This window comes from Pseudomonas sp. SYWMCR5, assembly GCF_057197165.1.
On sequence record NZ_JBXUNH010000006.1, the window covers coordinates 283214 to 374172 of the forward strand.

The following is a 90959-nucleotide window of genomic DNA, read 5'->3' on the forward strand; positions in this document are numbered from 1 at the left end:
GCTGGCGTTGACCCGGCTGCCGAGGGTGCCGAATTTCTCCGGCTCGCGCTCGAAGAGGATGGTGCCAGCCGAACCGCCAGGGCCCCAGATCACGCTTTGCGGGCCTTTGATCACGGTCAGGCGGTCGTAGGTTTCCGGCGAGATGTACGAGGTCGGGGCGTCCATGCGGTTGGGGCAGGCGCCGAGCATCACGCCGCCGTTGGTGAGGATGTTCAGGCGCGAACCGAACATGCCGCGCAGCACTGGGTCGCCGTTGGTGCCGCCGGAGCGGATGGCGGAAAAGCCGGGGATGGTCTTGAGGTAGTCGGCGCCGTCGCTGGCCGGCACCGGCTGGCGGGGATCCTTGGGGTTGGTGACCACGGTCAGCGGCGAGCTGGGCGCGATGGCGGTGATCACCGTCGGGCTCAGTTCCGGGGTGTCATGGCCTTCGTGGCCAGGCTCGACGGCGAGTGCCAGCGGGCTCAGCAGCGAGCCGCAGAGCATGGCGAGGGTCCCATGGCGGGACAGGGCAGAAACAGGGGTGCAGCCGGACATAATGATTCCAGTCGATCAGTCATGAGTAAGCGCGAAGCCTCCTGGCTTCAGGCGTTAAACGGGGTGGTCAGACGTTGATCGACGCAGGTGGGGCGCGGCTGCGGGCACCGGGAAACACCGCTTGCAGGGCATGGCCCTGGCGGGTCGGGTAGGTGGTGAGGGTGGACGGGATGGCGCTGGCGAGACTGAGTGGGCTGAGGGTCTGGGGCAGGGCGGGGCAGTTGAACAGCAGGCTGCAATAGCCGCATTTCTCCCAGTCCGCGTGTAGCTGGCCATCGTTGCCGTGGCCGTGGTGGTCTTGCCCGGCATGCGAATGCCCCGAGGCCATGGGCATGTCCATGGCCATGCTCATGTTCATGCCGGCGTGGTGATCCATCGGCATCGACTGGGAAACCAGTGGGCCGATGAAGATCATCCACATGGCGAACAGGCTCAGCCAGCCGCCACCGACGCGCCTGCGATCAGGGCGGGTGCTGCGGGCTGTGCTGTTGCGCGGCAAGCTCATGACGAGCGCCTGTCAGCGGTCAGTGCGCGTGTTCGTGTCCTGCCTGATCGGCGGGCGGCTGCTTCTGCACGGCGACCTCGACGGTGATGTCACCGGCTTTCTCGAAGTGCAGGGTGAGCGGGAAGCGCTTGCCGTCAGTGAGCAGGCTGCGGTCCTTGGGCTGCATCAGCATCACGTGGTAGGCGCTGGGGGCGAAGGTCAGGTCCTTGCCTGCGGGCACAACCACACTCTGCACCTGCTGCATCTTCATGGCACCGGCAGCGGTCTTGATGTGTTCGTGCAACTGGGCGTCATCGCTGACGGGGCTGTCGACGCTCAACAGGCGGTCGTCGACCTTACCGTTGTTGTGAACGATGAAATAGGCCGCGACATTGGGCGCGTTGGGTGGCAGCTCCAGCGACCAGGGATGGGCGATATGCAGATCGCCGACACTGTATTCGTGGGCGCTGGCGAAGGCGCTGGGCAGCAGCAGGGTGGCCAGGATGAGGGCTTGCTTGAGCATGGTGGGTCTCCGGTCTGTACGGGTTCAGGAAGAGCGTCTTGAACTCAGGCCAGTGGAGAGGCTCGCGGATTGAGCGCCGGCCAGAGCTGGCGCGGCGTGGACTGGTGCGTGGCGAGTGGCGGCGCCTGGCCGAAGCGCAGTTGCGGCGGGTTGTGCAGTTGCGCTGCGTGGCTGGCCAGGGCGAGCACAGGCGAGGCACCCGAGCAGCACCAGCAGTGCTGCATGTTGGAGTGGTCGTCCTGTTGGCCCAGGTCGATCTTGGCCAGGGCCTGGACATCGAGCTTGGCCTTGCCCGCGCCAGTCGAGCAGAAGGCACCCCACAGCAGCTGCTCGGCCGGGCCCTTGGGCACGGCGGAAGACAGCGGCATGGCCAGCAGGTTGAACAGCACTGCAAGGCAGGCTATCCAGGCGATGTGCCGACGTGGGGTCATGGAGAGATCCGGTCAGGAATCAGGTGGCTATTGTACGGCGGAGTATAGGTAAAAATGCGGGGGTGCGGTGAAGTGCCGCAGCTGTCGGCCCCCCGACTTGCCCGCGAAGCAGTCACCGCCGGTATCAGGCCTTGCCGCGCCCCAGCAGGCCGCGCACTGTCTCCTGCAGGTCCGCTGGCAACACTACGACTTTCGAATTGTCGCTCCCGGCGAGGTTTTCCATCGCGCCGATGTAGCGCTCACCCAGCAGGTACATGGCCGGGGTGGTCTCATTGCCCACCGCTTCACGCACCAGCGAAATCGCCCGGGCCGAGGCTTCGGCCAGGTTGATCTGTGCCTCGGCATCAAGCTTGGCTGACTGCAGGCGCGCCTCGGCTTCGAGAATCGCCGCCTGCTTGGCGCCTTCGGCACGGGTTACGTCGGCTTTACGCTCACGCTCGGCCGCAGCCTGGCGCTCCATGGCCACCTGCATGTTCTCCGACGGTTTGATGTCCTGGATCTCCACCGAACGCACGGTCACGCCCCAGTCTTCGGTCTGTTCGGACATCGCCTCGCGCAGGCGCGCCTTGATCTGCTCGCGGCTCGACAACGCTTCGTCGAGGTCCATGGCGCCGACGATGGCGCGCAGCGAAGTCATGGTCAGGCTGGTGACCGCGAAGGAGAAGTCCTGCACGCCGTACGAGGCCTTCTGCGGGTCGACCACCTTGGCAAAGCACAGGGCGTTGGCGACGATCACCGCGTTGTCGCGGGTGATGATTTCCTGCTGCTGCACGTCGAGGATGATGTCCTTGGTCGGCAGGCGGTAGGCGATCACGTCCATGTAGGGGATGACGATGTTCAAGCCGGGTTTGAGCGTGGTGTGGTAACGGCCCAGGCGTTCGACGATCCATTCCTCGCCCTGGGGCACGATGCGCACCCCCTTGAACAGGGTGATCAGGACGAACAGGGCGATGGCGGCGACGACGATGAGGCTGGTCATTGCAAGCTTCCTTTCAAGACAGGTTCAGGGGCGGGTAACCCGCGCGGTGTTGCCTTCGATGGCTGCCAGGCGAACGCGCTCGCCGGCGGGGATGTCGCTGTCGGCGACGCAGGTCCATTCTTCGTTGCCGAGGATGGGCTTCTGGAAGCGCACCCGGCCTTTCTGGAACTGCGACACGCTGGCGGTCAGCAGGCCGACTTCACCGATCACGCTGTCTGCAGTCCAGCGTACGTCCGGCTTCTTGCGCCGGAACAGCTTGAACCACAGCAGGGTGGTGAGGGAGGAGAATGCCACCCACAGCAGCACCTGCATGTCCAGTTGCAGTGCAGGGGCGGCCAGGGCAATCAGCGACACCAGGATGGCGCCGATGCCGAACCAGAGGATGAAGAAGGTTGGCAGGACCAGTTCGAGCAGGACCAGGGCGATGCCGAAGACGAGCCAGATCCACCATTGCATTTCCATATGGGCAGGGCCTTGCGGTGAGGGAGGCTGAAGTCTAAGGCAGGGGGGACTGGAAGACTATTCCGAGCTGGATGATGAATGTGTCGGAAATGGCTGGGGCTGCTGCGCAGCTCCCGCGCGAGCCGAGCCTGCTGCTCACATCGACAAGGCTTCGCGCAACTGCGCCACCGATCCGAACAGCCGATCCACCTCCGGCAGCTCAGGCCGCTTCAACACCAGCACCGGCACCCCGCGCTCGCGCGCCACTTCAAGCTTCGGCTCGGTCGCGGCGCTGCCACTGTTCTTGCTCACCAGCACATCGATCTGGCGCCGTTCGAACAGCGCCCGCTCATCCTCGAGGTGGAACGGGCCACGGGCACCGATCACCTCGCAGCGATCATTGCCCGGGCAGGCTTCCAGGGCGCGCAAGGTCCAGAACTGGTGGGGCGGAATGTCTTCGAGATGTTGCAGCGGCTCGCGCCCCAGGGTGAACAGCGGGCGCTTGAAAGGCGTCAGTGCGTCGATCAACGCATCCCAGCCCTCGACCTCGCGCCAGTCGTCACCCGGCTGCGGTTGCCAGGCGGGGCGACGCAAGGCCCAGCAGGGAATGCCCGCCGCCTTCGCCGCCTGCGCGGCATTGGCGCTGATCTGTGCGGCATAGGGGTGGGTGGCGTCGATCAGCAGCGCGATCCGCTCGCGTTGCAGGTAGTCGGCCAGGCCGTCGGCCCCGCCGTAACCGCCCACCCGCACCTGACAGGCCAGATCCTGCGGGATGCGGCCGATACCGGCGAGGCTGTAGACATGCTCAGGCCCCAGCAACCGGGCGATGGCCAGCGCCTCGGTGACGCCGCCCAGCAGCAGGATACGGCCGGTCATTGCACACCTGCCTTGCCGACGACACCGCCCTGACGGTCGATGGCGAATACCTCGACCTGCACCTGTGCAGGCACCACGCTGCGGGCGAATGCCAGGGCGTGGGCGCAGACGCTATCGCCCAGGGCGATACCGGCGGCATGGGCGAGCGCCAGTGCCTGTTGGCTGGTGTTGGCACCGATGATCGCCTCCTGCAGAGCGGGGTCCGCGCCGATATCCGCGGCCCAGCCTGCCAGTTGCGGCAGGTCGATGCTCGAATGACGGCTGTGCAGGTCCATGTGGCCGGCGGCCAGCTTGCTGATCTTGCCGAAACCGCCACACAGGGTCAGGCGCGGTACCGGCACTTTGCGCAGGTGCTTGAGCACCGCGCCGACGAAGTCGCCCATCTCGATCAGGGCGATCTCCGGCAGCCCGTAGACCCGGCGCATGGTGTCTTCGCTGGCGTTGCCAGTGCAGGCGGCGATGTGGGTGTAGCCGTTGGTATGGGCAACGTCGATGCCCTGGTGGATCGAGGCGATGTAGGCCGAGCAGGAAAATGGCCGGACGATACCGCTGGTGCCGAGGATCGACAGCCCGCCGAGAATGCCCAGCCGCGGGTTCATGGTCTTGAGCGCAAGCTCCGCGCCACCCTGCACATTTACCGTGACCTCGAATCCGCCCGCGTAGGCGCAGTCGCCTGCCAGTCGCTGCAGGTGCTCGCTGATCATCCGCCGCGGCACGGGGTTGATCGCCGGTTCCCCGACTGCCAGTACCAGGCCGGGGCGCGTCACCGTGCCCACGCCTTGCCCGGCGACGAAGCGCACGCCCGGCTCGTCGGTCAGGCGTACCTGGCTGTAGAGCAGCGCACCGTGGGTCACGTCGGGATCGTCGCCTGCGTCTTTCAAGGTGCCGGCCTCGGCGCGCTCGCCGTCTCGGCGGCAGAATTCAAGGCGCATCTGCACCTGCTTGCCCTTGGGCAGGGTGATCTGCACGGCGTCGTTGGACTGGCCGGTGAGCAGCAACTGCGCTGCCGCCAGGCTGGTGGCGGTGGCACAACTGCCGGTGGTCAGGCCACTGCGAAGTGGCGCGGGCTGTTCGCGGGTTTCTTCACGCATCGAAGGGCTTCACCACCTCGAGCAGCGTGATCGGCAGGGCTTGGCGCCAGGTGTCGAAACTGCCTAGGGCCTGGGCCTGGGCCACATGGATGCGGGTCAGTTCGCCGCCGTGTCGCTCACGGAAATGCGCCAGGGCCAGTTCGCTCTGCAAGGTCACGGCATTGGCCACCAGCCGCCCTCCAGGGCGCAGGCGCTCCCAGCACAAGGGCAGTACGCCTTCGCCGGTGACGCCGCCGCCGATGAAAATGGCGTCGGGGCGTTCGAGACCGGCCAGGGCTTGCGGTGCCTTGCCGCGAATCAACTGCAGGCCAGGAACGCCGAGCTGGTCGCGGTTGAATTCGATGAATGCCTGGCGACCTTCGTCGGCCTCGATGGCCAGTGCGCGGCAGCTGGGGTGGGCGCGCATCCATTCGATACCGATCGAGCCGCATCCGGCGCCGACATCCCACAGCAGTTCGCCGGGTTGAGGCGCCAGGCGTGCCAGGGTGATGGCGCGCACGTCGCGTTTGGTCAACTGGCCGTCGTGGCGAAAGGCGCTGTCGGGCAGGCCGCTGATCGGCGACAGGCGCGGGCTGTCCGGCGCGGCCAGGCATTCGATGGCGACCAGGTTCAGTGCTGCGGCCTGGGCGTGGGGCCAGTCTTCTGCGCTGCCATTCAGGTGCTTCTCATCGGGGCCGCCCAAGTGTTCGAACACCTGCATCCGGCTTGGGCCGAAGCCGCGTTCACGCAACAATTGCGCAATGGCTGCAGGACTGTCGCCGTCATTGCTCAGCACCAGCAGGCGCACACCGCTGTAGAGCTGGGCATTGAGCGCCGCCAGCGGCCGCGCGACCACTGACACCACCTGCACCTCCTGCAACGGCCAGCCCAGGCGCGCGGCGGCCAGGGCGCAGGAGGAGGGCATCGACAGCACCTGCATCTGTTCGGCCGGGACCTGGCGCGCAAGGCTTGCGCCAACGCCGTAGAACATCGGGTCGCCGCTGGCCAGCACGCACACGGGCTCGCCGGACAGAGCCAGCACAGGGGCGAGGGAGAACGGGCTGGACCACGTCAGGCGCTCGCCGACCACGCAGCGCGGCAGCAAGGCGAGCTGGCGCGGGCTGCCGAAGATACGTGCAGCAGACAGCAGCGCGCGCCGGGCCTGCTTGCCCAGGCCGCTGAAGCCGTCTTCGCCGATGCCTACTACTGTCAGCCAGGGGGTCATCTGATCATTTCCGTCGTGTTGGGAGTCGTGTCGCCTTTTTCGCGGGCAAGTCGCAGCGGCGAAAAGGACGACACGGTCCTGAAGCATTGCTCGACCATCGGCTTTTCATGCCGTCGGACAAAGCAGGCATAATACCGCGCCTTCTACACTGAAGCGCGTCTTCACGATTGCCGGATACCCCCTTGAAGCCACCCCACACACCCGCCGTTTCGCCCCGCCCCTCGGCATGCCCGGGGTTGTGGCGCATCGTCGCGGCGCGAGATGGCGGCATTTGCCGGATCAAACTGCCCGGCGGCCTGCTGCTGGCCGAGCAGGCCGAGGCGGTGGCCGACGCTGCCGAGCGCTTCGCCGGTGGAGTGATCGAGGCGACCAACCGCGCCAATTTGCAGATCCGCGGTATCGGCGACGACCACCTGGCGCTGGTCGGGCACCTGCTCGATGCCGGCCTGGGTCCGCGCGAGGCGGCCGGTGACGATGTCCGCAACCTGATGCTCAGCCCGCTGGCCGGTGTCGATCCGGCGATGTTGATCGACATTCGGCCGCTGGCCGGGCAGATCCTGCACCTGCTGGAAACCACCCCGCGCCTGCATGAGTTGTCGGCCAAGTTCGCCGTGCAGCTCGACGCTGGCGAGTCCCTGGCGATGCTCGCGCACCCCCATGACCTGTGGTTGTCGGCGCTGCTGCTCGACCGGCAGGTGTGGCTGGCCTTCGGGCTGGCGGGCTGCCCGGGCGATGGCGCAACCCTTGGCGCCGTACCGCTGGACCAGGGAGTGGCATTGGTGCGGGCAGTGCTGGAGCGCTTCCTCGACCTTGCCACGCCCGAGCAGACACGGATGCGCCAGTTGCTGCAGACCTGCCCGGTGCAGGATTTCGTCGAAGGGCTGGGGCTGCCGATTCGTCGTGACAGCGCTGTGCGCCAATGGCGGCGAGCGCCCGCCAAGCCGCGCTGGCTCGGTGTGTTGGCCCAGCGTGAGGGCAGTGCGTTGGGCGTGGCACCGCCGCTGGGGCGCTTGACGCCCGCCATGCTGCGCGGCCTGGCCAGGCTTGCGCGCGAGGCCGGTGATGGCAGCCTGCGCCTCACGCCCTGGCAGAGCCTGGTGCTGCCGAACTTCGACCCATCGCTGCTCGGGCAGGCCCAGGCCGAAACGAAGGCGCTGGGCATGATCAACGACGTCTTGCAGCCACTTGCACGCATCAGCGCTTGCACCGGTTCCAGCGGTTGCGCCAAGGGCCAGTCCGACACCAAGGCCGATGCGCAGTTGATCGCTGGGCTGCTGCACCATGGCGCCCCGGCCAGTGTGCACCTGACGGCTTGCCCGCGTTCCTGTGCCGTGGCCCATGTCGCCCCGGCCACCCTGCTGGCCCGTGCCCCGGGCCGTTATGACCTTTATCTTCGCGATGCGCGCCTGCCGGGTTTCGGCCGACTGCGCGCATCCGACCTTACCCCAGAAGAAGCAGGCGCCATGCTCGACCTGCCGACGGAGCACCTTGATGATTGACTACATCCGCGATGGTCAGGAGATCTATCGCAATTCCTTCCGCATCATTCGCGAGGAGGCTCGCCTGGAGCGGATTCCGGCCGATCTGGAAAAGCTCGCCGTGCGAGTGATCCACGCCTGCGGCATGGTCGAGGCGATCGACGGCCTGCAGTTTTCCGAAGGCGCCGGAACGGCGGGGCGCCAGGCCCTGGCAAAGGGCGCACCGATCCTCTGCGACGCGCACATGGTTGCCGAAGGCATCACCCGCGCGCGCCTGCCGGCCGACAACCCGGTCATCTGCACCCTGCGTGACCCCAGCGTGCCGGGCTTGGCCAAGGACGCCGGCAACACCCGCTCGGCGGTGGCCCTGGAGCTGTGGCGCCCGCATCTGGAGGGCAGCGTGGTGGTGATCGGCAATGCCCCGACCGCGCTGTTCTACTTGCTGGAAATGCTCGACGCGGGTGCGCCCAAGCCTGCGTTGATCCTCGGCTTCCCGGTAGGCTTCGTCGGCGCTGCCGAGTCCAAGGCGATGTTGGCCGCCGACAGCCGTGGTGTGCCGTTCGTCATCATGCAGGGGCGCCTGGGCGGTAGCGCCATGGCCGCCGCGGCTGTCAATGCCCTCGCCACGGAGGTGGAGTGATGCAGCCTCGTGGACGTCTGCTCGGCCTGGGGGTCGGCCCCGGCGATCCGGAACTGATCACGGTCAAGGCCCTGCGCCTGCTGCGCGAAGCGCCGGTGGTGGCGTATTTCGTGGCCAAGGGCAAGCGCGGCAATGCCTTCGGTATCATCGAGGCGCATCTGCAGGCGCAGCAGACCCTGCTGCCACTGGTGTATCCGGTCACCACCGAGGTGCTGCCGGCACCACTGTCGTACGAGCAGGTGATCAGCGACTTCTACGACGAAGCCAGCGTGCAGGTGGCCGAACACCTGGATGCCGGTCGTGATGTGGCGGTGATCTGCGAAGGCGATCCGTTCTTCTACGGCTCCTACATGTACCTGCACGATCGCCTGGCCCAGCGCTACGAGGCCGAGGTGATCCCGGGCGTGTGCTCGATGCTCGGCGGGGCTTCCGTGCTCGGTGCGCCGCTGGTCTACCGCAACCAGACGCTGACCGTGCTCTCCGGTGTACTGCCCCACGAAGAGCTCAAGCGCCGCCTGGCCGACGCCGACGCCGCCGTGATCATGAAGCTTGGGCGCAACTTCCCCAAGGTACGCGAGGTGCTCGCCGAGCTGGGCCTGGACCAGCGCGCGCTGTACGTGGAGCGTGCAACCATGGCCAACCAGAAGATCGTCGCGCTGGACGCGGTCGATCCGCAGTCTTCGCCGTATTTCTCGCTGATCGTCGTACCGGGTGAAAAATGGCAGGGATGAACAGCGACAAGGCACCGGCCATCGTCATTCTCGGCCCTGGCAGCCTGGCCACCGCCCAGCGTATCCAGCAGCGTTATCCACAGGCGCGGATTCACGGCCTGAGCGGCCGGGTCGAGGGCGTCGAGCACGGCTACGAATCCTTCGGCGACACGCTGCGTGGGCTGTACCGCGAAGGTGTGCCGATCATCGCCCTGTGCGCGGCCGGGATCGTCATTCGTACTTTGGCGCCCCTGCTCGACGAGAAGGGCGCCGAGCCGCCGGTGCTGGCGGTGGCGGAGGACGGCAGCGCCGTGGTGCCGCTGCTGGGCGGCCTGAGCGGGGTCAATGTCATGGCCCGGGAGATTGGCGAAGTGCTGGGTGTGGCGGCGGCCATCACCACCAGCGGCGAGCTGCGTTTCGGCACCTGCCTGCTCAATCCGCCGGCAGGCTACGCCTTGGCAGACCTGGAGCAGGGCAAGCGCTTCGTCTCTGACCTGCTGGCCGGCGAGCGCGTGCGCATCGAAGGTACGGCGCCCTGGCTGGCCCAGGCGCAGTTGCCCGAAGACGCCGCGGCCCGACGCAGTATTCATGTCGGCTGCCAGGCGCGCCCGGCCAGCCGCGACGAGTTGCTGATCCATGCGCGCTCGGTGCTGGTGGCTGTGCAGGCCGGGCAGGCCGATCTGCCTGCCCGTGTGCGTGACGCTTTGGCTGCGGCGAACATCGCCGACGCATCGCTGGCGTGCTTGCTGGCTGGTGACGATGCGCTGGCCGAGCCCGCCGTGCACGACGCCGCCCGAAGCCTGGGTGTGCCCCTGCGATTCGCGGCGCAGGGCGGCAGCCTGGTCGAGATGGCTGGACAGGCGCTTGCGGGCGCGCAACTGATCGAACAGGGTGAGGTGGTCATCGCTGTAGCGCCGGCGCCGATCGACCCGTTGCAGGTCGGACGTGCGCGCGGTCGCCTGGCTGTGATCGGCCTGGGCCCGGGGGCCGCGGAGTTCATGGTGCCGGCAGTCAAGGCCGAACTGGCCCGTGCCAACGATGTACTGGGCTACGAAACCTATGTGCGCATGGCCGGCCCGTTCCGCGCCGATCAGGTGCTGCACTGCACCGACAACCGCGAGGAGATGCAGCGTGCGCGTCACGCCTTCGAGCTTGCGGCGCAGGGGCGCTCGGTGGTGGTGGTCTCTTCGGGCGATCCTGGCGTGTTCGCCATGGCGGCTGCGGTGCTCGAGGCGCTGCATGAATCGAGCGATCCGGCCTGGCATCGCGTCGACCTGCAGATCCTGCCCGGCGTTTCCGCCTCCCTGGCCACCGCGGCCCAGGCCGGTGCACCGTTGGGGCACGATTTCTGCGTGATGTCGCTGTCGGACAACCTCAAGCCCTGGTCGATCATCGAGAAGCGCCTGGACCTGGCGGCGCAGGCCGACCTGGTGCTGGCGTTCTACAACCCGATCTCCCGCGCCCGGCCTTGGCAACTGGGGCAGGCCCTGGAGATCGTGCGCCGTCATCGGGATGGGCAGACCCCTGTCGTCCTGGGGCGCGACATCGGCAGGCCGGGGCAGAGCCTGAACGTCGTCTCGCTCTGCGAGTTGCTACCTGAGATGGTCGATATGCGCACCATGGTGCTGGTCGGCTCCAGTACGACCACCGTGTTCAAGCATGCCGATGGCGCGCAGTGGGTCTACACCCCGCGCTGGTATCCCCCGCACCGCTGACCTTATTGGAACTCCTTCAGTCCGCCAGGCCGAGCTGGCGCTGGCTAACGTGGTCGCCCCTGGTGTTCAGGGGCAACCCAAAGGAGTTTCAGATGAGCGATGATAAACAAGTCACCACCACCGACGCTGGCCTGCTGGTCGAGGGCAACTTGCTGGCCTGTGGTGCAGGCATGACGGCACAGAGCCGCCGCGACGTGAAGAACGCGTTCCACTTCGCCACCCTTGCCGCGGACAAGGCGCTGGATATCGAGGAAAACGGCAAGGCCTGGTACGACAAGTTCCTCGATGCGATGCGTGACCTGGGCTTCACCACCCCCCACCGCAGCTTCGAACTGGAAACCTCCTCGCAGTTGAGCGTCACGCTGGGCGCGGTGGGCGTGCGTATCATCGGTGCAGCCGGCACTGCACTGCTGGGCGGCACGAAGCTGGGCGCACTGGCCAAGCGGGCGTTCGACAAGCTGACCGACGTCGAAAAAGACACCCGCATCATCCATCACAAGAAAAAGAGCAAGGCCAGGGGCGTGGTCGGGATGGCGGCTTGCCTGGAAACCGAGCAAGGCGATGTGGTCATGGTGATGAGCTGTGTGCGTTCGACGGAGCCGAACCTGGATGAAGATGTACTGGGGGTGCAGTTCCAGCTCGAGAAGTCGGAGTACTACGCCGGCCAAGCGGTGCTGACGCTGAACAACTTCGTCTACGAGAAAGTGCGGGCCACGGTGGAGGAGAAGCTCGGCGTGCGCAGTGTCGAGAACATTCTGCAGTACGACATCTGATCAAGGGCGCGGGCTTGCGAGCACCGCGCTTTTTAGTTTCTACAGACCGGAAAACCTGCCATGACCTATGCAGATCACACGCTGATCCTGATTGGCCAGACCGTGTTGCTCGTGCCGCCAGGCATCGAGGTGCAGCAGCGCGAGGATGCCCTGGATTCACTGCACTACTGTCAGTTGCTGGCCAACAAGCACGCTGGCTCCTGCTTCGACGATCCCGACGCTTGGGCGCTTGCCTATCGCCAGGGTTTCGAGTCACTGAACTGGATCAGGTTCGTCAGCGCGCATGATTGGATCGCCCTTGGACCAGGGGCTGCCCGCAACGAGGAGACGCCGCTCTTGAACTGGTTGAAGCAGCGCAAGATCGATGTCGATGGGGTACTGGCCACGTTGTCGAAGGCACTGACGGGCGTGCCTGAGGGCCTGGACCATCTGCTGCGTTTCGCCGTGCGCAACGAGGCCGATACGGGCGAGCTGCACATCGAGTTCGGGCTGCTCGGTGCCGGGCCGATTCTCGACCTGTGCAGCGTGTCGCTGCGCTGCGAGCACCCGATCACCCGGGAGACGCTGGCCGCCGCTGCACAGCGTACGCAGCTGCAGGGCGAGCTGGCGGTACGGGCGCTGTCGCTGAACCTGAGCAAGCAGCACTTTGCTTCGCAGCGCTCGGACCTGCACAACTTGATACTCGACAAGGAACGCGAGAAGCCTCGTCGACTGACGCTGGGAGTGATGACACATGAATGAAGCCAATGCTGCTGTGATCGGGGCGGGCGTCGTCTCGTTCCTGCCGGGCTTGTCGCTGGCGCAGAAAGACAAGGTGAAACTGGCCCTGGCGTTGGCCGAGCGGGCCACACAGACGGCCTTCGACGAAGGGTTGGTGCAGGATTGGTTCGCCTACTACCGCAACCAGTTGAAGTTCATGGGCTGGGATGCGGTGTCTGCCGAGCAGGTCCACTGGCCGGATGCGGGGCGCGCCGAACAGGTCGACAAAGTCCTTGCGCTGATCACCAAGACCGCGGGGGAGCGATTCGCCAGCAATGTGGAAATGTCGTTGCAGCGCCTGCGCAACAGCCCAGAGACGCTCGCCAGCTTGGAGAAGAACGCACGCGAGCGAGGGCACTTCCAGTTACTCCCTTGCGCTCCGGCCGGGCAGAACCGGGTCGATATGGTGCTGTATCACGAGGTCGATACTCAGGATGCCTGGCGCGCGGGCTTCATCACCCGCAAGCGCAGCATGAAGAACGTGCGCGCCGAGCTTGTACGGTTCAACATCCTGGCTTTCGAGAACAGCTACCTGTCCAAGGTGCACCAGCGGGTCGTGGAGGTATCCCTGAAGCGGATACACGAATACGACATTTGAGGGGGGCTGGGTGATCAGGGCGTGTGGAGGGGGCCGGTGGCCGCTTCGCGCTGGTTCGCCCAGAACTGGATCAGTTCGCGCAACTGCGACAGTTCCACCGGCTTGGCCATGTGCCCGTCCATGCCGGCCAGGCGTGCACGTTCCTTGTGCTCGCTGAGGATATGCGCGGTCAGTGCCACCACCGGGGTGCGCTGGCGCTGATTGGCCGCTTCCCAGTCACGCAGGCGCTGGGTCGCGGAGAAACCATCGAGAATCGGCATTTCGCAGTCCATGAGCACCAGGTCGTAGCGCTGCGCTTTCATGGCCTCGAAGGCCTCTTCGCCGTTGCTGGCCGTGTCGGGCTCGAGGTTGAGCTTGCCGAGCATGCCGCGGATCACCTTGGTCGAGATGCTGTTGTCTTCGGCGACCAGGATACGGAAGTCGGCGGGCAGGTCCAGCGGCGCCGGCGCGCCACCGAGGGCAGCAATGATCGCCGGCTCGCGGCCACGCTGGCTCAGTTCCTCGGCCAGGGTGGTCTTGAGCGTGTAGCCGGCCACCGGCTTGGCCAGGATGCGTTTGACCCCGGCATTGCGGGCGATGATCTTGCTGGGCGCGTTGCTGATGCCGGTCAGCATGATCACCAGGATGTCGTGGTTCAGGCTCGGGTCTTCCTTGATCTTGGCAGCCAGTTGCATGCCGGTCATTCCGGGCATGTTCTGATCGAGCAGCACGGCATCGAAGTAGTCGCGCAGGTGCGCCTTGGTGCGCAGCAGCGCCAGGGCTTCCTTGCCGGAGGGCACCGCACTGACGTTCATGCCCCAGGCGCTGCACTGTTGTACCAGCACCTTGCGGCAGGTGTCGTTATCGTCCACCACCAGCACCCGGGCATCGCGCAGCGGGCCGTCGAGATCGGCGGGCGGTTGTTCCAGGCGAAGCGGATCGAGCGGCAGTGTCAGCCACAGCGTATTGCCCAGGCTGGTGCTGGTCTTTATACCGAATTCGCCGTGCATCAGGCCGATCAACTGCTTGGCGATCACCAGGCCCAGATGGCCGCCGAGCTTGTTGCTGGAGAGGAAGTGGTGGCTGTGCAGCTCGGCCTGCAGCAAAGCCTCGCGCTCGGCGCTGGCCATCGGCTCGCCGCTGTCCTGCACGGCGATACGCAGGCGCGGGGCGTCACCGCGCTGGTCGAGGGCCACCACCAGCAGGATTTCGCCCTGGTCGGTGTTCTTCAGGGCATTGTCCAGCAGGCTCGACAGCGCCTGGCGCAACCGCGTCGGATCGCCGCTGATCACGCGTGGCACCTGTGGCTGGGTGAAGCTGATCAGCTCGATGTTCTGCTGTTCGGCCTTGGCCCGGAAGATGTTCAGACAGTCTTCGATCAGTGCGTTGAGGTCGAACTGCACATCATCCAACTCGATCTGCCGCGACTCGAGCTTGGAGATGTCGAGGATTTCGTTGATCAGTGTGAGCAGCTCGTTGCCGGCACTGTGGATGGTTTGCACGTAGTCGCGTTGCTTGACCGACAACGGCGTGCCCAGCAGCAGCTCGGTCATGCCCAGCACGCCGTTCATCGGCGTGCGGATCTCGTGGCTGATCTTGGCCAGGAACTCGGCCTTGGCGTTGATCTCGGCGTCGCTGGCGGCGAGGGCACGGCTGGCACGCACGCGCTCCTCGTTGATCTTGCGCAGGCGCTCGCTGACCGCAAGGTTCAGCAACAGGCCGCTGACCACGGTCAGTCCCATCAGGATGACCAGCAGCCAGGGGGTGGGGGTGCGTGTCAGACCGAGCAGCGCAGGCAGCAGGACCAGGCCGCCGAGGTTGAACACCAGCATGGCCAGGGTGAACAGGCGTGCGGGGTTGTAGCCCTTGTACCAGTAGTACGTACTGGCCAGGAGCATGCTCAGGCTGCCGAGGGCCAGCAGGGTGTAGGTGGTCAGGTTCAGCGGCAGGCTGTCGATGAACAGCAGGAGCAGGCCGCTGAGGGCGGCGATCAGCATTTCTGCCTGCAGGATGCGGGTGAGCCGCAACGAGGCGCAGGGCGAGAAGAAGCGCTGGGTGAAATACAGCCCGCAGAGCCCCGCCAGGACCAGCGTGAGGTAGGCGGCAGGCGTTTGCGCGCTGTGCCACAGGTGCCACCACGGGCCGCAGAGGTTGAGCAGGATCAAGGCGCTGAGCAGCATCAGCGCGTGGTACAGCGCCAGTACCAGGGTGGTGCTGGAGCGCGTGTAGAAGAAGCGGATCAGGTTGTGCAGGATCAGCATCACCAGGCCGCCGAACAGCAGGCCGAACAGCAGCGGCTGGCGTTGGTCGATGGCCGCGCTGGCCGCCGATTCCAGAGAGATTGCCGGGCGTAACTGGTGTTCGGAGACCAGACGCACGTAAATATCCAGCGGTTGCGTGGCGTTGGGCAGTGGCAGAACGTGATCGCTGCCGCGCAGGGTAGGGCTGGCATTGCCCAGTTGTCGGCCATGGTGCAACTGGCGCAGTAGCGTGCCGCCGTCGAGGGCGTAGAGGTCCAGGCGCGACAGGTCGGGGGCGAAGATGCGCAGCAGGCGTTCCTGGTCGGCGGGCTCGAGGCGGTAGTGCAGCCACAGGGCCTGGTCGGGCAGGGCGGCATCCAGCGCGTCCAGTTGCAATGGGCTGAACTGGTTGCGGTAGCGGTCGGAGCGTACGTCGGAGAGCTGCAGGCTTGCCTGTTCATCGAGCAGCACAGACCACCCGCCGCCTTGTTCGGCTGCAGCCGGAAGCAGGCAGAGCAGGGTCAGCAAGCTGACGATCAGGGCAGTGGCAATCCGAAGCCGACGCACGACGAGATCCTTTCTTGGCTGATAAGCCGGATAACAACTATGCGCGGCGTGCCGCGCCAAAGGCAAGGCCCCGATGGGGCCCTGTCGACGAGCCGCAGGCCGCGCGCCATGGCGCTGCGACCTGCGGGCCGCAGTTTACTGCTGGTGCTCACCGCGCTCGCGGGCGATGGCCCGGTAGCCGATGTCGGTGCGGTAGAAGCTACCGTTCCAGCTGACTTCCTTGGCCAGGCGGTAGGCCTGCTGCTGTGCATCGGCAACGGTGCTGCCCATGGCGGTGGCACACAGGACACGCCCGCCGTTGGTGGTCACCTGGCCATCCTTGAGCGCAGTACCGGCGTGGAACACCTTGCCTTCGATCTTGGCCGCAGCGTCCAGGCCGTTGATCAGGTCGCCCTTGGCGTAGTCGCCCGGGTAACCGCCAGCGGCCAGCACCACGCCCAGGCTCGGGCGCGGGTCCCACTGCGCTTCGACCTTGTCCAGGGCCTTGGCGAATGCGGCCTCGACCAACAGCACCAGGCTCGACTCCAGGCGCAGCATGACCGGTTGTGTCTCGGGGTCGCCGAAGCGGCAGTTGAACTCGATGACCTTCGGATTGCCTGCCTTGTCGATCATCAGGCCCGCATAGAGGAAGCCGGTGTAGACGTTGCCTTCCTCGGCCATGCCGCGCACGGTCGGCCAGATCACCTGGTCCATCACGCGCTGGTGCACCTCGGCGGTGACCACCGGGGCTGGCGAGTAGGCGCCCATGCCACCGGTGTTCGGGCCGGTATCTTTATCGCCGACACGTTTGTGGTCCTGGCTGGTGGCCATCGGCAGCACGTTGTGGCCATCGACCATGACGATGAAGCTGGCTTCCTCGCCGTCGAGGAACTCTTCGATCACCACGCGCGAACCGGCCTCACCGAAGGCGTTGCCGGCGAGCATGTCGCGCACGGCGTCTTCGGCTTCCTGCAGGGTCATGGCAACGATCACGCCCTTGCCTGCGGCCAGGCCGTCGGCCTTGATCACGATCGGTGCGCCTTTCTCGCGCAGGTAGGCCAGCGCCGGCTCGATCTCGGTGAAGTTCTGGTAGTCGGCGGTCGGGATCTTGTGGCGAGCCAGGAAATCCTTGGTGAAGGCCTTGGAACCTTCGAGCTGGGCCGCGCCCTTGGTCGGACCGAAGCAGTCCAGGCCACGGCTGCGGAACAGGTCGACCACACCGATGACCAGCGGCGCTTCAGGGCCGACGATGGTCAGGTCGACGTTCTTCTCGGCGAAATCGGCCAGTTGCTCCAGGGCGCAGACGTCGATGGCGACGTTCTCGCATTTGGCTTCGATGGCAGTACCGGCGTTGCCCGGGGCCACGAAGACTTTTTCGACGCGGGGGTCCTGGGCGACTTTCCAGGCCAGGGCGTGTTCGCGACCGCCGCTGCCGATGATCAAAACTTTCATGTCAAAACCTCGATTCAGGTGATCCCGAGACTGATGCCGAGCCCTGTGGTAGCGGGCTTGCCCGCAAATACGATGGTGCAATCACCGCCGCATTCGCGGGCAAGCCCGCTCCTACAGGGACGCTGCCAGTCTCGAGATCCGCGTGGATTAGTGGCGGAAGTGGCGCATACCGGTGAACACCATCGCGATACCGGCTTCGTCAGCGGCGGCGATGACTTCTGCATCACGCATCGAGCCACCTGGCTGGATCACGGCGCTGATGCCCACTTTAGCCGCATTGTCGATGCCATCACGGAACGGGAAGAACGCGTCCGAAGCCATGACCGCACCCTGCACCTGCAGGCCAGCATGCTCAGCCTTGATTGCAGCGATGCGAGCGGAGTTGACGCGGCTCATCTGGCCGGCGCCGACACCGATGGTCTGGCGGTTCTTGGCGTAGACGATGGCGTTGGACTTGACGAACTTGGCGACTTTCCAGGCGAACACCAGGTCGTGGATCTCTTGCTCGGTCGGCGCGCGTTTGGTGACGACTTTCAGGTCTTCGGCGGCGATCATGCCGATATCGCGGCTTTGTACCAGCAGGCCACCGTTGACGCGCTTGAAGTCCCAACCGGCAGCGCGCTCGGCAGGCCATTCGCCACACTCGAGCAGGCGTACGTTCTGCTTGGCGGCGACCACGTCACGGGCGGCCTGGGAGATCTTCGGTGCGATGATCACTTCGACGAATTGGCGGTCGACGATGGCCTTGGCGGTTTCGCCGTCGAGTTCGCGGTTGAAGGCGATGATGCCGCCGAACGCCGACTCGGTGTCGGTGGCGTAGGCCAGGTCATAGGCCTTGCGAATGCCACCTTCGTTTTCCGGAACCACGGCCACGCCGCATGGGTTGGCGTGCTTGACGATGACGCAGGCCGGCTTGACGAAGCTCTTCACGCACTCCAGTGCGGCGTCGGTGTCGGCCACGTTGTTGAACGACAGCTCCTTGCCCTGCAGCTGTACGGCGGTGGAAATGCTGGCTTCGCCTTTTTTCTGCTCGACATAGAATGCCGCGCTCTGGTGCGGGTTCTCGCCGTAGCGCATTTCCTGGGCCTTGACGAACTGGCTGTTGAAGGTGCGCGGGAACTCGCTGCGGCCTTCGGTCGACAGGGTGTCCTTGGACTGGTCGATGCTGCCCATGTAGTTGGCGATCATGCCGTCGTAGGCGGCGGTGTGCTCGAAGGCCTTGAGCATCAGGTCGAAGCGCTGGGCGTAGGTCAGGCCGCCGGCCTTGAGGCCTTCGACGATGCCGGCGTAGTCGCTGGCGTTGACCACGATGGCGACGTCCTTGTGGTTCTTCGCCGCGGAGCGAACCATGGTCGGGCCGCCGATATCGATGTTCTCGATGGCGGTCGGCAGGTCGCAACCTGGCTTGCTGATGGTGGCTTCGAACGGATACAGGTTGACCGCGACCAGGTCGATCGGCTTGATGCCGTGCTCGTTCATGATGGCGTCGTCGGTGCCGCGACGGCCGAGGATGCCGCCGTGGATCTTCGGATGCAGGGTCTTGACCCGGCCGTCCATCATTTCGGCGAAGCCGGTGTAGTCGGCCACTTCCACCGCGTTCACGCCGTTGTCCTTGAGCAGCTTGTAGGTGCCGCCGGTGGACAGGATCTCGACACCGAGCTGTTGCAGCTCACGGGCGAACTCGAGGATACCGGTCTTGTCGGAGACGCTGATCAGGGCGCGGCGGATCGGCAGGCGGGTAGTCTGGTCGGTCATTTCGGATTCCATAACGCGGTGGAGTCAGCAAAAAAGGCGCCTCTTTCAACGGAGCCGCCTTTTCTGATTGGGATTCTGGCTTACAACAGGTCGTACTGTTTGAGCTTCTTGCGCAGGGTGCCGCGGTTGAGCCCGAGCATCTCGCTGGCCTTGGTCTGGTTGCCCTTGACGTGGTTCATCACGCTCTCGAGCAGCGGTGCCTCGACTTCCGAGAGCACCAGGTTGTACACGTCCGTGACGGTGGCGCCTTCCAGGTGGGCGAAGTAGTTGTGCAGTGCCTTCTCGACGCTGTCGCGCAGGGTCTGGCCCTCTTCGCTCGGCGTATTCAGGTGCTGCTTGAGGTTGGCGTTGTCGCTCACGGGCGTTGTTCCACTCACTAATGTCTCGGTCATCATCGTCATGCGGCCACCCCTTGTCCGTCCTCTGTCTCAAGGCTCTGTCGACGTTCGGCAAAAAATGCCCGAACGTTGGCGCACTGCGCTTGGGTCTCTTCCAAGGCATTGAACCGGGCGCGAAACTCCCTGCCGCCCGTGCGTGTTGCCAGGTACCAGCCCACGTGCTTGCGGGCGATACGTACGCCCATGACATCCCCATAGAAGGCATGCAGCGCGGCAAGGTGCTCCAGCAGAATGCGTTCAACTTCGTCCAGCCCGGGAGCCGGAAGATGTTCGCCTGTCCGCAGGTAATGCTCGATCTCGCGGAAGATCCACGGCCGCCCTTGGGCGGCACGGCCGATCAGCAGGCCGTCGGCCCCGGTGGCATCCAGCACCGCCCGGGCCTTTTCTGGCGACGTGATGTCGCCGTTGGCGAAAACCGGGATCGACACCGCCTGCTTGATCGCGGCGATGGTGTCGTACTCGGCTTCACCGGTGTACAGGTCGGCGCGTGTGCGGCCATGCACCGCCAGCGCCTGGATTCCGGCCTGTTCGGCGATCTTCGCCACGTTCAGGCCATTCTTGTTCGAGCGGTCCCATCCGGTGCGAATCTTCAGGGTGACCGGCACATCGACCGCACCGACCACCGCATCGAGGATTTCAGCGACCAGCGCTTCATCTCTCAATAAAGCAGAGCCTGCCGCTTTGTTGCAGACTTTTTTCGCCGGGCAACCCATGTTGATATCAATGATCTGGGCACCGGACTCGACGTTGGCCCGCGCTGCCGCGGCCAGCATCTGTGCATCGCCACCGGCGATCTGTACCGAGCGCGGCTCGGGATCGCCTTCGTGGATGCGGCGCAGGCGCGATTTGCGGCTGTTCCACAGGTTCATGTCGCTGGTGACCATTTCCGACACCACCATGCCCGCCCCCAGGCGTTTGCAGAGCGTGCGAAAAGGCTGGTCCGTGACCCCGGCCATGGGCGCGAGGATCAGGTTGTTCTGCAGTGTGTATGGGCCGATGCGTACCGCCGACATAGGTGTTCCCTGTTGTGGGGCCGGATCATTGGAGTTCGAAAAAGGGATGGCATGATACCCGCTCTCGGTGACCGGATAAAGATGGAGCTGGATAAAATCTGAGCAGTTGTGGGCTTATGACTTTTGCGCTGGTTGGCGCTCCCGCCGACCCGCCGGTCACTCCGGGGATCGGAAGCTCAGGCTGTAGTTCACCGCCTTCGGGCCTGGATCGAGGATGTCCAGGGCGATGTGGATCGGCGTCTGGCTGGGCATCTCGCCGCGCCCGGCCAGCTCGCCCGACAGGTACTCGCTGGGCTTGAACCGACGACTGGCGATCAACTGGCCATTGAGGTCGGCGAAACGCAGCTCCAGCAGGGGGAAGGGCTGGCTGAAAGAGGCGCGGTTGTAGATGATCGCGTCGACGATCAGCGCGCCCTTGAAGTCTGGATGGCTGCGCACCACCAGGTTGCTGCTCTTGATGCGTGCGATGTCGACCCGGGTGGGGACCTGGCAGCCGACGATCGGGCACAGTTGCTGGAACAGCGGCCGGTAACGGTCGTGCCGGGCCATTTCATCGAAGTGGTAGTAGACATACTGGAAGGCCAGCAGGCCAGCGGCGAGCAGCGCCAGGAAGCCCCAGAGCAGGCGCTTGCCCCAGTTCGGTGCGGGCTTTTGCCAGTCCAGTTGCAGCGGGTCGTCGACGACATCGACCAGTGGTTCCTTGCGCGCACGCGAGGGTTTGGCGGCCAGCACCGGCTCCAGCCGTTCGTCGCCTTCGGTGTCGTCGTCGTGGTCGTCGCGTGCCGACAGGCGCAGATTCGCGACATCATCGTCCAGGGCCGAGAGGCCTTTTTCCGGAAGAGGCTCGTCGAGGGGCGACAGCCGCTCGTTGGCCGGTTCGTCGTGTTCGGCGGGCAGGCGGGCAGGGGCGTCTTCGTCGTCGAGTTCGAGCGCCTGTCCGAGGGTGGGTTCGGTGCGGTCCTGGGCTATCGGCTCCAGGTCGAGCGGCTCTTGCTCGCCCTGGACCGGTGCAGGTGTGGGCTGCGGGTCGGGTTCGAGGCGGTCATCGGTTGCGGTGCCGAAGGGCTCGTCACCGTGCTGCTCGGGGTGTTGATCGTCACGTCGGGCCTGCAAGGATTCGTCGCGCTCGGCGCTTTGACGCTCGGGGCGAGGGCCGCGTCGCTCCAGGCGCGCAAGCTCCTGGTCCAGGTCCATGGCGTCCAGCGTGGCAGCCCAGTCGTCCTGGCTCGGCGCTGGGGGCTCGATCGCAGGCGCTGCTGGCGCAGCCGGCAACGGGGCTGCTGGCGCCGGTGCGGTGGCGACCGGCGGCGTCGTACCTTCCTGGCTTTGCTCGAGTAACTGCCGGGCGGCGTTGAATACCTGCAGGCACTGGCCGCAGCGCACCACCCCACGGGCCACGCTCAACTGGTGATACGTGACGCGAAAACGCGTCTGGCAATGCGGGCACTGGGTGACGAAACTGTCGGTCATGCGGCGATCCGGGGGTTGTGCAGGGTTTGAGTCTGGCGCTTTACGAACTGTAGCCTAGCGACGGCGGCCGCTGATGCGCACCCAGCCATCGCGCACGACGATCGGGTCGAGGTCGAAGTCGGCGGCATAGGCTGCGGCCACTTCCTCGCCTTGCTCGGCAAGAATACCCGACAGCGCCAGCAGGCCGCCGGGACGGACCAGGCCGGACAATTGCGGTGCCAGGGAGACCAGCGGGCCGGCCAGGATGTTGGCGACCAGCACGTCGGCCTGCATCGCCGGCATGTGCTCGGGCAGGTACAGCGCCAGCTTCTCGTCGGCGATGCCGTTGCGCTGGGCGTTGTCACGCGAGGCTTCGATGGCCTGTACGTCGATGTCGGTCCCCACCGCTTCGCGGGCGCCCAGCAGCAGGGCGGCAATGGCCAGGATGCCCGAGCCGCAGCCAAAGTCGAGCACCTGAGTGCCTTCGAGCGCCTGGCCATCGAGCCATTCCAGGCACAGGGCGGTGGTCGGGTGGGTGCCGGTGCCGAAGGCCAGGCCCGGGTCGAGCAGCAGGTTGACGGCGTCTTTCTCCGGGGCCTCGTGCCAGCTCGGCACGATCCACAGGCGCTGGCCGAAACGCATCGGCTGGAAACCGTCCATCCAGCTACGTTCCCAGTCCTGGTCCTCGATGACTTCGGCCTGGTGCTCGGGGAGGTCGGCACCGGTCAGCAGCTGCAGGTGGGCGAACACCGCTTCGGGTTCGGCATCGGCTTCGAACAAGGCCAGTAGATGCGTGTGCGACCACAGCGGGGTGGTGTTGAGGTCCGGTTCGAAGATTGGCTGGTCTTCGGCATCCATGAACGTGACCGAGACGGCGCCGACTTCGAGCAGGGCGTCTTCGTAGGTTTCGGCTTGTTCCGGGCTGATGGCCAGACGTACTTGCAGCCAGGGCATGGCGGGCACCTTTGGTAAATCGACAGGGGCAGCGGGAGCTGCGCGAAAGGGCGTCAGTTTACGCGAGTGCGGGGGGTTTGTGGATGTTTCACCGCCCCTGTCGCGGGGCAATGAAAAACCCCGGCACAGGGCCGGGGTTTCGTGCATCACGCTAACGCGATCACTCCTGGTTGGCCAGTTTGTGCTCGAGGTAGTGGATGTTGATGCCGCCCTTGCAGAAACCTTCATCACGCACCAGGTCGCGGTGCAGCGGGATGTTGGTCTTGATGCCGTCGACGACGATCTCGTCCAGGGCATTGCGCATGCGCGCCATGGCTTCGTCGCGGTCCTTGCCGTAGGTGATCAGCTTGCCGATCAGCGAGTCGTAGTTCGGCGGAACCGAATAGCCGCTGTACAGGTGCGAATCGACCCGCACGCCATTGCCACCCGGGGCATGGAAGTGCTTGACGGTGCCTGGGCTTGGAATGAACTTCTTCGGGTCTTCGGCGTTGATCCGGCACTCCAGCGAGTGACCGCGGATCACCACGTCTTCCTGGCGGAACGACAGCTTGTTGCCAGCGGCGATGCTGAGCATCTCCTTGACGATGTCGATGCCGGTGACCATCTCCGAGACCGGGTGCTCGACCTGGACGCGGGTGTTCATTTCGATGAAGTAGAAGCGACCGTTCTCGTACAGGAACTCGAAAGTACCTGCACCGCGGTAGCCGATCTCGATGCACGCATCGACGCAACGCTTGAAGACTTCCTGACGGGCCTTCTCGTCGATGCCGGGGGCCGGCGCTTCTTCCAGTACCTTCTGGTGACGGCGCTGCAGCGAGCAGTCGCGGTCGCCCAGGTGCACGGCGTTGCCCTGGCCATCGGACAGTACCTGGACTTCCACGTGACGTGGGTTGGTCAGGAACTTCTCCAGATAGACCATCGGGTTGCCGAACGCAGCACCGGCTTCGGTGCGGGTCAGCTTGGCCGAGGCGATCAGGTCTTCTTCCTTGTGCACCACGCGCATGCCGCGACCACCACCGCCACCGGCGGCCTTGATGATCACCGGATAGCCGACTTCACGGGCGATGGCCAGTGCAGTTTCTTCGTCTTCCGGCAGCGGGCCGTCGGAGCCCGGTACGGTCGGTACGCCCGACTTGATCATCGCGTCCTTGGCCGAAACCTTGTCGCCCATCAGGCGGATGGTGTCGGCTTTAGGGCCGATGAAGGCGAAACCGGATTTCTCCACCTGCTCGGCGAAGTCGGCGTTCTCGGCGAGGAAGCCGTAGCCTGGGTGGATGGCGGTGGCGCCAGTCACTTCGGCGGCAGCGATGATCGCCGGGATGTGCAGGTAGGATTCTTTCGACGATGCAGGGCCGATGCAGACCGATTCGTCTGCCAGACCCAGGTGCATCAGTTCGCGGTCAGCGGTGGAGTGGACCGCGACGGTCTTGATGCCCAGCTCTTTGCAGGCACGCAGGATCCGCAGGGCAATTTCCCCACGGTTGGCGATCAGGACTTTTTCGAGCTTCCCAGACATCGTTGGCTCTCCGCGATTCAAACGATGGTGAACAGCGGCTGGTCGAACTCAACCGGCTGACCGTCTTCCACCAGGATGGCGTCGATGACACCGCCGATATCGGCTTCGATGTGGTTCATCATCTTCATGGCTTCGACGATGCACAGGGTGTCACCTTTCTTCACCGCCTGACCGACTTCAGCGAAGTTCGGCGAGGTCGGCGATGGCTTGCGATAGAAGGTGCCGACCATCGGCGAGCGGACCACGGTGCCTTTGAGGGCAGGTGCTGCAGCGGCTTCGGCAACCGGGGCCGCGGCGACAGGGGCGGCGGCAACGGGTGCGGCGACCGGAGCAGGCGCTGCGAAGTACTGGGCGCCGGCAGGTTGCTTGCTGTTACGGCTGATGCGAACGGACTCTTCGCCTTCCTTGATCTCCAGTTCGTCGATGCCGGACTCTTCCAGCAGTTCGATCAGCTTTTTGACTTTACGGATATCCATTAATCAGCAACTCCCAAGGTTCGGTCGGGGACGTAATTGTTAAAACGTATCGAAAACGTTTCTTCGTAGTGCTTCGAGGCCCCGGTCGAAGGACCGAGGCCTTGCGTCATCAGGGCTGTGCGTTGGCAGCCAGGTGTTCCAGTGCAGACTCCAGGGCCAGCCGGTAACCGGTGGCGCCCAGGCCGCAGATCACGCCCACTGCCACATCGGAGAAGTAGGAGTGATGACGGAACGGTTCACGCTTGTGCACGTTGGACAGGTGCACTTCGATGAATGGGATGCTCACTGCGAGCAATGCGTCACGTAATGCGACGCTGGTGTGGGTGAAAGCGGCCGGGTTGATCAGGATGAAGTCCACGCCTTCGTTGCGCGCAGCGTGAATGCGGTCGATCAGTTCGTACTCGGCATTGCTCTGCAGGTACTGCAAGTGGTGGCCGGCGGCGCGTGCGCGCTGCTCGAGGTCCTGGTTGATCTGGGCGAGGGTGACGGCGCCGTAGACTCCCGGCTCGCGGGTGCCGAGCAGGTTGAGGTTGGGGCCGTGCAGCACCAGTAGGGTGGCCATCTGCGGTTTCCTTGGTTTTGTAGGGCAATTCGACATAGCGCGGCGACTATGCCGCAAGAGACTAGCGAGTGTCCAGTTCCCTGCAATAGCCAGCACGATGACCGAGATTCGCGCAAAGTATGTGACCAGATGATGAGCTCTGGTCACTTCATCGGAGAAAGTTACCGGTGCGCGGGAAGTTATAGACCGAGTTTGCTGCGCGTGCCCGTGAGAATTTTCGCAAATTCGTCGGCGTTCACCTCGCCTACCACCCGATCAGCGGTCATTTCGCTGCCGTTTGCGGCAAAAAACAACAAGGCGGGTGGGCCGAACAGTTTGTAGCGGTCGAGCAGGGCGCGTTGTTCGGCGTTGCTCTCGGTGATGTCAAAACGCAGCAGTTTGAACCCACTCAATCCTGGCTGGACCTGCGCCGCGTTGAGCACCTCATGCTCGATCACCTTGCAACTGATGCACCAGTCGGCGTACCAGTCCAGCAGCACCGGCTGGCCTGCGTCCTTGGCCTGGGCCAGTGCAGCGTCCAGGGCGGCAGGGGTGGTGAGGGTTTGCCACGCATCCGCCTGAGCGTGGGCGCTGGCGGGGGCCGAGGCGCTGACGCCTGGGCCTGGCAATGGACGCAGTGGATCGCCCTGACCGGCAAGTGCGCCATACCAGCACGCCAGTGCATAGACCAGGCAGAGCAGCCCCAGCAGTTGGGCCAGGCGTTGGCGCGGGGTCTTGACCACGAATTCCAGCGCCCCGAGGAACAGCGCCACGCCTGCCGACAACAGGCCGATCAGCAGCAGTGTCACCGGCCCCGGCAGCACGCGGCTGAGCAGGCCGAGCGCAACGCCCAGCAGCAGGACCCCGATCACGTTCTTCACCGTGTTCATCCACGCCCCGCTCTTGGGTAGCCAGGCGGCACCGCCGGTCGCCACCAGCAGCAGTGGCGCCCCCATGCCCAATCCGAGCGCGAACAGCTTCAGTGCGCCTCCCAGGGCATCGCCGCTGGCGCTGATATAGAGCAGGGCACCGGCCAGTGGCGCAGACACGCAGGGCGAGACCAGCAGGCTGGAAAGCACGCCCAGCACCGCAGCACCCAGCAGCGAACCGCCGCGGGTATTGCTGGCGACGCGGTCCAGGCGCTGGCTCACGGCGTGCGGCAGCTTGAGTTCGAACAGGCCGAACATCGCCAGGGCGAACAGCACGAAGAACAGCGCGAAGGGCACCAGTACCCAGGCCGACTGCAAACGTGCCTGCAGGTTGAGGCTGGCACCGAACAGGCCCATCAGCGCACCGAGCGCGGCAAAGCTGGCAGCCATCGGCAGCACGTAGGCCAGCGACAGGCTGAAGCCACGCCAGCCACCCACCTGGCCGCGCAGCACCACGCCCGAGAGGATCGGCAGCATCGGCAGCACGCAGGGGGTGAAGGTCAGGCCCAGACCGGCCAGGAAGAACAGTAGCAAGGTCTGCCAGCTCCAGCGCTCGGCCGTGCTGGTGGACAGGGTGCTGCCTTCGCCGGGAATCGACAGTCGCGCAGTTTCCGGCGGATAGCACAAGCCCTTGTCGGCGCAGCCCTGGTAGCCGACCAGCAAGGTGAAGGCGCGCGAGTCGGTACGCGGCACCTCGATGTCGACGATGCCATGGTAGACCTCGACATCGCCGAAGAACTCGTCGTGCTTGGCTTCACCCTGGGGGATCCGTGCGTTGCCGAGGGCGATGTCGGCTGGCTCGCTGCGGAACTGGAAGCGATGGCGGTAGAGGTAGTAGCCCTCGGTGGCGACGAAGCGCAGCTTGATCGATTGGGCATCGGCGCTGATCAGGTCGAGCTTGAAGGCTTCGTGGACCGGCAGGAAGTCGGCGCTGTTGGACAGCGAGGCGGCACCGAGGGTGGCGCTGGGGCGGTTGTCGAGCAGGCCCGAGGCGAAGGCGGGGCTGGCCAGCAGCAGGAACAGCAGGAAGAACAGGCGGCGCATGGCGGACTCGCGAGGCGGAACGTGCCCGGCATGATAGCGGAGTTGGCTGGAGGCGGGGATGACAGGTGGTCGCAGGTTCGGCTGTTTGCAGGCCTGGCCCGGGTGGGAGCGGCCTGGCCCGCGAAGTGGCCAGGCCTGCCGATCATAACCTGAAGGCCCGCACCGCGGTATTCAGCTCACCCCCCAGTTGCAGCAACTGCGCACCCTGCTCGCGCCCTTCGCCGATGCGTTGCAGGTTGTCCTCACCGAGCGCATGAATCCGCTCGCTGTGGTCGCGGATCTCGCTCACAGCACCGCTCTGCTGTGCGGTGACGTCGGCAATCCTCACCGCTGTATCGGAGATGGTGCGAATCGCGCTGACAATCTCATCCAGCGCACCGTCCGCCGCCTGGGCCTGGCTGGCGGTGGCCTCGGCGTGTTCGAGCTGGGTGCGCATGCCATTCACCGATTCGCGCGCCGCCTGCTGCAGGCGGTCGATCAGCGCCTGGATCTCGCCGGTGGCGCCGGTGGTGCGCTGGGCCAGCGAGCGCACTTCGTCGGCCACCACGGCAAAGCCGCGGCCCATTTCGCCAGCACGGGCCGCCTCGATCGCTGCGTTGAGGGCCAGCAGGTTGGTCTGCTCGGCGATCGAGCGGATCACCGTCAGCACGCCACCGATGGTCGCCGACTCCTCGGCCAGTTGTTCGATCAACTGCGCATTGCCCTGCACTTCATCGACCAACGCTCGCAGGCCGGAGAGGCTGTGGCCGATCACCGTCTGGCCGTGCTCCACGGCGCGCCCGGCGTCGCGGCTGGCATCCGCGGCCGAACTGGCATCGCCGGCCACTTGCTGGATGGTCGCCTCGAGCTCGCCCAGGGCATCGCGGATCTGTGCAGTATCGCCCGCCTGGCGCTCGGCACCGTCATGCAGCGCGCTGCTCATGCCGGCCAGGGCATGGCTGCTGCCTGCGACCTGCTCGGCGTTGTGGCGGATCGTGCCGACCAGGGTCACTAGGTACTGGCGCAGCCGGTTGAGCGACTCCTGGATGTCGTGCAGTTCAAGGTTGGTCTTGCCAAGGGCGACGGGCTGGGCGAAATCGCCCTCGGCCCAACGCGACAAGGCTGGCGCAAGGCTGGTAAGGGTGCGCGTCAGGCGGCGCTGCAAGGTGTCGATGAGCAGGGCGATCAGCAGAATCAGGCCGATCATCAGGCCCTGGATGACCCGGACCTCGCCAGCGATCTTGGCGTGCTGACCGCGCACTTCAGGTTCCAGTCCGGCGATGGCCTTCTGCACAGCTTCGAGGCGCTCGCTGGTGCTGGCGGCCAGTGCGGCGCGGCGTTCGATCTGTTCACGGGTGCGCTGCAGTTCGGCCGGATAGCGCCCGAGCAAGCTTTGCAGTTCACGCTTGAGGCCGACGGCAACGTCCTCCTTCTGCTCGCTGCCCTGGCTTTGCAGGCCCATCATCGCGGCGAAGTCGTCGGCGTTGGATTCGGCCGCGCGGGTCACCCCCAGCAACGGCAGGCTGTCGATGATCTGCGCCTGGGCGCGGATCTGTTGCAGTTCGCGCTCCACTTCGTCCGCCAGTTCCGCGCGACCGCTGCTGACCAGCTTGTCGCGGGCCAGTGCCAGGCGGCCCAGGTGCAGCGAGGCGTCCATCAGTGGGGCCAGGTAGCGACCCGCCTCGGCGTTGCCACTGTCGCGGGCATAGCCGGCCAGTTGCTCCAGGTTGGCGCCCAGTTCGCGCTCGGCCTGCAGCAGCAATGCCTGCGGGTCTCCGGCCAGCTTGCCGGCGGCCAGCAGTTCGTTGGCGGTAAAGCCCTGCAGGCTGTCCAGGCTCGGGCGCAGCTTGGCGGCCAGTGCGTCTGGCCATTCTCCGAGGGCACTGTGCAACTGCTTGTTGGCCTCCATGGCCGAGGCATGGCGCAGGGCGTCGCCGCTGGCCAGGTAGGCCTGGATATTGCCGGCGGTCTCGTTCTGGAACTGCTGGGACAGCCCCAGGTAGCGCTCCATCATCTGATAGGGACGCTCCAGCGCACGCTGCGACCACCACAGGGTTGCACCCAGGGCAAAGCACACGGTCACCAGCAAGAGGGTGTTGAAATTGGTCAGCCACTTCAGGCGCATAGCCGCGAACTTCCTGCGGGAATGGAGAGGTAGGTGCCTGAAGTTATTGCGATTTTGTGACCGGGTGATGACGACGACGGGGTGGCGCCATAAAAAAGTGGCAGAGTGCCAGTCTAGGGCTCGACCCTCACCACACAGTTGCGCCCCGCGTGCTTGGCCCGGTACAGCGCCTCGTCCGCCGCGCTGGCCATGGTCAGCGCATCCAGCGCGTCATCGAGTTGCACCACCCCGGCGCTGAAGGTGCACTGCAGGTCGTGCGGCTGGGCGGGATAGTGGATTTCGGCAAAGCGCCGGCGGATCTCGTCGAGCACCTTGTGCGCAGCTTCCAGGCCGGTGTTGGGCATGACGATGGCGAATTCCTCGCCGCCATAGCGGCCGATGAAATCGGTCTTGCGCAGGCGCTGCTTGAGGAACAACGCCAGGCTCTTGATCACCCGGTCGCCCATGGGATGGCCATGGCGGTCGTTGATCTTCTTGAAGTGGTCGATGTCCAGCATGGCGAAGCTCAGTGGTTGTTCCTCGCGGCGGGCGCGGAAACTGCAGTCTTCGAGCAGTTGCAGGATGTGGGTGTGGTTGTACAGCCCGGTCAGGCTGTCGCGCACCATGCGCGCCTTGAGATGACGGGCGCGGGCGGCGCGGTTGCGCACGGTGGTGACCAGGTGACGGGCGCGGATCGGCTTGGTGAGGAAGTCGTCGCCACCTTCGCTCATGGCATCGAGCTGCTTGTCCAGGTCGTCCTCGGCCGACAGGTAGATGATCGGTACGCTGACATAACGGTCGTTGTGGCGGATCACCTTGGCCAGTTCGGTGCCGGTGCAGTCGGGCATGTACATGTCGAGGATGATCAGGTCGGGCTGGAAGTCGGCGAGCTCGGCCATGGTGCGGATCGGCTCGGTGAGCGTGCGGGTGATGATGCCGGCGCCGTTGAGCAGGCGCTCGGTGTGCATGGCCTGGGCGCGCGAGTCATCGATGATCAGCACCCGGAACGGGTCGTATTGGGTGGCGCTGGTCAGCAGTTCGACCTTCTCCAGCAGGCTGGATGCCTCCAGGGTGCCGGTGAGGAACTCCTGGCCTCCGGCGCGCACGGCGGCGAGGCGGGTCGGGGTGTCGGTCTCGTGGAGGCTGAAGAACAGCAGCGGGATGTGCAGCTCCAGCCCTTGCTGGGCGTCGGCGGCCAGTTTGAGGCCCTGGCCGGGGCCACTGAAGTCGACATCCATGACGATGGCCGACGGCAGGCGTTCGCTCATCGAGGCACGGAAGGCTTCGGCGTTGCCCAGTGCCTGCACGCCCAACCCGAAGAACTCCAGCTGTTGCGCCAGGCGTTCGGCGCGGTCATGGTCCTGCAGCAGGATGTACACCGGCTTGCGCAAGGGTGGCAGAGGCACATGATCGAGCTGGTCGCCCTTGCGCAGGCCGGTGCGCGACAGGCGTTGCATCAGGCGATTGAGCTCGCCGATCAGCTCGGAGTTGAGCCGCGTGCTGTTCGCTTCGATGGCCCTCAGCGTCTGTCCGATGGCAATCGACAGGCTGCCGTGCTCGGGCTGCTCGAAACGGTCGGCGTAGCGTTGCAGGCGCAGATTGGCATCGCCCAGTTCGCTCAGCCCTGCGCTCGACCACTCGCCACGCTGCAGGCGCTGCCAGATTTCGAGAATCTGTCGGGCCTGGTGAATGACCCGCTGGGCGAAATGCTGCTTCAAGCGCTCGTGGCTGGGCTCGGCTGGCTGGGTCATGTCCTGACTGCTTGTTGGAGGTTGGTGTGCAGGTTCAATGATGGCTCTATGCTAGCAGGTCTTTTCCTGCTCGCGAGTGCTGTGGGTCAACAAAGCGTTCAGGCCCGATTATTCAGTTCCCGACCCATTGGTCGCTTATGCGTATGGCGGCGTCTGCTTTATAGTGCTGGGACGCGGGCTTGCCGTGGCACCCTGGCCGAGGCCTGTGGTCCAAGCCCCTGAACCGTCATGATTGATTAAGGACAACGCCATGCTGGACTGGAAAAACCGTGAGGCCAAGGCCGAGCGCCCCGAGCGCGTCGATGGCCGTGGCGCTGCCACCCGTAGCTACCTCGGCGGCCTCTGGAGCCGCGCCCTGGGCACCCTGATCGGCCTGTACCTGCTGGTGTGCATCGGCCTTGGCTGGTACTGGAGCGAAGAGCCTGATCTGTTCCCGGTGCAACAGAATGCCCAGGCTGCGGCCGAGCGTAACGGCCAGCAGATGGTGGTTGGCTATACCACCATCGAAACCCTCAAGACAGTGGCCGGCACCCTGCTCGACAAGCCGGGTGGGTATATCTCCAACGACCGCTTCCCGCCGGGGCTGTGGATGGACAACATGCCGAGCTGGGAATATGGCGTGTTGGTCCAGGTGCGCGACCTGTCGCGTGCGCTGCGCAAGGACTTCGCTCGCTCGCAGTCGCAATCGACCGAAGACGCCGACCTGGCCAAGGCCGAGCCGCGCTTCAACTTCGACAACAAGAGCTGGATCCTCCCTTCCAGCGAGTCGGAGTTCGAGGAGGGCATCAAGTCGCTCAACCGCTACCAGGTGCGCCTGGCCGCTGGCGACCAAGGCGCGATCTTCTATACCCGCGCCGACAACCTGAACAACTGGCTGGGCGACGTTGCCACGCGTCTGGGATCGTTGTCCCAACGCCTGTCGGCCAGCGTCGGCCGGGTCAAGCTCAACAGCAACCTGAAGACCGAAACCGTCCAGGCCGGCCAGGCACCGCAGGTCGACGAGGAGATCGTCGAGACGCCATGGCTGCAGATCGACAACGTCTTCTACGAAGCCCGCGGCCAGGCCTGGGCGCTGTCGCATCTGCTGCGCGCCATCGAGGTCGACTTCGCCGACGTACTGGCCAAGAAGAACGCCACCGTCAGCGTGCGTCAGATCATTCGTGAGCTGGAAGCTTCGCAGGAGCCGCTGTGGAGCCCGATGGTACTCAACGGCAGTGGCTTCGGCATGTGGGCCAACCACTCGCTGGTGATGGCCAACTACATCTCCCGGGCCAACGCCGCAGTCATCGACCTGCGTCAGTTGCTCTCGCAAGGATGACCATCAATCCCGCCGAGGTCGCGCACCGCGCGGCCTCCGATGCCGAGCTGGTGGCCTGGGTGGACGAACACGACCAGCCGCTTGGCGCCCTGGCGCGGGCCGAGTTGCGCGAGCGAGGGTTGATCGGGCGCTGTACCTTCATCCTGCTGTTCAACAGCCAGGGCGAGCTGTGCGTGCACCGGCGCACCTTGAGCAAGGCGCTGTATCCCGGGTATTGGGATGTGGCGGCCGGTGGCATGGTCGGGGTGCACGAGGAATACGCCGAGTCTGCGGCCCGCGAGCTGGAAGAGGAACTGGGCATCGCTGGCGTCGCGTTGCGTTTTCACGAGAAGTTCTACTTCGATCAGTTGGGCAACCGCTTGTGGTGCGCGGTGTTCTCGGCGGTGTCCGACGCGCCGCTGCGGCTGCAGCCTGAAGAGGTGATCGAGGCGCGCTTCGTCACTGTGGAACAGGCAGAGGCCGAGAGCCGGGAGAAGGACTTCTGTCCGGACTCGCTGGAGGCGTTGCGCCGGTACAAGGCGAGCCTGTAGCCGTCAGCGCTCCCCCACGTCGCAAAACATTCGCAAAATGCCGCAATCCAGTACTTAGCAAGCCAGGAATTTATCGTTACACTGCGCGCCCTTTTCGGGCTGTCGCAACACCTGCGACAGTAGCGCCGCCCCTGCCAGAGTGGGGCTTCGCGGTCGGTCCAGTCCCCCTGTGGTCCGACCAGTTTTTGTCCTCAGCAAGAGGAACAAAAGTGGCCAAGAAAGCTTCTTCCTTCTCCGCCCTCGGCGGTCTCGTGTTTTCCACCGACGCTGGTCGGCACTGCCCCGACTGCAGCCAGCCGGTGGACGCGTGTGTCTGCAAGCAGCAACTGATCCCCGAAGGCGATGGCATTGCCCGGGTACGCCGTGAAAGCAAGGGGCGTGGTGGCAAGACCGTCACCACCATCACTGGCGTACCGCTGCCGCTCGAGCAGCTCAAGGACCTCGCCAGCACGCTCAAACGGCGATGCGGCACCGGTGGTGCCTTGAAAGACGGTGTCATCGAGATCCAGGGTGATCACGTCGAACTGCTGCTCGCCGAGCTGATCAAGCAGGGTTTCAAGGCGAAGAAGTCCGGCGGTTGAGTGTTGCCCGCAGGCATTTTTGCCGAGCGCTTTCTAAACTCGTTTCCGTTGCCGGGGTCTACCCGGGGACGGACGAATCGTCATTTTCAGCTTCTACACTGCGCCCGCACCCACCGCGGGGCAGTGTCTTGACTTATCTATAGGGGACTTGAATGTCCGTACGACGCACACGCAAAGACGATGGCAGCCAATGGACCGTGGCCGACAGCCGCAGTGTTTATGGTATCCGCCATTGGGGCGCTGGTTATTTCGCCATCAATGAAGCCGGGCGTGTCGAAGTGCGCCCCAACGGCCCCGACAGCGCGCCGATCGACCTCTTCGAGCAGGTTGACGAGCTGCGCCAGAGTGGCCTGTCGCTGCCACTGCTGGTCCGTTTCCCGGACATCCTGCAGGACCGCGTACGCCAACTGACCGGTGCCTTCGACGCCAACATCGCGCGCCTGGAGTACCAGAGCCAGTACACGGCCCTTTATCCGATCAAGGTCAACCAGCAGGAGGCGGTGGTCGAGAACATCATCGCCACGCAAAACGTCTCCATCGGCCTCGAAGCCGGCTCCAAGCCCGAGCTGCTGGCCGTGCTGGCGCTGGCGCCCAAGGGCGGTACCATCGTCTGCAACGGCTACAAGGACCGTGAGTTCATCCGCCTGGCACTGATGGGCCAGAAGCTGGGCCACAACGTGTTCATCGTCATCGAGAAGGAATCCGAGGTCGCCCTGGTGATCGAGGAAGCCGCCGAGCTCAAGGTCAAGCCACAGGTCGGCCTGCGCGTGCGCCTGTCGTCGCTGGCTTCGAGCAAGTGGGCCGACACCGGGGGCGAGAAATCCAAGTTCGGCCTGTCGGCTGCGCAATTGCTGTCGGTGGTCAGCCGCTTCCGTGATGCCGGGCTGGACCAGGGTATCCGCCTGCTGCACTTCCACATGGGCTCGCAGATCGCCAACCTCGCCGACTACCAGCACGGCTTCAAGGAAGCCATCCGCTATTACGGCGAGCTGCGCGGCCTGGGCCTGCCGGTCGATCACATCGACGTCGGTGGCGGGCTGGGCGTCGACTACGATGGCACCCACTCGCGCAACGCCAGCTCGATCAACTACGACATGGATGACTATGCCGGCGTGGTGGTGGGGATGCTCAAGGAGTTCTGCGACGCCCAGGGCTTGCCGCACCCGCATATCTTCTCCGAGAGCGGTCGCTCGCTGACTGCGCACCACGCCATGCTGGTGATCCAGGTCACCGACGTCGAAAGCCACAACGACGAAGTGCCGACCATCGAGAACAAGGAGGCGCTGCCCGAGACCGTGCAGTGGCTGGCCGACCTGCTCGGCCCGACCGACATCGAGATGGTCACCGAGACCTACTGGCGTGCCACCCACTACATGGGTGACGTGGCCGCGCAGTATGCCGATGGCAAGATTAGCCTCTCCGAGAAAGCCCTGGCCGAGCAATGCTACTTCGCTGTGTGCCGTCGCCTGCACAACTCGCTCAAGGCTCGCCAGCGTTCGCACCGCCAGGTGCTGGACGAGCTCAACGACAAGCTCGCCGACAAGTACATCTGCAATTTCTCGGTATTCCAGAGCCTGCCCGACACCTGGGCCATCGGCCAGGTGCTGCCGATCATCCCGCTGCACCGCCTGGACGAAGAGCCCATGCGCCGTGCGGTGCTGCAGGACCTGACCTGCGACTCGGACGGCAAGATCAACCAGTACGTCGACGAGCAGAGCATCGAGACCAGCATGCCGGTGCATGCGGTACGCGAAGGTGAGGACTACCTGCTGGGCGTGTTCCTGGTCGGCGCCTACCAGGAAATCCTGGGGGACATGCACAACCTGTTCGGTGACACCGACTCGGTGAACATCTACCAGAACGCCGACGGCAGCGTGTACCACGCTGGCATCGAGACCCACGACACCATCGAGGACATGCTGCGCTACGTGCACCTGTCGCCGGAGGAGTTGATGACCCACTACCGCGACAAGGTCGCCAGCGCCAAGATCAGCGCCCGTGAGCGGACCCAGTTCCTCGACGCGCTGCGCCTGGGCCTGACTCGGTCTTCGTACCTGTCGTCGTGATCGGCGGGCCGCTCCTGCAAGGTTTGCGGGAGCGGCCCTGCTTCAATCGATCCACGCTCCCCGCTGCTGCAACCGCCACCCCACCCACCCCAGCGTCACCGCGCGCAATCCCATGAACCCGAGAAACGCCAGCCACAATCCATGGTTGCCGAACCCTCGCAGGGCGAATGCCAGCGGCAACGCGATCGCCACCGATACCAGCATCGCGTTGCGCATCTCGCGCGCTCGAGTAGCGCCGATGAACAGGCCATCCAGCAGATAGCTCCACACCGCTACCAGCGGCAGCAGCGCCAGGTAAGGCAGGTAAGGGTAGGCTGCGTCACGCACGCTCTGGATGTCGGTCTGCAGGTCGATGAACAAGTGCCCACCCAGCAGAAACAGCCCGGCAAAGACCAGACTGACGATCAGTGACCAACCACAGGCGACCACCAGCGAGCGGCGCAGGGTGTCGCGCTCACGTGCGCCGATGGCGTGGCCGCACAGGGCCTCGACCGCATGCGCCAGGCCGTCCAGGGCATAGGCAGTCAGCAGCAGGCCATTGAGCAGCAGCGCGTTGGCCGCGACCGTCGCTTCACCCAGGCGCGCGCCCTGCACGGTGATCAGCAGGAACACCAGTTGCAGCGCCAGGCTGCGCAGGAAGATATCGCGGTTGACCGCCAGCAGCGGGCGCCAAGCCTGCCAGCGTTCCAGCGCTGCCCAGGCGATGCGTCCCGGATAGGCGCGCAGCGCCGGGCGGGTCAGGGCAAGGCCCAGCAGGGCCGCGCTCCATTCGGCGATCACCGAGGCCCGCGCCGAACCGAGTACGCCCCAGTCCAGTCCGAGCACGAACCACAGGTTGAGGACGATGTTCAGCAGGTTGGTGGTCAGCAGGATCGCCAGCGGCGCACGAGCATTCTGGGTGCCGAGGAACCAGCCGACCAGGGCATAGCTGGCCAGTGCCGCCGGCAGGCCGAGCAGGCGGGTATGGAAGAAGGCTTCGGTCGAGGCTTGCAGGGCCTCGCTGGGCTGCATCGCCTGTAGGGCCAACTGGCTGAGGGGCAGGGCGAGCAGGCCGATCAGCACGGCGAACGCCAGCGCCAGCAGCAGCCCCTGAACCAGCACCTGGCGTAGTGCGGCGCCGTCGGCGCGACCGGCGGCCTGGGCTGCAAAACCGGTCGAACCCATGCGCAGGAACCCCATCAGGCCGACCATGAAGGTGAACAGTGTGGCGCCAACGGCGACGGCACCGAGCTGGTGGGCGTGGGGCAGATGGCCGATGACCGTGCTGTCGACCAGTGCCACCAACGGCACCGAGATGTTCGAAAGAATCATCGGCGCGGCCAAGGCCCAGACCTTGCGGTGGGTGAGGCGGTGCTGCCAGTCGTTGAGCAGTGAGGGCATGCGATTGCGCTTATCCTGTGGGAGCGGGCTTGCCCGCGAAGGGGCGCACGGCGGCCCCGGTTTTCGGCTGCTGGCCATTGTACCGGCCAGGCAACCAATCCGTGCGAACGCGGTCTCATTTGCCACTGCAGCGCAGGTAGCCTGCCTGACGTTGCGCTATAGTTTCTGCCCTCACCACCCTGCTGCCGAAGAGTCCTCTCTCCTATGCTCAACAAAGGATTGTTGCTGGCCTGCGCGCTGGCCCTGCTCAGTGCCTGTGATTCCTCTTCCAAGGACACCCCCGCGCCGGCTGAAAAGCCCGCGGCCAGCGTGCCTGCCGAAGCCAAGCCCGCCAAGCGCGAGGACCCGGCAGCGCTCGCCAAGCGCTACGCCGACCGTGAACTCAACGTGCTGGACGTCTCGGAGGTCCAGCTCGACGGTGCCAGTACCCTGTCGATCAGCTTCTCGGTGCCGCTCGATGCCAACCAGGACTTCGCCGCCAAGGTGCACCTGGTCGATACCGTCAAGGGCAAGCTCGACGGCGCCTGGGAGCTGTCCGACAACCAGATGGAACTGCGTCTGCGCCACCTCGAGCCGCAGCGCAAGCTGGTGCTGACCGTCGACAAAGGCCTGCTCGCGGTCAACGGCAAGACGCTTCAGGGTGAGTCGGTCAGCCGCCTGGAAACCCGCGACATGCAGCCGACCATCGGTTTTGCCAGCCGTGGCTCCCTGTTGCCCACCCGCCTGGCCGAAGGCCTGCCGGTGATCGCCCTGAACGTCGACAAGGTCGATGTCGAGTTCTTCCGGGTCAAACCGGAAATGCTCTCGACCTTCCTGGTCAACTGGGGCCGAAACAGCAGCCTGTACTACTACCAGTCCAAGGAAACCCTGGACATGGCCGAGCTGGTCTACAGCGGCCGCTTCGACCTGAACCCTGCACGCAATACTCGCGAAACCGTACTGCTGCCGATCGCCGGGATCAAGCCGTTGCAGGAGCCGGGCGTCTACCTGGCGGTGATGCGCGCCTCCGGCACCTACGACTATTCGCAACCGGCGACCCTGTTCACCCTCAGTGATATCGGCGTGTCCGCGCACCGCTACCGTGACCGCCTGGACGTGTTCGCCCAGGCCCTCGAGGGCGGCAAGGCCCTGAGCGACGTGACCCTCGAGCTGCACGACGACAAGGGCAAGCTGCTGGCCCAGGCCAAGACCGATGGCAAGGGCCATGCCGAGTTGCCGATCACGGCCAAGGCCGACACCCTGATCGCCACCCAGGGCGTGCACACCACGCTGCTGCGCCTGAACACCGCCGCACTGGATCTGGCCGAATTCGACATCACCGGCCCGCAAGCCAATCCGCTGCAGTTCTTCATCTTTGGCCCGCGTGACCTGTATCGCCCCGGCGAAACCGTACTGCTCAACGGCCTGCTGCGCGACCAGGACGGCAAGCCGGTCAAGGCTCAGCCGGTGACGGTCGAAGTGCGTCGCCCTGATGAGCAGGTCAGCCGCAAGTTCGTCTGGGAGGCCGACCAGAACGGCCTGTTCCAATATCAGCTGCAATTGGCTACCGAGGCGCCGACCGGGCGCTGGCAACTGCTGCTCGACCTCGGCGGTGGCCGCAAGCAGGTCTACGAATTCCTCGTCGAAGACTTCCTGCCCGAGCGCCTGGCGCTGGAGCTCAAGGGCAGCAAGACCCCGCTCAGCCCCGAACAAACCGCACGCATCCAGGTCAATGGCCGCTATCTCTATGGCGCGCCAGCTGCCGGCAACCGCCTGAGCGGCCAGGCCTACATCCGCCCGCTGCGTGAAGCGGTGCCGGCGCTGCCGGGTTATCAGTTCGGCTCGGTTACCGAGAGCGAACTGACCCAGGACCTGGAACTCGATGAAGTCACCCTCGACCAGGCCGGCAAGGCCACCGTCGATATCGAGAGCCGCTGGGCCGAGGCCCGCTCGCCGCTGCAATTGACCGTGCAGGCCAGCCTGCAGGAGTCTGGCGGTCGCCCCATCACCCGGCGTCTGGAACAGCCGATCTGGCCGGCTGATCGCCTGCCGGGCCTGCGCGGCCTGTTCGATGGCGACGAGACCGACAGCGATGCCCCGGTGCAGTTCGAGGTGCTGGTCGCCGACCGCGACGGCAACAAGCTCGCCGCCGACGACCTCAAGGTGCGGTTGATCCGCGAGCGTCGCGACTACTACTGGAACTACTCGCAAAGCGATGGCTGGAGCTACAACTACAACGAGAAATTCCTCACCCAGAGCGAGGAAACCGTCAGCGTCAAGGCCGGCTCCACCGCCAAGTTGACCTTCCCGGTGGAGTGGGGGCCTTACCGCGTCGAGGTCGAAGATCCCGAAACCGGGCTGGTATCCAGCGAGCGCTTCTGGGCCGGTTACCGCGCCCAGGACAACGCCGAAGGTGGGGCAGTACGCCCTGACCAGGTCAAGCTGGCGCTGGACAAACCTTCCTACGCCGACGGTGCCACCGCCAAGGTTACCGTCACGCCACCTGCGGCCGGCAGCGGCTACCTGATGATCGAGTCCAGCGACGGTCCGCTGTGGTGGCAGGAGATCGACGTACCTGCCGAAGGCAAGACTTTCGAGGTCGAGCTGGACAAGAAATGGGCCCGCCACGACCTCTATATCAGCGCCCTGGTGATTCGTCCGGGTGAGCGCAAGGTCAATGCCACGCCCAAACGCGCCGTCGGTGTGCTGCACCTGCCGCTGGACCGCGCCGAGCGCAAGCTGGCGGTCAGCCTGCAGGCGCCGGAGAAGATGCGCCCCAAGCAGCCCCTGACCGTGAAGTTCAAGGCCGTCAATGCCGACGGCAGCGTGCCGAAGCAGGTGCATGTGCTGTTGTCTGCGGTGGATGTGGGCATCCTCAACATCACCGACTTCAAGACCCCCGACCCCTTTGCCAGCCTGTTCGGTCGTAAGGCCTACGGCGCCGACCAGTTGGATATCTACGGCCAGTTGATCGAAGCCGGCCAGGGCCGCCTGGCGAGCCTGGCCTTCGGGGGTGACGCCGCCATGGCCAAGGGCGGCAAGCGCCCGAACACCACGGTCACCATCGTCGCCCAGCAGAGCCTGCCGGTGACGCTCGACGAGAAGGGCGAAGGGCAGGCCACAGTCGATATCCCCGACTTCAACGGCGAACTGCGCCTGATGGCGCAGGCCTGGACCGACGAGCACTTCGGCATGGCCGAAGGCAAGACGGTCGTCGCTGCACCGCTGATCGCCGAGCTGTCGGCGCCGCGCTTCCTCGCCGGTGGCGACCAGACTCGCCTGGCCCTGGACCTGGCCAACCTGTCTGGCCGTGCCCAGCAGCTCAACGTGCAGGTGACCACCGACGGGCAACTCGACCTCGCAGGTGCCGCCCAGCAGAGCATCAACCTTGCCGAAGGCCAGCGCAGCACGCTGATGATTTCGGTGCAGGCCCGCGGTGGCCTGGGGCAGGGCAAGGTGCACGTGCGTGTCGATGGCCTGCAGTTGCCGGGCGAGACGGCCACCGGCTTCGAGCGCGAATGGACCCTGGGTGTGCGCCCGGCGTATCCGGCGATGCTCAAGCACTACCGCGTGGCGCTCAAGGACCAACCCTGGACCCTGCCCGAGAACGAGCTGGCCGAGTTCGAACCGGCAGGCCTTGAAGCCAGCCTTGCGCTGTCGAGCCGCCCACCGCTGAACCTGGCCGAGCAGATCCGTGCCCTCGAAGCCTATCCCTACGGCTGCCTGGAGCAGACCACCAGTGGCCTCTATCCCTCGCTCTATGCCGATGCCGACAGCCTCAAGCGTCTGGGTATCAAGGGTGAGCCGACCGATGTGCGCAAGCGCAAGATCGAAATGGGCATCGAGCACTTGCTGGGCATGCAGCGCTACAACGGCAGCTTCGGCCTGTGGAGTTCGGACAGCGAGGAAGAGTACTGGCTGACCGCCTACGTCACCGACTTCCTTCTGCGTGCGCGTGAGCAAGGCTACGGTGTGCCTGCCGATGCCTTGAAGAAGGCCAACGAGCGCCTGCTGCGCTATCTGCAGGAGCGCAACCTGATCGAGGTCGACTACAGCCAGGACGCCGAACACACCCGCTTTGCCGTGCAGGCCTACGCCGCGCTGGTGCTTGCCCGCAGTCAGCAAGCGCCGCTGGGTGCGCTGCGCAGCCTGTTCGAACGCCGCAGCGATGCCCGCTCCGGCCTGCCGCTGGTGCAACTGGCGGTGGCGCTGGACAAGATGGGCGACAAGCCGCGCTCGCAGCAGGCGTTGCAGGCAGGCCTAGCGATAGGCCGTGGCAAGGGTTGGCTGGCCGACTACGGCAGCGCCGTGCGTGACCAGGCACTGATCCTGGCGCTGCTTCAGGAGAACAACCTGGCCAGCAACCAGGTCGATCAACGCCTGTTCGCGTTGTCCGACGAACTGGCCTCCAACCGCTGGCTGTCGACCCAGGAGCGCAATGCGCTGTTCCTCGCCGGCCGCGGCCTGCTGGGCAAGCCCGAAGGCAACTGGCAGGCGCGTCTGGACAGCGCTGGTGAGGTTCGCGAGTTCAACAACACCGAATCGGGCATGAAGCTCGAAGGCCCGTTGCTGGCATCGCCGCTGAGCATCCAGAACCAGGGCAGCGATACGCTGTACCAGCAGTTGACCCTGTCCGGCTATCCGCGGCAGGCGCCTGCGGCCAGCAGCAATGGTATGGAGATCCGTCGCGAGTACCTGGGCATGAACGGCCAGGCCCTGGACCTGCGCAACCTGCGCAGTGGCGACCTGGTGCTGGTGCACCTGGCACTCAAGGCCCAGAGCCAGGTGCCGGATGCGCTGGTGGTCGACCTGCTGCCGGCGGGTCTGGAGCTGGAAAACCAGAACCTGGCCCAGAGCGCCGCCAGCCTCGACAACGCCAGCAGTGCCGTCAAGCAGTGGCGCGAATCGATGCAGAACGCCAGCGTGGTGCACCAGGAGTACCGCGACGACCGTTATGTGGCCGCCCTCAAGCTCGACAGCTACGGCACCACGCACCTGTTGTACCTGGCGCGTGCGGTAACGCCGGGCAGCTATCGCATTCCGCCGCCGCAGGTAGAGTCGATGTACCGGCCGAACCTGCAGGCAGTGGGGGATAGTCAGGGCGAGATGGTGGTGCGTAGCCGTTGATGCGACTGTGGGAGCGGGTGACTCCGCTCCCACAGGTTCATGGATGGCGGGCCTCGGGTCAGTGAATGATCCAGCTCAACACCCACAAGCCCAGCACCAGCCAGATGATGCCCATCACGATCGACGCCCGCATGAACGCCCGGATCGCCGAGTACAGCAGCATCAGCCCGACGATCAGCGCAAGGATGCTGACCAGCGAGGTGTCCATGCCCAAGGTGCGCGCCAGCCCGTCGATGAAATTGCCGCCGGCATTGGCCAGCAGATTGAACAGCCCGCTCATGATATCGACGATGAACTTGATCACCGCGCCCAGCGCCTGGCCCAACCACTCGAAAAACCCTTCTACATGCATAGCTGCTTCCTGATGATCATCCCAAGCCTTTGGCCATCGTTCGATGGGGTCGGTTCCCGATGCCAGGCGCAAGCATAGTTCGCCCGCGTACGCGCAGCGCAAGGATCTTGCGTGGTGTCGGCATTACTGTGCTGTCGAGCGTCGTCTTGCTGTGGCTGGCGGATCGCCTGTGGCCGTTGCCGATGCCTGGTGACGACCTGGCGCGGGTGGTGCTCGCCGAGGACGGCACGCCGCTGTGGCGCTTCGCCGATGCCGACGGCGTGTGGCGCTATCCGGTCAGCCCCGATGAGGTATCGCCCTTGTATCTGGAGGCGCTGCTCACCTACGAAGATCGCTGGTTCTACGACCATCCCGGGGTCAACCCGCTGGCGCTGGCGCGTGCGGCCTGGCTGAACCTGCGTGGCGGGCGCGTAGTGTCCGGCGGCAGCACGCTGTCGATGCAGGTAGCACGTTTGCTCGACCCCCATGATCGCACCCTGGCCGGCAAGCTGCGTCAGCTGTGGCGCACCGCTCAGCTGGAATGGCACCTGTCAAAGCGCGAGATCCTGCAGATCTACCTCGATCGCGCGCCCTTCGGCGGCACCCTGCAGGGCGTCGCCGCCGCCAGTTGGGCTTACCTGGGCAAGTCGCCCAAGCACCTCACGCCTGCCGAGGCGGCATTGCTGGCCGTACTGCCCCAGGCGCCCAGCCGCCTGCGCCCGGATCGCCATCCCGAGCGTGCGCAGCGTGCCCGCGACAAGGTGCTGCAACGCCTGGCCGATTACCAGGTGTGGCCTGAGCAGCGGATTGCCGAGGCCCGCGAAGAGCCCTTGCTGCTCGCCCCGCGCCAGGAGCCGGCGCTGGCGCCACTGCTGGCTCGGCGGCTGAACACGGCGGACAGCCCACCGCTGATCCGCACCACGCTCGATGCGTCGTTGCAGCGCCGTCTCGAAGACTTGCTGCTCGGTTGGCGTGCACGCCTGCCCGAGCGCACTTCGGCAGCCATCCTGGTGGTCGAGTCGCAGACCATGGCCGTGCGTGCCTACCTGGGGTCCATCGACCTGGGCGATGAGCGCCGCTTCGGCCATGTCGACATGGTGCATGCCCTGCGTTCGCCCGGCTCGACCCTCAAGCCGTTTCTCTATGGCATGGCCCTGGACGATGGGCTGATCCACTCCGAATCGCTGCTGCAGGACGTACCGCGCCGCTATGGCGACTACCGTCCGGGCAACTTCTCGATGGGCTTCAGCGGGCCGGTGTCGGCCAGTTCGGCGCTGGCGCTGTCACTCAACCTGCCAGCGGTTCAGTTGCTCGAAGCCTACGGGCCCAAGCGCTTTGCCGCGCAGTTGCGTATCGGTGGCGTGCCCTTGGTACTGCCGCCGCTGGCCGAACCGAACCTATCGCTGATTCTCGGCGGTGCAGGCAGCCGTCTGGAGGACCTGGTCGGCGGTTATGCGGCGTTGGCCCGCGAGGGCAAGAGCGCGAAGATCCGCCTGCAGCCCCAGGATCCGCTGCTGGAGCGGCGCCTGTTGTCGCCGGGGTCGGCGTGGATCGTGCGGCGTATTCTCAGCGGCCAGGCGCGCCCGGACCGCGACCCGCACGCCGAGCTTGTGCAGCGCCCGCAACTGGCCTGGAAAACCGGCACCAGCTATGGCTTTCGCGATGCCTGGTCGGTGGGGGTCGGGCCGCGGTACATCATTGGTGTGTGGATAGGCCGACCCGATGGCACGCCGGTGCCGGGCCAGTTCGGCCTGGCTTCGGCAGCGCCGCTGATGCTGCAGGTGCACGATCTGTTGAGCAATCGCGACAGCCAGCGCGGCATTGCCGTGCCGGTGGAAAACGTGCCGGGCAGTGTCGGCGTCGCAGCGATCTGCTGGCCGCTGGGGCAGCCGATGGGTCGTCAGGATCCGCAGTGCCGCCGCCAGCGTTTTGCCTGGACCCTCGACGGCACCACGCCGCCGACCTTGCAGGCTGCCGACCAGCCGCTGGGGTTGGGCCTGCGCGAAACGGTGTGGGTCAATGAGCGCGGTTTGCGGGTCGATGCCAACTGTCCTGGGGCGAAAACGCAGGAAATTGCCCTCTGGCCTGCCCCTCTGGAACCTTGGCTGCCGCGGGTAGAGCGGCGTAGTGCGCGGCTGCCGATGGTCGATCCTGGCTGTCCACCGCAGGCGGCGCCCAGCGCGCCGCCGCTGTCGATCGTCGGTGTTCGAGCAGGCGACAACTTGCGCCGGCCGCTCACCAGTCACGATCCATTGCAACTGCACGTATCGGCGCTGGGTGGGGCGGGGCGGCGCTGGTGGTTCCTCAATGGCCGGCCGCTGGGCGAGACCGAAGGGCAGGACAGCCTGCTGGTGCGTTTCGAGCAGTCAGGACGCATCGAGTTGAGTGCGTTGGATGAGAGCGGCGAGACGGCACGGGTCGAGTTCCAGGTGGCGGAGTAGCCTCTCTCAGCCAGCGTTTCCTTGTACTAATGACATGGTATTAAACCTTTCGGTCAGCCATTCGGGCGAATATTTCAACTTGCTGAATTTCATGGATTTTTTATCGGCGTCAGCACCTTATCCCGCCGTATTAATACCAACTTACGACCTACCGCCGTCGAACCGCCAGAGCTTCACTGCTGACTGAAGGCATAACGCTGGCCAGCCTGGCCAGCGCGCCTATCCAACAACAAAGCAGTGCGGGAGTCGCCCATGAAAACTCAGGTTTGGATGAAAGCGAGTACGGCATTGGCGCTGGTCATGGCCCTTGGGCTTGCCGGGTGCAGCAGCGGTGGTGGTGGTCATCACAGCGAGGTTGATGGCTCGTCCGCCGATGGTGGCGCTGGTGCAGGTGCAGGCGGCGGCTCCGACGGAACGGGCGGCAGCGGTGGTGATGGCGGCGGTATGGCGGGTGGTGGCAACGGCGCAGGCAGCGGTGGCACTGGTGGTGGCACTGGTGGTGGCACTGGTGGTGGAGGAGATGGTACGGGAGGCGGTGGTACCAATCCTGGTAACGGTGGCGGAACGCCAGGCGGTGGTGATGGTGGTACCGGTGGAGGTAATACGCCGACTCCGCTGGTCACCGGTCAGGTCGTCGGCCAGGTCGGCAATACCGTTTCCGGCCTGGGCGATGGTGTCAGCAACCTGGGTGAGGTGATCGGCTCGCTGCCTGTGGCGGGGAACACTTCGTTGACCGGCGGCGTGGGTTCGCTGGTGTCGTCCACGGGTGATGCAGTCAGCAGTGTCGGCTCCGGCCTGAGCGAGGGCCTTGGGCAACTGGGCACCGGAAACAATGCCGTCGGTACCACGCTGGGCGTGGTGGGTGCGGCCACCTCCAACCTGGGGACCGGCGTATCCGGCCTGGGGCAGGGCGTAGGTGGGCTGGCAACGAACTCACCGGTCGAGCAGATTCCGTTGGTTAATCAAGTGGTGGCAGGCGCCGGGCAAGGTGTAGACCGTGTCGGCCAGGCCGTCACCATGTTGGGCAACACGCTGACCCCCATCGGCACCAACGGGCCGCTGACTGGTGCCACCCAAGGGGTGAGCAATGCGTTGGTACCGGTAGTATCGCTGGTGGAAAACACCACCGCCAACGTCACCCGACAAACCGGGCTCGCAGGCCCGCTGAACCAGACCCTCAACCAGGTCGGCGGTGCACTCGACCAGGCCGGGCAACAGGTTGCAGGTGCCGGCAACGGTAATCCATTGACCAGTACGCTCGGGCAAGCGGTGAGCAACGTAGGCAGCACTGTCAGCACCACCAGCGGCCTGGCCCCGACAACCGGCGGTGCACGCACGGGCCTGCTGGAAACCGTCGGCGGCGTGGTGGCTGGCGCAGGCAGCGGGCTGGCGGCGGGCACTGGCAATCCGGCAGTGGTGTCGGCAGGTGGCAGCACGGGGCAGGTTGGCAATACCGTTGCTGCGCTCGGCACCGTGCTCGGTGGCAATGGCGTCACCAATACTGCAGCAGGTGCTCCGGTGGCAGCGGTAACGCAACAGGTGAGCGCCGGTGTGGCGCCGGTCGTCAGTGGCGTGGCCAGTGTCACCCAGCAGGTTGGCGCTGCGACGGGCGTCGGTGCGCCGGTCGCCGGGTTGCTCAATCAGGTGGGTGGTGCGGTGGCCAGTGCAGGCAGCCAGCTCGGCGCGGCCACTGGCAACCCGGTAGTCAGCCAGGTGGGCGCGACGGTCAGCGCAGTCGGTGGCACCGTTGGCCAGGCAGGCACGCTGGTCAATGGCGGTGCTGGCCAGGGTGGTGGGCTCGGCGGCGTACTCGGTGGTGTGACCGGGGCCTTGGGTGGCGCGCAGCGTTGATCCACTGCCCGGCGGATCTTTTTCGCGGATCCGCCGGGCGCCTGGTTAGACGACAGCCTGCTCAGCACCTACGCTTGCATTGACAAGGGGCGCTCGAACCGGGCGCCCTGGGTTCCACAGGATCATGGAGTGTCCGAATGCGTCCACTGCTGGTGACGATGCTGGCGCTGTCCTGGGCCTGCGTGGCCCGCGCCGAACCCCTGCCGAGTTTTCTCAACAGCAACGAAACCGAACGCCGCCTGCCCACGCCGAACCTGCCGGTGGACGCCTACCGTCCCGGTAAGCCCGGGCTGAATGTGCCGGCGCCCGCCGCACCCCAGCAGGCGCCCTTGCAGATGAACACCCAGGTCCTGGTGCGCAAGGTGCGTTTCGAGGGCGGGACCGTCTACCCCTTGGCGGATCTGCGCGAGCACTACCAATCGATACTCGACCGCAGCGTGACCCTCGCTGAACTGATCGAGGTCACCCGACGCCTGACTCAGCGCTATCAGCAGGACGGCTACCTGTTGTCCTACGCCTATCTTCCGCCGCAAGACTTCGCCGATGGCCGCGTGCGGGTCGTGCTGGTGGAAGGTTACATCCGCGACTATGAGGTTCAGGGCGATATCGGGTCCGCGTCGGGCTATGTCGAGCGCCTCGTGAACAAGCTCAAGGCCGAGCGGCCGCTGACGCGCAAGACCTTCGAGCGCTACACCAGCCTGATCAGCCGTATCCCCGGCGTCACCTTCCAGGCCCAGGTGCCGCCGCCGGGCACCACCGACGGCGCCACGCGCCTGATCGCCCAGGCTTCGCGCAAGCCCTTCACCACGACCCTCAACCTCAGCGATGGCAACCGTGACGACCTGCAGGCGCTGCTGGGGGCCAGCAGCAATGCCCAGACCCGCTTCGCCGAGCAATTGAGCGCCAGCGTGCTGGTGCCGCCGGGCGAGGACAAGGAACACTATTACCGCCTCGACTACAGCCAGTTCGTGGATGACGAAGGCACGCAACTGCTGTTGTCGGCATCGCGCTATCGCAGCGACCCGAAGGCGCGCATTCGCCTGGGCAACGGCATCGACCTTACCCAGCACCGCGAGAACGAGCGTTACTCGATCGGGCTCAGCCAGGCGCTGATCGCCTCGCCGACCGAATGGCTGGATGTGGTCGGGCGCTTCTATGCGGTCAATGACCAGATCGACTACCAGGTCGTGGGTTTCCCGCTAAAGCTCGACAGCCACACCGACATTCGCGCGCTGTCGTTCGAGGGCGATTGGCGCAAGGCCGAGGCCAGGCGCCTGCGCATCCTCAGCGCCGGGGTCTACCAGGGCCTCGACCATTTTGGCGCACGCACCAATGCAGGCTATGACCTGGATTTCCTGCGCCTGCGCCTGTCCGGCGTGCAGAGCGACAATTTCCTCGAGCACTGGCAGGGGGTCGTGTCCGCTGCCGGGTACTGGAGCAACGACAGTTTGCCCGACAGCGAACGGGCGGTGTTCGGCGGGCAGAACTTCGGCCGTGGCTACCCCAGTGACCAGGCGTCCGGCGACAAGGGCTGGGGCCTGGCCTACGAGCTGAACTACAGCATCCAGCGCGAGGGCCAGTGGCTGAAGGTGCTGCAGCCCTATGTGGTGCTCGATGCCGCGCGAGCCTGGTTCAACGAACTGGAGGTGCAGAAGGCGAAGATGTCGTCGGCGGCGGTAGGGCTGCGGTTTGGCGATGCGCGCTATTACAACATCGCGCTGGAGGTGGCTAAGCCCATGTCGGACATCGCCCTCGACAGCCTGAACCGGCGGCCGCGGTTTACGGTGAGTTTCAGTTATCAGTTGTAGGGGAGGCTGCTCCTGCGGCCTACCGCCCCACCACCTGCATCACCGCCTTGGGAAACAGGTTGTCGAGTGTCTCCAGCAAGCGGGCGTGGTAGATCGGTTTGCGAAACAGGTCGAGCACATGCAGGCGTAGCAGGTCGCTGACGTCGTCCATGTCGGCATGGCCGGACATGACGATCACCGGCAGGTGCTGGCGGGCGGTGTGATCGCGCAGGCGCTTGATCAGGCCGATGCCGCTTTCTTCGGGCATGCGCAGGTCGGTAATCACCAGGGCCACATCAGGGTAGCGGGTGAGCTGTTGCAGGGCGGCCTTCACCGAGTTTGCGGTGTGGCACTTGAAACCTTCGTTCTCCAGCAGTTCAGCCAGCTCCTGCAATGCCTCTTCCTCGTCGTCCACCAAAAGAATCTGCTGGCGCGAGGAAGAGTTCGACATGCTTGGCTCCTGTTCGCCTGGCGTTATGCTGCGGCGTGCTGCTCAAGGTCATAGCGCCCCGGAGATGGCGGTGAACATCGTGGTGATCTTGCCGGAGATCGCGGGTACGAACGGCACCAGCACCACCGCGACCATTGCGGCAATCAACGCGTACTCGATACCGGAAGCGCCGTCTTTGCGAGTAATGAAGTTCTTGCAGTGCTGAAGGATCTGCTGCAGTTGCATGGCACATCTCCTTGCGCCGAGGGCGCGGGGTAAGGACGTGGCTAATTAACGTCCATTTGCCATCATAGAATTGCCAAGCTGGTGAAGCCTGCAAATGTAAAAAGGCATTAACCCTAAAGTATTGGAAGCCGAGGCTTTTTCTAAGTGCCTGTTTTCCCTGCAAGTCCGCGTGCCAGACGAAAAAATCCCGTTTCCGCTCATGGCGAACGGTGAGGTCTGCGCTACCGTTCAATAGCGAAATAGTTACCTTTTGCCATCACGGCAATAGCGCAGGGAGGCGGAGATGAGCAGTCGCTTGACCATGGCCCTGGCTGTCCTGTTTCTTCTCGGCGCAGTACTCGCAGGTTACTGGGGGCTGGTGCTCAGCCGTCCGTCCACACCCCCCGTCAGTCCTGCTCCCACAGTCGCCGAAGCGCCTGCCGAGGTGATCGTCGCACCTCCCCAACCGCCTGAACCGGCACGCACCTCCATCGTCGTATTGCGCAGGGCGCTCCCGGCCAACACGCCCCTGACCGAGGACGATGTGCTGCTCGAGCGCCTGCAGGTGGTGCCTGCCGGTGCGTTCCAGCGCATCGACCAGGTGCTCGGTCGCTCCAGCGCGCGTCCGTTGTCGGCAGGCAGTTGGCTGGACGAGGCGAGCTTCCAGGCGGGCGGGCCACTGGCGCGGATGATTCGTGCCCATGAGCGCGCGGTGGCCGTGGGCGTCGATGATGTGGTGGGGGCTGCCGGGCAACTGCGCCCGGGCGACTACGTGGATGTGTTGCTGTTTCTGCGCGAGGAGAACAACAACCCACAGTCGTCAGCCCAGGTGGTGTTGCCGGCCCTGCGCGTGCTGAGTGTCGGCGAGCAGATGGGGTTGGCCAACGATGGTCGCCCGGCACAAACCGTCGAGGAAGAAACGGCTCGGCGCGAACAGCACGGGAGCCAAGGCAGCGCCGGCGGCACCCGCACCGTGACCTTGGCCGTGCCCGAGGCGCTGGCCAGCCGCCTGATGCTCGCTGCCCAGGCCGGCACCCTGCGCCTGGCCGTACGCAGCGCCGATGAACAGCGCCTGGCGCGTTACTGGGCCGAACCTGAGACCCGGCCGCAGATCGAGAGCGCCGGACGCGAGCTCTATCGCTTCAGCCAATTGTCCCAGTCTCCCGTGGCCAGTGCTGCTCCTGCCACCGCTGCGCCTAGCATGCAGATCATTCGTGGCGCCAAGGCTGCCGACACCGACAAGACCCCCTGACCAGGCAAGGATGCAGCGATGCGACGTTCCGAGCGTAGTTTCCGAGATGCGTGCTGTGCACTGCTTCTGGCGGCATGGCTGCCCCACGCCCAGGCGGCGGCGAAAGGGTGCGAGGCTTTCGGCCAGTTGCCCTCGGTGATCGAGATGGACCAGGGCCTGCAGCAGGAACTGCGCCTGCCGCTGGCGATCAGCCGGGTGGCGGTGGGTGAGCCCAAAGTGGCCGACGTGCAGGCCAGCGGCGATCGTGCGGTGCTGTTGACCGCCGTGGGGCCGGGCAATACCACGTTGATGCTGTGGACCGCCTGTGCGTCGGCGCCGCACCGGGCCATGCTGTTCGTCAAGGGGCGCGCCAGTGCCGACATGACGGAAGGCAGCCTGCTGCCGTCCCAGGATGCGCAGTTGCCAAGCCAGGTGCAGGCCGATATCCGCTTCGTCGAAGTGCGCCGCAACAAGTACAAGGAGGCGGGGGCGCGTTTGTTCTTCAAAGGCTCTAACAACAGCCTGTTCGGTTCGCCTGGCACCGTGCCGAACACCACCGTGCGACCTGACTACGTGCCCGGTGTGCAAACCGGCACCACGCCCAACTCGGTGACCTACGCCGATGTGCGCCCCGGTATCCCGCTGGACAACGGCGTCTTCAACATCGTCTGGGGCGGTGGCAGCAGCAAGTTCCTGGCGGCGATCAACGCTTTGGAGAACAGCGGATTCGCCTACACCCTGGCGCGTCCCAGCCTCACCGTGCTCAGTGGCCTGACTGCCAGTTTCCTGGCCGGTGGCGAGATTCCGGTCCCGGTGCCCAGCTCCGGCAGCGACAACGTGTCGATCGAATACAAGGAGTTCGGTGTGCGCCTGGCGCTGACACCGACCGTGGTGAGCCGCGACCGCATCACCCTGAAGGTTGCCCCCGAGGTCAGCGAGCTGGACTACAACAACGCGGTAAACATCGCCGGCACCTTGGTGCCAGGGCTGAGCGTGCGCCGCACCGACACCAGCATTTCCCTGGCCGATGGCGAGAGCTTCATCATCAGCGGCCTGGTCAGCAACAACACCCGTTCCTCGGTAGACAAGCTCCCCGGCCTGGGCAACCTGCCGATCCTCGGCGCGTTCTTCCGCCAGTCGGCGCTGGTGCGCGAAGAGACCGAGCTGCTGATGATCGTCACCCCGCACCTGGTCCAGCCGCTGGCGGCCAATGCGCGCCTGCCGCAGTTGCCGGGTGAGGCGCTGCGCACCTATGACCCGAGCTGGGGCCAGCTGTTCTTCCTGGAAAACGGCAACTTCGAAGGCCATGGGGGGTTATCACGATGAACGACAGCCTCAACCAGACCTACCTGGCCATCACCCGCAACGAAGATGACCTGCAATGGTTGCAGGACGCCTTGGCGCCGCAGGGGCAGGTGATCGGCGCCAGCGCTGGCACCCTCGACGAATTGCTGGCGCTGGTGGATGTGACGTTCAGCAACCTGGTGTTCATCGGCCTCGACCGCGAGCAGTTGGTCAGCCAGTGTGCGCTGATCGAAGGGGTGCTGGAGGCCAAGCCGATGCTGGCCATCGTCGCGTTGGGCGATGGCATGGACAATCAATTGGTGTTGCACGCCATGCGCGCCGGCGCGCGGGATTTCGTCGCCTACGGCTCGCGTGCCAGCGAGGTGGCCGGGCTGGTGCGCAGGCTCGGCAAGCGCCTGCCGACGGTCACCAGCAACCCCAGCCTGGGTGGCCTGACCGTGCTCTATGGCGCCCAGCGCGGCGCCGATGGTGCGCTGCTGACCACCCACCTGGCGCGGGTGGTGCAGGAAAGCGGCCAGCAGACCTTGCTGCTCGACCTGGGCTTGCCACGCGGCGACAGCCTGGCTCTGCTCGGGCTGGAGGCATCATTTTATTTCGGCGATGCCTTGCGCCACCTGCGCCGCCTCGACACCACGCTGATCGACAGTGCCTTCACCCGCGACAAGGGCGGCCTGCGCCTGCTGAGCTATGCCGAGAACGATGATCCGCTGCGCCAGACCAGCGCCGCCGAGCTGTACATGCTGCTCAGTGCTTTGCGCCAGCACTTCCAGCACATCGTCGTGAACCTGACCGGGCACGCCGACAGCGAAGCGTTGCGCACCATCGTCAGCCACTGCGACAAGCTGATCGTCTACACCGACCAGAACATCCTGGACTGCCGGCGCAACCTGGAAGTCCTCGAACTGTGGCGCGACCGCGGCATCAAGCTTGAGCATGCCAGCTTGCTGGTGGACCGCTTCCTGCGCAATGTCGCCCCGGATGCCGAGGCGCTCGCCAAACGCTATGGCCTGCCGCTGCTCAAGGTGATGCCGGACTGCCCCGAAGTGCGCCTGAACGTTAAGAACCAGGGCCTGAGCCTGTTCGAGCTGGCCCCGCGCGAAGGCCTGACCCAGGCCCTGCGTGCCCTCGGCGAACGCCTGGCGCGGCGCTCGGAAAACCTCGCTCCACCGAGCTTCCCCTGGCTGCGTCGGCTGTGGGGTAGCAAATGAGTGGCGATGAGCCCTTTGGCGGTCAGCGCCACGCGTCGGGCGACCCCCATGCCCTCAAGCGTGCGCTGCACCGCTTCGCGATCGACGCCATCGAGGACAGCGGGCGCAACCTGCTCGAAGGCGCACGCCCGGCGTTGACCCAGTTCGTCCTCGAACAGGTGGGAGACTACGTCGGGCGCTTGCGTCTGGCGCTGTCGCGCTACGAAATGGAGCGCCTGGCCGAGGAACTGGTCGATGAACTCACCGGCTTCGGTCCGCTGGAAGTGCTGCTGCGCGATGCCAGCGTCACCGAGATCCTGGTCAACGGCCCGCACCGGGTGTTCGTCGAGCGGGCCGGGTTGTTGCAGCAGACCGACCTGCGCTTCATCGATGCGCACCATGTCGAGCGGGTCATGCAGCGTATCCTCGCGCCCCTGGGACGACGCCTGGACGAATCTTCGCCGATGGTCGATGCGCGCCTGCCCGATGGCAGCCGGGTCAACGCAATCATCCCGCCAGTGGCGCTGGACGGGCCGTGCCTGTCGATCCGCAAGTTCCGCCAGGACATGCTCAAGAGTGCCGACCTGCTGGCTACCCGCGCCATCGATCAAGCCATCTTCGATTTCTTCGAACGCGCCGTGGGCCGTCGTTGCAACATCCTGGTCAGCGGCGGCACCGGCACCGGCAAGACCACGCTGCTCAACATCCTCAGCCAGATGATCGCGCCGCGCGAGCGCCTGGTGACCATCGAGGATGTTGCCGAGCTGCAACTGCATCACCCCCACGTGGTGCGCCTGGAAACCCGCCCACCGAACGCCGAGGGCCATGGCGAGATCAAGCCCAGCGAGCTGATCCGCAACGCCCTGCGCATGCGTCCTGACCGCATCATCCTTGGCGAGATCCGCGGCGCCGAGGTGCTCGATGTACTCACCGCGATGAACACTGGCCACGACGGCTCGATGAGCACCGTGCACGCCAACACCGCGCAGGATGCCTTGCTGCGCCTGGAAACCCTGGTCGGCCTCAGTGGCCGGCAGATCGCCGAGAAGACCTTGCGCCAGATGATCTGCGCGGCACTGGATGTGGTGATCCAGTTGACGCGTTTGCCGGATGGTCGGCGTTGCGTCAGCGAAGTGCTGGAGGTGGTCGGCATACGTGAGGATGTGTATGTGACCAACACCCTGTTCCGCCTCGACCGGCGCGGTGGTGAGACCTTCCTGCGCGAGGCGCCGAACCCGGCAGGCAGCAAGCTGCGCCAGGACGGTGTGGCGTGATCGGGCCGTTGCTGCTGGCGCTGGCACCGCTGCTGCTGGGGTGCGCCCTGCTGCTGTTTCGCCTGGGGCTGTACAAGCGCGGCGAGGAGCGCGTCCTGCAGCGTCTGGGGCGCGCTTACCAGGCGATTCGAACGGGCAGCGCCCGGCGCGACTGGCTCGACCCGCTGCTGCAGCGGGCCGGCCTGGTCAGCGCTGATGTGCGTCTGCAGCGCTGGTTGCTGATGTGGGGCGCGCTGGCATTGCTGGCGATGCTGCTGGCCGGTTGGCTGGCCGGCCTGATGGTGCTGCTCGGTGCGCCGCTGTCGGGCTATCTGTACTTGAGTTGGCGATGCCGCCGGCGCATGCGTCAGCTCGTCGAGCAACTGCCGGGTCTGCTCGACTACAGCGTGCGCAGCCTCAAGGCCGGTCGGACCCTGAGCGATGCGGTGCTCGGCGGCATCGACGGCACGCGCGAACCGTTGCATTCGACCATGGGCCGTGTGCGCCGCAATGTGCAGATGGGCGTGCCATTGGAAGATGCGCTGAGCGAGCTGGCCGAGCTGTACGACCAGGACGAGTTGCGCCTGTTCGCCCTGGGCCTGCGCATCAACCAGCGCTACGGCGGCAATGCCAGCGAGCTGATGGAAAACCTGATCAAGCTGATCCGCGAACGCGAGCAGGGCGCGCGCCAGCTCAAGGCCATGACCGGCGAAACCCGCGTCACCGCCTGGGTGCTGGGGGCCTTGCCGCTGTTCATGGTCGGCTACTTCCTGACGGTCAACCCTAACTACTTGATGAGCCTGTGGCGCGACAGCAGCGGGCAGTGGCTGCTGTTCCTGGCCTTTGCCCTGCAGGCGCTCGGCTGCCTGGTGTTGTGGCGCATGATGAGGAGTCTTTGACATGGCCCTGCTGATTTGCGCGCTGTGCCTGCTTGTCGCCGCCCTGTTGCTGGGGCTGCAGGCCTCGCGCCAGTTACGTGCGCGCTACCTGGTTGCGCGGCGCCTGCAAGGGCGCCTGGCCCGCGAGGAACGCCTGGGCGACATGCTCCACTGGCTGGGCAGCAGCCCGCTGGGGCAACGCTTGCAGACGCTCGACGGGGAAACCCAGGGCCTGCTCGAGCGGATTGGCTGGCGTCGCAGTCGCCAGCGCGCGCTGTTCGCCGCCGTGCAACTGGGATTGCCGTTGCTGGCCATGGGGCTGGCGTTGCTGCTGCAGCATGCCTTCATCGGCGTCGATGCCCTGCATTGGCTGGTGCTGCCGGTGTGCGCACTGGTGATCGGCTACCTGTTGCCCAAGCGCCTGTTGGCGCTGGCAGCCACGCGCCGGCAACAGCGTATCGCGCAGGAGGTCAGCCTGATGATTCCGCTGCTGCGCATCCTCTTCGAGACGGGGCTGGCCGTGGAGCAGGCGTTACGTGTGCTCAGCCAGGAAGGGCGGACACTGGTGCCCGAGATCAGCGAGGAGCTGCGTCAGGTGTTGCAGCGGGTGGATTCAGGGCTGTCGCTCGGCCCGGAGCTGGAGAAAGCTGCGCAGGTGCTGGCAGTGGATGAGTTCTCCGACACCTGCGTGATCCTTCAGCAGTTGCTGGTGCAGGGGAGTGGCGGGATGAAGTCGCTGCTGGCGCTCAAGGCGCTGCTCGACGATCGACGCCTCACGCACTTGCAGGAGCGGGTGTCGAAGATGTCGGCAAAGATGTCGGCGGTGATGATGGTATTTCTGTTCCCGGCCTTGCTCATCGTCCTGGCCGGGCCAGGTTTTACTGCGTTGGCACGGGCTTTGGGCGTCTAGGAGGAGAAGGATGAAAAAGATCCTGTTGTTCACCGGCATGCTGCTGCTGCTGGGCGGTTGTGCCGGGCAGTCGACGCAGGGGCTGGGGGCATTGTTCGGCGGCCCGGGCTGCAGCAAGCCGGATGCCGACCAGCAACTGGCGTTGAACCTGGCGGACGAGATGCTCAACGAGGGACGACCGCACGCCAGCCTGGCTCACCTCGAGCAACTGCCCAACACCCTCGACCAGGTGCGTCTGCGCAAGGCCAGGGTCTCGCGCCTGCTGGGACGCAGTGAGGCCGAGCCCTTGTACCGCAGCCTGCTGGGTGGCTGCCTGGCGGCCGAAGGTGAACATGGGCTGGGCCAGCTCGCCTCGGCGCGTGGCGACGATGCGCAGGCCTTGCAGAACCTGCAGCGCGCGGTGCGCCTGGCGCCCACTGACGAGCGCGTGCGCAACGATCTTGGCGTGGTGCTGATGAACCTGGGGCGCTACGAGCAGGCACGCTTCGAGTTTCTCACGGCCATCGAGCTGAAGGATGACAACACCTTGGCGGCGGTCAACCTGGTGACCCTGTCGTTGGTACAGGACAACTGGCAACAGGCGACCGATCTGGTCGGCCGCCTGCACTTGCGCCCCGAGCAGTTCGCCGATGCCCAGGCGCGGGCCAGGCAGGTGAAATCCACCGGGCGTGGACCCATTGCCTTGGCCAATGGTGCCGAGGCGGTGGTCAATTGAGCGGGAGGAGGGTGGTCATGTTCAGGTATCTGATGGTGCTTGCCGGGTGTGCCGGCGTGTCATTGGCGATGGCCCAGGAGCCACCTCGCCAGCCAGAGGCGCAGACGGCCACCGAGGCGTTGCTGCGAGTGCAGTCCAGCGGTGAGCAGGCGTCGAACCGTTTGCAGGTGCAGACGGCCCGGGAGCGTGACCAGTCGATGCAACGCTGGCTGGACACCTACAAGTACGTGATCCCGGACTTCTATCGCTGGACCAAGGTGACGTCTTCGAACAACTGAGCGCGAGACCTGCAGGCGCGGCGGACCACCGCGCCTGCAGCTGTGAACGGCCTAGTGGGTAGTGAACCGCTGGTGCAGCGCCGATGAGCGCGGCGTCAGGGCCAGGGCCAGTTGGGTGCGGTTGTGCATGTGGGTCAGGCGCAGCACCTGCGACACATAGAGTTTCACCGTGTTCTCGGTGATCCCCAGCTCGCAGGCGATCTGGTAGTTGGTCTTGCCCTTGCTGACCAGCTTGGCCACTTCCAGTTGGCGCGGCGAGAGCTTTTCGAACACCGGTGGCAGCTCGCCCTCGAGTTCTTCCACGTCACCGGCCCGGCGATGGGTGCCCTGGCCGCGGGCCTTTTCCAGGTCGTGGTAGAGGTCGTCGATGGATTCGGCCAGCTCCTGCAGGCGCTGGTTCAGGCTGCCCAGCTCGCGGAAGTTGCGGCGCCGCTCCATCAGCGCAGCTTCCTGGCGGCGCAGGCCTTCGAGCAGCTCTGGCAGGTCCATGGGCTTCTGGTAGTAATCGGAAAATCCTTCGCGCAGGGCGCGGATGACATCCTGCTTGTCGGCGCGGCCGGTCAGCATGATCGCCTCGAACAGCCGCTGCTGCCCGGCGATGTTCTTCAGTGCGCGCATCAGCGCGATGCCGTCCTGTTCGGGCATGTGCAGGTCGCACAGCACCAGGCCGATGGACTCGTCCGCGCCGTAGCGCTCGATGGCCTGCGCGGTGGAGTGCGCCGGCACACAGTGGTAGCCCGCACTTTCGAGATATTCGCAAAGCTCTTCGACGATCAACGGCTGATCGTCCACAACCAGTACTTTCACCTCACTAGCAGACTTGTTCACGTTCAACTCCCTGTTGGTACGGGCCCCGCTCCGTTGGCCAGACAGCCTGGCCGTTTAGAAAAGTAGTCGCACTTTGCAATTATGTACAAGGTCTATACACGCGGAATCGACCCACTGGTATTCATTGGATCCAGACAGCGGTCAGGAGAAACCCGGCCAGCACGTAGGGTGCGAACGGTTGCTTGTCGCCCACCTGTTCGGCCAGGCGCTGCAGGCGCTTCTTCACCTTGGGGTTGGCCAGGGTCCACAGGCGGCGTCGGCCAAGCATCCACACCAGCACTGTCACGCCTGCACCGATGAAGGTGCCGAGCACGTACTGGTGGCTGGTGGCCAGAGCCAGGGCGCCGAGCAGTTTCACATCACCGGCGCCGAAGCGGCCGAGCATGTAGCCGGGAAGGGTCAGCAGCATGACGATGGCCAAGGCCCAGCCCGCATCGCTGGCATCGGCACCGATCCAGCTGTGCCCGGTGGCGAACAGCCAGGCCAGGGCGCAGGCTGCGACACCCAGGGTCAGGGTGTTGGAGATCTGTCGTTCACGGACATCTTGTTCGGTGCACAAGGCAAGCCACATCAGGAGAACAATGCTTTGCATTGGCAAATGGCCATCCCTATTCGTTGAGCGGGTTCTATGCTGTCACTCAGGACTTCTAGTCAGGGTAGACGTGATCATGCGAGCAAGCCCGGCAGTACGGCAAAAAGGCGCGGCAGCCATCGAGTTTGTCGCAGTCTTCATGATCTTCTTCGCGGTGTTCTATGGCTTGGTCAGCTACAGCCTGCCGATGCTCATGCTGCAGTCGTTCAACCAGGCCAGCAGCGAGGCGGTGCGCCGCTGCGTGGCGCTGGACCCGAACAGCGCCACCTATGCCACCGATGTGCAGAACCTGGCGCGCCAGGTGATCACCCAGCAACTGAGCTGGATGCCCGCTGCACTGGACTTTCAGCCCACCACCGATGCGCGGATCGTACTGGCGCCCGGTAACCTGCTGACCGTGACCATCGATTACCCGAAAAACAAACTGACCAATGTCATGCCGGTGCTGGTGCTGCCGCTGATCGGCGAAGTGCCGCGGCTGCCCCAGCGCCTGCAGGCCCAAGCGAGCCTGCAACTGTGAGTGGCGTGTTCGATCGCTGGTTGGGGGGCCAGGCAGCGGTGGCCGAGGCGCCGTTGGCGGTTGGCCTGCAAGTGTGGCTCGACGAGCGGGGCCAGGTGCTGCGTCTGTCCGGACCGCTGCGCACCCTGCTGGCCATGCCGACCCACCACGCCACACGGGTGCAGGACTACCTGCAGCACCATAGCTGGCTGGTACTCGAAGGCGATCCTGCCGATTGGCAGGGGCAGCCGTTGGATCTGGATTTTCGTACCGTGCACGGCCATACGCTGCACACTCGCGGTTGGCTGCAGCGTCAGGCCGAGGGCTGGTTGCTGCAGTTGTTCGATATCGGCGACCTGTTGCGCGCGCATGACCACGAAGCGCAACGCTTGAGCCTGCAGCGCCTGGCTGGCGACATCGGCCGTGCGGTGCGCGAGTGTGGCGAGGAGCGCCTGGCGCAGGTGACCGGCGAGCAGTTGCGGCGCCTGGTCGAGCACTGGCAGATCGATTCGGTGCGCCTGATGCTGCTTGAGGCCGGCGTCTGGCGCAGTCATGCCGACAGTGGCGATGACTGGCCCTGGGCCGACGACGGGCAGCTGCATCCGTGGCTTGAGAGGTTCGCGCTACGGGGTGAACTCGATGCGTCCGAGCGCTCCGAGTTGCAAGCCTTGTGTGGCGGTTTGCCGGTGTCGCTGCTGCCCTACCGGCTGGGGCCGGATATCCAGGCCTGCCTGCTGTGTGTGGCGAGCGGGACGCCGCCTGTGCACGAGGCGCAGGAGTGGCTCTTGCAGGCGTTGCTGGACCCGTTGCTGGCGCGCCTTCGGCAGCGCCAGTTGCAGCGCAGCGACCAGCACCTCGACGCGCTGCAGCGGCAATTGGGCGCCGGTTGGTGGGAGTGGCCACTGCAGGGGCCGCTGCAGTTGGACCCAGCCTTGGCGGCCAGTGTCGACCTGCCACGTGAAATCACCGTCGAGCAATGGCTGGCGCGGGTGCACCCGGCAGATCGCGAGGCCGCGCAACTGGCGCTCGAGCAACTGCTCGAAGGCCGTGCCCTGAGCCTCAGTCTGCGCCTGCAGGAGCACGCCCCTCAGATCAGCCCGCGCTGGCTGCACTGGGTGGGGCAACTGCAGGGTCGCCAGGTGCGCGGCTTTCTGCTCGACATCAGCGCGCTCAAGGCCCAGGAGCTGCAGGCGGGCGCCGCCCGTGCACGGCTGGAGAACCTGATCGCCAGCTCACCGGCAGTGATCTACATCCAGCGCTATGCCGAGGGTGCGCTGCACAGCGAGTTCTTCAGTGCCAGCCTGGCGCCGATGCTGGGCTGGCCCAGCGACAGCGAGCTGGCCCGTCAGCCGGGGTTGGCAGTGCATCCCGATGACCGCAACCTGTGGCTGGAGCGCACGCGTACGCTGCTGCGCGATGGCCAGGCGCGCTGTCGCTATCGCCTGCGCGACCAGGCGGGCGGCTATCACTGGGTACTCGATGAAGCCCGTCTGCTGCGCGACGACCTCGGTCAGCCTGTGGAGGTGGTCGGGCTGTGGCTGGATGTCAGCGAGGCGACCGAGGCCGCCGAGCGCGTGCGCCACAGCGAGGAGCGCTACCGGGTGCTGGTGGAGGATTCGCCGGCGATGATCTGCCGCTATCGTCCCGACCTCGAACTGCTGTTCGGTAACCGTCCGCTGGCCGACCATCTGGAGTGTGCGCCGCAGCAGCTTGCCGGCATGAACCTTGGCCAGTGGATGTCCGACGCTCAACGCAGCGCGTTCCTGCAGCGTCTGGCAACGCTGACCCCGGAGCGCCCCTTGAGCAATGCAGAAGTCTGCCTGCAGCTGCCGGGGCGGGAAAACGCCTGGTGGGTGTGGGCTGACCGCGGCCTGTTCGACGCGCAGGGGCAGCTCCTGGAAATCCAGGCGGTGGGGCGGGACAACACCGAGGTGCGCCGCAGCCAGCGCCAGTTGCTGCAGGGGGCGAAGATGGCGACCCTCGGCGAGCTGGCGACCGGGTTGGTGCACGAGATCAACCAGCCGCTGAACGTGATGCGCATGGCTGTGGCCAATACCTTGAAGCGCCTGGAGAACGGCGCAGCGGACACCGATTACCTGACCGACAAGCTGCACCGTATCGAGGCCCAGGTGGAGCGGGCGGCGCGGCTGGTGGAGCACATGCGTGTTTATGGCCGTCGCTCTGAACCGGAGCGTCAGGTGTTCGTGGCCTGGAACGCGGTGGAGGGTGCGGTCGCGTTGCTGGCCGAGGGGCTTCGGGGCAAGGGTGTGGCCGTGCATATCGCGTCGCCCGAGTCGTCGTTGGCGGTGCAGGGGCATCAGGACCAGCTCGAGCAGGTGTTGATCAACCTGATGATCAATGCCCGCGACGCGTTGCTCGAACGCCAAGCCCTGGCACCGGCCATCCGGGTCAGCCAACAGCAGGTCGAGGGGCGCGTCTGCCTGCGGGTCGAGGACAACGCGGGCGGCATCGATCCGCGCCTGCTCGGACGCATCTTCGAGCCATTCTTCACCACCAAGCCCGCGGGTGTCGGCACGGGCCTGGGACTGTCGGTGAGCCATGGCATCGTCGAGGCCATGGGCGGCAGCCTCGAGGCACTCAACGGCCCCGAGGGCGCGTGCTTTTGCATACTGCTGCCGCTCTACAGCGCCAGTTGAGCACGGCCTGTCGAGCAACTGAGGTTGGCGCCGACCTCGGCGTTGACCAGGTCGATACCCAGCACTTTCAGCAGCACGTTCAGCAAGGGGTCGAGCAGCGGGCTGAGCAGGCCTTTGATCAGCGGCTCCAGTATGGCCTTGACGCCATCGAGTACCCCACCCACCAGCACCAGCACCTGGCCCAGGCCGCTGTTGTTGGCGGTCGGCCGGTAGGCTTCCAGGTGAATGCCCAGCAGGGTGTCGCTGAGGCTGCCAACCACGTTGTCGTTGGCGGTTCTCATGGGCAGGTAGGCAGGCTTGAGGCCGATGTTCGGCGGCACGCTGGTAGGGGCCTGGAAGGTCAGTGCGCGCTCCTGGGCGCCGCTGCCCAGCACCTTGCTGTCCACACGCAGGCCGATGCCGCCGCCGACGAAGGGGATGCGCTCCTCGCATTTGCCGAGCGGCAGGATCAACAGCCGGGTGCAGCGCTTGGTGCCGATGTCGATCAGCGGCAGCGCCTTCACGGCGGTAGTGCCGTTGGTGAAGAACTCATCCGGTGAGGCGAACTGGCCCACCGCGATCTTGACCGCCGAGCTCTGGTTGCGGGTGGTCAGGCGCTTGGGTGAGCAACCGAAGGTATCGGGGGCTGCAGGGTTCAGGCGGGTGCTGGCTTCGGCGACTTCAAGGCCGATATCCAGGTGCAGCTTGCCGGGCACCAGGACGATATCGCTGACCGTACAGGGCACGCCGAGCAGGCAGAGCACCGATTGCACGGTGGCGGCGAGGTTCAGGCTGAGCAGGTTGTTGATCACGTTGGTCAGCGGTGCGGCGAGTTCGAGCACGGCGTTGACCAGGCCGAAGATACCATCGAGCAAGGGCAGGTCGAGGGAGATCATCGCCCGCACCTGGGCAGTGTGTACGCGCAGCTCGTCGGTACGCGGGTCTCCGACCGAGGAGATCTGCTGCGGCTCGATGACCTTCAGGCGCACCCGTCCGTTGACCAGGCCGAGCACGTTGAGCGGCAGGTCGACGTTGGCGGCGCTTTCGCTGGCGGCCAGCTGGATCACGCCTTGGACCAGTTGCAGCAACTGGATGCTGGCATCCAGGCCAGCCTGGGCGGTGCCGTTCTGGATGTCGAGGATATCGCCCAGGCGCACCAGCGTGCCGTTGCCGGCCCCCAGGGCGACCTTGCCCAGGTTGGTCACCACCTCCAGCGCCGCCCCGCTTTGTTGCAGCACCTTGACCGCCGCCTGCAGCAGTTGGGTGGCGGTGGCGTTGGCGTTGAGCAGCTGCTTGTAGTCGCCAACCGTGAGATTGAGGTCGACTGCCAATTGGTCGAGGTAGCTGAGCAGCTTGATGTCGGTGGCGGCGATGCCTTGCCAACCGGCAAGGTCCAGTTGCACGCCACCGCCGAGGGCGCCAAGCAGGGCATTGAGCAACACCGACTGACGCGAATCGACCGTGGCGAGAGTGGTGCGGATACTCAGCATTGCCTGCGGCGGCAGCGGCGCTGAAGCGACAGCGTGGGCTTGCAGGGTGGTGGTCAGCGGCACGCCATTGCCCTGGATCAGGGCATACACCCCCGCCGCGACGCTGGTGGTGACGGTGTTGCTGACATCGACCCGGATCGCTTCGTTGCGGTTGTCGTCGCGGGTGAAGCTGCGCAGGCTGTTGGCGCCGGTCTGCACGTAGCCGCAAGTGGCCTGCAGTGGGTTGCCAGGGGCGTGTCCGTTGCGGGTGGCAGCAGTACGGGCGATCGCAGTGGCCTGTGGGCCGGTGCCGATGCACACGGCGAACTGCCCGGCGGCTTCCAGCGCCGCCATGTCGGCGATGCGCTGCAGCTTGCGTTGTTCGAGGTAGAGCCGCCCACTGTCGATTGCCAGCAGCAGGAACAGCAGGGCCATACCGAGGGTGATCACGGCCATCAGGCCGATCGCGCCGCGTTGGCGCGCAGCGGACGAGGAAACCACGGGCACTCCTTTGCAGGCCGAAGGCCGGCATCGCGATTGCGATTACAGGAGTGTAGTCACGGTGATGGCATCTTGCTTCTTCTCAGCCTTCACGCCGCCGGGTTGTAGGAGCGGGCTTGCCCGCGAAAAAAACACCGCGCTGCTTGGCACGGGCTACGCCCGTGTTCGCGGGCAAGTCGCAGCGGCGAACCGCCGCTCCTACAAATAGGGGTTGGGTCTCAACGCGGTGGGTAGTTGCTCATCACCTGGGTCACTGTCTTCTGGATCGCGGCATTGCGCTCCTGCGGGCTCGGCGGGTAGTTGTTCATGACCTGTTCGGCGCTGCCGCGCCAGACCAGCTTGCCGTCCCGGCCATCGAACAGGTCCACCTGGATGGTCGCCACCTTGTAGTCGACGCTGCGGGTCTCGTTGTACATCGGCCCGCCCCAGTAGCCTCCCCAATAGCCGCCCCAGGCACCGCCGTAGTTGGTGGTGATCTGTTGCTGGCGGTCTTCGACGATCAGGTAGGCACGCACCCTGACATCCGCCCGGGCCGTGCCCTGGGCCGGGCGCAGGCCGCGCTGGTCGAGCTGGTCGGCCACAGCCTGGCGGATGCGCTGCTCGGTGAGGTCGCTCTTGATCCGCGGATCGTCCGGGCGATATTGCAGCGCCGGTTCCTGCCAGGCCCAGCTGCGGTAGGCGGCGAAGTCGCGGCTGGCATCGAAATCCTGGGTGACGTTGTTGCTGGAGCAGGCAGCGACCAGCAACGCGAAGGACAGCAGAACGAGACGGCGCAACATGATGATTCTCCTGACGCGTTAACTGGGAGGGTAGCCACTGAGGGCCTTGCGCACCGACTCGCGCAGGGCGTTTTCACGGTCCCGTGGCGAGGCCTTGTCGCTGCCGCTTTCGGCGCTGGCACTCCACACCGGCTGGCCGTTGCGGGCATCGAACAGGTCGATGCGCACCACCATCACCTCGACTTCGTAGGTGCGCACGACCGGTACGCTGCCGTAGGCACCATAGCCGTTGCGGTAGCCGCCATAGCCGATGCCGCCGTAGGGGGCAGGGCCATAGTAGGGGTCGTAGTCGTAATCGCGGACCTGACGCAGGCGGCGTTCCAGGCGCAGGTTGGCGCTGACCAGCAGGTCGCCGCTGGCGCCGCGTGCCGGGCGCAGGCCGTGCTGGTCGAGCGCACCGCTGATGGCATCTGCCAGTTGCGCAGGGTCGGCATTGGCGCTGCCGCTGGGTAACTGGCCGTTGCGCCAGCTCCAGCTGCGGTAGCGGCCATAGTCGCGCGGCGCGGCCGGGTAGGCGCTGGCGTCGAATGTGGTCGCGGCCTGGGGCGGAGCCGGTGGCAGTGGCCGGGAACTGGCGACATAGGGATTGCTGCTCTGGCACGCCGCCAGGGCGAAGGGGAGCAAGGCCAGGCACAACAGACGGTACGGCATGTATTCCTCCCGGCTGGCGAGATCAGCGTGGGCGACAGGTCCAGTGCAGGTAACGGCCGAGCCCGGCGAAGCTTGGGTGACGGCGGTGGGCCAGTTCCATTTCCAGCAGGTCGAGCAGTTCGGCCTTGTCCTGGAACTCCTTGGGCATGTAGTCGTGGAACACTCTCACGCCACTCTCGCTTTTGACCTGCCACAAGGGTTCAAGTTGCGCTCGCAGTTCTCGCGGATCAAGGGGTTTTTGCGGGGTGAGACTCTGTTTTTCCCCGGCCAGACGGTCGCTGCGCAGCTTGCGGAAGTGACCCTTGAGCAAGTTGCGGTAGACCAGCGCGTCGCGGTTGTAGAACGCCAGCGACAGCCAGCCACCCGGCGCGGTCAGTTGGTGCAGCACCGGCAGGATGCTGTGCGGTTCGGCCAGCCATTCGAGCACCGCGTGGCACAGCACCACATCGAAGGGCTCGGTGAGCTGACCGAGCAGGTCCTGCCAGGGGGCCTGGATGAAGGTGGCGGGTTGGTTGGCCTCGGCGAAGCGCGCGCGGGCGCCGTCGAGCATCGGCGCGGCGGGCTCGGCCAGGGTCACCTGGTGCCCGCGCTGCGCCAGCCACAACGCCATGTGTCCCAGGCCTGCGCCAATGTCGAGGATGCGCAGGGGGCGGTCGGGCAGGCTTTCGGCCAGGTCGGCCTGCAACACCGCCAGGCGGATCGCGCCTTTGGCCCCGCCGTAGATCTTCTCGGCGAAGCGGCTGGCTAGCTCATCGAAATGACGGTCGTTCATCGGGCGAAGCGCCTCTCGCTGTCGGCGAGCTTGGCCCGCACCACGCTTTCCATGTCCAGCCCCAGCTCGCTGCACAGCAGCAACAGATAGAGCACCACATCGCCGACTTCCTGGCCGGCGTGGGCGAGCTGCTCGGGGGCAAGCTGGCGTGACTGGTCTTCGCTCAGCCACTGGAAGATTTCCACCAGCTCGGCCATCTCGACGCTGGCGGCCATGGCCAGGTTCTTAGGGCTGTGGAAGCCGCGCCAGTCGTTGTTGTCGCGGATCTGGTGCAGGCGATCGGTCAGTTCTTGCAGGTTCATCGAGGGCTCTCCTTCTGGCGCATAGCTTCAGGTGCGCCAGGGAGCAAATCAAGTGAATTGGAGGCCATTGTTGGGGGCCAAGGGGGAGGGCTCAGCGCGCGCTTGACCGGTTACAGGGCGCTCCATTTGCCGGTCATGTGCAGCAGGCCCCCGTGTCCCGTCAGATTGAGTTGCCCTTGTGGCCCTGCGGCACTTGCGCCGAGCACCACCTCCGACGGCAGGCGCACCGGCTTGTGGAAATCCACCGCGAACCCATAACCCGCCACCGGCAGATGCCCGCGCAGCGCCGCCAGCGCCATGGCCTTGTTCCACATGCCATGGGCAATGGCCTTGGGGAAACCGAACAGCCGGGCACTCGCCGCGCTCAGGTGGATGGGGTTGTAGTCGCCGCAGACCTTGGCGTAGCGTCGGCCGATATCGCTGTCGGCGTACCAGCGCGTCACTTCCGGCGCTTCGCTGGTCGGCTCATCGTTGCTCTGGTGCGTTTCGCCTTCGAGCTTCAGCCCTCGCACAAGCATGCGGCTGGTTTCGCGCCAGAGCAGCCCCAGCCCGTCGTGGGCCTCGGTGATCAGGTCGAAGGTGCCGCCCTTTGCATGTGCCTGCAGGTTGTCGGCATGCACGGCAAAGCGCAGGCCCTCGATGGCGCCCAGTGGGCGCAGCACCTGGATCTCGTTGTGCAGGTGCACCAGCCCGAGTAGCGGGAAGGGAAAGTCGCTGGCGGTCAGCAGCTGCAATTGCAGGTTGAACGCGACCACGTGCGGATAGGTAGGCGGCAGGCGACCCTCGTCGCTGAAGTGGCACAGGCGACGATAAGCCGCAAGGTTCGTTGGGTCGACCCGCAGGAAGCAGCGCAGGCCACCTGTGGGCAGGCGGTCGCCACTGATCTTGCGCTTGCCGAGCGCTCGCAGATAAAGCCTGGTGCGGGTCTCGGGGGTGTGCAGGTCCTGCCATGTCCGGTTCATGTTCATGCCCCCATCAGTGCTTGCCCGCAGACGCGCAGGTACTGGCCGCTGACCGCACCACTGCCGGGCTGGGCGAGCCAGGCGACAGCCTCGGCGACGTCTTGTGGGCGCCCACCCTGGCCCAATGAACTCAGGCGACGGCCAGCCTCGCGCAGACCCATGGGCATGGCGGCGGTCATGTGGGTTTCGATGAAACCGGGGGCCACGGCATTGATGCTGGCGCCCTGCTCGGCAAGCCTCGGCGCCCAGGCCTGGGCGAAGCCGATCAGGCCGGCCTTGCTCGCGGCGTAGTTGGCCTGGCCACGGTTACCGGCGATGCCACTGACCGAGGCGAGCAGCACGATGCGCGCATTGTCGTGCAACTGGCCGGCGTCGAGCAGGGCCTGGGTCAGCACTTGAGGGGCCTTGAGGTTGACGGCCATGACCGCGTCCCAGTACTCCGGAGTCATGTTGGCGAGGGTCTTGTCGCGGGTGATACCGGCATTGTGCACGACGATGTCGATGCCCGTCGGCAGGCCTTCCAGCAATTGGGTTGCGGCGTCGCTGGCGCAGATATCCAGCGCCAGGGCCTGGCCGCCGATACGTGCGGCAAGGGCATCGAGGTCTTTCTGTGCCGGCGGCACGTCCAGCAGGACCACCTCGGCGCCGTCACGGGCCAGGGTCTCGGCGATGGACGCACCGATGCCACGGGCGGCGCCGGTGACCAGCGCACGCTTGCCGGCCAGGGGCCGAGTCCAGTCCTGTACCTGGCTTGTACAGGCTTCGAGGCGCAGGACCTGCCCGGACACGAACGCGCTCTTGGGTGAAAGGAAGAAGCGCAGCGCACCTTCGAGCTGATCCTCCGCGCCGGAAGCGACATACAGCAATTGGGCCGTTGCGCCGTTGCGCAGCTCCTTGGCCAGCGAGCGGCTGAAGCCTTCGAGGGCACGCTGGGCGACGCTGGCCTGGGGCGCTTCGACCTGTTCGGGAGGGCGTCCGAGGATCACTACATGGGCGCAGGGCGCCAAGCTGCGCAGCAGCGGCTGGAAGAATTCGCGCAACTGCCGAAGCTCATCGCTGTCGGACAGATGACTGGCATCGAACACCACTGCCTTGAGTTTCGGGCCGAGCCCGGCGACCCAGGCGGGGGCTGCGAGGTTTTCGCCAGCAAAGCTGTAGCATTCGTCGGTGAGTGCCGGGGCGATGGCTTCGACCTTGCGCACCAGCGGCCCGCCGCCCAGCACCAGTGCGCCTTCGATCGGGCGCAGGCGCCCGGCCTGCCAGCGCTCCAGCGGCGCCGGACGCGGCAGGCCGAGGGCGTCGACCAGGCGGCGGCCGAGGTTGGAGTTGGCAAAGCCGAGATAGCGGTCGCTCATGGTGCGGGTCTCCCTGAAGGCAAGCATGCAAGTGTGGACCATGTTTGTGGCAAGGTCGTTCGAATGTGGCAAAAACGCCTAGGCTGTAGCCAACCTAGCCGAAGTGACGGGCTTTGAGACCGTCATCCAATCGGATCAAATTGTTTCAGGAGGAATCAGCGCATGCACTCACCTCGACGGGTCGCGATCCTGGGGGGCAACCGTATCCCCTTCGCCCGCTCCAATGGCGCCTACGCCACTGCCAGCAACCAGGCAATGCTCACCGCCACCCTGGAAGGCCTGGTGGAGCGCTACCGCCTGCATGGCCAGCGCCTGGGCGAGGTGGTGGCGGGCGCGGTGCTCAAGCATTCGCGCGACATGAACCTGACCCGCGAATGTGTGCTGGGTTCGCGTCTGTCTCCGCAAACACCCGCCTACGACATCCAGCAAGCCTGCGGCACCGGCCTTGAGGCGGCGCTGCTGGTGGCCAACAAGATCGCCCTCGGGCAGATCGACAGCGGCATAGCTGGTGGCGTCGATACCACTTCGGACGCGCCGATCGCCATCAATGAAGGGCTGCGCCGGGTCTTGCTGCAGGCGAACCGGGGCAAGACCCTGAGCGAGCGCCTGAGGCCCTTCCTGAATGTACGTCCGAGTTTTCTGAAGCCTGAGTTCCCACGCAATGGCGAGCCACGTACCGGGCTGTCGATGGGCGAGCACTGCGAGCGCATGGCTCAGACCTGGCAGATCGGACGCGCCGAACAGGACGAACTGGCACTGCTCAGTCATCGCCATCTGGCCGCGTCCTACACCGAAGGCTGGCATGACGACCTGCTCACGCCCTACCTCGGCCTGACCCGCGACAACAACTTGCGTGCGGACCTCACCCCAGAGCAGTTGGCCAAGCTCAGACCGGTGTTCGACAAAGGTGCCCAGGGCACCCTGACTGCCGGAAACTCCACACCGCTGACTGATGGCGCCTCGTTGGTGTTGCTGGGCAGCGAGGCCTGGGCCGAGGCGCGCGGTTTGCCCGTACTCGCCTATCTGGTCGATGGCGAGACCGCGGCGGTGGACTTCGTCAAAGGCCAGGAGGGGCTGCTGATGGCGCCGGTTCATGCCGTGCCGCGGCTGTTGGCGCGCAATGGCCTGAGCCTGCAGGACTTCGACTACTACGAAATCCACGAGGCCTTCGCGGCCCAGGTGCTCTGCACGCTGAAGGCCTGGGAGGACGATCGGTACTGCCGAGAGACATTGGGGCTGGAGGGGGCATTGGGGGCGATCGATCGCAGCAAACTCAACGTCAAGGGCAGCTCGTTGGCCGCCGGGCACCCCTTCGCCGCCACCGGCGGGCGGATCCTGGCCAACATGGCCAAGCTGCTGGCCACGGCGGGCAAGGGGCGCGGGCTGATCTCGATCTGTGCGGCGAGCGGGCAGGGGGTGACGGCGATCGTCGAGCGCTGAGGTGTTAACCTTGTCCGATCCAAGACAAAAAACAGTGCCATGCAGACCCTCGGACAGATTTCCGCCCCCCGCGCCATCCCCGACCTTGAGCAACTGCCCAGGCCACTCTACGCCCGTGCCGAAAGCCTCGGCGCGGGCTCCTGGACCACGCGCCACCGGCACGATTGGGTGCAGTTTTCCTACGCGATCAGCGGTGTGTTGGGGGTCTACACCAGCGATGGCAGCTACTTCGCGCCACCGCAGTGGGGGGTGTGGATTCCGGCTGGCCTCGAACACGAAGTGGTGACTTCGATGCAGGCCGAGATGCGCAGCCTGTACGTGCGTCGCGATGCCTGTACCTGGGCCGCCGACGAATGCCGGGTACTCGAAGTGACGCCGCTGGCGCGGGAGCTGATCAAGCAGTTCTGCCAGATGCCCGCGTCGTATCCCGAAGGCGACAGCGCCGAGGCGCGTCTGGTAGCCGTCTTGCTCGACCAGTTGCAGGCGTTGCCGCAGGTGGGGTTTTCGCTGCCGCTACCGCGCCATGCCGGGTTGCTCGCGCTGTGCAATCAGTTGATCGCCGCGCCCGACCAGGCGCAGACCCTGCAGCAATGGGCGCTGCAATTGGGGTGCTCGGAGAAGACCCTGATGCGCCTGTTCCAGCGTGAGACGGGGCTGAGCTTCCGTAACTGGCGCCAGCGCATGCGGCTGTTGTCGTCGCTGGCGTTGCTGGAGGCGGGGGAGAGCGTGACCGATGCAGCACTAGGCTGCGGGTATGACTCGACATCGGCCTATATCGCGGCGTTCAAGCAACTGTTCGGTGCGACGCCTGGGGAGCTTCGTTTCTAACGACGACCGAGCAAGTCTTATCCGACGTTATTTCGAACGGTCAATGCGAACAACTCGCTTCTCACGATCAATACGGAACTGTCTGACCGATCTTCCTTTTGCTCCAACGTAACGTCCGCCTCTCGAGCCAATATCCTGAGAGGCATTTCCATGACTGGATCACTAATTTTACTGCGGCGCCATCCGCTGGCGGCAACCCTGACGTTCACTTTGGGCGCAAGTCTGGCTGCCAATGCCGCGGACTTGGGGCCTGGCGAGTTTGCGCTGGTCTCCCCTGGAGACCCTGTCGAGGATTGGCACCTGGGCAGCGGGGCGCGTCTTGACGTGCGCCCGGGCGCCGAGACCGGACGTATCACTGGATTCGACGGCGGTCAGGTCAACGTCGAGGGAGCCAAGGTGAGTTCGACCGACAGGGCTGCGATCAGCATCGTGGATGGTGCGGTCAACCTGACCAATGCCACGGTAGTCAGCACAGGCTCCATCGGTATGGCCCTTGGAACGCTGGGCGATGACACTTTGACGTCTACGGCGATCTTGAGCGGCAGCAGTGTGCGCGGTGCCACCACTGGGGTGGAGTTGGACTCGGCTGATCTGCACGCGCGCAGTTCGCGCATCCACGGTGACAGAGCAGGTGTTGTACTCAAGGGCGGAACACTTGCTTTGCATGAAGGGACCGTGGTGTCGGGGGACGTCGGTCTGGAAGTCGGTACACCGGAGTTCTGGCAAAAGGATCTGCCCAATCAGGTCGTTGTTCAGGCCAGTCTGATCGAGGGGCAGCAGGGTAGTGCGGTAGTGGTTCGTGACGCACAGGTGGACATCCGGGTCGCCGACGGAGGCCAACTCAAAGGCGCCAACGGCGTGCTGCTTGAGGTCATCGAGGGCGGCGAGGCCTCGCTTCACGTGAGCAACAGTCGCCTGGAAGGCGACATCCGCGTCGAGCAGGGTGCCAGTGCTGATATCACCCTGGACAATGCGGCGCACTTACGAGGCCAGCTACATAATGTCCAGCAGTTGCAGATTGGCGCGCAGTCCAGGTGGGAGACGATGGCGGACGCTCAGGTCGGGACTCTCGACTTGCGCCAGGGTTCGGTAGTCGTGCAGTCAGGCAGTATTCTGCGAGCCGACACCTTGCAAGGAGAGGGTACGTTCTGGCTCGACCATAGCCGCTTGCAGATAGACAGTCATGCCAGCGGCAGATTTGCCTTGCACCTGGCAAGTTCTGGCCATGAGCCACAGGGGCCGGTGGTCGGAATCGGCAGTGGTGATGCGACGTTCGATCTGGCATCCGGCCCGGTCGATGCAGGGGCCTTTGCTCACGAGTTGGTCCGCGAAGGCGACCAGTGGAGTTTGCGGCCACAGGTCGACATGCGGGGCAAGGCGAGACTGAGCAATGCCGGTGAGACGGCGATGGCGTTCGACAGTTCGCTTGAAGCCGCGTCGCAGGTCGAGTCCCGATGGGTTGTCGGACGCCTCGAAAAAATGCGGACCAATGGTGGTTCAGCCGGGTTGTGGATGCATACCGGCACGACCGGCTTTGATGTCGACAGTGCAGTCGGCACCCGCTATACCCAGCGCGTTGGTGGCTTTGCCCTGGGCGCCGATACTTTGCTCGATGATACTTGGCGGGTCGGTGCGGCAGTGGGGCTCAGTCGTTCGGCGATTGGCCTGCAGCGCGGCTCATCTGCAACACTGAACAGCTACTTCTCCGCGTTGTATGCCGGTTGGGGCGACAACTCCGGTTACTACGCCGATGCTGCGCTCAAGCTCAACCTGTTTGACGGCACCATCGATGCCCGGGCTCACGATGGACGCAAGGTGTCCGGCAATCGCCGTCAGGGGGGGTATGGGCTCACGCTGGAGACTGGTCGTCGCTTGAGCCTTGATCAAGGTTGGTATGTGCAGCCTTTCGTACAACTGAGTGCCGCGATCGTGCAGGGGCAGCGCAGCAGCTTGAGTAATGGGCTTGAGGTCGAGTCATCCAACCAACACCTGAACATGGGGACGCTCGGTATCAAGGGGGGGCGCGTCATCGTCTTGAACAATGGTCTGGAAATGTCGACCCACGGCCGCATCGCGGTGATGGACAACCTGGGCGGCACGCGCAGGGTCAGCCTCAACGGTCATGAACTCGACAACAGGTTCAGCAGCGGGCGCACCGAGATGGCATTGGGCGTATCGTCCGAGGTGCTGTCAGGCTGGACAATCAGCACGGAGGTCGAGGCTGCCCGCGGGCGCAATGTTGATCAGCGTTATGGAATCAACCTCGGCCTGAGCCACTCGTTCTGAGTGTGGCGCGCCACACCGAGGTTTGCAGTGTGGCGCGTGAACTTCAGGTCCTGAACCGCCGCACCAACGCATCCAGCTCGTTGGACAACCCTTCCAGGCTCTGGGAGTCCTGCCGCGCCGCTTGCGCAAGCTCGGCCACCAACTGCGCATCGCCGTGAATCTGGCTGATATGCCGATTGATGTCCTCGGCCACCTGGTGCTGCTCTTCGGCGGCGGTGGCGATCTGGGTGTTCATGTCGCGGATGATGTCCACTGACTCGCGGATCTGCCCGAAGCTGTCGCGCGCCAGGCCGATGCGGTTGACAGACTGCTGCGACACTTCAAGGCTGGCATGCATCTGTTCGGCCACCTCGGCGGTGCGGTTGGCGAGGTTGCCCAGCAGCCCGTCGATCTCGGCGGTGGAGTCGGCGGTGCGCTTGGCCAGGGCGCGGACTTCGTCGGCTACCACGGCAAAGCCACGGCCCTGCTCACCGGCGCGAGCCGCTTCGATGGCCGCGTTGAGGGCCAGCAGGTTGGTCTGTTCGGCGATCGAGCGGATGGTGCCGAGGATCGACTGGATCGCGTTGCTGTCACGCTCCAGTTGCTGGATCGACTGCGCCGACTGCTCGATCTCCTGGCTCAGGCGGTCGACGCTCTGCACCGCCGCATCGATCTGCTGCTGCCCCTCGCGTGCCTGTTGCTGGCCGCTGTCGGCCGACTGTGCGGCCTGGCTGCAGGAGCGCGCCACTTCGTTGGCGGTGGCGACCATTTCGTGGAAGGCGGTGGATACCATGTCCACCGCCTCGCGCTGACGGCCAGCGGCTTCGGCCATGTCGCCGGACACCCGGGTGGAACTGGCCGAGGTGCTGAGGATCTTGCCGGCCGCGCCGCCGATGTGCTGGATCAGGCTGCGGATCGCCCCCAGGAACTGGTTGAACCAGTTGGCCAGTTGCGCGGTTTCGTCGCTGCCTCGTACCTCAAGGTTGCGGGTCAGGTCGCCCTCGCCCTGGGCGATGTCTTCCAGGCCACTGGTGACGCTGTTGATCGGCCTTACGATGAGCTTGGCGAAGGCGGCGCCAGCCACGGCGAAGACGGCCGCCAGCACCAGTGCGAGCGTGCCGATCAGCCAGGTCAGGCGGGTGGTGGTCTGCATCACTTCGTCCTGGCGGATCAGGCCGATGAAGGTCCAGCCCAGGCGCTCGTCCGGGTAGATGTTGGCCATGTAGCGTTCGCCATCGAGGGTCACTTCGGCCAGGCCCTTGCCGGCCTTGGCCAGTTCGGCGTAGCCGCCACCGAAACTCTCCAGCTGCTTGAAGTTGTGGCTCGCGTCACGCGGGTCGACCATGACGTTGCCGTTGTTCTCCATCAGGATCAGGTAGCCGCTGTCACCCAGCTTGATCTGCTTGACGATCTCGGTCAGCCCCTTGAGCGAGACGTCGATGTTGACCACCCCGCCCGGGCTACCGAGCTGGTTGGCCACGGTGCGCACGGTACTGACCAGCACGGCGTCGTCGCCGGCCCAGTAGTAGGGCGCGGTGCGCAGGGTCTTGCCGGGGCTGGCCATGGCGGCCTGGAACCAGGGGCGGGTGCGCGGGTCGTAGCTGGCCATCTTCGGGTCACCGGGCCAGAACGCATAGCCGCCGTCTTTCATACCGTAGGACACGTAGGCGTAGTCGGGGTGGCTCTGGGCCAGGCGGGTGAACTGGTCGTACAGCGCCTTGTCCTGCTCGCCCAGGGGAATCTGCGCGGCGTCGGCGGCAATGTACTTCTTGAGGTTGTCGGCGCTGGCCGTGACCAAGGGCTGGCTGGCGAGGTACTCGACGTTCTGCGCAATGCCCTGGAAGAAGATGTTCATCGCGTTGCCGACCTGGCGGATTTCCCGGCTGCTGCCATCCAGGAAGTCGTCCTGCGCTTCTTCTCGCAGGTTCAGCACCACCACGGTGGCGACCAAGACGATGGGCAGGCCCGCAATGACGGCGAAGGCCCAGGTCAATTTTTGCTTGATGTTCATCCACGCTCCCGGATTTTTTCTTGTCGACGCATGAAACTGGTATGCAGGTCATCGGCAGAGCGCAGGAATATCTGAGTGAAACTCCCGTATTTATTGGATGAAACTTGATTTTAAGGTCGGTTTGGCCAGGTATGGCTAATATGGCATACCAAAATGCTGGCGTGGGTTGTCAGGCAGCCCACGCCAGCGTTCAGTGACAGCATCCACCTTCGTTCGCCAGGTCCCTGAGAATCGGGCAGTCTGGGCGATCATCGCCCTGGCAGTGGGCGACCAGCTCGCTCAAGGTGTCGCGCAGGCTCACCATCTCTTCGATCCGTCGGTTCAGTTCGTCGATATGCTGTGTCGCCAGTGCCTTGACGTCGGCGCTGGCGCGCTGGCGGTCCTGCCAGAGCGTCAGCAGCCGGGAGACTTCTTCCAGTGAGAACCCCAGGTCGCGCGAGCGCTTGATGAACGCCAGGCTGTGCAGGTCTTCCTGCTGGTACAGCCGATAGCCGCTGTCGCTGCGCAGCGCCGGCTTGAGCAGGCCGATGGACTCGTAGTAGCGGATCATCTTGGCGCTGAGCCCACTGCGCCGGGCGGCTTGGCCGATGTTCATGGCGTCTCCTTCGAAGCGATGCCGGTGGGCTTCCAGGTCTTGAGCCACAGGGCGTTGCCCACCACGCTGACGCTGGAGAGCGCCATGGCGGCGCCAGCCAGGACCGGGTTGAGGAAGCCAAAGGCGGCGAGCGGGATACCGATCAGGTTGTAGATGAACGCCCAGAACAGATTCTGACGGATCTTGGCGTAGGTCTTGTTGCTGATTTCCAGGGCTGCGGGCACCAGGCGAGGGTCGCCGCGCATCAGGGTGATGCCAGCGGCCTGCATGGCCACGTCCGTACCACCTCCCATGGCGATGCCGATGTCGGCTGCAGCCAGGGCCGGGGCATCGTTGATGCCGTCGCCGACCATGGCCACCACGCCGTTCTGCTTGAGTGCATTGACGGTGGCGGCCTTGTCGGCTGGCAAGACTTCGGCGTGCACATCGTCGATGCCCAGCGCCTCGGCGACCACCTTGGCGCTGCCGCGGTTGTCGCCGGTCAGCAGGTGGCTGCTGATGCCCTGTGCGTGAAGTGCCGCGATCGCCTGCTCGGCACCGGGCTTGAGGCTGTCACCGAAGGCGAACAGTCCGAGCACCCGGGCATGCGGTGCGCGCTCGATCAACCACGACAGGGTGCGACCTTCGCTTTCCCAGGTCTGGGCTCTGTCGAGCAGATTGCCTGGCTCAAGGCCGCTTTCGTCGAGCAGGCGCCGGTTGCCCAGGGCCAATACCCGGCCTTCGACCGTACCGGCGATGCCGCGCCCGGTCAGCGACTGGCTATCGCTCACCAGGGGAATCTCCAGCCCTTGCTCAGCGCCGGCATCCAGCACGGCCTTGGCCAGCGGATGTTCGCTGCCGCGTTGCAGGGCTCCGGCCAGGCGCAGCAGGTCGTGTGCGTCGCCGACGACGGCCTCGCTGTGGACGATGCGCGGGCTGCCGGAGGTCAGGGTGCCGGTCTTGTCGAAGACCACGCGATTGACCGCATGGGCTCGCTCCAAAGCTTCGGCGTCCTTGATCAGGATGCCATGGCTGGCTGCCACACCGGTGCCGGCCATGATCGCTGCCGGTGTGGCCAGCCCCAGAGCGCAAGGGCAGGCGATCACCAGCACGGCCACGGCGTTGATCAGTGCGTTTTCCAGCGGTGCACCGGCCAGCCACCAGCCGACCAGGGTGATCAATGCGAGCACCAGCACCGCCGGGACGAACACCTGGCTGACCCGGTCGACCAGCTTCTGGATCGGTGCCTTGGCCGCCTGGGCGTCTTCGACCAGGCGGATGATCCGCGCGAGTACGGTTTCGGTGCCCAGGGCCAGGGTGCGCACCAGCAGGCGGCCTTCACCGTTGATCGCACCGCCGGTGACCTTGTCGCCGGGCTGTTTGGGCACTGGCAGGCTTTCGCCGCTGATCAGCGCTTCGTCGGCGTGACTGCTGCCTTCGATCACCTCGCCGTCGACCGGGAAGCGCTCGCCGGGCTTGACCAGTACCAGGTCGTCCAGGCGCAGTTGGCTGATCGCTACATCTTCCTCGCGGCCGTCGATCACGCGCAAGGCGCGCTCGGGGCGCAGGGCTTCGAGTGCGCGAATGGCGCTGGCGGTCTGGCGTTTGGCGCGGCTTTCCAGGTATTTGCCCAGCAGCACCAGGGCGATTACCACGGCCGAGGCTTCGAAGTAGAGGTGAGGTTCCATGCCCGCATGGGCCTGGGACCATTCGTACAGACTCAGGCCATAGCCGGCGCTGGTGCCAAGGGCGACCAGCAGGTCCATGTTGCCTGCGCCGGTACGCACGGCTTTCCAGGCGGCCTTGTAGAAACGTGCCCCGAGGATGAACTGCACCGGGGTTGCCAGCACGAATTGCGCCCAGGCCGGTAACATCCAGTGCAAGCCGAACGGCTGCACCAGCATTGGCAGAACCAGGGGCAGGGCCAGCAGCAGGGCGGCGATCACCGCCAGGCGTTCGTTGCGCAGGCGTCGCCGCGCATCGTGGCGATCGTCATGGGCGGTACGTGGCAGGCTGGCGCTGTAGCCGGCCTTTTCCACGGCGCCGATCAAGGCGTCGTCGCTGACGCCTTCGAGTACCCTGAGGTGCGCGCGTTCGCTGGCCAGGTTCACGCTGACCTGCTCGACCCCGGACACCTTGCCCAGGGCGCGTTCGACGCGGCCGACACAACTGGCGCAGGTCATGCCGCCTACCTGAAGTTCAAGGGTGCGGCTCGGCACGCTGTAGCCGGCCTTGCGCACCGCTTCGAGCAGCTCCGGCAGGCTTTCGGCCGGGGCCTGGACCCTGGCCTGTTCGGTAGCAAGGTTGACGCTGACCTGTTCGGCGCCGTTGACTTTACGCAGCGCGCGCTCGACGCGACCCACGCAACTGGCGCAGGTCATGCCGGCGATCGGCAGGTCGAAGGTGGTTGATGCGGGCATGGGCTTTCCTCCGTGATCGAGCCTGCAGCATCAAGCTTGCCATGTTGGTAAGGTCAATACCCCAGGCCGGCTCGCTTCAATTCCAGCCCATTCTGGCCCACGGCGATCCGGTATTTGTTGATCTGGCCCGCCTGCAGGTTGAGGCGGGTGCTGCGTTGGTCCTCCACGCCGGGTGCACAACCGGGCACCTGCCCGGGCAGCAGGCGCAGGCGCACGTCCACCGGCCCTGGCGGCAGGTTGAACGAGGTCGATTGTTCCTGGAACACCCGCCCGGAGAGCTGGTCGTTGAGGTAGACACCGATTTCGCAGTTGGTGGCTACCTCCAGGCGCTCCCGGGAAATGATCAGCACGCTGTAGTCCGAATTGCCCTCGGCGCTGACCGGTGGCACGACGGCCACGGCACTCAGCAGTCCGACGAGGCCCAATGCTGCCCTGATCATGAAACTTCTCCTGGTTGGCGAGTCGTCAAAAGCGCAGCTTGGCCGAGCCGCACGCGGATTTCCAGCCCGGCCGTTTTGTGCAGAACTTGACCTTGCCATGATGGCAAGCTTGAAACTCTCTGCAAAACCCAGATGGAGGTAGTTCCGATGCAAGTCTTCAATGTGCAGGGCATGAGCTGCGGTCATTGCGTCAAGGCGGTGACCCGTGCGGTTCAGGAGCAGGATGCGACAGCGCAGGTGGAGGTCGACCTGGGGGCCAGGCAGGTGCGGGTTCAGAGCCAGCTCGGGGTGCAGCAGATCCTGGAGGCGATCCGTGAAGAGGGTTACCAGGCCGAGCCGGCCTGACGACTCGCGGTGGTGCCTGCTCCAGGTACCACCGTTTTCAGGTGTAACTGTTACAAAGCTTTTCATACCAGGCCGCCTCCAGTGCAGTTAGACTAGTCCGTTGCTTAGCCTGCTATGGATTTCCGATGAATCTGCGCACCCTATTGATCCTCGGCGCTCTTTCGGCCTTCGCGCCATTGGCGATCGACTTCTATCTCCCCGCCTTCCCTGCCATGGCCCAGGCCTTCGGCACTGATGAACAGCACGTCCAGACGACCCTGGCGGCCTATTTCCTTGGCTTGTCGCTTGGCCAACTGGCCTACGGTCCGATCGCCGACCGTTTCGGTCGACGCAAGCCACTGTTGTTCGGTATCAGCCTTTTCACCCTGGCGTCGCTCGCCTGCGCCTACGCCCCGGACCTCGACACGCTGGTCGTGGCGCGTTTCATCCAGGCACTGGGTGGTTGTGCGGGAATGGTGTTGTCGCGGGCCATCGTCGTCGACAAATGCGACGCCGTGGGGGCCGCCAAAGCCTTCTCGCAATTGATGCTGGTGATGGGGCTCGCGCCGATTCTCGCGCCGATGCTCGGCGGCGTCCTGATCAATGTGTCCGGCTGGCAGTCGATCTTCCTGGTGCTCAGCCTGTTCAGCGCCGCCTGCCTGCTGGCGGTGAGCCTGGGGCTGCCGGAAAGCCTGCCAGCCCACGTGCCGCGCCAGCCGCTGTCGGGTGCCTTGCGCCAGTACCTGCGGCTGCTGGGCGATCGGGTGTTCCTGGGGCATGCGCTGACGGGTGGCATCGCCATCGCCGGCATGTTCGCCTATATCGCCGGTTCACCGTTCGTGTTCATCAAGCTCTATGGCGTGCCGGCCGAGCATTACGGCTGGCTGTTTGGCACCAATGCTGCCGGTTTCATCCTCTGTGCCCAGGTCAACGCCCGGCTGCTGGCCAAGCGCGGCCCAGCCTTCCTGCTGGCCCGAGCGGTATGGCTCTACCTGGCTGCAGGGGTAGTGCTGCTGGGGGTGGCGCTGCTACATCCGACGCAGTTGTGGCCATTGTTGGTGCCACTGTTCGTGTGCATCGCCAGTCTGGGCTGCATCATTCCCAACGCCTCGGCTTGTGCTATGAACGGGCAGGGTGCCAGGGCCGGCAGCGCGTCGGCATTGATGGGCAGCCTGCAGTTCAGCGTCGCCGCAGGGGCCGCGGCGCTGGTGGGTGTCCTGCATGATGGCAGCGCAGTGCCGATGGCCTTGGTGATCAGCTTGTGCGGTGTGTTGGTGGTCAATGTCGCGATGCTGACTCGACGCCTTCAGTCCAGGCAGGCTGCATGAGGGGGTGAGGGGCCTTCAGGCGTGTCTCCAGAACGGCGACGAATGCCCGGGCCTCCGCCTCGCTGCGAAAACTCACCACATGTTGATCGAGCTGTACCTGCCAGGGGCAGTTGGGGTGGCGGTTCGATGTACTGACGACAATCTTCATCGCTGCATCCTCCTGTCGGGGTGAGAGCGAATCCAGTGTAGCGCTGTACCGATTGCCCGCCATGTGCCGCGACGACGTCCTGACTGACGGTCACCCCCGGGGCGATGGGCTGACTCAATCAAGATACGAACCTTCGCTTTTCCTTGCCCTACTTGTGGAACCCTACTGTCGGCAATGTTCCGCTCTTGTGGCCTTTACCTGGCAGTGTATGTGGCTACGTCCGGGATGCTAGAGGGGATGCTGGTAGCGCTCGTCATTCACTGGCATTTCCCTATATCGCCAAGGGTGCCGCTACCCTCGGCCTTGTGCCGCAAACCGGTGGCCAAACCCACCTAGTACAGGGCTTTCGGCGGCTTATACTTGTCCCCGCAGGCCCTTGCAGCGAGAGCGGTTTCCCCACCAGGCGGGGCTTCCCATACAGCCTGACAGGCTGCACCTACACCTATCTGCCGCAACCTCTGGCGATTCCTACTGCCATGGATGGCCATTGGACAAGAAACGTGACTTTGCATGGAGTTGATGGAGCATGAAAGCAGTCAGCAGTATCAGTCAGATCGCCGCTCTGATGGCCGAGCCCAAGCGCAGTGCCATGCTCTGGGCCTTGATCGATGGTTCGTCCCGGCACGCTGATGAGTTGGCGCTCATGATCGGCGTCACTCCATCATCGGCCTGCGCCCACCTGTCTTTATTGTCGGCTGCTGGCTTGCTGCGCCTCGAGGCGCGTGGGCGCAAGCGCTATTTTCGACTGGCCACCCCCGAGGTGATCGCCGCGGTCGAGGCACTGGCCAGCGTGCAGCTTGGTGGCCGTGCCGAATGCCAAACATCGGTCAGGCCCCTGCAGGTGCCGCTGTCGTTGCGCAGGGCGCGACGTTGTGGTGACCACCTGGGGGGCGAGATTGCGGTCGATCTTTATCGACGCATGGTGGCCGCCGGCTGGTTGGAGGGCAATGACCTGCATCCTACCGTGAGCCTGGAAGGGCGTGTGCAATTGGCTGCAATCGGCGTCTATATCGATGCGCTGGCGCCCCGCCAGCGTGGTGGATGTGTGGTCTGTCACAGCAGTGAGTGGAGTGACAACGGCCCCCACCTGGGCGGCGGTGTCGGGCAGGCGATGCTCAGGTTGTTCATGCAGTCTGGCTGGATACGCGAGCAGGAGGGATCGCGCGTGATGCAGATTTCCACCTTGGGTATTCAGGAGATCAACCGTATCGCGAGGGTGCCGGCATTACAGGTGGGCTGAAGTGCCCCTGTAATACCGGTTGTGCTCGCGACTCAGACCAGGCGTGCATCCAGGCTGTTCTGCGCCAGGCGTGTTGCCTGTTCCTGGGTCATGCCCAGATGCTGGTGCAAAGCGTGGAAGTTTTCTGTGACATAACCGCCGAAGTAGGCCGGATCGTCGGAGTTCACCGTGACCTTGACCCCACGTTCGAGCATGTCGAGGATGTTGTGCTGGCTCATATGGTCGAACACACAGAGCTTGGTGTTCGACAGTGGGCAGACGGTCAGCGGAATCTGCTCGTCGATGATGCGTTGCATCAGCCGCTCATCCTCGATGGCGCGTACGCCGTGGTCGATGCGCTTGATCTTCAGCAGGTCGAGGGCTTCCCAGATGTATTCGGGTGGGCCCTCCTCGCCGGCGTGGGCAACGGCGACCAGGCCTTCGCTGCGGGCGCGGTCGAAGACGCGCTGGAACTTGCTTGGTGGATGACCTTTCTCCGAGCTGTCCAGGCCCACGGCAATGAAGGCATCGCGGAACGGCAGGGCCTGGTCCAGGGTCTTCTCGGCTTCCTCCTCGCTGAGGTGACGCAGGAAGCTCAGGATCAGGCCGCTGCTGATGCCCAGTTGCTCGCGACCATCCTTGAGCGCCTGGTTGATACCGCTGAGCACTACCTCGAAGGAGATACCCCGGTCGGTATGGGTCTGCGGGTCGAAGAAGGGTTCGGTGTGAATGACGTTCTGTGCCTTGCAGCGTTGCAGGTAGGCCCAGGTCAGGTCGTAGAAGTCCTGCTCGGTGCGCAGCACGTCGGCGCCCTGGTAGTACAGGTCGAGAAACTCCTGCAGGTTGTTGAAGGCGTAGGCGCTGCGCAGCGTCTCCACGTCGGCCCAGGGCAGGGCGACCTTGTTGCGTTCGGCCAGGGCGAACAGCAGTTCCGGCTCCAGCGAACCTTCCAGGTGCATATGCAGTTCGGCCTTGGGCAAGGCATTGAGCCAGTCATACATGGGGTGTGATCTCGAATCAGGTACGGTTGGCCGACATTCTACAGGGCTACGCGCTATTCGGTAGGGCGGGGCTGCCCAGCAGCCCCGCTGTGCTTCAACCGGCAATCAGTGCGGCTGCCGCCTGACGATGGTCGGCGATCAGGCCTTGGACATCGAGTCCCTCGATCTGGCCATCGATCACGCGCCAGTGGCCGCCGACCATGACTCGGTCAGCCCGGTCCGCCGCGCACAGCAGCAGCGCGGACAGCGGATCGTGGCTGCCGGAGAAACGCAGCTCGTCGAGCTTGAACAGGGCCAGGTCCGCCTGCTTACCCACCGCCAGCTCGCCGATGTCGCCACGGCCCAGCAGTTGTGCCGAGCCGCGGGTTGCCCAGCCTAGCGCGCGCTCGGGCGTGATCTGCTCGGCGCCGTAGCGCAGGCGTTGCAGGTAGAGGGCCTGGCGTGCTTCGAGGATCATGTTCGAGGCATCGTTGGACGCTGAGCCGTCTACACCCAGGCCGAGTGCGGCTCCGGCAGCTTCGAGCTCGACGGTTGGGCAGATGCCCGAGGCCAGACGCATGTTCGAACTCGGGCAATGGCAGATGCCGGTACCGGCAGCACCGAGGCGCGTGATTTCGTCGGGGTTGAAGTGGATGCCGTGGGCCAGCCAGGTGCGCGGGCCGAGCCAGCCGACACTGTCGAGGTAGTCCACGGTGCGCAGGCCGAACCGCTGTAGGCAGAAGTTTTCCTCATCGAGTGTTTCGGCCAGGTGGGTATGCAGGCGCACGTCCAGCTCTTCGGCCAAGGCGGCGCTGGCACGCATGATCTCTGGCGTGACCGAGAAGGGTGAGCAGGGCGCCAGGGCGATCTGGATGCGCGCGCCTTCGCCACGCTCATGGTAACTGTGGATAAGTCGCTGACTGTCGGCCAGGATCACCTCACCTTGTTGCACTGTCTGCTGCGGGGGCAAGCCGCCATCTGCTTCACCCAGGCTCATCGAGCCGCGGGTCAGCATGGCGCGCATGCCGAGCTTGCGCACGGCTTCGACCTGTACGTCGATGGCGTGGTCCAGGCCTTCGGGGAACAGGTAATGGTGATCGGCGGCAGTGGTGCAACCTGACAGCAGCAACTCGGCCAATGCAACCTCGCTGGCGAGCGCCAGTTTGGTCGGGGTCAGCCGTGCCCACACCGGGTAAAGGGTCTTGAGCCAGGGAAACAATGGTTGGTTGACTACCGGAGCCCATGCGCGGGTCAGGGTCTGGTAGAAGTGGTGGTGGGTGTTGATCAGACCGGGCAGCACCACGTGCTCACGGGCATCGAACACTTGGTCACAGGGGGTGTTGGGTTGTTCGCCGAGGGCGAGCAGTTGGCTGATGCGGCCGTTTTCGATGACCAGGCCACCGCGGGCATCGGTATCATTGGCAGTGAAGATGGCAAGGGGGGATTTCAACCAGATACGGGTCGCAGGCATGGTGCCGGCTCCTCTGAAAGTGGGTTCAGGGTTAGCCAGCTCAGTGTTGTCCTGTCTGCTGATCCAGGTCCGCCGCGAGGCGAGGCATCGAGTCTACTGCCTCGCCACGCGGCTTTCAATTCACCAGGTCAGGGCGTCGCCCTTGTAGTTGATAAAGCGCAGGCCGCCCTGGCCGCTTTGCTCGTTGATCCGGTCGAGCATGCCGCGTGTGCTGGTGAACACGTCGATTTCCGCGTTCTCGCCGCCCATGTCGGTTTTCACCCAGCCTGGGTGCATGGCCAGCACGCTCAGGTCGGAGCGTTGCAACTCCACCACGAAGCTGTTGATCATCGAGTTGAGTGCAGCCTTGCTGGCCTTGTAGAGGCAGATCTCGTTGCCATCCGGGCTGGTCACGCTACCCAGACCCGAGCTCATGAACGCCAGCACCCCGGTGTTTTCGCGGATCTGTCCGACCAGCCGACGTGCCACGCGGATGGGCGCTACGGCATTGGTCATGAACAGGTCGCCGATCTGCGAGTCTTGTACGGTTTCCAGATCTTGCGGCAACGGCCCCATGACCCCGGCGTTGACGAACACCAGGTCGAAGATTTCGCCCTGCACACGCTGCTTGAGGCGGTCGAGCAAAGCGGTATCGTTCATTTCCAAAGATTCGATGCGCACACCTGCGACATCGTTGAGGGCGCTGGGCTTGCTCGCATCGCGCACGGTAGCCGTGACGTTCCAGCCGTCTTCACGCAGGCGTTGGACCAAGCCCAGTCCCAATCCGCGAGAGGCGCCGATGATGAGGGCGTTTTTGCTTGTGGACATGTGGACGCTCCGAAGTCGCTTGAAGAAAGGTATCGAGGATACTCCAGGCGGGCGCGACTCGCCTGCGTTGCTTCTGTACAAAAAATGATCAGACGCTCCGCGCCTTGTGCTGGTGGGCGCCCCGCTTGTTGGCGCACGGGTTATCCACAGGCTGTTCCACAGTTATTGTGCGCAAGCGTGTGGGCACCGGACGAGCCCGCGAAAACCGGGCGGTGGGGATAACTCTCTGGCTTTCAGTGGTTTGCAGGTGTCATAAAACAGTGATCAAAATATGCTCAATCGGCTGAAAGCCATATGTGGCAGGGCTTGCAAAAGAATGCCCCAAGCTTATCCACAGGCAGGCCCACAGCAGTTGTGGGCAGCTTTCAGCGAAGCTCCAGGCGAATCCGGCCACGGCTGAGGTCGGCCAATTGCTGCTGAAATGTCTGCACGTGCTCTGCGCCCAGCGCCAGGAGCAGATCGACACCGTTTGCCGTGAACTGTTCGTCCAGCACCAGCCCTTCGGCCTCGGCCAGGCGCAGCTTGAGCAAGGCCAGCTCGCTGAAGGTGCAACTGCAGGTGAATTCTCTGCGCTGTACAAGCAGCCGTTTCGGCGCCTGTTGCAGGCATTTGTTGGCGCCTCCGCCATAGGCGCGGGCCAGGCCCCCGGTGCCGAGCTGGATACCGCCATACCAGCGGATGACCAGCACGACCACCTGATCGCAGTCTTGGGCTTCGATCGCCGCAAGGATTGGACGTCCGGCGGTGCCGCCCGGCTCGCCATCATCGCTGCTGCGGTATTGCGCACCGAGTTTCCAGGCCCAGCAGTTGTGGGTGGCGGCTGGGTCGCTGTGGCGTTCGATGAAGCTCATCGCCTCGGCAGCGCTGCTGACAGGGCCGGCGAGGGTGATGAAGCGGCTCTTGCGGATGTCTTCGCGGAACTCGCAGAGCTCAAGCAGGGTAGAGGGCATAGGTCCGGGTCAGGCGGGCGGATTGATGCCGCAGCCTTTGAGAATGATGTGGATAAGGTTGTTGCTGGCGTCTTCCATGTCCTGCTTGGTCAGGCGGCTGCGACCGGTGACCTGGCAGATCTGGGTGGCGAAGTCAGCGTAGTGCTGGGTACTGCCCCAGAGCAGGAAGATCAGGTGCACAGGGTCTACCCGGTCCATCTTGCCGGCCTCGATCCAGGCCTGGAACACCGCGGCGCGGCCGCGGAACCACTCGCGGTAGTCGGCGCTGAAGTATTCGGTCAGGCAGTGCCCACCGCTGATCACCTCCATGGCGAAGATCCGCGATGCCTGCGGGTTGCGTCGGGAGAACTCCATCTTGGTGCGAATGTACTGGCTCAGCGCCACGGCCGGGTCGTCCTCGACGCTCAGGGCGTTGAAGGTGCTGTCCCACAACTCGATGATGTTGCTGAGCACGGCGATATAAAGGCCGAGCTTGTTGGTGAAGTAGTAGTGCAGGTTCGCTTTGGGCAGGTTGGCCTTCAGCGCGATGGTATTCATGCTGGTGCCCTTGAAACCATGGCGGGCGAATTCGTCTTCGGCGGCCTGGATGATGGCCTGTTCGTTCTTCTGGCGAATGCGGCCGGCGGGCTTGCCCGAGGCGGAGAGGCGATGCGCAGGGACTTCAAAGGTCATGGACGTTTCCGTACGGGGTCTGTGGGCAACGGATGTCGGACAGATTACCTGCCTGTGCCGAAGTGACAAGCATTAGCGCGTTGCCGCGAGGCTTTCGAGGAAACTTTCCAGAACCAGGTTCGGACGCCGTCCCTTGCGCGTCACCCAGCTCAGGCTCAGGTCATAGAAGCGTTGCGCCGGTTTCAATGCCCGCAGGCGGCCTTGCTGGACCCAGAACATTGCGTAGTGATCGGGCAGGTAGCCGATGTAGCGCCCGGTGAGGATGAGAAAGGCCATGCCCTCGCGGTCCGAGGCGCTGGCGGTGCAGTTCAGGGCCTGGTAGTGCGCCTGGATGTCCGCCGGCAGACGGAAGGTCGGGGCGATGGCTTCCTGGCTGTTGAGGCGCTGGTCGTCGATCTTCTGGTCTTCGGCATAGAACAGCGGGTGGCCCACTGCGCAGTAGAGCAACGAACGTTCGCTGTACAGGGGTTGGTATTCCAGGCCCGAGAGCGGGCTGGTCTGCGGCACCACGCCAACATGCAGACTGCCGTCCAGCACCCCTTGTTCGACCTGGCTCGGAGCGATCATGCGAATCTGGATGCGCACGTCCGGCCCGCGATCCTTGAGCTCGGCCAGCGCGTGGGTGATGCGCATGTGAGGCAGGGTCACCAGGTTGTCGGTCAGGCCGATGTTGAGTTCGCCACGCAGGTGCTGGTGCAGCCCGTTGACCTCGGTGCGAAAGCTCTCCAGGGCGCTGAGCAGTTGCAGCGCCGAGTGGTAGACCTCGCGGCCTTCCTCGGTGAGCGAAAAGCCTGCCCGGCCACGCTGGCACAAGCGCAAGCCCAGGCGCTGCTCCAGGTCGTTCATCTGCTGGCTGATGGCCGAGCGCCCGATACCCAGTACGTTTTCCGCCGCCGAGAAGCCGCCGCACTCGACGACACTGCGGTAAATCTTCAGCAGGCGAATATCGAAATCGCTGACTTGCGCGAGGGGATCGGGGCGACGACTCATAAGTTTAGTCCGCTGCTAACTGAAGATTAGAAATGTTGGCTTTTTCAGACTTTATCCCCGTGACAATTTAGCTGCAACAACACCCGTCGTTGCCTAGTCGTCTTCCGAGGAACCGCCGATGAACATGCCCGAAACCGCCCCGTCCGGCCTGGCCAGCCAGCTCAAGCTGGATGCTCACTGGATGCCCTACACCGCTAACCGCAACTTCCAGCGTGATCCGCGCCTGATCGTGGCGGCCGAAGGCAATTACCTGGTTGACGACAAGGGGCGCAAGATCTTCGACGCACTGTCGGGCCTGTGGACCTGCGGCGCCGGGCATACCCGCAAGGAAATCACCGAAGCGGTGACGCGTCAGTTGAGCACCCTGGACTACTCGCCGGCCTTCCAGTTCGGTCACCCGCTGTCGTTCCGGCTGGCCGAGAAGATCGCCGAGCTGACGCCAGGTGACCTCAACCATGTCTTCTATACCAACTCCGGCTCCGAGTGCGCCGACACCGCGCTGAAGATGGTGCGTGCCTACTGGCGCCTGAAAGGCCAGGCAACCAAGACCAAGATCATCGGCCGTGCCCGTGGTTACCACGGCGTGAACATTGCCGGCACCAGCCTGGGCGGGGTCAATGGCAACCGCAAGATGTTCGGCCAACTGCTGGATGTCGACCATTTGCCTCACACCGTACTGCCGGTGAACGCGTTCTCCCGCGGCATGCCGGAAGAGGGCGGTATCGCCCTGGCCGACGAGATGCTCAAGCTGATCGAATTGCATGACGCTTCGAACATCGCCGCGGTGATCGTCGAGCCGCTGGCCGGCTCCGCTGGCGTGCTGCCTCCACCGAAGGGTTATCTGAAGCGCCTGCGTGAAATCTGCACCCAGCACAACATCCTGCTGATCTTCGACGAAGTGATCACTGGCTTCGGCCGTATGGGGGCGATGACCGGCTCCGAAGCCTTCGGCGTGACCCCGGATCTGATGTGCATTGCCAAACAGGTGACCAACGGCGCCATCCCGATGGGTGCCGTGATCGCCAGCAGTGAGATCTACCAGACCTTCATGAACCAACCGACGCCGGAATACGCCGTGGAATTCCCCCATGGCTACACCTATTCGGCTCACCCTGTGGCCTGTGCTGCCGGCATCGCCGCACTGGACCTGCTGCAGAAGGAAAACCTGGTGCAGTCCGCCGCCGAACTGGCGCCGCACTTCGAGAACCTGCTGCATGGCGTCAAGGGCACCAAGAATGTCATCGACATCCGTAACTACGGCCTGGCTGGCGCGATCCAGATCGCAGCTCGCGATGGCGATGCGATCGTGCGTCCATACGAGACGGCCATGAAACTGTGGAAGGCCGGCTTCTATGTTCGCTTCGGGGGTGACACCCTGCAGTTCGGCCCAACCTTCAATACCCAGCCGCAGGAACTGGATCGCCTGTTCGACGCGGTAGGCGAAGCCCTGAACCAGATCGACTGATCTTTCCGACGCTGACGACAGGCGCCTGAGCGCGCCTGTTCCAACCTTCTTTATCTGGAGTTCTGCATGAGCATCGTTCAGCACCTGATCAATGGTGAGCTGGTTTCCAAGGGCGGTCGCACCGCCGATGTCTTCAACCCGTCGACTGGCCAGGCTACCCGCAAGGTCGAGCTCGCCAGCCGCGCCACCATCCAGGACGCCATCGACTCGGCCAAGGCTGCGTTCCCGGCCTGGCGTAACACGCCACCGGCCAAGCGTGCCCAGGTCATGTTCCGCTTCAAGCAGCTGCTGGAGCAGAACGAGGCGCGCATTTCGCAGATGATCAGCGAAGAGCATGGCAAGACGATCGAGGATGCCGCCGGCGAACTGAAGCGTGGTATCGAGAACGTCGAGTTCGCCTGCGCCGCGCCCGAGATCCTCAAAGGTGAATACAGCCGCAACGTCGGCCCGAACATCGACGCCTGGTCCGACTTCCAGCCGCTGGGTGTGGTGGCCGGTATCACGCCGTTCAACTTCCCGGCGATGGTGCCGCTGTGGATGTATCCGCTGGCCATCGTCTGCGGCAATGCCTTCATCCTCAAGCCCTCGGAGCGCGACCCGAGCTCGACGCTGTACATCGCCCAACTGCTGCATGAGGCCGGCCTGCCCAAGGGCATCCTCAACGTGGTGCACGGCGACAAGGAAGCGGTGGATGCGCTGATCGAGGCGCCGGAAGTCAAGGCCCTGAGCTTCGTCGGTTCGACACCGATCGCCGAGTACATCTATGCCGAAGGCACCAAGCGCGGCAAGCGTGTGCAGGCGTTGGGTGGTGCGAAGAACCACGCAGTGCTGATGCCCGATGCCGAGCTGGACAATGCGGTGAGCGCCCTGATGGGGGCGGCCTATGGTTCGTGCGGCGAGCGCTGCATGGCGATCTCGGTGGCGGTGTGCGTGGGTGACCAGGTTGCCGATGCGCTGATTGCCAAGCTGGAGCCACAGATCAAGGCGCTGAAGATTGGTGCAGGCACCTCTTGCGGGCTGGATATGGGGCCGTTGGTCACAGCTGCTGCACGTGACAAGGTCGTAGGCTATATCGACGATGGCGTGGCTGCGGGTGCCAAGCTGGTGGTAGATGGCCGCGGCTTCCGTGTTGCGGGCAATGAAGACGGTTACTTCGTTGGCGGGACGCTGTTCGACAACGTCACTCCGGAGATGCGCATCTATAAGGAAGAGATCTTCGGCCCAGTGCTGTGCGTGGTGCGTGTGCAGAGCCTGGAAGAGGCGATGCAACTGATCAACGATCACGAGTACGGCAACGGCACTTGCATCTTCACCCGTGACGGTGAGGCGGCGCGGCTGTTCTGCGACGAGATCGAAGTGGGCATGGTTGGGGTGAACGTGCCGCTGCCGGTGCCGGTGAGCTATCACAGCTTTGGTGGCTGGAAGCGCTCGCTGTTTGGCGACTTGCATGCCTATGGGCCGGACGGTGTGCGCTTCTATACCCGGCGCAAGGCGATTACCCAGCGCTGGCCGCAGCGTAAGAGCCACGAGGCGTCGCAGTTTGCGTTCCCGAGCTTGTAAGGTTGTGGTGATGTGAGAAGCGGGGAGGCCGACAGGCCTCCCCGTTTTGGTTTGTGGGGTGGGTGAGGCCTGGTTTGGATTAATGGGTGGCTGCAAGGTGCCTGCCTTGGGGATTCTGGCGCCCTTAAAATCGAGCGCCGCCCGCGCGGCGCTCGATCTTGTAGGCGCAGCAGAGTTTGAGGCAGGCACTTGGTGGCCTATATAAGGTCTGCGCCGAGGATCTTTCAAATAACTGAAATAAAAGGTTGACGCCCTCTCAGATCCCCTTATAATGCGCCCCACTTCCGCAGCAAACGGAACGCAAAACTCCTTGTTAATCAACGAGTTAAGCGAATTCGATGCATTGTGAAGGGCTTCGGTCATCTGATCGATAGCGGTGAAAAAGGCAGTTGACAGCATCTTCGAGTGCTGTATGATTCGCCTCCCGCTACGAGAGATCGCAGCGAGTCAAGTGTTTGAAGCTAAACGAGTTTCTCGCGAAAAACTTCAAAATAAACGCTTGACAGGCAATGAGGAAAGCGTAGAATGCGCGCCTCGGTTGAGACGAAAAGCTCTT

At 65.0% G+C, this 90959-nt stretch carries 78 protein-coding genes and 2 pseudogenes (1 of these 80 cut by a window edge); 33 read left to right on the forward strand and 47 right to left on the reverse strand.

Translation table 11 applies throughout. The features are described 5' to 3' along the window. From AC2CGW_RS17730 to cbiE, 9 genes are all read right to left on the reverse strand, one after another. On the reverse strand, positions 1 to 534 hold the beginning of the coding sequence (locus tag AC2CGW_RS17730) for a TonB-dependent copper receptor (RefSeq protein WP_186710785.1). It extends 1524 nt beyond the left edge of the window; 534 of the gene's 2058 nt are visible here — the first part of the coding sequence; its start codon is at positions 532 to 534; the stop codon falls past the left edge of the window. A gap of 67 nt (positions 535 to 601) precedes the next feature. Then, on the reverse strand, positions 602 to 1039 hold the full coding sequence (locus tag AC2CGW_RS17735; protein WP_186665984.1) for a DUF2946 domain-containing protein: 438 nt from the start codon (positions 1037 to 1039) through the stop codon (positions 602 to 604). Positions 1040 to 1058: 19 nt separating this feature from the next. Continuing rightward, positions 1059 to 1541, reverse strand: a complete 483-nt coding sequence (locus tag AC2CGW_RS17740; protein ID WP_186665986.1) for a copper chaperone PCu(A)C — start codon at positions 1539 to 1541, stop codon at positions 1059 to 1061. A 44-nt stretch (positions 1542 to 1585) separates the two neighbouring features. After that, positions 1586 to 1972 (reverse strand): DUF2946 domain-containing protein, encoded by a 387-nt coding sequence (locus AC2CGW_RS17745; RefSeq protein ID WP_484574370.1) that lies wholly within the window; start codon positions 1970 to 1972, stop codon positions 1586 to 1588. 124 nt (positions 1973 to 2096) lie between these two features. Further along, positions 2097 to 2951, reverse strand: a complete 855-nt coding sequence (locus AC2CGW_RS17750; protein ID WP_186665990.1) for an SPFH domain-containing protein — start codon at positions 2949 to 2951, stop codon at positions 2097 to 2099. Positions 2952 to 2975: 24 nt separating this feature from the next. Next, positions 2976 to 3413: an NfeD family protein gene (locus AC2CGW_RS17755; protein WP_054894581.1), complete on the reverse strand. Its 438-nt coding sequence runs from the start codon at positions 3411 to 3413 to the stop codon at positions 2976 to 2978. Positions 3414 to 3548: 135 nt separating this feature from the next. Beyond that, positions 3549 to 4268, reverse strand: a complete 720-nt coding sequence (locus AC2CGW_RS17760) for a cobalt-precorrin-6A reductase (protein WP_484574371.1) — start codon at positions 4266 to 4268, stop codon at positions 3549 to 3551. Then, positions 4265 to 5359 (reverse strand): cobalt-precorrin-5B (C(1))-methyltransferase, encoded by a 1095-nt coding sequence (locus tag AC2CGW_RS17765; protein WP_484574372.1) that lies wholly within the window; start codon positions 5357 to 5359, stop codon positions 4265 to 4267. Before AC2CGW_RS17765 ends, AC2CGW_RS17760 begins: the two co-directional genes overlap by 4 nt. Further along, positions 5352 to 6563: a precorrin-6y C5,15-methyltransferase (decarboxylating) subunit CbiE gene (gene cbiE / locus AC2CGW_RS17770; RefSeq protein WP_484574373.1), complete on the reverse strand. Its 1212-nt coding sequence runs from the start codon at positions 6561 to 6563 to the stop codon at positions 5352 to 5354. The genes AC2CGW_RS17765 and cbiE overlap by 8 nt, the downstream gene beginning before the upstream one ends. A 167-nt stretch (positions 6564 to 6730) precedes the next feature. Here cbiE and cobG point away from each other — a divergent pair, with 167 nt between their 5' ends. The 7 genes from cobG to AC2CGW_RS17805 all read left to right on the forward strand — a co-directional run bounded on the left by cobG (position 6731) and on the right by AC2CGW_RS17805 (position 13236). After that, positions 6731 to 8062, forward strand: a complete 1332-nt coding sequence (gene cobG / locus AC2CGW_RS17775) for a precorrin-3B synthase (protein ID WP_484574374.1) — start codon at positions 6731 to 6733, stop codon at positions 8060 to 8062. Beyond that, positions 8055 to 8681: a precorrin-8X methylmutase gene (locus tag AC2CGW_RS17780; protein WP_054894218.1), complete on the forward strand. Its 627-nt coding sequence runs from the start codon at positions 8055 to 8057 to the stop codon at positions 8679 to 8681. Before cobG ends, AC2CGW_RS17780 begins: the two co-directional genes overlap by 8 nt. Then, positions 8681 to 9412 carry a precorrin-2 C(20)-methyltransferase gene (locus AC2CGW_RS17785; protein ID WP_186710806.1) on the forward strand — a complete coding sequence of 244 codons (732 nt, stop codon included), beginning with the start codon at positions 8681 to 8683 and terminating at the stop codon, positions 9410 to 9412. The genes AC2CGW_RS17780 and AC2CGW_RS17785 overlap by 1 nt, the downstream gene beginning before the upstream one ends. Further along, a complete protein-coding gene (gene cobJ, locus AC2CGW_RS17790) occupies positions 9400 to 11106 on the forward strand; it encodes a precorrin-3B C(17)-methyltransferase (protein WP_186665999.1) in 1707 nt (568 codons plus the stop codon). Before AC2CGW_RS17785 ends, cobJ begins: the two co-directional genes overlap by 13 nt. Before the next feature lie 92 nt (positions 11107 to 11198). Further along, positions 11199 to 11879 carry a hypothetical protein gene (locus AC2CGW_RS17795; RefSeq protein ID WP_186666000.1) on the forward strand — a complete coding sequence of 227 codons (681 nt, stop codon included), beginning with the start codon at positions 11199 to 11201 and terminating at the stop codon, positions 11877 to 11879. A gap of 60 nt (positions 11880 to 11939) precedes the next feature. Then, positions 11940 to 12620, forward strand: a complete 681-nt coding sequence (locus AC2CGW_RS17800; RefSeq protein ID WP_484574375.1) for a hypothetical protein — start codon at positions 11940 to 11942, stop codon at positions 12618 to 12620. Beyond that, entirely contained in the window at positions 12613 to 13236 is a 624-nt protein-coding gene (locus AC2CGW_RS17805) for a hypothetical protein (protein WP_484574376.1), read from the forward strand. The genes AC2CGW_RS17800 and AC2CGW_RS17805 overlap by 8 nt, the downstream gene beginning before the upstream one ends. Positions 13237 to 13250: 14 nt before the next feature. On the opposite strand, the gene AC2CGW_RS17810 is transcribed toward AC2CGW_RS17805, so the two are convergent. The 13 genes and pseudogenes from AC2CGW_RS17810 to AC2CGW_RS17870 form a co-directional block, all read right to left on the reverse strand. After that, on the reverse strand, positions 13251 to 16022 hold the full coding sequence (locus tag AC2CGW_RS17810; protein ID WP_186666004.1) for a hybrid sensor histidine kinase/response regulator: 2772 nt from the start codon (positions 16020 to 16022) through the stop codon (positions 13251 to 13253). Positions 16023 to 16157: 135 nt separating this feature from the next. After that, positions 16158 to 17453, reverse strand: coding sequence for a phosphoribosylamine--glycine ligase (gene purD, locus AC2CGW_RS17815; protein WP_186666006.1), 1296 nt, complete (start codon positions 17451 to 17453; stop codon positions 16158 to 16160). Positions 17454 to 17600: 147 nt separating this feature from the next. Then, positions 17601 to 19208 carry a bifunctional phosphoribosylaminoimidazolecarboxamide formyltransferase/IMP cyclohydrolase gene (gene purH / locus AC2CGW_RS17820; RefSeq protein WP_186666008.1) on the reverse strand — a complete coding sequence of 536 codons (1608 nt, stop codon included), beginning with the start codon at positions 19206 to 19208 and terminating at the stop codon, positions 17601 to 17603. 80 nt (positions 19209 to 19288) lie between these two features. Next, positions 19289 to 19609, reverse strand: a complete 321-nt coding sequence (gene fis, locus AC2CGW_RS17825) for a DNA-binding transcriptional regulator Fis (RefSeq protein WP_029614158.1) — start codon at positions 19607 to 19609, stop codon at positions 19289 to 19291. Beyond that, complete coding sequence (gene dusB, locus AC2CGW_RS17830) at positions 19606 to 20619, reverse strand: tRNA dihydrouridine synthase DusB (RefSeq protein WP_186666009.1); 1014 nt, start codon at positions 20617 to 20619, stop codon at positions 19606 to 19608. The genes fis and dusB overlap by 4 nt, the downstream gene beginning before the upstream one ends. 156 nt (positions 20620 to 20775) lie before the next feature. Further along, positions 20776 to 22089 (reverse strand): DUF3426 domain-containing protein, encoded by a 1314-nt coding sequence (locus AC2CGW_RS17835; RefSeq protein ID WP_484574377.1) that lies wholly within the window; start codon positions 22087 to 22089, stop codon positions 20776 to 20778. A gap of 54 nt (positions 22090 to 22143) precedes the next feature. Then, positions 22144 to 23022, reverse strand: a complete 879-nt coding sequence (gene prmA / locus AC2CGW_RS17840) for a 50S ribosomal protein L11 methyltransferase (RefSeq protein ID WP_186710798.1) — start codon at positions 23020 to 23022, stop codon at positions 22144 to 22146. Positions 23023 to 23182: 160 nt separating this feature from the next. Further along, positions 23183 to 24538 (reverse strand): acetyl-CoA carboxylase biotin carboxylase subunit, encoded by a 1356-nt coding sequence (gene accC / locus AC2CGW_RS17845; RefSeq protein ID WP_186666012.1) that lies wholly within the window; start codon positions 24536 to 24538, stop codon positions 23183 to 23185. A gap of 17 nt (positions 24539 to 24555) precedes the next feature. After that, on the reverse strand, positions 24556 to 25014 hold the full coding sequence (gene accB, locus AC2CGW_RS17850) for an acetyl-CoA carboxylase biotin carboxyl carrier protein (protein ID WP_186666013.1): 459 nt from the start codon (positions 25012 to 25014) through the stop codon (positions 24556 to 24558). Between the two features lie 109 nt (positions 25015 to 25123). Then, positions 25124 to 25576 carry a type II 3-dehydroquinate dehydratase gene (aroQ, locus tag AC2CGW_RS17855; protein ID WP_186666014.1) on the reverse strand — a complete coding sequence of 151 codons (453 nt, stop codon included), beginning with the start codon at positions 25574 to 25576 and terminating at the stop codon, positions 25124 to 25126. 179 nt (positions 25577 to 25755) lie between these two features. Next, positions 25756 to 27528, reverse strand: a complete 1773-nt coding sequence (locus tag AC2CGW_RS17860) for a protein-disulfide reductase DsbD (RefSeq protein WP_484574378.1) — start codon at positions 27526 to 27528, stop codon at positions 25756 to 25758. A 142-nt stretch (positions 27529 to 27670) separates the two neighbouring features. Continuing rightward, a pseudogene (locus AC2CGW_RS17865) lies at positions 27671 to 28195 on the reverse strand (methyl-accepting chemotaxis protein); the annotation flags it as partial. A gap of 1550 nt (positions 28196 to 29745) precedes the next feature. Then, positions 29746 to 31362: a diguanylate cyclase gene (locus AC2CGW_RS17870; RefSeq protein WP_426352343.1), complete on the reverse strand. Its 1617-nt coding sequence runs from the start codon at positions 31360 to 31362 to the stop codon at positions 29746 to 29748. Positions 31363 to 31612: 250 nt separating this feature from the next. Between AC2CGW_RS17870 and AC2CGW_RS17875 the strand changes: the two genes are divergently transcribed. The 4 genes from AC2CGW_RS17875 (at position 31613) to speA (ending at position 35857) form a co-directional block, all read left to right on the forward strand. Then, on the forward strand, positions 31613 to 32680 hold the full coding sequence (locus AC2CGW_RS17875; RefSeq protein WP_186666022.1) for a DUF2333 family protein: 1068 nt from the start codon (positions 31613 to 31615) through the stop codon (positions 32678 to 32680). Continuing rightward, positions 32677 to 33210, forward strand: coding sequence for an NUDIX hydrolase (locus AC2CGW_RS17880; RefSeq protein WP_186666024.1), 534 nt, complete (start codon positions 32677 to 32679; stop codon positions 33208 to 33210). Before AC2CGW_RS17875 ends, AC2CGW_RS17880 begins: the two co-directional genes overlap by 4 nt. 209 nt (positions 33211 to 33419) lie before the next feature. After that, the gene (locus AC2CGW_RS17885) at positions 33420 to 33791 is read left to right on the forward strand and encodes a translation initiation factor Sui1 (protein WP_186666026.1); all 372 of its coding nucleotides are present in this window, start codon (positions 33420 to 33422) and stop codon (positions 33789 to 33791) included. Positions 33792 to 33943: 152 nt separating this feature from the next. Then, entirely contained in the window at positions 33944 to 35857 is a 1914-nt protein-coding gene (gene speA / locus AC2CGW_RS17890) for an arginine decarboxylase (protein ID WP_153774079.1), read from the forward strand. Between the two features lie 42 nt (positions 35858 to 35899). On the opposite strand, the gene AC2CGW_RS17895 is transcribed toward speA, so the two are convergent. After that, positions 35900 to 37237, reverse strand: a complete 1338-nt coding sequence (locus tag AC2CGW_RS17895) for an MATE family efflux transporter (protein WP_484574379.1) — start codon at positions 37235 to 37237, stop codon at positions 35900 to 35902. Between the two features lie 204 nt (positions 37238 to 37441). Here AC2CGW_RS17895 and AC2CGW_RS17900 point away from each other — a divergent pair, with 204 nt between their 5' ends. After that, positions 37442 to 42343: an alpha-2-macroglobulin family protein gene (locus AC2CGW_RS17900; protein ID WP_484574380.1), complete on the forward strand. Its 4902-nt coding sequence runs from the start codon at positions 37442 to 37444 to the stop codon at positions 42341 to 42343. 58 nt (positions 42344 to 42401) lie between these two features. On the opposite strand, the gene AC2CGW_RS17905 is transcribed toward AC2CGW_RS17900, so the two are convergent. Further along, positions 42402 to 42695 carry a hypothetical protein gene (locus AC2CGW_RS17905; protein ID WP_054894193.1) on the reverse strand — a complete coding sequence of 98 codons (294 nt, stop codon included), beginning with the start codon at positions 42693 to 42695 and terminating at the stop codon, positions 42402 to 42404. Between the two features lie 59 nt (positions 42696 to 42754). Here AC2CGW_RS17905 and pbpC point away from each other — a divergent pair, with 59 nt between their 5' ends. The 3 genes from pbpC to AC2CGW_RS17920 all read left to right on the forward strand — a co-directional run bounded on the left by pbpC (position 42755) and on the right by AC2CGW_RS17920 (position 48774). After that, positions 42755 to 45115 (forward strand): peptidoglycan glycosyltransferase PbpC, encoded by a 2361-nt coding sequence (gene pbpC, locus AC2CGW_RS17910; protein WP_484574381.1) that lies wholly within the window; start codon positions 42755 to 42757, stop codon positions 45113 to 45115. A 252-nt stretch (positions 45116 to 45367) separates the two neighbouring features. Further along, on the forward strand, positions 45368 to 46966 hold the full coding sequence (locus AC2CGW_RS17915) for a collagen-like triple helix repeat-containing protein (protein WP_484574382.1): 1599 nt from the start codon (positions 45368 to 45370) through the stop codon (positions 46964 to 46966). Between the two features lie 137 nt (positions 46967 to 47103). Beyond that, positions 47104 to 48774 carry a ShlB/FhaC/HecB family hemolysin secretion/activation protein gene (locus AC2CGW_RS17920; protein WP_484574383.1) on the forward strand — a complete coding sequence of 557 codons (1671 nt, stop codon included), beginning with the start codon at positions 47104 to 47106 and terminating at the stop codon, positions 48772 to 48774. 19 nt (positions 48775 to 48793) lie between these two features. Here AC2CGW_RS17920 and AC2CGW_RS17925 read toward each other — a convergent pair whose 3' ends face one another. Together AC2CGW_RS17925 and AC2CGW_RS17930 are read right to left on the reverse strand one after the other, a co-directional pair. Beyond that, complete coding sequence (locus AC2CGW_RS17925) at positions 48794 to 49204, reverse strand: response regulator (protein ID WP_186708547.1); 411 nt, start codon at positions 49202 to 49204, stop codon at positions 48794 to 48796. Positions 49205 to 49252: 48 nt separating this feature from the next. After that, positions 49253 to 49429 carry a Flp family type IVb pilin gene (locus AC2CGW_RS17930; RefSeq protein WP_065861672.1) on the reverse strand — a complete coding sequence of 59 codons (177 nt, stop codon included), beginning with the start codon at positions 49427 to 49429 and terminating at the stop codon, positions 49253 to 49255. Positions 49430 to 49712: 283 nt separating this feature from the next. On the opposite strand from AC2CGW_RS17930, the gene cpaB reads away from it, so the two are divergent. Genes cpaB through AC2CGW_RS17970 form a run of 8 tightly spaced genes read left to right on the forward strand, consistent with a single transcriptional unit; the run spans position 49713 to position 57165 of the window. Beyond that, the gene (gene cpaB, locus AC2CGW_RS17935; RefSeq protein WP_484574384.1) at positions 49713 to 50660 is read left to right on the forward strand and encodes a Flp pilus assembly protein CpaB; all 948 of its coding nucleotides are present in this window, start codon (positions 49713 to 49715) and stop codon (positions 50658 to 50660) included. A gap of 18 nt (positions 50661 to 50678) precedes the next feature. Further along, a complete protein-coding gene (locus tag AC2CGW_RS17940; protein WP_484574385.1) occupies positions 50679 to 51965 on the forward strand; it encodes a type II and III secretion system protein family protein in 1287 nt (428 codons plus the stop codon). Then, a complete protein-coding gene (locus tag AC2CGW_RS17945; protein WP_186666039.1) occupies positions 51962 to 53152 on the forward strand; it encodes a CpaE/TadZ family protein in 1191 nt (396 codons plus the stop codon). The genes AC2CGW_RS17940 and AC2CGW_RS17945 overlap by 4 nt, the downstream gene beginning before the upstream one ends. After that, positions 53149 to 54405, forward strand: a complete 1257-nt coding sequence (locus AC2CGW_RS17950; protein ID WP_411383328.1) for a TadA family conjugal transfer-associated ATPase — start codon at positions 53149 to 53151, stop codon at positions 54403 to 54405. Before AC2CGW_RS17945 ends, AC2CGW_RS17950 begins: the two co-directional genes overlap by 4 nt. Beyond that, positions 54402 to 55283, forward strand: a complete 882-nt coding sequence (locus tag AC2CGW_RS17955) for a type II secretion system F family protein (protein ID WP_186708553.1) — start codon at positions 54402 to 54404, stop codon at positions 55281 to 55283. Before AC2CGW_RS17950 ends, AC2CGW_RS17955 begins: the two co-directional genes overlap by 4 nt. A 1-nt stretch (position 55284) precedes the next feature. After that, complete coding sequence (locus AC2CGW_RS17960) at positions 55285 to 56172, forward strand: type II secretion system F family protein (protein ID WP_411383327.1); 888 nt, start codon at positions 55285 to 55287, stop codon at positions 56170 to 56172. Positions 56173 to 56182: 10 nt separating this feature from the next. Continuing rightward, on the forward strand, positions 56183 to 56887 hold the full coding sequence (locus AC2CGW_RS17965) for a tetratricopeptide repeat protein (protein WP_484574386.1): 705 nt from the start codon (positions 56183 to 56185) through the stop codon (positions 56885 to 56887). Positions 56888 to 56904: 17 nt separating this feature from the next. Next, on the forward strand, positions 56905 to 57165 hold the full coding sequence (locus AC2CGW_RS17970) for a DUF3613 domain-containing protein (protein ID WP_186666045.1): 261 nt from the start codon (positions 56905 to 56907) through the stop codon (positions 57163 to 57165). 51 nt (positions 57166 to 57216) lie between these two features. On the opposite strand, the gene AC2CGW_RS17975 is transcribed toward AC2CGW_RS17970, so the two are convergent. Together AC2CGW_RS17975 and AC2CGW_RS17980 are read right to left on the reverse strand one after the other, a co-directional pair. Next, positions 57217 to 57993, reverse strand: a complete 777-nt coding sequence (locus AC2CGW_RS17975) for a response regulator transcription factor (protein ID WP_186708557.1) — start codon at positions 57991 to 57993, stop codon at positions 57217 to 57219. A 121-nt stretch (positions 57994 to 58114) separates the two neighbouring features. Beyond that, positions 58115 to 58585 (reverse strand): A24 family peptidase, encoded by a 471-nt coding sequence (locus AC2CGW_RS17980; RefSeq protein ID WP_054895204.1) that lies wholly within the window; start codon positions 58583 to 58585, stop codon positions 58115 to 58117. Positions 58586 to 58661: 76 nt separating this feature from the next. On the opposite strand from AC2CGW_RS17980, the gene AC2CGW_RS17985 reads away from it, so the two are divergent. After that, the gene (locus AC2CGW_RS17985) at positions 58662 to 59105 is read left to right on the forward strand and encodes a TadE/TadG family type IV pilus assembly protein (protein ID WP_484574387.1); all 444 of its coding nucleotides are present in this window, start codon (positions 58662 to 58664) and stop codon (positions 59103 to 59105) included. Beyond that, complete coding sequence (locus AC2CGW_RS17990) at positions 59102 to 61741, forward strand: ATP-binding protein (RefSeq protein ID WP_484574388.1); 2640 nt, start codon at positions 59102 to 59104, stop codon at positions 61739 to 61741. The genes AC2CGW_RS17985 and AC2CGW_RS17990 overlap by 4 nt, the downstream gene beginning before the upstream one ends. Here the strand turns inward: AC2CGW_RS17990 and AC2CGW_RS17995 are convergent. The 7 genes from AC2CGW_RS17995 to AC2CGW_RS18025 all read right to left on the reverse strand — a co-directional run bounded on the left by AC2CGW_RS17995 (position 61726) and on the right by AC2CGW_RS18025 (position 68553). After that, positions 61726 to 63690, reverse strand: coding sequence for a pilus assembly protein TadG-related protein (locus tag AC2CGW_RS17995; RefSeq protein WP_484574389.1), 1965 nt, complete (start codon positions 63688 to 63690; stop codon positions 61726 to 61728). The genes AC2CGW_RS17990 and AC2CGW_RS17995 overlap by 16 nt on opposite strands. A gap of 218 nt (positions 63691 to 63908) precedes the next feature. Continuing rightward, on the reverse strand, positions 63909 to 64469 hold the full coding sequence (locus tag AC2CGW_RS18000; RefSeq protein WP_186666049.1) for a DUF4136 domain-containing protein: 561 nt from the start codon (positions 64467 to 64469) through the stop codon (positions 63909 to 63911). 18 nt (positions 64470 to 64487) lie between these two features. Beyond that, the gene (locus AC2CGW_RS18005; RefSeq protein WP_484574390.1) at positions 64488 to 65120 is read right to left on the reverse strand and encodes a DUF4136 domain-containing protein; all 633 of its coding nucleotides are present in this window, start codon (positions 65118 to 65120) and stop codon (positions 64488 to 64490) included. Between the two features lie 22 nt (positions 65121 to 65142). After that, positions 65143 to 65892 (reverse strand): methyltransferase domain-containing protein, encoded by a 750-nt coding sequence (locus AC2CGW_RS18010; protein WP_484574391.1) that lies wholly within the window; start codon positions 65890 to 65892, stop codon positions 65143 to 65145. After that, positions 65889 to 66194: a MazG-like family protein gene (locus AC2CGW_RS18015; protein ID WP_186666055.1), complete on the reverse strand. Its 306-nt coding sequence runs from the start codon at positions 66192 to 66194 to the stop codon at positions 65889 to 65891. Before AC2CGW_RS18015 ends, AC2CGW_RS18010 begins: the two co-directional genes overlap by 4 nt. Positions 66195 to 66304: 110 nt before the next feature. Further along, entirely contained in the window at positions 66305 to 67156 is an 852-nt protein-coding gene (locus tag AC2CGW_RS18020) for a MaoC family dehydratase (RefSeq protein ID WP_186721882.1), read from the reverse strand. 2 nt (positions 67157 to 67158) lie between these two features. Beyond that, positions 67159 to 68553 carry a 3-oxoacyl-ACP reductase gene (locus AC2CGW_RS18025; RefSeq protein WP_484574392.1) on the reverse strand — a complete coding sequence of 465 codons (1395 nt, stop codon included), beginning with the start codon at positions 68551 to 68553 and terminating at the stop codon, positions 67159 to 67161. A gap of 120 nt (positions 68554 to 68673) precedes the next feature. Between AC2CGW_RS18025 and AC2CGW_RS18030 the strand changes: the two genes are divergently transcribed. The 3 genes from AC2CGW_RS18030 to AC2CGW_RS18040 all read left to right on the forward strand — a co-directional run bounded on the left by AC2CGW_RS18030 (position 68674) and on the right by AC2CGW_RS18040 (position 73065). Next, the gene (locus tag AC2CGW_RS18030; protein WP_186721886.1) at positions 68674 to 69951 is read left to right on the forward strand and encodes an acetyl-CoA C-acetyltransferase; all 1278 of its coding nucleotides are present in this window, start codon (positions 68674 to 68676) and stop codon (positions 69949 to 69951) included. Positions 69952 to 69990: 39 nt separating this feature from the next. Next, positions 69991 to 70779 (forward strand): AraC family transcriptional regulator, encoded by a 789-nt coding sequence (locus AC2CGW_RS18035; protein ID WP_153774057.1) that lies wholly within the window; start codon positions 69991 to 69993, stop codon positions 70777 to 70779. Positions 70780 to 70929: 150 nt separating this feature from the next. Continuing rightward, positions 70930 to 73065 carry an autotransporter outer membrane beta-barrel domain-containing protein gene (locus tag AC2CGW_RS18040; RefSeq protein WP_484574393.1) on the forward strand — a complete coding sequence of 712 codons (2136 nt, stop codon included), beginning with the start codon at positions 70930 to 70932 and terminating at the stop codon, positions 73063 to 73065. Positions 73066 to 73108: 43 nt separating this feature from the next. Here the strand turns inward: AC2CGW_RS18040 and AC2CGW_RS18045 are convergent, their stop codons facing one another. From AC2CGW_RS18045 to AC2CGW_RS18065, 5 genes and pseudogenes are all read right to left on the reverse strand, one after another. Continuing rightward, the gene (locus AC2CGW_RS18045; RefSeq protein WP_370671049.1) at positions 73109 to 73876 is read right to left on the reverse strand and encodes a methyl-accepting chemotaxis protein; all 768 of its coding nucleotides are present in this window, start codon (positions 73874 to 73876) and stop codon (positions 73109 to 73111) included. 90 nt (positions 73877 to 73966) lie between these two features. After that, positions 73967 to 75055: pseudogene (locus AC2CGW_RS18050) on the reverse strand (HAMP domain-containing protein); the annotation flags it as partial. 190 nt (positions 75056 to 75245) lie between these two features. Further along, a complete protein-coding gene (gene cueR, locus AC2CGW_RS18055) occupies positions 75246 to 75650 on the reverse strand; it encodes a Cu(I)-responsive transcriptional regulator (protein WP_186666067.1) in 405 nt (134 codons plus the stop codon). Then, the gene (locus AC2CGW_RS18060; RefSeq protein WP_484574394.1) at positions 75647 to 78049 is read right to left on the reverse strand and encodes a heavy metal translocating P-type ATPase; all 2403 of its coding nucleotides are present in this window, start codon (positions 78047 to 78049) and stop codon (positions 75647 to 75649) included. The genes cueR and AC2CGW_RS18060 overlap by 4 nt, the downstream gene beginning before the upstream one ends. Before the next feature lie 53 nt (positions 78050 to 78102). Continuing rightward, a complete protein-coding gene (locus AC2CGW_RS18065) occupies positions 78103 to 78489 on the reverse strand; it encodes a hypothetical protein (protein ID WP_186666071.1) in 387 nt (128 codons plus the stop codon). Between the two features lie 147 nt (positions 78490 to 78636). On the opposite strand from AC2CGW_RS18065, the gene AC2CGW_RS18070 reads away from it, so the two are divergent. Next, positions 78637 to 78834: a heavy-metal-associated domain-containing protein gene (locus AC2CGW_RS18070; protein WP_186666072.1), complete on the forward strand. Its 198-nt coding sequence runs from the start codon at positions 78637 to 78639 to the stop codon at positions 78832 to 78834. A 125-nt stretch (positions 78835 to 78959) separates the two neighbouring features. Beyond that, a complete protein-coding gene (locus tag AC2CGW_RS18075) occupies positions 78960 to 80141 on the forward strand; it encodes a multidrug effflux MFS transporter (protein ID WP_288376637.1) in 1182 nt (393 codons plus the stop codon). Here the strand turns inward: AC2CGW_RS18075 and AC2CGW_RS18080 are convergent. After that, the gene (locus AC2CGW_RS18080) at positions 80092 to 80289 is read right to left on the reverse strand and encodes a hypothetical protein (protein ID WP_238343432.1); all 198 of its coding nucleotides are present in this window, start codon (positions 80287 to 80289) and stop codon (positions 80092 to 80094) included. The two genes, AC2CGW_RS18075 and AC2CGW_RS18080, sit on opposite strands and share 50 nt — an antisense overlap. A gap of 526 nt (positions 80290 to 80815) precedes the next feature. Here AC2CGW_RS18080 and AC2CGW_RS18085 point away from each other — a divergent pair. Continuing rightward, positions 80816 to 81529, forward strand: a complete 714-nt coding sequence (locus AC2CGW_RS18085) for an ArsR/SmtB family transcription factor (protein WP_186721898.1) — start codon at positions 80816 to 80818, stop codon at positions 81527 to 81529. Between the two features lie 32 nt (positions 81530 to 81561). Here AC2CGW_RS18085 and AC2CGW_RS18090 read toward each other — a convergent pair whose 3' ends face one another. From AC2CGW_RS18090 to AC2CGW_RS18115, 6 genes are all read right to left on the reverse strand, one after another. Further along, positions 81562 to 82509 carry an adenosine deaminase gene (locus AC2CGW_RS18090; protein ID WP_186666079.1) on the reverse strand — a complete coding sequence of 316 codons (948 nt, stop codon included), beginning with the start codon at positions 82507 to 82509 and terminating at the stop codon, positions 81562 to 81564. Between the two features lie 94 nt (positions 82510 to 82603). Beyond that, a complete protein-coding gene (locus AC2CGW_RS18095; protein ID WP_484574395.1) occupies positions 82604 to 83959 on the reverse strand; it encodes an 8-oxoguanine deaminase in 1356 nt (451 codons plus the stop codon). 120 nt (positions 83960 to 84079) lie between these two features. Beyond that, positions 84080 to 84766 carry an SDR family oxidoreductase gene (locus tag AC2CGW_RS18100; protein WP_186666082.1) on the reverse strand — a complete coding sequence of 229 codons (687 nt, stop codon included), beginning with the start codon at positions 84764 to 84766 and terminating at the stop codon, positions 84080 to 84082. A 365-nt stretch (positions 84767 to 85131) separates the two neighbouring features. Further along, complete coding sequence (locus tag AC2CGW_RS18105; protein WP_484574396.1) at positions 85132 to 85716, reverse strand: IMPACT family protein; 585 nt, start codon at positions 85714 to 85716, stop codon at positions 85132 to 85134. 9 nt (positions 85717 to 85725) lie between these two features. After that, positions 85726 to 86388 carry a TetR/AcrR family transcriptional regulator gene (locus tag AC2CGW_RS18110; protein ID WP_186666086.1) on the reverse strand — a complete coding sequence of 221 codons (663 nt, stop codon included), beginning with the start codon at positions 86386 to 86388 and terminating at the stop codon, positions 85726 to 85728. Positions 86389 to 86460: 72 nt separating this feature from the next. Continuing rightward, complete coding sequence (locus AC2CGW_RS18115; RefSeq protein WP_186666088.1) at positions 86461 to 87378, reverse strand: LysR family transcriptional regulator; 918 nt, start codon at positions 87376 to 87378, stop codon at positions 86461 to 86463. Positions 87379 to 87496: 118 nt separating this feature from the next. On the opposite strand from AC2CGW_RS18115, the gene aptA reads away from it, so the two are divergent. Continuing rightward, positions 87497 to 88843, forward strand: a complete 1347-nt coding sequence (gene aptA / locus AC2CGW_RS18120; protein ID WP_484574397.1) for an omega-aminotransferase AptA — start codon at positions 87497 to 87499, stop codon at positions 88841 to 88843. 66 nt (positions 88844 to 88909) lie between these two features. Then, positions 88910 to 90403, forward strand: coding sequence for a CoA-acylating methylmalonate-semialdehyde dehydrogenase (locus AC2CGW_RS18125; protein WP_186666091.1), 1494 nt, complete (start codon positions 88910 to 88912; stop codon positions 90401 to 90403). Positions 90404 to 90959 lie beyond the last annotated feature (556 nt).

Excerpts from the sequence above, each read along its gene's own strand:
- purD (WP_186666006.1), bottom strand. The coding sequence starts at position 17,453 with ATGAAAGTTTTGATCATCGGCAGCGGCGGTCGCGAACACGCCCTGGCC.
- AC2CGW_RS17970 (WP_186666045.1), top strand. The coding sequence starts at position 56,905 with ATGTTCAGGTATCTGATGGTGCTTGCCGGGTGTGCCGGCGTGTCATTG.
- speA (WP_153774079.1), top strand. The coding sequence starts at position 33,944 with ATGTCCGTACGACGCACACGCAAAGACGATGGCAGCCAATGGACCGTG.
- pbpC (WP_484574381.1), top strand. The coding sequence starts at position 42,755 with ATGCCAGGCGCAAGCATAGTTCGCCCGCGTACGCGCAGCGCAAGGATC.
- aroQ (WP_186666014.1), bottom strand. The coding sequence starts at position 25,576 with ATGGCCACCCTACTGGTGCTGCACGGCCCCAACCTCAACCTGCTCGGC.
- AC2CGW_RS17985 (WP_484574387.1), top strand. The coding sequence starts at position 58,662 with ATGCGAGCAAGCCCGGCAGTACGGCAAAAAGGCGCGGCAGCCATCGAG.
- AC2CGW_RS18115 (WP_186666088.1), bottom strand. The coding sequence starts at position 87,378 with ATGAGTCGTCGCCCCGATCCCCTCGCGCAAGTCAGCGATTTCGATATT.
- AC2CGW_RS17860 (WP_484574378.1), bottom strand. The coding sequence starts at position 27,528 with ATGCGCCGCCTGTTCTTCCTGCTGTTCCTGCTGCTGGCCAGCCCCGCC.
- fis (WP_029614158.1), bottom strand. The coding sequence starts at position 19,609 with ATGACGATGATGACCGAGACATTAGTGAGTGGAACAACGCCCGTGAGC.
- AC2CGW_RS18035 (WP_153774057.1), top strand. The coding sequence starts at position 69,991 with ATGCAGACCCTCGGACAGATTTCCGCCCCCCGCGCCATCCCCGACCTT.
- AC2CGW_RS18040 (WP_484574393.1), top strand. The coding sequence starts at position 70,930 with ATGACTGGATCACTAATTTTACTGCGGCGCCATCCGCTGGCGGCAACC.
- AC2CGW_RS18090 (WP_186666079.1), bottom strand. The coding sequence starts at position 82,509 with ATGTATGACTGGCTCAATGCCTTGCCCAAGGCCGAACTGCATATGCAC.
- AC2CGW_RS17920 (WP_484574383.1), top strand. The coding sequence starts at position 47,104 with ATGCGTCCACTGCTGGTGACGATGCTGGCGCTGTCCTGGGCCTGCGTG.
- AC2CGW_RS18100 (WP_186666082.1), bottom strand. The coding sequence starts at position 84,766 with ATGTCCACAAGCAAAAACGCCCTCATCATCGGCGCCTCTCGCGGATTG.
- AC2CGW_RS18110 (WP_186666086.1), bottom strand. The coding sequence starts at position 86,388 with ATGACCTTTGAAGTCCCTGCGCATCGCCTCTCCGCCTCGGGCAAGCCC.
- AC2CGW_RS17945 (WP_186666039.1), top strand. The coding sequence starts at position 51,962 with ATGAACGACAGCCTCAACCAGACCTACCTGGCCATCACCCGCAACGAA.
- prmA (WP_186710798.1), bottom strand. The coding sequence starts at position 23,022 with ATGCCCTGGCTGCAAGTACGTCTGGCCATCAGCCCGGAACAAGCCGAA.
- AC2CGW_RS18045 (WP_370671049.1), bottom strand. The coding sequence starts at position 73,876 with ATGGCCGAAGCCGCTGGCCGTCAGCGCGAGGCGGTGGACATGGTATCC.
- AC2CGW_RS17960 (WP_411383327.1), top strand. The coding sequence starts at position 55,285 with ATGGCCCTGCTGATTTGCGCGCTGTGCCTGCTTGTCGCCGCCCTGTTG.
- cobJ (WP_186665999.1), top strand. The coding sequence starts at position 9,400 with ATGGCAGGGATGAACAGCGACAAGGCACCGGCCATCGTCATTCTCGGC.
- cbiE (WP_484574373.1), bottom strand. The coding sequence starts at position 6,563 with ATGACCCCCTGGCTGACAGTAGTAGGCATCGGCGAAGACGGCTTCAGC.
- AC2CGW_RS17735 (WP_186665984.1), bottom strand. The coding sequence starts at position 1,039 with ATGAGCTTGCCGCGCAACAGCACAGCCCGCAGCACCCGCCCTGATCGC.
- AC2CGW_RS18085 (WP_186721898.1), top strand. The coding sequence starts at position 80,816 with ATGAAAGCAGTCAGCAGTATCAGTCAGATCGCCGCTCTGATGGCCGAG.
- AC2CGW_RS18030 (WP_186721886.1), top strand. The coding sequence starts at position 68,674 with ATGCACTCACCTCGACGGGTCGCGATCCTGGGGGGCAACCGTATCCCC.
- AC2CGW_RS18075 (WP_288376637.1), top strand. The coding sequence starts at position 78,960 with ATGAATCTGCGCACCCTATTGATCCTCGGCGCTCTTTCGGCCTTCGCG.
- AC2CGW_RS17980 (WP_054895204.1), bottom strand. The coding sequence starts at position 58,585 with ATGCAAAGCATTGTTCTCCTGATGTGGCTTGCCTTGTGCACCGAACAA.
- AC2CGW_RS17875 (WP_186666022.1), top strand. The coding sequence starts at position 31,613 with ATGCTGGACTGGAAAAACCGTGAGGCCAAGGCCGAGCGCCCCGAGCGC.
- AC2CGW_RS17835 (WP_484574377.1), bottom strand. The coding sequence starts at position 22,089 with ATGACCGACAGTTTCGTCACCCAGTGCCCGCATTGCCAGACGCGTTTT.
- AC2CGW_RS18080 (WP_238343432.1), bottom strand. The coding sequence starts at position 80,289 with ATGAAGATTGTCGTCAGTACATCGAACCGCCACCCCAACTGCCCCTGG.
- AC2CGW_RS17760 (WP_484574371.1), bottom strand. The coding sequence starts at position 4,268 with ATGACCGGCCGTATCCTGCTGCTGGGCGGCGTCACCGAGGCGCTGGCC.
- AC2CGW_RS18105 (WP_484574396.1), bottom strand. The coding sequence starts at position 85,716 with ATGCCCTCTACCCTGCTTGAGCTCTGCGAGTTCCGCGAAGACATCCGC.
- AC2CGW_RS17925 (WP_186708547.1), bottom strand. The coding sequence starts at position 49,204 with ATGTCGAACTCTTCCTCGCGCCAGCAGATTCTTTTGGTGGACGACGAG.
- accB (WP_186666013.1), bottom strand. The coding sequence starts at position 25,014 with ATGGATATCCGTAAAGTCAAAAAGCTGATCGAACTGCTGGAAGAGTCC.
- AC2CGW_RS17965 (WP_484574386.1), top strand. The coding sequence starts at position 56,183 with ATGAAAAAGATCCTGTTGTTCACCGGCATGCTGCTGCTGCTGGGCGGT.
- AC2CGW_RS17785 (WP_186710806.1), top strand. The coding sequence starts at position 8,681 with ATGCAGCCTCGTGGACGTCTGCTCGGCCTGGGGGTCGGCCCCGGCGAT.
- AC2CGW_RS18010 (WP_484574391.1), bottom strand. The coding sequence starts at position 65,892 with ATGAACGACCGTCATTTCGATGAGCTAGCCAGCCGCTTCGCCGAGAAG.
- AC2CGW_RS17750 (WP_186665990.1), bottom strand. The coding sequence starts at position 2,951 with ATGACCAGCCTCATCGTCGTCGCCGCCATCGCCCTGTTCGTCCTGATC.
- AC2CGW_RS17780 (WP_054894218.1), top strand. The coding sequence starts at position 8,055 with ATGATTGACTACATCCGCGATGGTCAGGAGATCTATCGCAATTCCTTC.
- AC2CGW_RS17765 (WP_484574372.1), bottom strand. The coding sequence starts at position 5,359 with ATGCGTGAAGAAACCCGCGAACAGCCCGCGCCACTTCGCAGTGGCCTG.
- AC2CGW_RS17915 (WP_484574382.1), top strand. The coding sequence starts at position 45,368 with ATGAAAACTCAGGTTTGGATGAAAGCGAGTACGGCATTGGCGCTGGTC.
- AC2CGW_RS17805 (WP_484574376.1), top strand. The coding sequence starts at position 12,613 with ATGAATGAAGCCAATGCTGCTGTGATCGGGGCGGGCGTCGTCTCGTTC.
- AC2CGW_RS18020 (WP_186721882.1), bottom strand. The coding sequence starts at position 67,156 with ATGAACCGGACATGGCAGGACCTGCACACCCCCGAGACCCGCACCAGG.
- AC2CGW_RS18005 (WP_484574390.1), bottom strand. The coding sequence starts at position 65,120 with ATGCCGTACCGTCTGTTGTGCCTGGCCTTGCTCCCCTTCGCCCTGGCG.
- AC2CGW_RS17905 (WP_054894193.1), bottom strand. The coding sequence starts at position 42,695 with ATGCATGTAGAAGGGTTTTTCGAGTGGTTGGGCCAGGCGCTGGGCGCG.
- AC2CGW_RS17755 (WP_054894581.1), bottom strand. The coding sequence starts at position 3,413 with ATGGAAATGCAATGGTGGATCTGGCTCGTCTTCGGCATCGCCCTGGTC.
- AC2CGW_RS18070 (WP_186666072.1), top strand. The coding sequence starts at position 78,637 with ATGCAAGTCTTCAATGTGCAGGGCATGAGCTGCGGTCATTGCGTCAAG.
- AC2CGW_RS17870 (WP_426352343.1), bottom strand. The coding sequence starts at position 31,362 with ATGACCCAGCCAGCCGAGCCCAGCCACGAGCGCTTGAAGCAGCATTTC.
- purH (WP_186666008.1), bottom strand. The coding sequence starts at position 19,208 with ATGACCGACCAGACTACCCGCCTGCCGATCCGCCGCGCCCTGATCAGC.
- AC2CGW_RS17930 (WP_065861672.1), bottom strand. The coding sequence starts at position 49,429 with ATGCAACTGCAGCAGATCCTTCAGCACTGCAAGAACTTCATTACTCGC.
- AC2CGW_RS18095 (WP_484574395.1), bottom strand. The coding sequence starts at position 83,959 with ATGCCTGCGACCCGTATCTGGTTGAAATCCCCCCTTGCCATCTTCACT.
- AC2CGW_RS17880 (WP_186666024.1), top strand. The coding sequence starts at position 32,677 with ATGACCATCAATCCCGCCGAGGTCGCGCACCGCGCGGCCTCCGATGCC.
- AC2CGW_RS17950 (WP_411383328.1), top strand. The coding sequence starts at position 53,149 with ATGAGTGGCGATGAGCCCTTTGGCGGTCAGCGCCACGCGTCGGGCGAC.
- AC2CGW_RS17940 (WP_484574385.1), top strand. The coding sequence starts at position 50,679 with ATGCGACGTTCCGAGCGTAGTTTCCGAGATGCGTGCTGTGCACTGCTT.
- AC2CGW_RS17900 (WP_484574380.1), top strand. The coding sequence starts at position 37,442 with ATGCTCAACAAAGGATTGTTGCTGGCCTGCGCGCTGGCCCTGCTCAGT.
- AC2CGW_RS18025 (WP_484574392.1), bottom strand. The coding sequence starts at position 68,553 with ATGGTCCACACTTGCATGCTTGCCTTCAGGGAGACCCGCACCATGAGC.
- AC2CGW_RS18000 (WP_186666049.1), bottom strand. The coding sequence starts at position 64,469 with ATGTTGCGCCGTCTCGTTCTGCTGTCCTTCGCGTTGCTGGTCGCTGCC.
- cpaB (WP_484574384.1), top strand. The coding sequence starts at position 49,713 with ATGAGCAGTCGCTTGACCATGGCCCTGGCTGTCCTGTTTCTTCTCGGC.
- AC2CGW_RS17800 (WP_484574375.1), top strand. The coding sequence starts at position 11,940 with ATGACCTATGCAGATCACACGCTGATCCTGATTGGCCAGACCGTGTTG.
- aptA (WP_484574397.1), top strand. The coding sequence starts at position 87,497 with ATGAACATGCCCGAAACCGCCCCGTCCGGCCTGGCCAGCCAGCTCAAG.
- dusB (WP_186666009.1), bottom strand. The coding sequence starts at position 20,619 with ATGTCGGCGGTACGCATCGGCCCATACACACTGCAGAACAACCTGATC.
- AC2CGW_RS17895 (WP_484574379.1), bottom strand. The coding sequence starts at position 37,237 with ATGCCCTCACTGCTCAACGACTGGCAGCACCGCCTCACCCACCGCAAG.
- AC2CGW_RS18125 (WP_186666091.1), top strand. The coding sequence starts at position 88,910 with ATGAGCATCGTTCAGCACCTGATCAATGGTGAGCTGGTTTCCAAGGGC.
- AC2CGW_RS17745 (WP_484574370.1), bottom strand. The coding sequence starts at position 1,972 with ATGACCCCACGTCGGCACATCGCCTGGATAGCCTGCCTTGCAGTGCTG.
- AC2CGW_RS17740 (WP_186665986.1), bottom strand. The coding sequence starts at position 1,541 with ATGCTCAAGCAAGCCCTCATCCTGGCCACCCTGCTGCTGCCCAGCGCC.
- AC2CGW_RS18015 (WP_186666055.1), bottom strand. The coding sequence starts at position 66,194 with ATGAACCTGCAAGAACTGACCGATCGCCTGCACCAGATCCGCGACAAC.
- cueR (WP_186666067.1), bottom strand. The coding sequence starts at position 75,650 with ATGAACATCGGCCAAGCCGCCCGGCGCAGTGGGCTCAGCGCCAAGATG.
- AC2CGW_RS17795 (WP_186666000.1), top strand. The coding sequence starts at position 11,199 with ATGAGCGATGATAAACAAGTCACCACCACCGACGCTGGCCTGCTGGTC.
- AC2CGW_RS18060 (WP_484574394.1), bottom strand. The coding sequence starts at position 78,049 with ATGCCCGCATCAACCACCTTCGACCTGCCGATCGCCGGCATGACCTGC.
- accC (WP_186666012.1), bottom strand. The coding sequence starts at position 24,538 with ATGTCTGGGAAGCTCGAAAAAGTCCTGATCGCCAACCGTGGGGAAATT.
- AC2CGW_RS18065 (WP_186666071.1), bottom strand. The coding sequence starts at position 78,489 with ATGATCAGGGCAGCATTGGGCCTCGTCGGACTGCTGAGTGCCGTGGCC.